This is a genomic window from Niveispirillum sp. BGYR6 (assembly GCF_027568365.1).
Taxonomy (GTDB): Bacteria; Pseudomonadota; Alphaproteobacteria; order Azospirillales; family Azospirillaceae; genus Niveispirillum.
The window spans coordinates 1-115,343 of the sequence record NZ_JANLNL010000012.1; the positions used below are offsets into that span (position 1 = coordinate 1).

Consider the following 115,343-nt stretch of genomic DNA (forward strand, 5'->3'; position numbering starts at 1 on the left):
TCGCGCAATCTGCCGCCTCATCCGCGCCGCCATCCTCATCGGCCCGCCAGAAACGCCAATCGCCGCCTGAAATCACCAAAAACAAAACCCCGCCGAATTTCGACGGGGTTTGTCAGCAGTCTGAGGCGCCGGGGTTTGCCCCCGGCGCCTTTTTTTCAGTCCGGCCCGGCACCAGCCTGATCAGTTGCGGCAGCGGCAGCGCCGGCGTCGCCCTTGCCACCGCGCCCCGCCGCCGGTGCCCGCACGCGCAAATGTTCCTCATCCACCACGATTTCCGCCAGGGCCGGCACCCATTTGCGCAGATTATCCTTGGCGGTGGCGGCGGGCGGCAGGGTCATGCCCAGTTCTTCGGCGCGCTTGGCCCATTCCATCCGCTTGCCCAGTTCCGCCCCTTCCAGGAAGCGCAGGGCGGCATCGACGCGGGCGGCGAACAGCCCCTCCTCCTTCTCAGCGGCGCGTTCGCCCCGGCGCTGCGCCTTGGGCTTGGCGATTTCGCGCACGGCCTGTTCGGCCGCCTGCTTGCTTTTGCGCTGGATGCGGAAAACACAGCCCACCACGCGGCCACCACCCCGCCCGCCCCCCTGGCGGATTTCATGCAAGGTCGCCTCAAAATCACCCAACCGGGCAATTTCCGCCAAGGCGGGGTCCAGCGCATATTTGCGCAGATCCTTCCAATCCTTCAGCTTGTCGACACAGCCCAGGATGGCCCGCAACTCCTCCACCTTGGTTTGCCAATAGGGTTCGGCGGCGTTGCGGTCGGCGTAACGCTTCAGCACCTCATACAGGGTCAGCGCATATTTGCTCTCAAACTCATAGATGATGCGCAGCGACAGATAGGAATAAAGCGCCGGTTCCTTCAGCCGCTCCGACACCCAGGAATGGAACGTATAGGTCAATACCCCGCCTTCAATCCGGCACGGCCCCAGCAGCTGGGCGCTTTCCCAGCCCGCCGTGCCGTCAGAGCGCAGATAGTTGAACTGGCACAACACCTTTTGCAGGGTTTCAATGCTGGCCTTCAGGCGGGTATTGTTCACATCCGCCGTACCGTCCCGCACCTCTGCGGCGAAACGGCGGATGGAGGCAAGCTCAATCGCGTGGCTTTCCACCGTGCCCAAGCTCTCATAGGCATGGGCCAGCAGATGGTTGAACAGCCGCCGATCCGCCAGGGTCAGATCGGCGTCAGCCTTGATCTCCACCGCACCCGTGGCTTTCACCAGGGTGAGCGGGGTCTTGCGGGCCGTGGCGGCACTGGTGGGGAGCTTCGGGGCCATGGCCGGATTGTAAGTCGGAGCCGGGGGGCAGGCAACTCCGAATGAAAGGGGCCTATCCTGGCGAAAACTCCCGTTCGGGTCTGGCGAAACCTCCCCTTCACCCCTGGCAAAAACTCCCGAATGGGCTGGCGAAACCTCCGGGATAGGGGGTGTAAGGGGTTGGAATGATTGGGCGATTCCGGCCCTAGGAATCTTAGTAGGAATCAAAGGAACTTCAGGAAAGGCTGGAATTTCAATGAGTTCGGAGATTTTGCCAGGGGCTGGCGTGGGGATCTTCGGTGAAAAAGGGGAGGTGCATTCGGAGATTTTGCCAGGATTTCGCCCCCGATCCGCGTAATGACGCGGCCAAACGGGCGCACGACGGCCCCCGTTGGCCACGAATCGGAGCAAAGAGGCCAGCCGCCATTCGGAGATTTTGCCAGGGTTTGCCGGGGATATGGCGACTCCGGCCTTTTGCGCTGTCGATGGATTATCCATTTTCCTGATCCTGCCCCCTGCCCTTTCGGAGTTTTGGCCAGCCCGGCCTGAAGCGCTTGATTTACAAGGCTTTCAGCGGCCCCGATTCGGAGTTGCAGACAGGGGGGCCAAAACGGTCGGAGTTTTTGCCAGGGGTGAGGTTTCGGAGTTTTCGCCAGGGTTCGCCCGATCCTGCGCAACACTACGCAACAGGAATTTTGTGGATGTTGCGTTGGGGGATGGGATGGAAAACATGTTGGCTCTCCGTATTTGGGGAAATAAATCCTATTACAGAGCATAGGGGACAGGCAAGGGGGGAGTTCGCCATTGCGGGGGAGCAAGGTTGCATGTGTCTGGCGGGGGGATGGCTATCTTGGTTAGTATGACTCCACCCGCCTACAAGCAAAACAGGCCCGCCCCGGACGATGCGTAACCACGATAATGATATGGAAGAGGTTCTCCGCCGCATTCGGGCGGAGGCGCAGGCGCAGACCGGGGCGCTGGACCTGGGCGGGTTGCGCCTTGAGGGGCTGCCGGATGAGCTTTTTAAGCTGACCTGGCTGCGGGAATTGTGGATGGGGAGGAGACTGGGATTTAAGCATTTGGGTCCGTATTTGAGAATCAAGAATGATGCTGTCAAGCTTGCGCGACTGGGACAGTTGCGCACTTTAGCGGTGCTACGGAGTGATCTGACGGATTTCGATTTCCTTAAGAATATGACCCAACTGCAACATCTCGATTGCGGCGGCACGCAAGTGAATGATCTGACAGGACTTTCAGTTCTCACTCAACTGCAAACTTTCAAATGCAGTGACACAGCAGTGATCGATCTTGTAGCTTTGTCTGGCCTCGCCCAACTGCAACACCTTGATTGCAACAGCACAAAGGTAGGTGATCTCACGGCTTTATCTGGCCTCACCCAGCTGCAACACCTTGATTGCAGCAGCACGAAGGTAGGTGATCTCACGGCTTTATCTGGCCTCACCCAGCTGCAACATCTTGATTGCAGCAGCACGAAGGTAGGTGATCTCACGGCTTTATCTGGCCTCACCCAGCTGCAACATCTTGATTGCTGGGGCATAGGAGTGAGTGATCTCACGGCTTTATCTGGCCTCACTCAACTGCAACATCTTGATTGCAGCAACACGGAGGTGAGTGATCTCACGGCTTTATCTGGCCTCACTCAACTGCAACATCTTGATTGCAGCAACACGGAGGTGAGTGATCTCACGGCTTTGTCTGGCCTCGCTCAACTGCAACATCTTGATTGCAGCAGTACGGGGGTGAGTGATCTCACGGCTTTGTCTGGCCTCGCCCAACTGCAACATCTTGATTGCAGCAGTACGGGGGTGAGTGATCTCACGGCTTTGTCTGGCCTCGCCCAACTGCAACATCTTGATTGCAGCAGCACGGAGGTGAGTGATCTAAAAGCGCTGTCCAGCCTCGCTCAACTGCAATTTCTCATTTGTAGCGGCACGAGTGTGAGTGATCTCACGGCTTTGTCCGCCCTTGCCCAACTGCAATATCTTGATTGCGGCAGCACGGGGGTGGGTGATCTCAGAGCTTTGTCTGGCCTCATCCAACTGCAAACCCTTGATTGCAGTGACACGGGTGTCCGTGATTTGAGTGTGCTGTCCGGTCTCATCCATTTACAAAAGCTTGATTCTAGCTCTTGTCCATTAGCGGATTTTCCAGCATCACTTCTGGAATTACCTGACTTGTATGAACTGGTTCTAGCCGATGTAACCATCCCCGGCATTCCGGTTAGCGGTGTGCTTGTCCCCGATGTGATGGGCAACTATTTGCCCCGCCTGCGTGCCCACTTTGCCGATCTGGCGGCGGGGGCGGTACAGGACAGCCGGGTGAAGCTGTTGATTTTGGGCAATGGCGGGGCCGGGAAGACGCAGATTGCCGGGTCGCTCTGCCGGGCGGATTTCATCTTGAATCCCGCATGGGATTCCACCCATGGCATTCAGGTGGAGATGGCCGATCTGCCGGACGGGCTGAAACTGTCTGTCTGGGATTTTGGCGGGCAGGATATTTACCATGGGGCCCACGCGCTGTTTTTGAACAGCCCCTCCCTGATGCTGCTGGTCTGGGCCGCCGATACGGAGGCGCGCAGCGGTGTGCGGGAGGGGGCGGAATGGTTCCGGGATTATCCCCTGCCCTATTGGGTGGCGCTGGCGCGGCAACAGGGCCATGCGGCCAGCGCGATCACGCTGGTGCAGAATAAATGCGACCAGCCGGCGGCGGAGGTGCGGCCCTTCCCCGTGCCGGCGACGGCGCTGGCGGATTTGGCCTTTCCGGCGGCCAGCCTGCATATCAGTGTGCTGAAGCGCCGGGGGCTGGCGGGGCTGCGGGAAAGGCTGGGGGAGGCGGCGCAGTGGCTGCGCGACCCGGCGCGGATGGGGGTACCGCTGATCGGGGCCGGGCGGGACCGGTTGCGCCAGCGGCTGGAGGGGATGCAGGCGGAGAATAAGCAAGTGGCGGCGGAACAGCGGCGGCACCTGCTCTCCATGGCGGAATTTCACGATCTTTGTGCGCAGGCCGGGGGGATTTCTGCGCCTGAGCATGTGTTGACCTGGCTGGATGCCGAGGGGGTGGTGTTGTACCGGCGCGGCCTGTTTAACAATCAGGTGGTGTTGGACCAGGGCGGGGCGCTGGAGGCGATTTACGCGATTTTTGACCGGGACAGCCAGGCGCTGACGGCGATCCGCCGGCAGGATGGGCGGTTTGACCGGGATTTGCTGGGCCGGCTGGTCTGGCAGGGCTTTGGTGAGGGCGAACAGGAACTGTTCCTCAGCATGATGCAATCCTGCGGGATTTGTTTCGTTCACCGGCGGTGGGAAGCGGCGGGGGAACGGTATGAGGAATTTATCGCGCCGGACCTGTTGCCGGACAGGAACGCCATGGCAGCGCGGTTGGAGGCGCATTGGGATGGGGAGGCGGCGACGGCGGAATGGCGGATGGATTATCCGCTGCTGCATGGCGGGTTGATCCGCACCATCCTGTGCGTGATCGGGGAAGTGGCCGGGCCGGATGCGGTTTATTGGCAGGGCGGGGTTTGTGGGTATGACATGAACTATAAAAGCCGGTTCTGGATTGAACAGGTGATCCCAGCCGGGGGCTGGGCCGGCCATATCCACCTGCGCACCCAGCGCGGCGATGCGGAGGGGCTGCTGGCCCGGCTGGGGGAGTTGGTGGAAGAGGCGCAGGCCAAGGTGGGCCTGCGCGGGGACGCCGGGCCAAGTGTGCCCCGGTAGAAAGAGGGGACGCGGATGGGCGAGGTGGCATTGCAGCCGGGGCCGGAGCCGGCGACGGGGGAGACATGGTATGTCTCCTACGCCTGGGCGGATGAGGACACACCAGAGCGGGAACAGGATGTGGACCGGCTGTGCAAGGCGGCAAAGGCGCAGGGGCGGACGATTCTGCGGGACAAGAATGTGCTGCGGCCAGGGGATAGTATTTCCGATTTTATGCGCCGGCTGGGTAAGGGCGACCGGGTATTTGTGATGCTGAGTGACAAATACCTGAAATCGCCCAATTGTATGTTTGAACTTTTCATGCTTTGGCAGAATTGCCAACGCGATGGTGATTTTAATGACCGGGTGGAATTGTGGGTATTAAACGGGTTTAAGATTGGGCAGGTGGAAGATTGGATGGACCGTGCCGAATATTGGCTGGAACGTGTCGAGAAGCTGAATGCCCGCGTGCAAAACCGTAGCGCGACCGTTCTGGGGGAGGCTGGACAGCGGCAATTAATGCTGATGGAGCAGTTTTCCCGGCATGTTGTAGATATCCTGGCTCTTTTTGCGGACCGTGTTCGCGAAACCACCTGGGATGAATGGCTGAAGCACGTGCTTCAGCCATAAGAATTTAGTCCTTCAGGGTGTCAGCCGGGGCCTGTGCCGGGGGATTACTCCCCCAGCACCGCGTTCAGATGGTCGCGCAGTTCGCGCAGGCGGGCGCGTTGGGGCTCTGACAGGGCGGCGCGCACGGGGGCGACGGGCGGCAGGGCCAGGCTGGTGCGGGTCAATGCCCGCAGATAGTCGCGCGCTTGATCCAGTTGCTCCGGGGGGGCTGGCGATTTCTCCGAATTGGCTTTGGCGGGGCGCGCGGCGCGCAAGGCCTTCTCCCCTGCCCCGCTGATCGCCTGTTGATACAGGGTGCGCTGGCGCGTGGGGTCTTCCTCCCGCGCGATTTGCAGCAACAGCGTGCGCGGGAGCCCCCTGCCCTGCTTCTCCATCGCATTCAGCAGGTCGGCGGGCAGGGAGAGGATGCGCAGGGTTTCATTCACCCGCACGCGGCTGCGGCCCAGAATATCGGCTACTTGGCTTTGGCTGTAATCATGCGCTTGCATCAGCGCCTGGATGGCGCGCGCCTCTTCCAGCGCGGTCAGGTCGACGCGCTGGATGTTTTCGATCAGGGCGATTTCCGCCGGGTCGCCATCCACCACCAGGGCGCGGATACGGTCGCGCCCGGCCAGCCGGCTGGCGCGCCAGCGGCGCTCACCGGCGACCAGTTCGTAATGGCCATCCTCCTCCCCTTCCCTTTTGCGCACCAGGATGGGCTGAAGCACGCCGCGCGCCGCGATGGAGGAGGCGAGCGCCTGCAGCTCCCCTTCATCGAAATGGCGGCGCGGCTGGTCGGGGCGGGGATGCACCCGGTCCAGATCAACCTCAAACATCTGGCGAAAATCGGCGCTGCGCTGGAAATGCGCGCTGGCGCCCTGGGGGGCGGCGCTGGTGCCGGTGGAAACCTTCACCGCCTGGGACAGCGGGCTTTTCGGGTTGGCCTTAAGCTTCATGGGAAATCTCCTCCGCCAAACGCAGATATCCAATCACGACCGGGTTATCCTTGGGCAGCGCCCGCACGGCGATGACGCCGTTATAAACGGCCTGATCCATCGCCGTGGTTTTGCGGATCGGTTCGAACACGCGCACGCTGTCGGCATAGGTGGCCAGCAATTGCTGCAGCGTGGCCTGTTGCACCGACGTATTCGCCTCAAACCGGTTGGGCAGGATGCCCAGCACATTCAGTTCCGGGTTTTCATAAATGCGGATCTGTTCGATGGTGCGCAGCAGCAGCGGCACGCCCGGCACATCCAGCGGGGCCGGCACCACCGGGATCAGGATATCCGTGGCGGCGACCAGGGCATTGCGGGTCAACACGCCCAGATGCGGCGGCGTGTCGATGATGATCTCATCATAATCCTGTCTGACGTCAGACAGGGCCCGGGCCAGACGTTTTTCTGGGCCGGGTTTGGAGAGGACGGAGACCTCGAACTCGGCCAGCGTGATGTCGGTGGGGGCGACATCAATGCCGTTCACGCTGACAATGATCTCCCGCAGGCTCTTCTTTTCATCCAGCACGGCACCCAGCACATTGCCATTGGCCATGCAGCTTTCCAGATCCACCCCGGCGGCCAGCGTGACGGAGGCCTGGGGATCGGCATCGACCAGCAGCACCCGCTTGCCCATCATGGCGAAGGCATGGGCGAGGTTGAGGGCCGTGGAGCTTTTCGTCTGGCCGCCCTTCTGGTTGGCGGTGGCGATGATGCGGGCGCGGGTGCGCGTGCCCCGGCGCATGAAATCAGCCACCGGGTCGGGCACCGGTTCCTTGGCATTCTCCCAGCGGCTGACCTTGGCCTTGTCATAGGCGCGGTCCAGCTTCGCATTCAGCATTTCGGCAAAGCCTTCCTGCGACAGGCCACGCTTGCGCCGATAGGCCTTGAGCAATTCGCCGTCCATGTGGGTGTTCCCCCTGAAATTCGCTGGATTAGGGGTGACGCAAGGGCAGGGGGCTTGTCAATGGGAAAGACGGTTAAGTTGATGGTTTTTCGTCAACATCGGAAAGGCGTTCCCCTGTCTGACGTCAGACAGGCAGCAAAAAGGGCGCCAGACAGGGGCGCCCTAGGGGGGAGGGAAAAAGAGGAAGGGGAGGGGGATCAATCGCTGCGCGCGGTCATGGAGAAGGGGGCGGCACCGGGGCCCGTACCCCATTCCTTGTTGGGCTGCGGCCCCATGTCAAAATGCAGGGTGCCGCCCTGCATCAATTCCTCATGCGTCAGCCAGGTGCGGTTCAGCGGCTGGCCGTTCAGGCGGGCCGACTGGATATAGACATTGGCCGGGCTGTTGGCAGGTGCCTCCACCCGCAGCTTTTTGCCCGTGGGCAGGGTGATTTCCGCCAGCCGGAACAAGGGGGAGCCGATGACATATTGGCCGCTGCCGGGTGTGACGGGATAGAAGCCCAGGGCGCTGAAGACATACCAAGCCGAAGTCTGGCCATTATCCTCATCCCCCGCATAGCCATCCGGGCTGTTGAGGTAGAGCCGGCGCATGACATCGCGCAGAAGGGCCTGCGCCTTCCAGGGTTGGCCGGCGTAATTATAGAGATAGATCATGTGCTGGATCGGCTGGTTGCCATGGGCATAGTTGCCCATGTTGACGATCTGCATCTCCCGAATCTCATGGATGGTGAAGCCATAATAGCTGTCATCAAAAATCGGCGGCGTGTCGAACACGCTGTCCAGCTTGGCGGTGAAGGCCGCGTCACCGCCCATCAGGTTGATCAGCCCCTGGATATCGTGGAAGACCGACCAGCTATAATGCATGGCATTGCCTTCGGTGAAGGCGTCGCCCCATTTCAGCGGGTTGAAGGGGGCCTGGAACTGGCCATCCTTGTTGCGGCCGCGCATCCAGCCAGTTTGCTTATCGAACAGCTTGCGGTAATTGCCGGCGCGTTCATAGAACAGCTTGGCATCCTGTTTCTTGCCGAGCGCTTCGGCCAGCCGGGCCAGATTGAAATCGGCAAAGGCATATTCCAGGGTGCGGGCGGCATTTTCCTTGATGCCGACATCATAGGGCACATAGCCGAGGCGGTTATAATAATCCACCCCTTCGCGGCCCACCGAACTGATCACCTTGCCATCGTCGGAGAGCGGGCGGCCCCGGTCGGTGGTGGCGTTCTTCTTCATCGCCTCATAGAGTTTTTCAATGTCATAGCCGCGGATGCCTTTCAGCCAGGCATCGGCGATGATGATGGCGGAGTTGGAGCCGATCATCACATCCCGGTGGCCGGGGCTGGCCCATTCCGGCAGCCAGCCGGATTCCTGATAGGTGTTCACCAGCCCTTCCATGATCTGGCCATCCAGATCGGGTCGCAGCAGGGTGAAGAGCGGGAAGACGGCGCGGAACGTGTCCCAGAAACCATTATCGGTGAACATCCGCCCCGGCCGCACCTGGCCATTATAGGGGCTGTAATGCTGGATGTTGCCCTTGGCATCGGCCTCATGAAAGGCGCGGGGGAAAAGCTGGGTGCGGTAGAGTGCCGAATAGAAGGTGCGCACAGCATCCTGATCGGGGTCTTCAATGCGGATGCGGCCCAGCTCCTGGTTCCAGGCGGTGGCGGCCTGTTGCTTGGTGGCGTCAAAATCCTGGGTGCCGATTTCGCGCCGCAGGTTCAGTTCCGCCTGTTCGACGCTGATGAAGGAGGAGGCGACGCGCACCTGCACCTGTTCGCCGCGCTTGGTCTTGAAGCCGATGATGGCACCGACATGGTCGCCCTTGGCTTCCCGGCTGCCGGGCAGGGGTTTCCAGCCATCGCCCCAGCTTTGCACAAGCTCAAAATCATGGTCGAATTCGGCCACGAAATAATTATGGAAGTTGGCCGGCACACCGCCATGATTGTTGCGGGCATAGCCGATAATGCGCCGCTGTTCCGGCAGGATTTTCACCATCGATCCGCCATTGAAGGCATCCAGCAGGATATAGCTGTGATCATTCTCCGGGAAGGTGAAGCGGAAATGGGCGGCCCGCTCGGTCGGCGCGATTTCCACGGTCACATCATGGTCGGCCAGATAAGCACTGTAATAATAGGGGCGCGCCACCTCCGCCTTATGGCTGAACCAGGAGGCGCGGGCCTCCTCCTCAATCTTCAGGGTGCCGGTGACGGCCATCAGGGAGAAGGCACCATAATCATTCAGCCAGGGGCTGGGCTGGTGCGTCTGTTTAAAGCCACGCAGCTTGGTATCATCATACCGATAGGCCCAGCCATCGCCCATCTTGTTGGTCATCGGCGTCCAGAAATTCATCGCCCAGGGCAGGGCGATGGCCGGATAGGTGTTGCCGTTGGACAGTTCAAAATTGCTGTCGGTGCCGATCAGCGGGTTGGCCAGGTCGGCGGGGGCTTGCGCATGGGCGGGAAAGAAGGCAGCGCTCGCCAACAACATGGCCGCCAGCAGGGCAGGGGCCAAACGGCGACGTTTGATCGGATGCTGACGCAATTCTCATCTCCCATGGGTAAAAGGCGCAGGCCCATTATTGTGCGTATCCGCCAATGTAATGGATTACATTGGCGGATACCATGGCGAAAATTTTTCGCCCGATGGCAAAGGGGGGGGGCAAGAGCGATAGCGGAGCGCCTGAATGAAGAGTTCACCGCGGCCGTCTGCTCTGACGTGGAATGAGGCCTGACCTTCATCAGCGTTATTGTACATCATCCAGTGAATTGCCTAAATGGAAACTCTTGGCCTTTCTGGCTTGCGTAACATGATCATTTTCCAAGCCTTTCCTAAAGGCGAACTCGTGAAGAGTTGCCTGATTTTTTGCTTGCATATTGGATAATGCTATCGGTGGATTTTCACACGAAATTTACTTGCTTATTAAATATAAGAAAATTACAAAAATCGCGGTATTTTCACTCATAGCGGAAGAACATGGACACCTACACAACGGCAGAGACGCGGGTAAACAGCCACACTCCTGGGCATTAGCAGGGCCCTTCTGTTGCGGTTCTGGCGGATGGTGGCCATGTCGTTGTGTGGCAGTCGCAGGGCCAGAGTGACAGCAGCGTCGCCTGGAGAGCTTATGGTCAGCGCTACGACGCGTCTGGTCGGGCGATTGGTGGTGAGTTTCCGGTTACGGCGCGGAGCACTCTCGGATATCAGACGGAGCTCTCGGTCGGTGCCCTGTCGGATGGCGGCTTTGTTGTGGCGTGGCAGGACGGCGCACTTGAGGGTTCTGGCAACAAGACGGGGATAGCGTTTCAGCGCTATGACGCCAAGGGTGTGGCGGTTGGTGGCCCTACCGTGGCGAACACCTATCTGGAGGGTGATCAATATTATCCGTCAGTGACGGGCCTGAGCAATGGCGGCTTTGTGATTGCCTTTGCGGATGTGACCCTGGGTGAAGTGTCGGCACGTCTTTATGGCGCCAATGGCCAGCCGATTGGCAATCAGGTTCTGTGGGTCAATAGCAACACGACGGGGACGCAGACGCTGCCGGTTGTGTCGGCCTTGCCGGGTGGCGGCTATGTGATTGTCTGGCAGGGTGTTGACAGCAGCAGTGAAGGGATTTCGGCGCGGATATATAAGGCGGATGGCAAGCCGCTGACGGGTGAATTCCAGGTCAATGCGACATTGACAGGGGGGCAGTATCGGCCGGCGGTGACGACGCTGTCGGATGGCAGCTTTGTTGTGGGCTGGATGGGTGCCGACAGCAACGATCTGGGGATTGTAACGCGTCGTTTCAGCGCCACGGGCGTGGCGCTGGGGAACGAGATGGTGGTGAACAGCTACCAGACGGGTCGTCAGTCGGATGTGACGCTGTCGGCGCTGACGGATGGCGGCTACATGGTTGGCTGGACCTCCTATGGCCAGGATGGCGATGTGGAGGGTGTCTATGGCCAGCGTTTCACGGCCTATGACACGAAACTGGATGCGGAATTCCGGGTGAATGGCTCGGTGGCGCTGGCGCAGTCGCGGGCTGTTGTGGCGGGGCGTCCGGATGGCGGCTATGTGATCGCCTGGGACAGCGATGGCAGCGATGGTTCCGGGCTGGGGGTTTATCAACGTATCTGGAGCACGCCGCCGGCCGGTCAGTTCGTCACGCCGGAGGTGCGGGCGAACAGCTATACGAATTCCCATCAGCAGAGCCCATCGGTGACGGTGCTGGCCGATGGCGGGCATGTGATTGTCTGGCAGTCTTATGCCCAGACTGGCGGAAATGTCTGGAAGATTTTTGGCCAGCGCTATGATGCGGCCGGTGTGGCCGTGGGGGGTGAGTTCCAGGTCAATGCGTCGACCACCAATACCGGTCATCAGAACGAGGCGTCGGTGGCGGCCCTGGCCAATGGCGGCTTTGTGGTGGCCTGGCACGATAATGGTGGGGACACGGATGGCTATGGCGTGGTTTTCCAGCGCTATGATGCCAATGGGGTGAAGGTTGGTGGCCCGGCGACAGTCAATACAGCTGTGACGGGGACACAGGCGAACCCGTCCGTGGCGGGATTGAGCAATGGCGGCTTTGTCATTGTGTTTGAGGATCAGTATAGCGGGGAGATCTCGGCCCGGCTTTACGGGGCGGACGGGGTGGCGATTGGCAACCAGTTTGGCTGGGTGAACAATATCACGGCCAACACGCAATCCGCGCCCTCGGTTGCTGCCCTGCCGGGTGGCGGCTTTGTCGTTACCTGGTTGAGTGATGGTATCGGCATTGCGGCGCGCATTTTCAAGGCGGATGGTAAAGCCCTGGCGAATGAGTTCCAAGTGAATGCCACGGCGGGCGGTCCGGGGCAGCCTGTGGTGACGACATTGGCGGATGGCAGCTTTGTTGTGGCCTGGCGGGGGACCGACAGTAACAGCAGTGGCATTGTCACACGGCATTTCAGCACCACGGGCGTGGCGCTTGGCGGTGATGTGGCGGTCAACACCTATCAGACGGGCGCCCAGTCCCTGCCGACGATCACGGCGCTGGCGGATGGCGGCTATATTGTCAGCTGGACATCTGCCGGCCAGGATGGCAGCGGCGATGGTGTCTATGCCCAGCGTTTTTCGGCGACCGATATCAAAGTAGGCGGTGAGTTCCGCGTCACGGAGACCACCGCCCAGGGCCAGACCCGCGCCAGCATCGCCGGCCGCGCCGATGGCGGCTTTGTCGTCGCCTGGGACAGCGATGGCCAGGATGGCTCAAACCTTGGCGTGTATAGCCGGATTTATACCACCGACAGCAAAGTCCCCGGTGCGGGCAATCCCGTCGCCGGGACGGAAGGCAATGATGTGCTGACAGCCCTTTATGGGCCGGCCAGCATCAACGGCTATGGCGGGAATGACAGCATCACCGGTACGCCCCTTGCCGATACGCTGATCGGCGGGGCCGGCAATGATACGCTGGACGGACTGGGGGGGATCGACAGCCTGATCGGCGGCACCGGCAATGACGTATTCCGCGTTGATGTGCTGGGCGATGTTGTGGTTGAGGCCGCCGGCGAGGGCACAGACCGGATTGAGACGGCGCTGACCACCTATAGTCTGGCCACCATTGCCAATGTGGAAAATCTCACCTTTACTGGTACCGGCAATTTCACCGGCAACGGCAATGCGCTGGCCAACAGCATAACCGGTGGCGCCGGGAATGACACGCTAGATGGCGGTACCGGGGTGGATACCCTGGTGGGCGGTGCCGGCAATGACCTGTACAAGGTCGATCATGCCGGCGACGTTGTGGTGGAAGCGGCGGGTGCCGGCCTGGACACCGTGGAAGCGACGGTCAGCGGCGTGACGCTGGCGGCCAATGTGGAAAACCTGATCTTTACCGGCAGCGGCAATTTTGCCGGCACAGGCAATGGTTCCGACAACAGCATCACCGGTGGTGCTGGCAATGATACGCTCTCCGGCGGTGGCGGGAACGATACCCTGGTTGGCGGTACCGGTGTCGATAGCCTGATCGGTGGTACCGGCAATGACCTGTACCGGGTGGACAATGCCGGCGATGTGATTGTTGAGGCAGCGGGCGAAGGCACGGATACGGTGGAGGCGACCGCCACCATGGTGACGCTCTCCGCCAATGTGGAGAACCTGATCTTTACCGGCAGCGGCAATTTTACCGGTGCGGGCAATGCTTCCGACAACAGCATCACCGGCGGTGCCGGCAATGATACGCTCTCCGGCGGTGGTGGGAACGACACCCTGATCGGTGGTGCCGGTGCGGATAGCCTGATCGGCGGTACCGGCAATGACCTGTACCGGGTGGACAATGCCGGTGACGTGATTGTGGAGGCAGCGGGTGAGGGTACGGATCAGGTTGAGACAAACCTGTCCAGCCTGACCCTTGCCGCTAATGTGGAGAATCTGCGCTTTACCGGCACCGGTGCCTTCACAGGTATGGGCAATGCGGCGGATAACAGCATTGTTGGTGGGGCGGGCGATGACACCCTGTCCGGTGGTGATGCGGGCGCCGATACATTGGTGGGCGGTGCCGGCAACGATACTTATATTGTTGATCATGCCGGTGTGACCCTGGTGGAGCAGGTCAATGCCGGGCGGGATGGGGTGCAGACCAGCCTGTCGGCCTTTACCCTGGCCGCCAATCTGGAGAACTTGACCTATGGCGGCAGCAGCGATTTCGCCGGCACGGGGAATGAGCTGGCCAACAGCATTGCCGGCGGTGCCGGCAATGATACGCTGATCGGGGGTGATGGCGACGATACGCTGGATGGCGGCAGCGGGGTTGACCAGCTTTCTGGCGGGGCGGGTGCTGACTGGGTGGATTATCGCGCGTCCGGCGACGGGGTGACGGTTGATCTTGCCACCGGCACTGCCAGCGGCGGGGATGCACAGGGCGACAGCCTGTCCAGTATCGAAAATATTTACGGCTCCCTGGGTTTCGACCTGCTGCGCGGCGATGATGGTGCCAACCAGCTGGTGGGTGAGGATGGTGACGACACGCTGCAGGGCGGGGGCGGCAACGATACGCTCAGCGGCGGTGAGGGCGATGATGTCGCCCTCTTCCGCGGTAATCTGGCGGATTATGTGATTGAGGCGGTGAACGCCACCACGGTCCGGGTCCGGCATATTTCCCCCACTGGCAGCATCAATGACGGCACTGATCTGCTGACCGGGGTGGAGACCCTGCGTTTCAATGATCAGGATGTGGAGCTGAGCGGGGTCAATCTGGTGCCGCTGGCCAAGGCCGATACGTTCCTCAGCATTGAGGGGCAGCCGGTAACCATCCTGCCGGCCAAACTGCTGGCCAACGATCTTGACCTGAATGGCGATAGCCTCTCCGTCACAGGGGTTTCCGATCCGGTCAATGGCACGGTGGAGATTGATGAACAGGGCCAGATCATTTTCACCCCCGCCACGGGCGTGACGGCGGCTGGTTCCTTCACCTATGTGATCAGCGATGGGCGCGGCGGCACGGCATCGGCCACGGTGACCGTGACACGGGCACCGGTTGATGCGGCCCTGACCCCGGTTGACGCGGATGCCAATCCCGACCGCGTGATGGAGGGGGAGGCGTCCGGCGTGGCTGTCGGCGTGACGGCCCGCAGCACCGCGCCCAATGGCCAGCCGGTTGCCTATTCGCTGTTGAACAATCCCGATGATCTGTTTGTCATTGATACTGTTACCGGCGTCATCACGACGGCGGTGGGTGCCACTTTCGATGCGGCGGGGACGACGGATTATACGCTGACGGTGGTGGCCCAGGACAGCACCGGCCATATCGGCCTGCAGGACTTTACCGTCACCGTGATGAATACGCCGCCGGAAACACCGGAGGATATCGATAAAGCGGCCAATGTCGCCTCCGACCTCTGGCAGAACGGCACCAGGGTGGGCATCACGGTCGCCAGCAGCGATATCAGTGGCGGGGACGTCACCTATGCGCTGACCGATGATGCCGGCGGCCGGTTCCAGATCGACGCGCAAACGGGGGTGGTAACCATCAAGGATGCCTCCCTGCTGGATCCGTCGCGGGCCACGCCCTACACGATCAAGGCCGTTGCCAATGACGGTCTGGATAATGGCGCCGAGCAGAGCTTCAACATCGCCGTTTCGCACCTGGCACCGCCCCCGGCATCCGGCCAGACGGCTAATCTGGGCGCAGGCGCGGTGGTGCAGGTCAACAGCCACACGGCGAATGACCAGATGCGGCCGGTGGTGACCACCCTGGCCAATGGGGGCCATGTCATCATCTGGCAATCCGCCAAACAGGATATTTCCGGTTCCTCGGTGCGGATGCAGTTTTTTGATGCCGCCGGGAATGCGGTCGGTGGGGAAACGGCCATACCGGGTGTGGCCGGTGCGGCCCCGTCGACAGTGGCGCTGTCCGATGGTGGTTTTGCTGTCTTCTGGCAGCAGGCCGGCATCAAGGGGCAGCGCTATGATGCCGATGGTCATGCGGTGGGGAACAGCTTCACTGTCGCTTCTTCACCAACGACCGGCTCGCCCGTTGCCACATTGCTGGCTGATGGCTCGCTGGCGGTGGCATGGACAGGCCGGGCGAAGTACAGCCCAAGCCCGAGTGACATCCTGGTTCGCCGTATCAGTGTGGATGGAGAACCGCTGGGGCCGACGGTATTTGCCGGCCGTCCCTATAAGGGCATACCGGATAGCTACAGTCAGCCGGCAATTGAGGCGACTGCGGATGGCGGGTTCGTTCTCAGCTGGAGCGAAGGATGGTATAATTCCAATATCGGCGAAAATATCCGGGCGCAGCGGTTCAATAGTGATGGGCTTATGGTCGGACCCGGTCTTGCTGTTCCCAGTATTACTAAACACACGCAGAGTAACTCCTCCATCTTGGGGCTGGATGATGGCTCCTTCATTGTTGTCTGGTCTGGCTGGGGAAGTTCTGGCCGGGAGGGTGACATTTTCATGCAGCGCTATGCGGCCAATGGCAGCCGCATCGGCGGTGAAACGCTCGTGAACAGCTTCACCATCGGCGGTCAGTCGGACCCCGATATTGTGCAACTGGCCGATGGGACCTTTGTCATTGCCTGGTCGTCCTATACCATCCCTGGTGCCGGCAACGGCATCTCCGCACGACGTTTCACCAAGGATGGTGAGCGCATCGGTGGTGAGTTTGACATCACCACCAGCGGCATGGGGCAAACGCGGGATGTGGAGCTGGCCGCGCGCAGCGACGGCGGTTTTGTGGCGACCTGGAGCGGTACCAAGATTGATGGCAGCGGCTATGCCGTGATGAGCCGTGTGTTCCAGGCCAACAGCACGCCGCCGGTCATCCATGCGACCACGGATGTGGTTGCCGTCGGTGGCTCCCTTTCCGCCGCCGCCCTGCTGCGGCAGGGGCATATCCAGGGGGATGCCTTTGCCGGTGGCAACCTGCAGGTTCTGAAGACCTACCAGTTCATTGATACCAGCGCCGATCCGACCAGCGGCCATTTTGTCCTGAACGGGGTGGCGCAGGCAGCTGGTCAGGTGATCCAGGTTTCAGCAACGGATCTGGCCAAGCTGCGCTTTGTCGGCGGTTCTGGGGCGGCCCTGGACAGCATCCAGGTCCGTGCGTCCGACGGGCTGGTATGGAGTGACTGGCAGACTTCCACCGTTTCCACCTTGGCGCCATCTTCCGTGTTGGTGACCAATGGGGTGGAAACCTTGGTCAATAACGTCTCGACCCAACGGCAGTTCCTGCCCAAGGTGACGACGTTGGCCGATGGTGGTCATGTCATCATCTTCCAGAGCATGTTGGAGAATGGAAACGGGAGCAGCGTTTTTGGCCAACGCTATGACGCGTCGGGCAATAAGACGGGTGATCAGTTCCTGGTACCGATGCGCCATTTCGCATCTGAGGGACAGCCATCGGTGACCACTTTGGCTGATGGCGGCTTTGTTGTCCTATGGCAGGGCGAAGGCCTGAATGGTCAGCGCTATGATTCTCGTGGCGTTAAGGTTGGGGAGCAATTCGCGATCACCAGCGTGTCCGTCTCGGGTACGCCGCAAGCGGCCCTGCTGAACGACGACAGCTTGGTCGTAACGTATTTTGGCCCGGTGGGGGCGACAACGCACGGGCTCTATCTTCAGCGGATATCGGCCGAAGGGAACCGGATTGATGCAAGGCAGTTGGCATCAGCGCCCAAGGGGAATGTGGGGGGCGCCCTTACATATTCTGATATTATCAGCCTGCCAAATGGTGGCTATGTCGTCACCTGGACCGATAACACCTATCAAACGGTAAATGGCAGCGACGTGTTCGGCCGTGTTTATGACGCCCATGGCAACAGCGTCACCGGTGCGTTCCGGGTCAACACCTACCAGGTCAGTACACAGGAAAGATCAGTCCTGGCTCGCCAAGGGGATACTGGCTTTGTGGTTGCCTGGGCGGGCGTCCATCCCGGCGCTAACCATGATATCTACATCCAGCGCTTTGACCTTGCTGGCGGCAAGATCGGGGGGGAGATACGGGTCAACACCACGACTGCTCAAGTCCAGACCGTGCCCAAGATCATTGAGCTGGTTGGTGGTGATCTTCTGGTGGCCTGGCACTCCTATTTCCAGGATGGCAGCCTCGCCGGCATCTATGCCCAGCGTCTGACCGCCTCTGGTGAGAAGATTGGCAATGAGTTCCGGCTCAACACCATCACTCTCAACGATCAGCAGGACGTACAGCTTGTTGCCCGCGCCGATGGTGGTTTTGTTGCTGTCTGGGCGTCAGGCTATAAGAACGACTATGATATTTACACCACGGTCTATGGTTCGCCGGAGAGCCTGCCCAACGGCTATGTGCATCTTTTCGGCACCAGCGGAAATGACACGCTGACGGGAACGGATTACCGGGACCGGATTTGGGGTGAAGCTGGCAATGACAGCCTGTCCGGTGGCAAGGCCGAGGATATGCTGGAAGGCGGGGCCGGCAATGATACGCTGGATGGCGGCAGCGGGGCCGACATCCTGATCGGTGGCCAGGGAGACGATGTCTATATCGTCGATGACAGCGGCGATGTGATCACCGAGAATGCCAATGAGGGCGTGGACACGGTGCGCACCAGTCTGTCCAGCTACAGCCTGCCGGCCAATGTCGAAAATCTGGCCTTCATCGGCAGCGGCAATTTCACCGGCACCGGCAATGCGGCCGACAATTCCATCACCGGTGGTGCCGGGGATGATACGCTGATCGGGCTGGCCGGCAATGATACGCTGGATGGCGGCGCCGGGAACGACCAGATGGAGGGGGGCAGCGGCAACGATGTCTATATCGTTGACGCTGCCGGCGACATCGTGGTGGAGGCGGCCAACGGCGGCACGGATGAGGTGCGGACAGCCCTGTCCGCCTATACCCTGCCGGCGGAGGTTGAACGCCTGACCTATACCGGCACTGGTGCCTTTGCCGGCACCGGCAATGCCCAGGCCAACAGCATCACCGGCGGCGCCGGCAATGATACGCTGGACGGCGCCGGGGGTGCTGACACGCTGGTCGGCGGGGACGGGAACGACACCTATCTCGTCGCCGACAGTCTGGCCGTCATCACCGAAACCGCGACGGGCGGCACGGATACGGTGCAGTCCCGCGCCCATGCCTATAGCCTGTCGGCCAATGTGGAAAATCTGGTCTTTGTCGGGACCGGGGATTTCGCCGGCACCGGTAACGCCCTGGCCAACAGCATTAGCGGGGGTGCGGGCAACGATACGCTGAATGGCGGGGCTGGGGCGGATACGCTGGTGGGGGGCGCGGGCGATGACACCTATGTCATTGACAGCACCCAGGATGTGATCAGCGAAGCGGCGGGCGAGGGCAGCGATACGGTGCGTACCAGCCTGTCTGCTTATACGCTGACGGCGAATGTGGAGAACCTCACCTATATTGGTGGCGGAAACTTCGCCGGTACCGGCAACAGCGCCAATAATGTTATCACCGGCGGGGCCGGGGCCGACACCTTGACCGGTGGTGCCGGCAGCGACACCCTGGTCGGCGGCCAGGGCAATGATCTCTACCTTGTCACCGACGCCGATGACCAGATCGTTGAACTGGCCGGGCAGGGCACGGACACGGTACAAACCGCGCTGAATGCCTATACCCTGGCCAATGAGGTGGAAAATCTGCTGTTCACCGGCAGCGGTGCTTTTGCCGGCACCGGCAATGCCAGCGCCAACAGCATCACCGGTGCCGCCGGGGCTGATACGTTGGCCGGTGGGGCTGGCATTGACACCCTGGTGGGTGGCACCGGCGACGACACCTATATCGTGGAACAGACGGGCGATGTGGTGGTTGAAGCCGCCTCGGCCGGTGTGGACGTCGTGCAGTCGCTGGCCAATGCCTATACGCTGTCCGCCAATGTGGAGAACCTCGCCTTCATCGGCAGCGGTGCCTTTGCCGGTACCGGCAATGCCAGCGCCAACAGCATCAGCGGCGGGGCAGGGAACGATACGCTGGATGGTGGTGCCGGGGCCGATACGCTGGAAGGCGGCCTTGGCGACGATACCTATATTGTCGACAATCTCGGCGATCAGCTGGTCGAAAATGCCGGTGGCGGGGTGGATACGGTCCGCACCACGCTGACCAGCTATAGCCTGGGGGTCGGGCTGGAGAACCTGACCTATATTGGCGGCGGCAACTTCACCGGTGTCGGCAATGATGCCGACAATCTGATCACCGGTGCGGCTGGTGCCGATACGCTGACCGGCGGCGCCGGCAGCGATACGCTGACCGGTGGGGCAGGGAACGACCTCTATCGCATTGATGATGCCGGTGATCAGATCATCGAAGCGGCCGGCCAGGGCACGGACCGGGTGGAAACCGCCCTGTCCGCCCTGACCCTGGCTGCCAATGTGGAGAACCTGACCTATACCGACAGCGGCAATTTCGCTGGCACCGGCAATAATCTGGCGAACAGCATTACCGGCGGGGCTGGGGCCGATACGCTGGATGGTGCGGCTGGCGCGGATACGCTGGTCGGCGGCCTGGGCAACGACACCTATCTGGTGGATGATGCCGGTGATCAGGTGGTGGAAGCCGCCGATGCCGGGACGGACAATGTTGTTGCCAGTGCCGCCGCCTACACCCTGGGTGCCAATCTGGAGAACCTCTCCTATAGCGGCACTGGTGCCTTTGCCGGTACCGGCAACAGTCTGGCCAACAGCATTACCGGCGGGGCCGGCAATGACACGCTGAACGGGGCGGCCGGGGCGGACACGCTGGTCGGTGGCGTGGGTGACGATACCTATATCGTCGGCGATGCCGACGATCTGGTGACGGAACAGGCCGGTGAAGGCACTGATGAGGTGCGGACCACGCTGACCAGCCTGACCTTGATGGCCAATGTGGAAAATCTGACCTTCATTGGCACGGGTGCCTTTACCGGCACCGGCAATGATCTGGCCAACAGCATCAGTGGTGGGGCCGGCAATGACACGCTGACCGGTGGCGCCGGTGCCGATACGCTGGTCGGTGGCGCCGGGGACGACAGCTATATCGTGGAACAGACCGCTGACTTGGTGGTGGAGCAGGCTGGCGGCGGCAATGACCATGTCCAGTCGCTGGCCAATGCCTACACCCTGTCGGCAGAGGTGGAACGGCTGAGCTTTATCGGCACGGGCGATTTTGCCGGTACCGGTAATGATCTGGCCAACAGCATCAGTGGTGGGGTCGGCAACGACACGCTGGATGGCGGGGCCGGGGCTGATACGCTGGAAGGCGGGGCCGGCAACGATACCTATATCGTTGATGATGCCGGTGATCAGATCAGCGACAGCGCAGGCGTTGATACGGTGCGCACCAGCCTGTCGGCCTATACGCTGGCGGCGGGGCTGGAAAACCTTGTCTTTACCGGGACCGGTAACTTCACCGGGACCGGCAATGACGTGGCCAACAGCATCAGCGGCGGTGCCGGAAACGACACGCTGGATGGTGCAGCCGGGGCCGATACCCTGGCCGGTGGGGCCGGCAACGATGTCTATATCGTTGATGATGCTGGTGATCAGATCATCGAAGCGGCTGGCCAAGGCACGGACCGGGTGGAAACCACCCTGTCCGCCCTGACCCTGGCCACCAATGTGGAGAACCTGACCTATACCGGCAGCGGCAATTTCACCGGCATCGGCAATAGCGGGAATAACAGTCTGGTCGGCGGTGTCGGTAACGACACGCTGGATGGTCAGTCCGGCAACGATACGCTGGATGGCGGCAGCGGTGCCGACAGCATGGTGGGCGGCCAGGGCAATGACATTTTCATCGTCGATGATGTCGGCGATGTGGTGGTGGAAGCGGCAGGCCAGGGCACAGACACGGTGCGCACCAACCTTGCCGCCTATACGCTGGCCGCCAATGTGGAAAATCTTGTCTTCACCGGCTCCGGTGGCTTTGCCGGTACCGGCAATAATCTGGCCAACAGCATCACCGGTGGCACCGGCGATGACACGCTGGAAGGGTTGGATGGTAACGACACGCTGGTTGGCGGCAATGGCAATGACAGCCTGAGCGGCGGGGCCGGCAATGACAGCCTGAATGGCGGTGCCGGGGCCGACACGCTGGTGGGTGGCGCTGGCAACGACATATTCCTGGTCGATAATGTCGGTGATCAGGTGGTGGAAGCCGCCGATGAAGGGGCGGATCTGGTCCAGTCCTCCATCACCTATGTGCTGGGTGCCAACCTGGAGAACCTGACCCTGACCGGCAGTGCCGCCATCAATGGTACCGGCAATGATGCCGATAACCAGATTACCGGCAATGGTGCCGCCAATCTGCTGGTCGGCGGGGCCGGCAATGACAGTCTGAATGGCGGTGGCGGGGCCGATACGCTGGAAGGTGGTGTGGGGGATGATCTCTATACTGTCGACAATATCGGCGATGTCGTCACTGAAGCCGCAGGGGAAGGGACCGATACGGTTCAGGCCTCCGTCAGCTACAGCCTGTCGGCGGAGGTGGAGAATCTGACGCTGACAGGTAGCGGTGCCATCAATGGTACCGGCAATGTGCTGGCCAATATCCTGACCGGCAATAGCGGTGCCAACCGCCTGGACGGTGGCATCGGGGCTGATACGCTGATCGGCGGGGCGGGCGATGACACCTATATCGTCGATGACCTGGGCGATGTGGTGACGGAAGCCGCCAGCCAAGGTACGGACAAGGTGGAAACCAGCCTGTCCAGCTATGTGCTGGGCACCAATCTGGAGAATCTGGCCTATACCGGCAGCGGTGATTTTACCGGTACCGGCAACACCGCCGCCAACAGCATCGCCGGCGGCGCTGGCAATGATACGCTGGATGGCGGCCTTGGTGCAGACACCCTAGCCGGCGGTGGCGGCGATGATCTCTACCTTGTCGACAATGCCGGTGACGTGGTGGTGGAGGCCAGCGGCGCGGGTATGGACACCGTTCGTACCGGCCTGTCCAGCCTGACCCTGGCCGCCAATGTGGAGAACCTGACCTATACCGGCAGCGGCAATTTCGCTGGCACGGGTAACGCGGCGGCCAACGTGCTGACCGGTGGGGCCGGTAACGACACGCTGAATGGCGGTGCCGGGGCCGACACGCTGGAAGGTGGCGCTGGCGATGATACCTATGTCATTGACAATGTTGATGACCAGATCATCGGGGCGGGTGGCATTGATACCGTTCAAACCACACTTTCCAGCCTGACCCTCTCAACCGTGCTGGAGAACCTGACCTATGCCGGCAGCGGCAATTTCGCCGGTACGGGTAACGCGTTGGCCAACATGCTGACCGGCGGTGCCGGTAATGACATGCTGGATGGTGGTGTTGGTGCCGATACGCTGGTCGGCGGGGCGGGTGATGACACCTATATCGTTGACGATCTGGGCGATGTGGTGACGGAAGCCGCCGGGCAGGGTGTGGACAAGGTGGAAACCAGCTTGTCCAGCCTGACCCTTGCCGCCGAAGTGGAGAACCTGACCTATACCGGCAGCGGGAATTTCGCCGGTACGGGTAACGCGGCGGCCAATGCGCTGACCGGCGGTGCCGGTAACGACACGCTGAATGGCGGTGTTGGTGCCGATACGCTGGTCGGCGGGGCGGGTGATGACACCTATATCGTTGACGATCTGGGCGATGTGGTGACGGAAGCCGCCGGGCAGGGTGTGGACAAGGTGGAAACCAGCCTTTCCAGCCTCACCCTTGCCGCCGAAGTGGAGAACCTGACCTACACCGGCAGCGGCAATTTCGCCGGTACGGGCAACGCGCTGGCCAATGCGCTGACCGGCGGTGCCGGTAACGACACGCTGGATGGCGGTGTTGGTGCCGATACGCTGGTCGGTGGGGTGGGGGATGACACCTATATCGTCGACGATCTGGGCGATGTGGTGACGGAAGCGGCCGGTCAGGGTGTGGACAAAGTGGAAACCAACCTGTCCAGCCTGACCCTGGCAGCGGAGGTAGAGAACCTGACCTATACCGGCAGCGGCAATTTCGCCGGCACGGGCAACGCGTTGGCCAACCTGCTGACCGGCGGTGCCGGTAACGACACGCTGGATGGTGGCGTCGGTGCCGATACGCTGGTCGGCGGCGCGGGTGATGACACCTACATCGTCGACGATCTGGGCGATGTGGTGACGGAAGCGGCCGGTCAGGGGGTGGACAAGGTGGAAACCAACCTGTCCAGCCTGACCCTGGCCGCTGAAGTGGAGAACCTGACCTATACCGGCAGCGGGAATTTCGCCGGTACGGCCAACGCGTTGGCCAATGCGCTGACCGGCGGTGCCGGTAACGACACGCTGGATGGCGGTGTTGGTGCCGATACGCTGGTCGGCGGGGCGGGTGATGATACCTATATCGTCGACGATCTGGGCGATGTGGTGACGGAAGCCGCCGGGCAGGGTGTGGACAAGGTGGAAACCAGCCTGTCCAGCCTGACCCTTGCCGCCGAAGTGGAGAACCTGACCTATACCGGCAGCGGGAATTTCGCCGGTGCGGGCAACGCGTTGGCCAATGCGCTGACCGGCGGTGCCGGTAACGACACGCTGGATGGCGGTGTTGGTGCCGATACGCTGGTCGGTGGGGTGGGGGATGACACCTATATCGTTGACGATGTGGGCGATGTGGTGACGGAAGCCGCCGGGCAGGGTGTGGACAAGGTGGAAACCAACCTGTCCAGCCTCACCCTTGCCGCCGAAGTGGAGAACCTGACCTATACCGGCAGCGGGAATTTCGCCGGTACGGGCAACGCGTTGGCCAACGTGCTGACCGGCGGTGCCGGTAACGACACGCTGGATGGCGGTGTTGGTGCCGATACGCTGGTCGGTGGGGCGGGGGCCGATCGGTTTGTTGTTGATGACGGTGATACGGTCAGTGACTTCGCAGCTGTCCAGGGTGATGTGCTGGATCTGTCAGGAGTGGATGCTGACAGCAGTGCTGTGGGACATCAGAGCTTTATCTGGATCGACACAGGCGCTTTCAGCAATGTCGCGGGTCAGCTGTGCTGGCAGTCTGATGCGACAGCGTTGAAGCTGCTGGCTGATCGGGATGGCGATGGCGTTGCTGATCTGGAGATCACGCTTGCCAATATCACCACGATCACCAATGCAGACCTGATCATGTAGTGACAGTGCCAGGGCCTCTTGTTCGTCGATCAAGAGGCCCTGGCTACCCTGGGATGCCGAGGGGCGGCACAGTTCAGGTGGGCTTTTACCCTCACCCCAGATCATCCACCATGCCCAGCAGGCTCAGGCTGCTTTCGGCGATCATGCCGATGGGTGTCGCGGTGAAGGCCAGCCGTCCCTCTGCCCGGCCGGCATACTGGTAATGGCTGATCAGGGCCAGCGGGTTATAGCCGAAAACATCCAGCAGATCGGGGTTCAGGGCGGCGTAAGCGTCCACACTGAACCCGGTCGCCTGCCGGCCCTCCGCCCTTCCGTAATTGGCATAATGGCTGACCAGGGCGGCATGGTTCAGGCCGAAGGCGTTGAACAGGTCCGGGTTCAAGGCCGCATAGGCTTCGGCATCAAAGCCCAGAGCCAGGCGGCCTTCCGCCTGTCCGGAGGTGGTGTAATGGCGGATCAGCGCGGTCTTATCCAGGCCGAAGACCTTGAAAAGGTCCGGGTTCAGCGCCGCATAGGCTTCGGCATCAAAGCCAAAGGTCGCCCGCTGTTCCGCCCGGCCAAAGCGTTGGTAATGATTGCTGAGCGCGGATTCATTGAAACCGAAATTGTTGAGCAGATCCGGGTTCAGGGCGGCATAGGCATCCAGGTCAAAGCCATTGGCCGCCCGGCCCTCCGCGCGGCCATATTTTACGTAATGCTTGATGGTGGAAACGGCATCATCACCAAAAACCGCAACCAGATCAGGGTTTTGGCTGCGGTACGCCGCCAGGGAGAAGGCGGGCTCGCTGCTGTCATCATCCACAATGATGCCGGTGGCGATCAGGCTGCTGGTGCCGCCGGCCAACTGGGCACCCTTGATGTCACTGATCAGCAGCTGCACTGTCTCGTTGTTTTCCAGCGTGCGGTCACCCAGGACATCCAGCGCCACGGCGGCGGTTTTTGCACCCGCCGCAATGGTCACCGTCTGTTCCAGCGCCGTATAGTCGCGCCCCGCTGTGGCGGTGCCGCCACTGCTGCGCACGGTGAAACTGACCGCCGTGGCCGCCGGGCCAGACAGGGTGAAGGTGAAGATCAGCTTGCTGATACCGCCATTATCCAGTTCCAGCACCGGGCGGGTGCTGGCTGTCAGGGTTTGATCCACCAGGGTGGGGGCGGCAATGGTGCGGTCGTTGAATTTTAGCCACTCAATGCCAGTGAGCGTATCCGTCTCCCCACTGATGCTGCTGACGCGGATTTCCGTGCCTTCAGTGGCGATGCGGTAACTCGTATAATTGCCACTGAAAATGGCTCTATCTGTACCGTCTCCGCCAATAAGCGTGTCGTTGCCTGAACCACCATTAAGGGTATCGTTGCCACTACCCCCTATAATTGAATCCTGACCATCATCACCATATAAAGTATCGTCTTGATCGCTCCCGTCAAGGGTATCATTTCCACTGCCACCATACATATAATCATCACCGACGCCACCATTCAAATAATCGTTTCCGTCAGCGCCATTTATAAAGTCAGGGCCACTCAGGCCATAAATCTGGTCATCATCGGAACTGCCCGATATTCCGTCTGGTTCGTCACTTCCATATTTCACCATTGAAAAAATGGTTCTTTGATCGTTATTTTTTCTATCAAAAACATATGGTATCGGATTTTCCAGCTGTGCTGTTTGTTCTGCTGACGATCCAGTTCCGCCCTGGAATGAGGATAGTAGAATATCAAACAAATTGCCGCCTGCAATGTTCATCATTTTTCTCCATTTTTCTGGAAGCACTAGTTATGCCAATCTGCGATGATTTCGACTCATCTCATCTTGGTGGGACGGCGATGGCCACCGCGTGGCTCGTAACACATGAAGCCAAGCCAACGGAGTTGGCGCCGGCGCTTGCGGATTTTGTTCAGAAATTATCGGTTCTGATCAAGGCAACTGGGTACTAGGTGGACGGGGATTCGAATCCCTTAACATCGCCGAGTTTGGCTTGACCTTGATCACCCCAGATCATCCACCATGCCCAGCAGGCTCAGGCTGCTTTCGGCGATCATGCCGATGGGTGTCGCGGTGAAGGCCAGCCGTCCCTCTGCCCGGCCGGCATATTGGTAATGGCTGATCAGGGCCAGTGGGTTATAGCCGAAAACATCCAGCAGATCGGGGTTCAGGGCGGCGTAAGCGTCCACACTGAACCCCGTCGCCTGCCGGCCCTCCGCCCTTCCGTAATTGGCATAATGGCTGACCAGGGCGGCATGGTTCAGGCCGAAGGCGTTGAACAGGTCCGGGTTCAAGGCCGCATAGGCTTCGGCATCAAAGCCCAGAGCCAGGCGGCCTTCCGCCTGTCCGGAGGTGGTGTAATGGCGGATCAGCGCGGTCTTATCCAGGCCGAAGACCTTGAAAAGGTCCGGGTTCAGCGCCGCATAGGCTTCGGCATCAAAGCCAAAGGTCGCCCGCTGTTCCGCCCGGCCAAAGCGTTGGTAATGATTGCTGAGCGCGGATTCATTGAAACCGAAATTGTTGAGCAGATCCGGGTTCAGGGCGGCATAGGCATCCAGGTCAAAGCCATTGGCCGCCCGGCCCTCCGCGCGGCCATATTTTACGTAATGCTTGATGGTGGAAACGGCATCATCACCAAAAACCGCAACCAGATCAGGGTTTTGGCTGCGGTACGCCGCCAGGGAGAAGGCGGGCTCGCTGCTGTCATCATCCTGAATGATGCCGGTGGCGATCAGGCTGCTGGTGCCGCCGGCCAACTGGGCACCCTTGATGTCACTGATCAGCAGCTGGACTGTCTCGTTGTTTTCCAGCGTGCGGTCACCCAGGACATCCAGCGTCACGGCGGCGGTTTTTGCACCCGCCGCAATGGTCACCGTCTGTTCCAGCGCCGTATAGTCGCGCCCCGCTGTGGCGGTGCCGCCACTGCTGCGCACGGTGAAACTGACCGCCGTGGCCGCCGGGCCAGACAGGGTGAAGGTGAAAACCAGCTTGCTGATACCGCCATTATCCAGTTCCAGCACCGGGCGGGCGCTGGCTGTCAGGGTCGGGTCAACAGTTTTGGGAGCATCAATTGTACGATCAGCAAATTTAAGCCGTTCGATCCCGATCAATGTATTGACTTCACCATTCGGGAAGGTAATGCGAACTTCTGTGCCTTCGGTGGCAATGCTGTAGCGGGCATAATTTTCGGATAAAACGGCCGTATCCGTTCCAGCACCCCCAATCAGTGTGTCGTTACCAGATGATCCACCATCCAAAGTATCATTGCCATCTCCACCATCCAGATAATCATTACCGTTACCACCATTCAGGGAATCATCTCCCGTGCCGCCGGAAAGGCTGTCAGTTCCGGCACCCCCTTGAAGGGTGTCATTGCCGGTGCCACCCACCAACGTATTCTTGCCATAGGCAGACGACGATACGTAATCATCACCGGTGCCACCATCCAGATAAATATTTTCACCGGAGCCGTAGAGTGTATCCTGACCATCACCGCCTAATAAACTAGCCACATTTTCCAGCGTACTGATGCCACCGCCCTGAAGCGTATCATTCCCAGCCCCGCCACTCAGTGTGTTGGCACCTGAGCCATCAGAATACAGATAATCATCACCAACGCCACCATCAAGATAATTTCTTCCTTCAGAATCCCTTAGGCTGTCATTGCCTTCACCGCCCTCAAGCTGATCATCGCCCGCTTCCCCATTCAAGGTGTCATTTGCAAGGCCCCCCACCAGTGTGTCATTGCCGCCACCTCCCTTTAGCTCGTCATTTCCGTCGCCCCCATCAAGGCTGTCAGCCCCGTTGCCAGCCAGAAGAGTGTCATTGCCGCCAGCGCCGATCAGGGTCGTTTTGCCGGAATAATCAATTGTCGACAGATAGTCATTTTTGGCGCCCCCATCCAAATAATCGTTGCCCCCATCGCCATAGAGCCAATCCTGACCATCGCCGCCAAATAGGCTGTCATTTCCTGAGTTGCCATAGATCGTGTCATTGCCTGGGCCACCATCAAGTCGATCATCACCGGCATCGCCGAACAGGGAATCATCTCCCAGTTCGCCTATCAATGTGTCGTCTCCGGCCCCACCGTTTATCGTATCATTCCCATCCCCACCATTCAGGCTTTCATTGCTGGTACCGCCATCAAGTCTATCGTCACCAGGGGAGCCAGCTGCCAACAGCCTGTTGTTATTGGCATAGTCAACGAGATCATGAACCATGTCGCTGTCGGTTAAGATCGTTACTTTCAGCATTGTTCTCTCCGCCGTTTCCGCTTTGCTGCTTGGTTCAATCCATCGTGGGCATTCAAGGTGCTCGTTATCCGTTGGGTGAGGCAGCGAAGCGTGTGATAGGGTGCTTCTGAATTGGGGCAGAACACCTTATGGATTGGCGTCTTAACCTTCCCCAACGGACAGGATCATTTTAAATCCTGGCGATGAAGTCTCGCTTCCCCCGTTTGGGTGAATGCTGGCGGCAGAAAGATGACGCCTTGTCATCATTGCGGCAGGAATTTAAAATCGTAAGAGAATGATCCCGGCTAGCAGGGAACGACATGCGGCTTGATCTGGACGGCATTTATGCCGCGATAGAGGATGACGGCGCATTTGATGGGCTGGCAGGTCAGGTTGCTGCCGCCTGCGGTACCCGTTCAGCCCTCGTTGTCAGTCTCACGAAGGAGGGGATGCCGGCGTTCGTACAAACGAACTACTGGGATCAAAATTTCATGAAGGATTACCAACAGTACTTCATGAATAGTGATCCTTGGACGGGATTGGGGGTTAAGCTTGGCCGTTTCGGTCGCGCTGCTGCGCTGGATACTATAATCATACCCGAGCAGTTCCGACGGACACCGCTCTATAATGATCTGATCCGGATGCATGGCGATGATACGGCCCGATGCCTTGGCGTGATGCCGGTCCTCGGTCGGGAGGGCTTGATTGTCGCGGTTCATCGCGCGGCCGGGGATACGGCTTTCACTGCTCCAGAAGAACAGAGGCTTGATGAGGTTTATGGCCATATTCACCGTGTTGTTTTACTTAGAAAAAGCTTGGCCTCGGTACAGAATAAAGCCATGCGTCTTCAAGACATGGTTGATAGCAGCAATGATGCAATCGTGCGCATTGACCGCAATCTGCGTGTGGTTGCGATATCCGCGGCAGCCGAACGTCTGCTTCAGGCGCGCGATGGCCTGATGCTGCGGGAGCAGCGCCTTGTGCCACCAGTTGGCATAAGGGCGGAGCTTCTCGCAGCCGTAACTGCCATTATTGATCGGACGGGCCTGACGCGCACCGCTCTGTTTTGCCCACGGCCATCAGGTTGTCGCTCCTACAGACTGGTGTTAATGCCGGCAGGGTTTGAGGGTTCATCCGGCGTGTTATTGCGAATTGATGACCCGGATCACGCACCGCCACCAGGCTGGCAACACATGGTGCAAAATGCCTATCGTCTTTCCGGGATGGAGGCAGATCTAGCTGAACGCCTCTATGTCGGGTTTACTCTTGACGAGATTGCAGCGCAACGTGGTGTGTCAAAAGAAACAGTCCGCACACAGCTAAAATCGTTGCTCCATAAAGCGGATGTAAATAGGCAGAGTTCGCTCATTAAACTGCTGGCTAAATTTTAATATTTTTTGCTTTTTGGCATATATATCCACTTAATTTATGCGTGAAGTTTATTGAATTGAGGGTGGTTTTTTCTGTTTGGTTAATTTAATGGCCAGGGACCCCATATGTAGGGCTCCGATATGCTGCACGGACGGTGGGGCGGCAGCCTCTGCCGTACCCAGTTGCGACGAGTGGAACGCATCGCAACTGGATAGTCTGCCTGGGTTTGTAGGCGCCTGCGCCGTCTGTGTCAGGTGATCACCCCATGTCGTCCACCATGCCCAGCAGGCTCAGGCTGCTTTCGGCGATCATGCCGCTGATGGGTGTCGCGGTGAAGGCCAGCCGTCCCTCTGCCCGGCCGGCATATTGGTAATGGCTGATCAGGGCCAGCGGGTTATAGCCGAAAACATCCAGCAGATCGGGGTTCAGGGCGGCGTAAGCGTCCACACTGAACCCGGTCGCCTGCCGGCCCTCCGCCCTTCCGTAATTGGCATAATGGCTGGCCAGGGCGGCATGGTTCAGGCCGAAGGCGTTGAACAGGTCCGGGTTCAAGGCGGCATAGGCTTCGGCATCAAAGCCCAGAGCCAGGCGGCCTTCCGCCTGTCCGGAGGTGGTGTAATGGCGGATCAGCGCGGTCTTATCCAGGCCGAAGACCTTGAAAAGGTCCGGGTTCAGCGCCGCATAGGCTTCGGCATCAAAGCCAAAGGTCGCCCGCTGTTCCGCCCGGCCAAAGCGTTGGTAATGATTGCTGAGCGCGGATTCATTGAAACCGAAATTGTTGAGCAGATCCGGGTTCAGGGCGGCATAGGCATCCAGGTCAAAGCCATTGGCCGCCCGGCCCTCCGCGCGGCCATATTTTACGTAATGCTTGATGGTGGAAACGGCATCATCACCAAAAACCGCAACCAGATCAGGGTTTTGGCTGCGGTACGCCTCCAGAGAGAAGGCGGGGTTTGTTGTATCATCATCCTGAATGATGCCGGTGACGATCAGGCTGCTGGCGCCGCCGGCCAACTGGGCGCCCTTGATGTCACTGATCAGCAGCTGGACGGTTTCATTGCCTTCCATGAAGCGATCATTCTGAACCTCCACGGTCACCATGGCGACCTTGGCACCCGCTTCGATGGTGACCAGCTGATTGGATATCGTGTAACCCCGGCCACCAACATTATCGAAATATTTCTTGTAATCGATTCCGTCGGTGGCCGTTCCGCCATTGATCCGAATGCTGAAACTGACCGCCGTGCTGGCGGCCTCTGACAAGGTGATTGTATAAATCAGTTTTGCTATCTTTGCTGCCGCCCCTTCCACCGCCGGTTGGGCGGCAACCGTCAACGTTGGATAAACCGGGGCCGGGGCAGCGACGGTGCGATCATCGAATTTCAGCCATTCGATACCGGTCAGTCTGTCCACTTCCCCTTTACTGTTGGTGACACGAACCTCCTCCCCCTGCAAAGCGATGGCGTAGCTGGCATAGGTGCCGGCGAAAATGGCCGTATCGGTCCCGGCACCGCCCACCAGCGTGTCATTGCCGGCCCCGCCAGTCAGGCTGTTATCGGCCAGATTGCCGGTCAACAGGTCATTGCTATTGCCACCAATGGCATTTTCAATGACGGTGCCATAACCGATGAAGAACTGACCTTCGGTCAGGAACAGATCGTTCTTCGCCCCGAACCAACCCCAGCCGCCATCACGCAGATCAATGGTTACCGCCTGGGCGGAACCGCTGGCCGACACCGTGTCATTGCCGCCGCCATCCCAGATGTAATCGCCCTTCTTCGTCGGCGAAAGTATATAGGTATCGGCGCCGTTGCGGATATCCTTGTTGGGGCCGTAGATGTACTGGATGGCGGCGATGTCATAGACGCCGAGGCCCGTATTGGAATAGCCATAATAGGACATCTGCGTGTTGCTGTCATTGTCCTCTTGTATGGGTAGAAATGGCGGCTCCGATCCAGCGGTGCCATAATTCCCGGGGTGTTTGAATCCAAGTACGTGGCCAATTTCGTGGATGTGGGTACTCAGGCTCACGCCGCTGGAATGCATCCAGATTTCACCTTTTGCCAGCCCCAGCGTACCATACCCCCCAACATCCAATTCTGCGGCAGCAAACACGATATCTGCTTTCGCGTCCGCTTCGGTGAAGCGGACATTGGCAACCTCTCCCCATTTGGCAAATGCCTGTCTGGCGAGCGATTTTTCTGATTCGTTGAAAATGCGTGGATTTTTTCCATTATAAAATATCGTGACGGATAAATCTGTTCTCCATCCAAATGTAACAATAGCCTTATCCGTATTATCTCTTGTTGAATGCGATTTGTTTGCAACCAAAGATTGGATGAAGTATGGAGAAGGTGTCCCTTCCTCAATATATATTACTCTTTCAATTCCTGCATCGGGAACGTAACCCCGCACCGAAACAATGGCGGTATCGTTAGTGCCGCTGGTATCTGAGATTAAATCCCGTATATCATCAATATAGTAGGTATCATCACCGTCACCCCCGTAGAGGGTGTCAATCCCGCTCCCACCCGTCAAGGTGTCATTACCCCCGTCAGCAAAGATAAAATCGTTACCCTCTCCCCCATCCAGCATATCGGCGTCATTGGCGCCATAAAGCGAGTCGTTACCGCCCCCGCCCACCAATGTCGACCTCCCGCCGGTTGTGGAGTTGTAATAATCGCCTAAAATATAGTCATCACCGCTACCACCATTCAAATAATCATTCCCGCCACTGCCATAAATGCTGTCATTTCCTCCGCCGCCATACAGGCTGTCATTCCCGCCACTGCCATAAATACTGTCATTTCCTTCGCCGCCATACAGACTGTCATTGCCGCCGCCCCCGGTCAGGAAGTCATTACCGGCATCGCCTTCAAGAAGATCATCGCCTGTCCCCCCGTTGAGATCATCATTTCCCAGGCCGCCGATCAAGGTGTCGGATCCGTCGTAGCCATTGGCGACATCGCTGCCATCGCTGCCGATCAAAATATCTGTACCGCCGCCCCCAGTCAGGGTGTCATTACCAGTGCCACCGATTAATGTCGAATTGCCAAAGTAACCAGTTATGCTGATATAATCATCGTCGGCTCCACCATCCAGAAGATCGTCTCCATCACCGCCGTAAAGCATATCTTTTCCAATACCGCCCTTTAAAATATCGTTGCCCCCGTAAGAATAGAGAAAATCGTTCCCTTCTCCCCCATCCAGTATATCGGCGTCATTGGCGCCATAGAGCGTGTCATTACCATGTCCCCCAACCAATGTCAGCTTCCCGGCGCGCGTGGAACTGTAGTAGTCGCCTAGAATATAATCATCTCCACTCCCACCATCCAAGTAATCGACTCCACCAGCTCCGTAAAGACTGTCATTCCCCTCACCCCCATACAGGTTGTCATTCCCTCCGCCCCCGGTTAGGGTGTCATTCCCGGCGCCACCGTCTAGAAGATTGTTGCCTGTCCCCCCGTTGAGATCATCATTTCCCAGGCCGCCGATGAGGGTGTCGGATCCGTCGTAGCCACCGGCTGCATCGTCGCCATCGCCACCGATCAAAATATCCGCACCGCCGCCGCCGACCAGCGTGTCATTCCCTGTATCGCCGATTAATGTTGTATTGCCAAAATAGCCGTTGGTGCTGAGATAATCATCATCGGCGCCGCCATCCAACAGATCTTCACCATCACCGCCGTAAAGCGTGTCTTTTCCATTTCCGCCTTTCAAAGTGTCGTTGCCGGCCGAATAGCCGTAGAACACATCGTTCCCATCACCACCATCCAGGCTGTCATTGCCGATACCACCGTTCAGCGTGTCATTCCCTGAATTGCCGATCAGCGTGTCGTTTCCCGCGTAACCTGTCAGCATATCCGCGTCCGGGCCGCCGATCAGCCGGTCATCGCCGGCACCGCCCGTTAGGGTTTCCGGGGCGGCGGCGATAATATCACTGGTATTTTCACCGGGGTTTTCCGCCAAAATGGCGCGTGGTGTTGGCTTTGGCTCGGCCACGACAAGCAGCTGTGCATTGCCTTCTGCAGCCTCAGTCCCCGTTGAACGCGTAGTGCGCAGGAAAGGCAATAGGAACATTGCTTGCCTGTTGCCGCACGCCATACACATCGTCTTCCTCCAGCCTGCCGAGAGTATTCTTATCGGTAACCACGGCTTAAAATCACCACTGGCTGAAGCATAAGAGACAATTATTACACGCAAAAGGAATGGGGCGCGTGCCTATCCTTCAGGATAGGTTTCCCTACTTATTCCCTGCCCCGGTGACCGTCAGGGGCTCCGGATCTCCATCGCTGGAAGCCTGTATTACAGTGCCAGTTCCGTATCTTCCTGTGCCAGCCGCACCAGATCCACCATGGCGGCGCGGGCGGCCACCGGGTCGCTGTTGCCGATGGCTTCATAGAGCACGCGGTGATCGGCCACCGGGTCGCGCGGCAATTTACGCTTGCGCTGTTTGAAAATGGTGGTCCAGCTGACGGCGGCGGAGATGGTGCTGGACAGGGTCATCAGCGGTGCGTTGCGGGAGGCTTCCAGGATGGCGTGATGGAACAGCTGGTCCGCCTCCCGCCCGGCTTCCGTGGCCAGCCCGTGGCGGGCCATTTCTTCCAGTGCGTGGCCCATGCGGGCCAGATCGGCGCCGCTGCGGCGTACAGCCGCCAGCTCGGCGGCCGAGGGTTCGATGATCATGCGCAGTTCGAACAGGTCGCGGATGAATTCCACACTCGGCTCCCCTTCGAACATCCAGGCCAGCACATCGGGGTCCAGCAGGTTCCAGCGTTCCTTTTCCGTTACCCGCGTGCCGGTGCGCGGCCGGCTTTCCACCAGCCCCTTGGCGGACAGGATGCGCACCGCCTCCCGATAGGCGGTGCGGGAGACGTCCAGCTGTTCGGAAAACTCAATCTCCCCCGGCAGCGTGTCGCCCGGCTTGTAAATGCCGGTGACAATATCCACGCCCAGATCATGGGCGATGGAACCATGGATCCGCTTCATGGATGTGGTATTCAAGCCGGTGGTCCGGGGACCGGTCTGTTCCTTGCGCTGACGCATCTTTACCCTGCGGGTTTTCCTTGGCCCGGCAAAGGTGCCGGGCTGGCCATTATAGCCCGGTTTTCCAGCTTTTGGGATAGTCATCCTCAGCCTAGTCGGCAAAATTGCACGATTTGTCAGAGAAATAGGCGGGCTGGGCTTGCCCCCGGCGGGGGCGGAAATGGCTGGCTCTGTCTGTCATCGACAGGCCAGCCCCGTGTCCGCTGCACCCCGCTGGTATAAATAATCATACTTTTGCCGGCGGTGCCGGGGAGCGTCAGATCCGGCCCTGTTTCAACATCGTCACTGCATTATCGCAGGCCCGCGCCGTCAGCGCCATATAGGTCAGGGACGGGTTCTGACAGGCGGATGAGGCCATGGCCGCCCCATCGGTGACGAACACATTGGGCACATCATGCAGCTGGTTCCAGCGGTTGGTGACCGATATGCGTGGGTCATGGCCCATCATGGCCCCGCCCATTTCATGGATGGCGCTGCCGCCGATACCCGGCTGGTTCAAGGATAAGATCACCTTGCCGCCGGCGGCGGTCAGCATGGCGCTGGCCTCCTTGCTGGCATCGGTCAGGGCCTTGCGCTCATTCTCCCCATGGGTGAAGTCGATCTGCAGCAGCGGGGCGCCGAATTGATCGACCTTCACCGGGTCCAGGCGCAGACGGTTGCTTTCGCGCGGCAGGCTTTCGGCGAAGCTGACCAGCACCATGCGCCAGGGGCCGACATGGCGCAGATTATTTTTGAAGGCTTCGCCGATGCCGGCCTCGCGCTTGCCGCGCGTCCAGGTGCTGCGCAGCGCCCCGCCCTGGAAACTGTAACCGCGCACGAAATCTGTTTCCGGCTGGTCGGCCAGATTGCGGAAGCGCGGGATGATCACACCCGTCGGCCGGTTGCCATAGCTGGTGCGGTCCTGGAACGTATCAAACAGGGCGATGGCGCCCACCGTGCTGGCATGGTCCATGATGTGGGTGCCCAGCCGGCCGCTGCTGTTGCCCAGCCCGTTGGGAAACGCGTCGGAGCGGGAGCGCAGCAGCACATGGTTGGTGTTGAAGGCACCGGCATTCATGAAAATGATGCGGGCGGTATAGCGGCGGCGTTCACCGGTTTTCACATTCAACACCGACACGCCGCGCGCCCGCTTGGCCTTGGCGTCGTAATCCACCGTCTCCACCACCGTATCGGTGATCAGGGTCAGGTTCCCGGTGGCCTGAGCGGCGGGCAGGGTGGAGCTTTGCGTGCTGAAATAGGCGCCATAGGAACAGCCGCGCGGGCAGAGCATCCGGTTCTGGCAAACGCCGCGCCCTTCCTTTTCCTGGGTCAGGTTGGCGGTGCGGCCAATGGTCAGCCGCCGGTCGGGCCATTGCGCCTCAATCACCCCTTTGGCGTGCTTTTCCAGCACATTCAAGGCCATGGGCGGCTGATAAATGCCATCGGGCAGGGAGGACAGACCCTCATTCTGCCCTGAGACGCCGATGAATTTTTCCACATGATCGTACCAGGGCTTCAGGTCGGCATAGCGGATGGGCCAGTCCACCCCATGGCCATCCTTCTTGTTCGCCCCGAAATCATGGTCACTCATCCGATAGGATTGGCGGCCCCAGGTCAGCGACCGGCCGCCCAACTGATAGCTGCGCCACCAGTTGAACTGGGTGCCATCCGCCACGCTATAGGGGTTTTCACGGTCATTGACGAAATGGTTCTGGGTATATTCGGTGAAATGCCGGTTTTTGGATTGAACCGCGAAGTCCTTTTCAAAAAGCTGCGGATCGCCTTCACCGCGGAAGGGCATTTCCCACGGCGCCTTCATTTCGGTGACGTAATCCGTGCCATGTTCGATATGGCGACCGCGTTCGACCATCAGAACCTTCAGGCCCTTTTCGGTCAGTTCCTTTGCCGCCCAGCCGCCGGTGATGCCGGAGCCGACGACGATCGCGTCGAAATCTGTATTCATCCGAAATCCACCGCTGTCCAATCGTTCGACCAAGCCCGATCATTCGGGCCGACGGGTATATCCGGGTCGAAACGGCCCGGTACCAGCTCAAAGAACAGTTCCTGGCTGCCCCCGATTTCCGAGGTGTAATAGCCGGTGACGATCAGGCCCTTCCACGTGCGCCAGGGTGACTTCTCTCCCCCCTTGGCATAGGCGGCCGCATCCAGATCGCTCAGCGCCTTGGTCTGGGCCGTCGGTTTGGCGGCCAGGAAATTGCCGCCGGCCTTCAGGTCCAGCTCAAACCCCAGCCAGTCCAGCCAGCCGGCCCCGGCGGGGGCGGCACCGCCGCTGAACTGGTCGGCCGGGGGCGGGCGGCCGGTGCGGGCCAGCCCATGCTGCAGCGCCAGGGCGATGAAATCCGGCACCCCGGCCTTCACCGCCCCCGGCGTGGCCGTGTCGGGAATGGTCAGGTCACAGACCCGTTCCAGCAATTGCCGCATCCGGGCGGGCAGGGGGGGCGGCGCGCCGCCGGCCTGGGCCAATTGCGCCCAGACCTGGGCCGGTGTCAGCGCCGCCCCAGCCAACGCCAGACCGGCGCGCAGCAGATGGCGGCGACTGGTGCCGGGCGGGTGAGCGAGGGTTGGCATCGGCTGCATCCTTATCATCCTTCAGGGTCAGAACAGGCCCAGCTTGCCGCCGCCGGCGACAAAATCACGATAAGCATCCCGGCGGGCCGGTTCCAGCGGGTCAACTGGACCCGGCTGATCGCCCAGGGCCATGATCTTGCCGCTGGACAGCCGGGGCCAGAGCGGGGCGGGGGAGCCTTTGCCGTTTGGGTCACCATCGCGCACGAAATTCACCCAATAGCCCATCATGCTGGCGGCAATCGCGCGGTCGGCTTCTGGCATGGGACGGCCAGACTTATCCAGGGTGCCGAACATATAGGGCAGTTCGGCGCTGTGGAAGCTGCCGAACCGTTCGGCCGGGGTGCCCGGCTGGGCGTGGCGGAACAGATAGGCATAAACGGGCGCGGCACCTGCCGGCCGGGCCTCTGCCCAGGCCAGCATGGCAGCGGTTGCCTGTTCGCGCAGCAGACGCTGTGCCGCCGCTGGGGCCGCCGCGTCGGACGCGGCGGTGTAGAAGGGGCGGAAACGGTCGGCCTTGTCGCCAAAGCGGCGGGTCAGCAGTTCCCCCAATTGTGCCACGCTGGTCAGGGACCAGTCGGGCCCGGTGCTGCTTTCATCGGCGGTCAGGCCGGTCAATACCGGTATATCCGACCGCTGCTTTGCCGGGTCTGGCAGAATGGCAGGTTCCGTGATCGGGAAGAAGCGCAGGCCCGGCGGCCCCAGCGTCGGCGCCTTGGCGGCCTTGCTGACCGCCTCAGCCGGCAAAGCGCGCAGGGCGTTAATGTCGGTCACGCCGGTAGCCGCCAGCAGCTTTTCACCCATGGTTTCGGCCGCCGTGCGGGGCAGCGTGGGAATCCCCATGCCGGAACCGCTCTGCGCGATGGCCTGCCCGAACAGGCCGGCGGCCGCAGGGGAAGCCAGCAACGCATGGACAGAGGCCGCCCCCGCCGACTGGCCGGCCACGGTCACCCGCGTCGGATCGCCGCCGAAGCGGGCGATATTCTCCTTCACCCAGCGCAGGGCGGCGATCTGGTCCATCAGCCCGTAATTGCCCGATGAACCGGCTTCCCGCGTCAGGGCGGGATGGGCCAGGAAACCGAAGACGCCCAATCGGTAATTCAGGGAAACCACGATGATGCCCTGCCGCGCCAGGGCCGTGCCTTCATAGAGCGGCACGGAACCGGCACCGCCGACAAAGGCCCCGCCATGAATCCAGACCATGACGGGCAATTTGCCGGAAGCCGTTGCCTCCCCCGCCGGCCGCCAAAGATTGACGGTCAGGCAATCTTCGCTGGTTGGGTTGGTGGAGAAATATTCCGCCGTCCAGGGGGAGCCGCCGGGCGGGCTGTGCGGCGGCTCCTGCAGGCAATCCGGCCCGAATGCCGTGGCATCGCGCACCGATGTCCAGGCCGGGGCCGGCTGCGGTGCGCGCCAGCGGTTGGCCCCGCCCGTGTCCGCCGCATAGGGGATGCCCAGAAAAGCATCCACGCCATCGGCGGATTTACCGGCCACCGGGCCGGCGCTGGTAGTCACCTGCGGTGCCGCCGCCTGTACGGCTGCCCCAGCCGCCAGCAGCGACAGCAGGCAGGCAGCGCTGGTCAAACAGCGCAAATATCGGCGCATCCCGGCCTCCCCTGTTCTGAAATCCGGTCCTTGATGAGTGCCGGCAGCCCGCCAATGGCCGCCGGCCGTCACAAAGTCTGCTTATCAGAAGCGGTAAGTGCCCTGGATACCGAAGGTGCGCGGCGGGGCATAGATGGTGTTATAGATCAGCGAACCACCGGCGGCGTTGAAGTTGGCAAAGGCCAACGGCTGCTTGTCTTCAAGGTTGCGCACATAGGCCTGGATGGAATAGTCGCCCTCCGCTGAATTATATTCCAGCGACAGATCGGTCATGATGAAACCCTTCTGCCGCATCCCGGCCCAATTCACCACCGACAGGTAATGGGTCGATTTGTAACGGCTAAAGGCACCGGCCACGATATTGGCGCCATTGCCAATTTCGAACGTGTGGCTGTAACCGGCTGAGAGCGTCCATTTCGGGGCCTGCGGCGGGCGGTTGCCGGCCAGGTTGAAGGGCTGGATGCCGGGTGTTACCGGGTCGCTGTCATTGATGGCATTGCCATTGACGCCCATCAGCGATGAGGCGAAATCCTGCACCTTGGCGTCCAGATAATTGATGGTGAAGGACAGCTCATCCACCGGGCTCAACAACAGGCGGGTGTCGGTTTCAATACCCCAGACGCGGGATTTACCGGCATTCAGGGTGCGTGCGCCGACATTATTATCGACGAACACCTGGATCTGCTGATCCTTGTAATCATAATAGAAGGCTGACGCGTTGAACTGCACGCGACCGTTATTGAAACGGTTCTTGGTGCCGATTTCATAGGCGGTCAGCTTTTCCGGATCATAGGAGCCGACACTGTCAAACCCGCCGCTCTTATAGCCGGTGCTGGCCTTGGCGTAGACCAAGCTGTCACGCGCCGGCTTCCAGTCGATACCGATATTGCCGGTGACCTGATCGGAGGAGGAGCGCGGCTTCAGGATGCTGGCGCCGGGGGAGCCAAAGGCCGGCGGCGTCGGACCTTCGCCACGGCCGAAGCGCGGACCGTAATTATAGAAGGTGCCGCTCTTGGCATCATCCGTATAGCGCAGGCCGCCGGTCACCGTCAGTTCCGGCCCCATCAGCGGCACGGTCACCTGACCAAAGGCGGCCTTGGAGGTGGAGAGCACGTCCGGGCGGTAGAAATAATTCAGATAGGCCTTGGGCAGTTCCAGATAAAGCCCGCGCGACAGATCCACCTTTTCCCGGAAATAGAAGCCGCCCAGCTGATAGAACAGCCCGCTGTCCAGCGTCTTGGACAGGCGGATTTCATGGCTCTGCGTCTCAGAATTCAGCTTGTTGTTGCGATAGGTGAAGGTGGCCGGCAGATAGCCGTTCAAGGGCAGCACGCTGTCCGTCTTATTGTCGCGGTAGCCACCCAGATAGGCCAGGGTGCCCAGATCGAAATCAACCTCGATCCGGCCGCGCAGGGCGAACTGCTCGCTGTTGAAATTACCCAGATCGCCCAGCGGGAAACTGTGCGTATTGATACCGCTGAAGGTCAGCTTGGACGGGATGCCGTTATTTTCCAGCGTGGGCGTGGAGGGGATGGCATCCACAATGCCCGCCGCATAGGCTGGGTTGGTCAGCACGCCATTCTGGGCGACCAGGACGCCATACTGCGACGGCGGCAACTGGTCAACATTGACATATTCACCCGCGATATAGGTGCGGATATTCTCCGTCGGTTCCCAAGCCAGCGACAGGCGGGCGGCATCGACATTCTGATCCTCGCCGCGGCCGACGGCACCATGCTTGCGATAGCCATCATGGGAGGTGTGCATCCCTGCCAGACGCACGGCCACCGTGTCGCCCAGCGGTACATTGACCGCACCCTCGGCCTTTTTGGCGTCGAAATTGCCATAGCCCAGGGTGGCGAAGCCGGTGGTCTTGCCCAACACCGGCTTGGCGGCGATGATGTTGATGGCGCCGGCGGTGGCGTTGCGGCCATAAAGCGTGCCCTGCGGGCCGCGCAGCACCTCGATCCGTTCCAGATCGAAGAAGCTGGCATTCAAGGCCACCGGGCGGTTGATATACTCGCCATCGATACCGATGGTCAGGGCCGGGTCGGATGCCTCCGACACGTCCTGGCTGGAAACGCCGCGCACGCTGATCTTGGTGAAGATCGTGTCGTTGGTGACATTCAGGTCGGGTGCCAGCCGGGTCAGCCCGTTCACATCGGTCACGCCGGATTTCAGCAGATCGTCAGCGCTGAAGGCGCGCAGGGCAATAGGCGTATCCTGCAGGTTGGTGGCGCGCTTGGTCGCGGTCACCACAATTTCTTCCAGCGCAAAATCGCTGTCAGCCGCCTGGGCAGCGGTCGCAAAAAGGGCGGCCGCTCCTGCGGCCAGCAGGAGCTTGGAACGGGTACGCATCGATGTCCTCCCTTGAGAGCCCGATTGGTCAGGGCCTGGGCTCTTTTTCTAAAACTAGAACCCTAATTCTGAAAACATTTAACCCCCGGATGGTTCGGGCGTCAAGCCGTTCCGTGACGCATGGAAATGCAATGGTAATAGGTGTTGGCCCACACGGCCCTACGGATTAGAATGATGTCAATAGAATCAGGGTTTTAATTTTTTAAGGGCGTGAAAGTGTCGAGCATGGATGAGGCGCCGGAGAGCGAGCCGTTGTTGAACCCCACCGGGCGGGAGCCCAAACAGGGGCGCAGCCGGGCGTCTTTTGAGCGGATGTTGGCCGCCGCCACCGATCTGTTGATGGAACGCGGCAATGATGATTTCGCCCTGACCGACGTGGCGAAGCGGGGAAAAGTCTCCATCGGATCGATCTATTGCCGATTCGACAGCAAGGATGATCTGATCCAGGTGGTGCAGCACCGCTTTATCGACCGGATGATCATTGAACAGTCGGAAATGGTGGCGCGGATGACGGCGAAGGCCGGCGACCTGGACAGCCTGGTCCGCGCCTTTGTGGAGGAGCTGGCGGAGTTCCTGAAGCGCAATGCCCCGGTGATGCGGCCGATGATGCAGCGCGCTGCCAGCGACCCGGTGGTCAGCGCGCTGGGGCAACGCGGCTATCAGGATCTGGCTGACAAGGTGCAGACGGCCCTGCTGGCCCGGCGGGAGGAGATTGGCCATAATCTGCCCGAACTGGCCATCGATACCATCCTGCGCGTCGCCTATTCCACCTTCGCCCGCCATCTGGGATTCGGCATGACCGGCGGCAATTATAACAAGGCCGACTGGAAGAACCTGAAGACGGAGGTGGGGGTGATGTGTTCCACCTATCTGCGCAACGCCCATCGATGAGACGTTGACGGCGCGCCTTTCCGTTTATAAATAGAATTATTATTCTTATTCGGTCGATGCGCGACCGAATCCCCAAACGGAAAGGTCTGCCGCCATGGCATCCGGTGCTGCCCCCGCCAGCGGGCGGGCCGCCAGCTTGCACGCCATCGACCATGCCGCCGCCATGACGCCGCAACGGCGCAAACAGGCGCTGGTGGTGGTTGCCGGCGCCTTCATGATGGATCTGATTGACCTCACCATCGTCAATGTCGCCTTGCCTTCCATCCAGCGCGATCTGGGGGCCGATACGGCGGCGATGCAATGGATGGTGGCGGGCTATGCCGTGGCCTTTGCCGTGCTGCTGATCACCGGTGGCCGGCTGGGGGATACCAAGGGCTATCGCCGGCTGTTCATGCTGGGCATGGCGGGCTTCACCGCCACCTCGCTGCTCTGCGGGGCGGCGGTCAGTGCGGAAATGCTGGTGCTGGCGCGGCTGGCCCAGGGGGCGACGGCGGCGTTGATGCTGCCGCAGGTCATGTCACTGATCCAGGTGATGTATCCGCCCGCCGAACGGATCGGTGCGCTGGCCGTATTCGGCGTGCTGGGCGGCATTGCCGCTGTGCTGGGGCCGGTAATCGGCGGCATCCTGATTGAGGCCAACCTGTTCGGCCTGGGCTGGCGGCCGATTTTCCTGATCAACGGGCCGTTGGGTCTGGTGGGGCTGATTGCCGCCTGGCGCCTGCTGCCGCCGGGCCGGTCGGCCCATGGCGGGGCGGTCGATCTGGTGGGCACCGGCCTGATTGCCGCTACCCTGCTGGCCCTGCTGCTGCCGCTGTTGCAGGGGCGGGAGGCGGGCTGGCCGCTCTGGTGTCTGGCGCTGCTGGCGGCCTCGCCGCTGCTGGCCTGGGCCTTCATCGCCCATATCCGCCGACAGGCCCCGCATGGGAAGGCGCTGGTGGACCCGGTTTTGTTCGCCAATCGCGGTTTCAGCGTGGGCCTGTCCCTGTCGCTTTGCTTTCAGGCGACGACGGCGGGGCTGCTGTTCATCCTGACACTGACCTTGCAATATGGCTTGGGCTGCACGCCGTTGGAAACGGCCCTGGTCCATATTCCCTATGCGTTGGGGGCGTCGGTGGCCATCGGCTTTGTGGCAAGGCGGGCGCTGCCGCGCATCGGGTTGCGGCTGATCCTGATCGGTGTGGTGCTGATGCTGGCCGGGCTGGCCGCCTTGGCTGCGCTGGTGGCAGGCGGGGGTGGGCTGGTGCCGCTGGGGGCGGCCTTGCTGCTGACCGGGACCGGCATGGGCATGGTGGGCGGGCCGCTGGGGCCGGTCACCCTGTCGGATGTCGATGTCGCCCATGCCGGTTCGGCGTCTGGCAGCATGAAGGCGGTGCAGCAGCTGGGTGCTGCCAGCGGTGCGGCGCTGATCGGCGGCGTGTTCTTCATCCTGGCTGGCGATCTGGCGAATGGTGCCGCGCGCTCGGCCTTTCTGCTGACCGTGCCGCTGCTGGCGGGGCTGCTGTTGATGGTGGCGTTCCTGGTGACGCGCCTGCCGCGCGATCTGCGGATTTTCAAGAAGCAACAAGGATAAGGGAGGACAGTATGAGCGACCCTATTCTGCGCCTGGGCATGATTGGCGGCGGGCCGGGCAGTTTCATCGGGCCCGTCCACCGCATGGCGGCGGAACTGGATGGCCGTATCCGGCTGGTGGCGGGGGCCTTCAGCAGCGATGCTGAACGGTCGCGCCAAGCCGGGGCCGGCTATGGCATCGACCCTGCCCGGGCCTATCCCAGCCATCAGGCGATGATCGCGGCGGAAAGCCAGCGGGCGGATGGGATTGATCTGGTGGCCATCGTCACCCCCAACCATCTGCATGTGCCGGCCAGCCGGGACGCCCTGCGCGCCGGCCTGCATGTGATGTGCGACAAGCCGGCCGCCCTGTCGCTGGCGGAAATGCAGGGGCTGGCCGGGGTGGTGGCCGATGCGAAGGGGCTTTATGCGCTGACCCACACCTATACCGGCTATCCGCTGGTGCGCGAGGCGCGCGCCCTGGTGGCCGCCGGACGCTTGGGCCGGTTGCGCAAGGTGGTGGTGGAATATAGCCAGGGCTGGCTGTCCACCGCGCTGGAGGAAACGGGCAGCAAACAGGCCGGCTGGCGCACTGATCCAGCCCTTTCCGGGGCCGGCGGTTGCATCGGTGATATCGGCGTTCATGCCTTCAATCTGGCCGAATATGTTGCCGGGGCCCCGGTGCGGGAACTCTGTGCCGATCTCTCCATCATGGTGCCGGGGCGGCGGCTGGATGATGATTGCAACATCCTGCTGCGTTTTGATGATGGCACGGCACAGGGCGTGCCCGGCGTGCTGCACGCCTCCCAGATTGCCGCGGGTGACCGCAACGGCTTGCGCCTGCGGGTGTTCGGCACAGAGGCCGGGCTGGACTGGTCCCAGGAGGTGCCCAACACGCTGACCATCCATGGGCTGGATGGCCGGACGGAGGTGCTGCATACCGGTGCCGGCAATCTGGGCCCGGCGGCGCGTGCCGCCACCCGCCTGCCCACCGGCCACCCGGAGGGCTATATCGAGGCTTTCGCCAATCTCTACCGCGATTTCGCCGCTGCCATCCGGGCAGGGGCGATGCCGGCCGATGGCAGCCTGCCAGGGGTTGAGGCGGGCCTGCGTGGCATGGCGTTTATTGAAACCGCCGTGGCCAACAGCCAGGCGCGGGCGGGGTGGAGCCGGCTGGTGGTGTAGGGGGGAGGAAGGCGTGTCGCTGCCGACGGCGTTGATTATCCTCACTATTCCCGCATCCTCCCACCGTCACCCCGGCCTACGCCGGGGTGACGGTGGGAGAGACGCCAAACACGTGGCCCCTTCTCTCCCCCACGCAATGCACGAAATTTATACGTCAAAACACAAAACCACCCGGAGGAACACCCATGCGCACCATCAAAGGCCCCGGCATCTTCCTGGCGCAGTTTGCCGGCGATGCCGCCCCCTTCAACAGCCTGGAAGCCATTGCCGATTGGGCGGCCGGTCTGGGTTACAAGGGCGTGCAGATCCCCAGCTGGGATGCCCGCCTGTTCAACCTGCGGCTGGCCGCTGAAAGTCGCGACTATGCCCAGCAGATACAGGGGATGCTGGCCGCCAAGGGGTTGGCGGTGACGGAGCTTTCCACCCATCTGCAGGGCCAGCTGGTGGCCGTTCACCCGGCCTATGATCCGCTGTTTGACGGGTTTGCCGACCCTTCGGTGCGCGGCAACCCGGCCGCCCGCCAGCAATGGGCGGTGGAACAGCTGCATCTGGCGGCCCGCGCCAGCGCCAATCTGGGGCTGACGGCCCATGCCAGCTTCTCCGGCGCTTTGGCCTGGCCCTATATCTATCCCTGGCCGCAGCGCCCCGCCGGGCTGGTGGAGGAGGCGTTTGCCGAGCTGGCCCGGCGCTGGCGCCCGATTCTGGAGGCGTTTGAGGAGGCCGGTGTCGATCTCTGTTTCGAACTGCATCCAGGCGAAGACCTGCATGATGGTGCCAGTTTCGAACGGTTCCTGGAGGCGGTGGGTGGCCATGCCCGCGCCAATATCCTGTTCGATCCCAGCCATTTTGTGTTGCAGCAACTGGATTATCTGGCCTTCATCGACCGCTATCATGACCGTATCCGCGCCTTCCATGTGAAGGATGCGGAATTCCGGCCCGATGGCCGGTCGGGTGTCTATGGCGGCTATCAGGGCTGGGTGGACCGGCCGGGCCGCTTCCGTTCGCTGGGCGACGGGCAGGTCGATTTCAAGGCGATCTTCGCCAAGCTGGCGCAGTATGATTATCCCGGCTGGGCCGTGCTGGAATGGGAATGCGCCCTGAAGCACCCCGAAGATGGCGCGCGGGAAGGGGCCCCCTTCATCCGCGACCATATCATCCGCGTCACCGACCGCGCCTTCGACGATTTCGCCGATGCCGGCGTGGATGCGGGGCTGAACCGGCGGCTGTTGGGGATTTAAGGGGGATACAGCTGATCCTTGGGCTACATGGCCAAGGGTCAGCCGTTTGTACAACACCATATGGGCGTGACCAACGATTGTCAGGTCGGTGAGAGTTCGTCCAAGAATTTTCAATTATTTGTCAATATCTTAACCGTCATTCCCGCGAAGGCGGGAATCCAAAATCCGCGCTGTTGTATGGATTCCCGCCTTCGCGGGAATGACGGTAGAGAAAGGGCAAGGCTTCGAAAGGCGGGATAACTTTCCAGATAGACACTGAGTGTCCGCCTAAGAATTTTTTCTTTTTATCAATATTTTACTGATTTACACCGTCACCCCGGCGAAGGCCGGGGTCCAGGTTCGTAGAGCAAAGCGCCCTTTGAGTCTGGACCCCGGCCTTCGCCGGGGTGACGGTGAAATTGAAATCAAAGAAAACTTTCCAGACAGACACTGAGAGATAAGCGATCATCAGGTCATGCGGGCGGATGTTCGGCACGCTTGCGGGCAATGAAGGTCTCAATATCGAAGCCGTCAGCGGTGCCGCTTGCTTCACCGGCCACCAGGGCGGCCCGCAACAGCTCCAGCTTGGTTTCCTCTTCCTCAAGCCGGCGCAGACCGGCGCGAACAACGTCGCTGGCATTGCTGTAACGCCCGCTGGCGACCTGCTTTTCAATGAAGCTGCTGAAATGCTCACCCAGAATGAATGATGTATTCCTGCCCATGGCCCAGCCTTCAGTCTGAATTTATACCATATTATGGTATAAATTCAGACTGTGCAAGGTGAGCGCCAGCACATGGCCCCCTTTGCCCTCAGCCCACCGACAGGGTTACCGGCAGGTCAGCACTGTTCCAGCCCAGCAGCACCTGATGGGGGCCGGGGGCGCGTTGCCAGCGGCCAGCCTGTTCATCCCAATGCTGGAAGGCGCGGGGGGGCAGGGTGAAGCGGGCCTGCTGTTCCGCCCCGGCCGCGATGGCCAGTGCTGCAAAGCCCCGCAGGTGGCGGATGCCATCCGGCCCGGCCACATAAAGCTGCGGCACCGCCTTGCCGGCGCGGTCGGACAGGTTGCGCAGCGTCACCGTCACGTCCGCCCCGCCGTCGGCGGTTGGCGTCAGGCGCGCATCGGACAGGGCGAACCGGGCATAGCCGAAACCGGCGCCGAACGGGTAAAGCGGGGTGCTGCCCGCTGCTTGCATCCCCTTGTACCCGATCAGGTGGCCTTCAAGGTAAGGCAGATCGCCCTTCGCATCCGGCGTCAGGCCGAAGGCGGGGTAATCCGCGTCCTTGGCGGCGATGCTGACCGGCAGGCGCCCGCCCGGTTCGCGGTCGCCGGCCAGCACCTGGGCCAGGGCGGGGCCGTACTGTTCACCGGGGAACCAGGTGATCAGCAGGCCGCGCACCTGATCGTGCCAGGAAATATCAAAGGCATGGGCGACATTGCAGATGGCCACCAGATTGGCATTCACATGCCGCACCCGGCGCAGCAACTCCAACTGCGCATCGGGCAGGCGGGTGCCCGCGCGGTCCTTGCTTTCCACCCCGGAATCCGCCGTTTCGCCCAGCATCAGCAGCACCAGATCAGCCTGGGCCGCCAGGGCAACCGCGCGGTCCAGCATGTCCGCCGGGCGGTCGGGACCGCGCATCCCGTACCACAGACCCTGGGCGCGGGCGGGCGTATAGGCCAGTTCAAAACAGAGCAGCACCGGGCGGCCCGCCTGCATTTCCACCAGCACGCTCTCGCTGTCGCCGCCCTTCAGAATGCCCATCAGGTCGGACGGGGAAACCGGCCCGCCGCCCTGGAAGACCGGCTTGCCATCGACATACAGCGTGACGGCCCCCGTGCCACCGATATGCACGCGGTGCGGCCCGTCGCGTTCCGGGGTGAACCAGCCGGTGGCGCGGATGCGGCCCGCCTGTTTCAGCGCATCGGTGCCCGGCAGGCCGACAAACCAAGTCAGCGAATTGGTGTCGCGGGTTTCGGCGTGAAGCGGCTCGCTCTCCCCCTCATGCCCGGCCAGCCATTCCACCGTCAGGCCGCGCGTCGCCCCGTCGCCCAGATCGCGGGCGGGGCGGGCGGACAGCGGCGGCAGGCGGTATTCCGGCTCCACGCCTTGTTCATAGCCCACCTCGAACCGGTCGCCGAACTGGTCGCGGATGGCCTGCAGCGGGTTGATGAAATCCGGGCGCACGGCGATCTTGGCGAAGGTGCCGCCTTGCAGGCAGGGGGCGGTGGCATTGGGGCCGATCACGGCGATGCGCCGGGCGCGGGTTGGCTGCAGCGGCAGGATATCCTGGCTGTTCTTCAACAGCACAAAGCCGGCGGCGGCTGCCTCCGCCAATGTCGCATCCACATCAAGCGGGGCGGGCTGGCGCGGCAGCGCATCGATGCGGGCCACGGCCTTGGCCACGCGGCCCGCCGCATCTTCCAGCCGGCTGGCCGGCACCTCGCCGGCTTCCACGGCGGCGGCGAATTTCTTCCCCAGCACCCGGTCCGGCCCCGGCATGTCCAGGTCCAGCCCGGCCTGGGCCGAACGCAGGGTGTTATGCGCGCCGAACCAGTCCGACACGATGAAGCCGGGGAAGGCCCAATCGCCCTTGACGATGCCGGTCAGCAGCCCCTGATGTTCAACGCAATAATCCCCGTTCAGCCGGTTATAGGCGGCCAGGATGCCGACGCAGCCGGCCGCGGCGGCCATTTCAAATGGCAGCAGATAGGTTTCCCGCAGGGCACGATCACTGGCCACGGCATTCATGCTGTCGCGGGCGGTTTCGCTGTCATTGCAGACCAGATGCTTGGCGACGGAGCCGACACCCTGGCCCTGCAGCCCGGTGATCCAGGCCGCCCCCAGCGTGCCGGCCAGGAACGGGTCTTCGCCATACAGCTCAAAACCCCGGCCACAGAGCGGGCTGCGCTGCAGGTTCAGGTTGGGGGCCAGCACGGCATCCACGCCCAGGCGCCGCGCCTCCATCCCCACAATGGCCCCCACCCGCTGCACCAGGGCCGGGTCGAAACTGGCCCCCAATGCCGTGCCGCAGGGGGTGAGCACCGCCACATCCCGTTCATCCACCCGGCCAGAGGCAATGCCCATCGGCCCATCGGCCATCTGAATGGACCGGACGCCCGGCAGTTCCGCCGTGGACCACATATCGCGGCCAGAGGTCAGGGCTGCCTGTTGGGAAAGCGTGGGGGACATGGGGTTAACTCCCTGGGGGGTGGTTTTTGGTTGGGTTTGGAGGGGTTTACGAGGGGCGGCGTGATCCGGTTTGTTCCGCCATCACCGCCCCATCCACCGTCACCCCGGCGTAGGCCGGGGTCCAGGGGCCACAGGCGCTTCGCTCTACGAAACTGGACCCCGGCCTACGCCGGGGTGACGGTGGAAGAAGGGCACTACGGTACAGATGAACACGCTGGTGGGGCCAGGCCTCCCTCACCGCGCCAGCCGCATCACCTGCTCGGCCTGCGCCTTGACCTGGGCGGCAATGTCGGCATCGGCCAGCCGTCCTTCCGCGTCAAACGGCTTCTGCGCCACGGTATTGACGGCGATGCCCAGCGGGGTGGGCCAGCCGCGCATGGCGTGGACGATGCCGCGCAGGGCGGACAGCGTCACGCCGCCGGCCTGCCAGCCCGCCGCCGTCACCACCAGCCCCACCGCGCGCCCATCGAAATAGACGCGGGTGTCGCTGCGCAGATCTTCCAGCAGGTCGATGGCGTTCTTCACCAGCCCCGACACCCCGCCATGATAGCCGGGGGAGCCGATGACCAGCCCGTCCGCCGCCCGTACAGCCTCCACAAACTCCCGCTGCTCGGGCGTGCGCTCAGGGTTTTCCGGGGCGAAGTGCGGCAGGGCGGCAAGGGCCGCCCCACCGAACAGCCGGGTTTCCGCCCCCAGCTCGGCGGTGGCGGCCAGAACGGCCGCCACCATGCGTTCACCCGACGAACCCGGCCGGGTGGTGCCACCGAACCCGACGATCAGCGGCCGGCTCATGCTGCTTTGCCCTTGAAGGCGGGGATGACATGGCGGGACAGCAGGTCCAGCGTCTGGTTGGCATAGGCCTTGCGCTTGGCCGTCAGCGGGCCGGTCAGCATCCCGCACAGCACATTGCCGATGCCCAGTTCGGCATAGGGCTTCAGATGCTCGATCACGGTTTCCGGGCTGCCATACAGGCACCAGGTGCCGATCCAGTCCTCGGTCAGGGCGTTGGGCGTGTGGTCGGTCTTCTTGTTGGCGGCCGCTTCCTCTGCCTTGGCATTGAAGGCGGTTTCGCGGTCAACGGCGGCCTGATAATCGGTCAGGATATCTTCCAGTTCCGCGCGCGCCTGCGCATCGGTCTCGGCAATATGCACGCACTGATAAGTGTGGGTGGTCCAGGACAGCGCGTCGGCCACACGTTCGGCCGAATGGCCGGCGGCCAGCAGCAGGTCGCGGTAAATATTGAAGAATTTCTGCACATGCTTGAACGGCTCCGTCCCGCCGATCTGCGGCGGGGTGAAGGCCGGGATGAAGGCGGGCCAGCCGAATTCCGCCGCGCGCCGGGCGCTGCTTTCCTTCATCGCCACCGGCATCAGCCGCGCATGGCCGGGTGTATAGGCGACGGGCGCAATGCGCTGCAGCACTTCACCCCGGTAATGGCCATTATCGAAACGGATGGCAGGGTCTTCCGGCTTCTTGGCCCAAAGTTGTTCGGCAATGGCCAGATTCTCTTCAGCCAGACGGGAGGCTTCCTTATAACTGACGCCGAAGCCGATCATTTCCTCCGGCGTGGTGCCGCTGCCCACGCCGACCAGCAGGCGACCTTCGGTCAGCTGGTCCAGGATATTGATGCGTTCGACAAAGCGCACCGGATGGTGCAGCGGCACCGTGGTGACGGAAATGCCGAAATGCATCCGCTTCACCCGCGCCGCCAGATAGGCGGCGAACATCATCGGGTCAGAGGCAATGGGCATATAGCCGGTGAAATGATGGTCCGGCAGGAACACCGCGTCCAGACCGGCGGCTTCTGCCCGATCGACATGCTCGATCAGGTCCAGCAGCAGACCACGGTCCTGGTCTTCGCCCATGGTGCGGGAGTTCAGAAAGGTTGAAAAACGCATGGGGTTCCTCCTTGTTCACAGCCACGGTCCTGGCGCATCGCACCCCTGGTGCGTGGCCGGCCATGGCTTTGGAATTAGAATTGCTATTCTGAATAGCTAACGGAGCGAACCGCCGGGTGTCAACCGAAAGCAGCGGTGAGTGATCCGATTTTTCACCAAGCAATTTCTGGGCTTGATAGTGCGTTTACCGCATTGACAAAACCCGCCCGGCCCCTTCATCATAATTAGAATAATAATTCTTATATGGCGCTTCCAAGCGCTGAAACGGGAGTAACGTTCGATGGTGGATCAGGCCGTGGCGCCGCCGATTGCAGGCGGCGCGCGAAGGGCTGGGCTCGCCCAGGGCATCATCCTGGTGATCAGCGGTTTCCTGCCGATTCTGGCAATTGTCTCGCTGACGCCGGCGGTGCCGACAATCCTGGACCATTTCCGTGATGTCGCCAATGCCTCTTTGCTGGTGCCGGTTCTTGTCTCCGCCCCCGGTCTGGCCATTGCCATCCTGGCGCCCTTTGCCGGGATGCTGGTGGACCGGTTCGGCCGGCGGCCGCTGCTGGTCTGGGCGACTTTCTTCTATGGTCTCGCCGGGTCGCTGCCTTATTTCCTGGACAGTCTGAATGCGGTGATCGCGTCCCGCCTGCTGCTGGGGGTGACGGAGGCGGCGATCCTGACCATCATCAATACGCTGATCGCCGATTATTATGATGCGGCGGGTCGGCGTAAGCTGTTGATGGCGCAGGGGCTGGCCGGGCCGGCCATGGCGTCGGGCGTCATCGCGGCGTCGGGCATGTTGACGGCGGTCAGCTGGAATGGCGTGTTCCTGATTTATCTGATCGCCCTGCCGATCTTCGTCGGCACGCATTTCATGATTTTTGAGCCGGGCAAGACGAAACAGGGTGCCCCCGTGGCCCCGCAGGCCGATCACGGCCCCACCCCGCCCTTTCCCACCCGCGCGGTGGCGCTTTATGGTGCTGTCACCCTGTTTGCCTCCACGCTCTATTACGTGTTCATCATCCAGGGCGGGCTGGCCTTCCGCGAAATCGGGGTGAATGACCCCAAGCAGGTCGGATCGCTGATCGCACTGGCCAGCCTGGGCGTGCCGGTGGGCGCGCTGATCTTCGGCTGGATCGGCAAGAAGGCCACCGCCCTGCAGATCTTCTGCTTCTTCGCCTTCCTGGGCGTCGGGCTGGCCGGGATCGGGTTGGCGACGGAATATAAATCCATGATGGCGCTGCTGGTGATCCAGCAGATGGGGGCGGGCATGACCATCCCGATCCTGATCGCCTGGGCCCAGAGCAAACTGCCCTTTGCCCATCGCGGGCGCGGCATGGGCATCTGGGCGTCGTGCTTCTTCCTGGGCCAGTTCACCAGCCCGTTCTTTGTCGCCGGTGCCAAGTCGGCCACGGGCGGCACCGTGCAGGCGGCCTTCCTGACCATGGGCATCGCCGCCCTGGTTGCCGCTGCTGTGGCGCTGGTGGCCCTGGTGAAGGCCAAGCCGGACACGGGGGTGAGGTACTGAGGGGGGCTGATTGCAGCGATTTTCCGCACCACCGCCGCTCTCTTCACCGTCACCCCGGCCACAGCATGGGTGACGGTTTAGTTTAGGGACCAAGTAAAACGCCCCCATTCCCTTTCAGCGCTTCGGCGCCAGGTCCGCCGGTGCGGGCCGCCGATGGCCATCCTGCATGGCCGCCGGTCCGATTGCTGCAACCGGGAGAACCGTGATGCATCTCGCCGCCTGTATTGAATGGCTGTTCGCCGCCGAGAACCCCAATTTCACCGACCGTATCCGTGCCGCCAAGGCAGCGGGGCTGACGGCGGTGGAATTCCATCTCTGGCGTGACAAGCCGCTGGCCGATATCCGCCGCACCCTGGATGAAACCGGGGTGCAACTGGCCAGTTTCGTGGTGGAGCCCCGCCGCTCCCTGGTCGACCCGGCCCAGCATGATGAATTCCTGGCCGCCGTGCGCGACAGTCTGGTCGCCGCCAAACAGGCCGGATCGCCGGCCCTGGTGGTGGCGTCCGGCTTTACGCGGCCCGATGTGTCGCGCCAGGAACAGCATGATTGCGCCGTCGGCATTCTGCGTCAGGCCGCCACACTGGCGGAGGAGGCCGGCATCATTCTGCTGCTGGAACCGCTGAATGACCGGGTGGAACATCCCGGCATGTATCTGGTCAGCACCGTGGAAGGGCTGGACATGGTGGAGGCAGTGAACAGCCCCAACCTGCGCCTGCTCTATGACATGTACCATTCCACGGTGATGGGCGAAGACCCGGCCCAGGTGTTGGCCGGCCGCTTCCATCTGGTGGGGCATGTGCAGGTGGCCGATGTGCCGGGCCGCAACCAGCCGGGCAGCGGCACCATCGACTGGGCGCGCTATATCGGGCTGCTGCGCGATCTGGGCTATGACGGCGCCATCGGCCTGGAATATAAGCCCACCGGCCCGACGCTGGAGACATTGGCGACGACGCGCACGGCGTTGGGGGTTTAGTCCACGCCCGCGTGGATGCGGGGTGTAACCTCACCGTTAGCACCCTTCCTGCCTTCCCCGCGGAAGCGGGGATCCAGGGGCCAAGAGCACCAACCGTCATTCTTGCGGCCCCTGGACCCCCGCTTTCGCGGGGGAGGCACCATTGTGCAACAGGATGGCTCAGCACCCCCACTATCCCCCCATACCCGCTCTGAATCCCGTCCCCCCACGACCGGAGCCGCCTTCCATGACCCACCCTGCCCAAACGGGCGGCCCCAGTGCCGCGCCGCTGCCGCTGCGTGCCAAGCTCAGCTATGGTGCCGGTGATTTTGCCTTTGGCCTGTCCTGGAACATGGTCGGGGCCTTTTTGCTGTATTTTTATACTGATGTCGCCATGCTGCCAGTGGGCATTGTCGGCACCTTGTTCCTGCTGTCGCGCCTGCTGGATGCCGGGTTTGACCCGGTGGTCGGCATTCTGGTGGACCGCACCCGGTCCCGCTGGGGCCGGGCGCGGCCCTGGTTCCTGTTCGGCGCGCTGCCCTTCGGCCTGCTGGTCGTCGCCACCTTCTGGATGCCGCCGCTGGGGGCGTCGGGCAAGCTGGTCTGGGCCTGTGTCAGCTTCGTATTGCTGGGGCTGCTGTTTTCGGTGGTGAATATCCCCTACAGCGCCCTGATGCCGATGATGACGGCGCGGCGGGATGAACGGGTGCAGCTGGGCAGTCTGCGATCCGCCGGCACCGCCCTCTCCGTCATCGCCGCCACGGCGGCCACTATGCCGCTGGTCGGCTGGCTGGGCGGGGACGATCAGGCAAAGGGTTTCCTGCTGGTGGCCATCCTGGCGGCTGTGATCTCCGTCGCCCTGATCTGGAACCTGTTCGCCCAGTGCCGGGAACAGATTCACGAGGAAACCAGCGGCACCGGCGGGGAGCGCACCACGCTGGGGGCTGTGGCCAATATGCTGCGCAACCGCGCCTGGCTGGTGGTGTTCCTGTTCACCACGCTGAATTTCATCCGCTTCGGCGCGGTGCTGTCGGTCACCGCCTATTTCGCCATCAATGTGCTGAAACAGCCCTGGATGATCTCCATCCTGCTGCCGGCCATTTCCGGCACGCTGCTGCTGGGCGCCGTCATCGCACCGCCCTATCTGAAGCGGTTGGGGATGCGTAATGGCAACCGGCTGGCCCTGGCGGCTGCCCTGCTGCTCTATGCGCTGCTGCCGCTGGTAGAAGCGCAGCCGGCCCTGTTTCTGACGGTCTATATTCTGGCCTCCATCCTGATTTCCGTCACCATGACGGCGATTTTCGCCATGGCGGCGGAGGTGGTGGATCATCACGAAGCGCAATTCGGCGTGCGCCATGAAGGGCTGCTCTCCGCCGGTATCAGCCTGGCAACCAAGATCGGCATGGCCATTGGCGGGGCGGTGGTCGCCTATGGGCTGGCATGGGCCGGCTATGACGCGGCGGCTGTCAGCGATGGGGCACGGCAGATGGTGCATTGGCTCTACTACGCCCCGGCCCTGCTGGTGTTGCTGGCGCAGATCATCTGCATCGGCTTCTATCCCGGCAGCCCGGTGCGGCGGGAAGGGTGATCTCGCCGCTGAGTATAACGGATCGGTGATATTTCCCGCCTCAGATCGCTCATATAACCGATCCGTTATAAATGTCGGTGCCGCTTGTCCATATCACCGATCCGTTATAGGCTGGTGGCACCTTCCCCACCCGTGAGCCTGGTGTCATGGCCGTTCCCCTGCACAGCCTGGATGATCTGCGCACCCTGGTGCGGGCCGCGCGACAGCGGCTTGGGCTGACGCAGGCGCAGGCGGCGGGGCTGATCGGCCATACGCAGAAATGGCTGTCGGATTTCGAAACCGGCAAGAATGATCCGCCCACCAGCATGAGCCTGAAATTGCTGGTGCTGCTGGGCATTCCGCTGATCGCCGGCAGCGACGGGCCGGATATGGCCGCACCGGCCAGCCGCACCGATGAGCGCGAAATCGATCTGGATGAGGGGCTGTGAGATGGTGGCCTCCGTCCGCCTGCACGGCTTGCCGGTCGGGGAATTGCGCGCCAGTGCCAGCGGGGCGCTGTCCTTCACCTATCTGCCCGCCTTTGTGGCGGCGGTGAAGGCGGGCCGGTTGCCGCTGCACGGGCTGTCCGCCCGGCTGCCGGTGGCCGATGCGCCCTATGGGGAGGATCGGGCCGGCCCCTATTTCGATGGGCTGTTGCCCGACAATGCCAATATCCGCAGCACCCTGGCCCGCTATTTCCAATTGGATGCCAGCGATGATTACCGGCTGCTGCTGGCGCTTGGCCGGGAATGCCCCGGTGCCGTCGCCATTGTGGAACCGGATGCGCCCATCGTGCCGGAAGATGATATCGCCCCGGATTATGATCTGCTGGATGCGGCGCGGCTGGCCCGGCATATCGCCGACCTGCCGCGCCGGCCCCTGTTCGTGGATGCCGATGGGGAATTGCGCCTGTCGTTGCCGGGCGTGCATCATAAAACCGCCCTGTTGCTGGTGGGGGACCAGCTGGCCCTGCCGCGGGGCAACACGCCGACATCGCACATCCTGAAGGTGGATATTGACGGGCTGCCGGATTCCGTGCGCGTGGAACATTTCTGCCTGCGCGCGGCGGCCTCTGTGGGGCTGGATGTGCCGCGTTCCAGCATCCGCCGGGCGGAAGATCGCACCTATATGCTGATCGCCCGCTATGACCGGGTGCTGGTGGAAAGCGATGGCCGCCGCCATCTGCGCCGGCTGCATCAGGAGGATTTCTGTCAGGCGCTGGGGCGTTATCCGCGCGAAAAATATGAAAAGGATGGTGGGCCGGGCTGGCCTGACTGTTTTGCCCTGATGCGGCTGACCGCTGACCCGGTGGCGGCAGTGCAGGAACTGATGGGCCGCGCCATCTTCCAGTTCCTGATCGGCAATCCTGACGCCCATGCCAAGAATTACGCCCTGGTCTATCGCGGCAGCCGCATGGTGTTGAGCAAGCTCTATGATGTGAATAATGCGGCCGCTTTCCGCAGTCATTACAAGGAACAGCGCCCGCGTCTGGCCATGTTCATCGGCGGTGAGCGTGACCCCGCCCTGCTGACCGGCGCGCATTGGGACGCCTTTGCCGCCGCGGTGGGGCTGCGGCGGGAACTGGTGCGCGACCGGCTGCGCGCCATGGCCACCGCCCTGCCCGAACAGGTCAGGCTTTTGCGGGAAGGAATGCGGGGCAGTTTGGCCGACACCCCCCTGCTGGATCAGGTGGTGGCGGATGTGCGCGACCGCTGTGGGCGGGTGGCGGCATGGGGTTAGGGTGGTTTAAACCCCTTCCTGACCCGTCACCCGCCAGACCTCGCCGCTATCCAGCTTTTTGACGTAATCAACCGTGCTGCCGTTCCAGTGATAGGCGAAATGGGCACCCTGGACCGGCACGGGGATCACATCCGGCCAGAAAACCGCGATGCACTGGCCGCCCGGATACCGCACGCTGGGCCAGGTGATGCCGTTGGACCCGGCGGCCCGGCGGTCGGCACCAAACGCCTGTGACGGGCCGTAATCGCTGGGGTGCAGCAGATCGGCGCGGCCCGTCACATCATCCAGATCGGTATCCACCGCGCCGATCAGTTCGCGGAACTGCGCGGTCCAGCCGGGTGGCTCCGCCGTGGCCCGCATGAACCGGGCATGGTGGTGGATGGTCTCCGCAATCGCCACCTCTGTCCGGTCGCCGGCATAGTAAAGGCCGAAGCTGCCATCGGAAAAGCGGCCCGGTCGCAGCGTGGAGCAATGGACAAAGGGGGCCATGACCCAGCTTGCCCCAGGGCCGGCAACCCGCCGGGCCGGCGGCACCTTCGACAGGTCGCCAATGCTGTCACGAAGGCGGGGGTTGAACTTCGCTTCCGCCGAGGCCAGCGCTTCCCAGTCCGCCGGGTCGGCAATATCTTCAAACAGGTCGATGGGCGGGTGGATGGAGCGGATGATACGCACCGTCCTGGCCCAGGTGACGCGCCGGACCGGCACTGTCACCAGCCGCCCCTTTCCGCATCCAGATAGGCGCGCAGGTCGATCAGGTCGGTGATCTCCCCGCGCAGCATGATGTCAAGCGCGCGCTGGCCGGCAAAGGCGGCGTTCGGCTTGCGCACCCAGGCATAGGCGCGCGCCGGTTCGGTAAACAGATAGCGCAGGGCCTTGTGAATCCCCATTAAGATCGCCATCCGGGCCCGCAAATCGCGGTCGATGCGGCCAATATCGCCATCTTTCCAGCGCGCCCAGGTCCGCGGTGCCATACCGCCCAGCAGGGTTCTGGCCTCCGCATCGCTCAATTCCCAGGCCCGGAACAGATTGACCGTCGTACGCGCCAATGCTGCCGCCTCTTCATCCGTGATCAGGGGCTGGCCGGGGCTGGCTGCGATGGATTGGACCTCTGCGAACTGCATCGCCTGTCTCCTTTGGCATAAGAGTACCAACTCTCTGCCAAATGGCAAGGCCCGGCGACCGACCATAAAAAAGGGCATGGCAGCCTGTGCCGCCATGCCCAAAGTGCCAACTGATCGGGGAAGGATGATCAGGCGGCAATCTCCAGCACCTTGGTGTCGCGCGTGGTCGGCACAAAGGGCAGGTAGGAGACGCGGATACGTTCGGCCAGCTGAAGCTTGTGCTTACCGGGCGGCAGGCCACCGGCCCGCAGCACGGTGATCAGGGCCTTTTCGCCGAAATTCCAGCGGTCGGTATATTCGGTTTCCATCTCGTCCAGCGTCCAGGTCCGGCCGCGCACGCTGAACCGGACCTGGTCACGCGGCACGGCTTCCCCGTCGATGGTGACGGCGATGTCTTCCACCATCGACAGGCCGATGCCGCGGTAATAGGGCAGGCGGGCCTGGAAGGCGAAACCGATGGTGTCGCCACCCTCCGTCACGTTACCGAAGCCGTCTTCACAGATCATATATTTGTCGAACATGGGTGCGGCTCCTCAGGCGGCGGCGGTGGCGGTTTCGCCGATCAGCTTCTTGAACATTTCCTGCTGGCGGCGCACCTGTTCGATGCTGTCCACCGGGAAGGCATCCTGAATCCAGCGATTGCCTTCATATTCAGAGCAGATATAGCCCTTGTAGCCGCCCTTCTTCAGCACCCGGATGATCTCATCATAGGGGATGGAGGGTTCAACCAGATCCTCTGTCATCTCATAGAATTTGGCATGGATGTTCCAGATGCGGTCCATATGGTCCAGCATCCGCTTGGGCTCAAAAGCTGCATTGTGGCGCAGCGTGATGGCCATGCCGATGGCCGGGCCGACGCCGCCCATCTTCTCCACCTCCAGGATCACATATTCGCTGAGCGTGCGATCCTCATAGGCCTTGCAGATATAATCGGCGATGTGCGGCGGCACGCCGTCGCGGATGAATTTCGCCTTCCAGACGGGCGGGAACTTGAACAGGAACATGCCCATATCGGGCAGGAAGCCCAGATATTTCGACCCGGATTTCTCAAACGCCTCGGCATGGCGGATGATCCAGGGATGGTCGAAATGCAGGGGCGCGTGCACCTCGATCAGGATGCGGACATTCTTGCTTTCCGCATAATCGGCGCAGGCAACCAGCACATCGGGATCAATCGACACCAGCGCGCGGGTATAGGGGCAGCCCAGCCGGGCGGCATGGTCAATATCGACCTTGCAGCTGGCCACCTGTTCATCGAACGGCATCGGCCGGTCTTTGTACTTCTTATAGTCCAGCATGAAATCATGGCACACGGGCGTGGTGCCGTATTTGGCCATCAGCGCGTGCCAATTGTCATAGACAGATTGGTCCAGCGGGTTGGGATAGTGGGGGAAGGTCTGCTCTGAAATCAGCTCTATCCCCTTGGCCCCCATCTCGGCGGAGACCTTGATCAGGTCTTCCAGCGACTTGGTGCCAAGGAAATATTCCTCCTGGTAGCTGTAGAGGCTTACACCCCTTTTGATTTCATAATTTGACATGGAACTATCCTGCTTCTTGGGCTCAAACGACGGCCCCGCCGGGAGCCGGTGGATAGCGGCGGTCTCAGGCGCATTGCCCGATGGGTGAGCGGCCACCGGCCCCGGCGGCGCTGATGCCGCACCCGGGGCCGTTCTGGCCGTTAAATCATAATTGGAATTATCATTCTTTTATGGGACAATCAATCGGCAGCAGAAGTTTTTTTCTGGGCATCACGGGGAGGGGAGGGCCGTACCGCCGATGCATCGGCGGGGCCGATAGGAGGCATCGGCATTGCCGGCTTAAACCCGGCTGCCGGCGGGGCCTATACCAACAGTAACCGCCTGAAGGCGGGATCAACCCATAATGATACGGAAACGCAATCATGAAGCTGGCAAGTCTTGATCTGGGCGGGCGGGATGGCCGGTTGGCGCTGGTATCGCGCGACCTGTCGCGCGCCGTGCTGGCCGAGGGCATCGCCGATACGCTGCAACAGGCGCTCGACCAATGGGCCGATGCCGCCCCGCGGCTGGCCTCCCTGTCGGATGCGCTGAATGCCGGCACGGCCGCCGGCAGCTTCCCCTTCGATCCGGCCCAGGCGCTGGCCCCGCTGCCGCGTGCCTGGCAATGGCTGGATGGCTCGGCCTTCCATGCGCATGGGGAGCTGATGGCCAAGGTGTTCAACATCACCAACCCGCAGCCGCATGACAAGCCATTGATGTATCAGGGCATGTCGCACCAGTTCATCGCGCCGACCGCGCCGGTGACGCTGCCCAGCGAGGCGGATGGCATTGATTTCGAGGGTGAATATGCCGTCGTCACCGATGATGTGCCGATGGGCACCGATGCGGCCACGGCGCGCGGGCTGATCCGGCTGGTGCTGCTGGTCAATGACTGGTCGCTGCGCACCCTGGCCCGGCCGGAAATGCTGACCGGTTTCGGCTGGGTCCAGGCCAAGCCCGCCTGTTCCGCCGCCCCCATCGCCGTCACCCCGGATGAGCTGGGGGAGGCCTGGAAGGATGGGCGCGTGCATCTGAACCTGCTGGTGGATTGGAACGGCCAGCGCTTCGGGGCCGCCAATGGCGGGGCCATGGGCTTCTGCTTTGGCGAACTGATTGCGCACGCCGCCCGCACCCGCAGCCTGTGCGCCGGCACCATTGTCGGTTCCGGCACTGTCTCGAACGAGAATTACCGCGAGGTCGGCTCCAGCTGCATTGCCGAGCGGCGGGGCATTGAAATTGTTGATGAAGGGGCCGCCCGTACCGGCTTTATCCGCTTCGGCGACCGGGTGCGGATGGAGGTGAAGGCGGCCGATGGCACCAGCCTGTTCGGCGCCATCGACCAGCCGGTGGTGCAAGGGTAAAGGGAGGTGATGCATCGGCGAAACCGATCCCTTGTATCCGTACAAACGGTTTTGGTGATTGGTTCGCCGGGCTTATGGTTGGTGCCATGGGGTTCCGTCGCGGGGTACCCCGACAAACCACCCCCACAATAATGACCCGCCGCCATCGGCGGGCAGCAGACGGGCAGCCCGTTCCGCCCCCTTAAGGAAACGGCCTGTTCCGGGAGGAAAATAGCTGTGGCTTTGATCCGCAATGCGCTTGTTATCGGCGGCGGTATCGCCGGCATGTCGGCCACCCTGGTGCTGTCGCGCCTGGGTATCGCTGTGGATGTGATCGATCGCGATCCGGCCTGGCGCGTCTATGGTGCCGGTATTTCCATCACCGGCCCCTCCATGCGCGTTTTCCAACAGCTGGGTATTCTGGAGGATTTCCGCCGCGTCGGCTATTGTGCCAGCAGCGTAAGATTGTTTACCCCGACAGGCCACCCGATCGGGGAGGTGACAAGCCCGCCGGTGGCCCCCGGCCTGCCGGCGGATGGTGGTATCATGCGCCCGGTGCTGCATGAAATTCTGGCCAGCCGCACCCGCACCGCCGCCGCCAATGTGCGGCTGGGCGTGATGGTGGATGCCATCAAGCAGGATGCCGAAGGGGTGGATGTCAGTTTCAGCGATGGCAGCCAGGGCCGCTATGATCTGTTGATCGGCGCTGATGGCATCTATTCCCGCACCCGTGGGCTGCTGTTCCCCGATGCGCCCAAGCCGCGCTTCACCGGCCAGGCCTGCTGGCGCGTCACCACCGCCCGGCCTGACAATGTGACGGGCGTGGAAATGTATCTGGGCGCGCCGATCAAGGCGGGGGTCAACCCCTGCTCGCCCGACCAGATGTATCTGTTCGCGCTGGAAACCATCGCCCCCAACACGCGCCATGACGAAGCCGACCTGCCCGGTCTGCTGCGCCAGCGGCTGGCCGGTTTTGCCGGTGCCATCGGCTATGTCCGCGATGCCATCACCGACCAGTCGGTGGTGAATTTCCGCCCGCTGGAAGCGCTGCTGCTGCCCGGCCCCTGGCACACGGGCCGCGCCATCCTTATCGGCGATGCCGCCCACGCCACCACCCCGCATCTGGCCAGCGGGGCCGGCATGGCGATGGAAGATGCCGTGGTGCTGGGCGATGAGCTGGCCAAGAATGACAGCCTGGGCGCTGCCTTCGCTGGCTTCATGGCCCGCCGTGCCGACCGTGCCGCCCTGGTGGTGAATAATTCCATCCGCCTGGGTGAGATCGAGCAGAGCGGGGTTCACAGCGATGAACATCCCCGCCTGATGAACAGCACCATGGCCGCTTTGGCCCAACCTCTCTGAACCAGAATTTACCGGGAGAAGCCCCCATGACCCGCGTCACCGATATCCGCTATGTCGGCTATGCCGTTTCCGATCTGGAGGCCGAGCGCGCCTTTTACCGCGACAAGTGGGGCCTGCGCGAAGTGGCCGAGAAGGACGGCATGGTCTATTTTGCCACCGAGGGCCACCCGGAGCTGTATGTCGTGCGGCTGCGCCCGGCCGATGTCACCCGCATCGATGTGATCGCGCTGGCCGCGGATACGAATGCTGATGTGGATGCGCTGCATGAAAAGGTGGCCGCCGCCGGTTGCCGCATCATCTTCACCCCGCGTGCCCTGACCTCCTTCGGCGGCGGCTATGGCTTCCGCTTCTTCAGCAAGGATGGGATGAGCTTCGAGATCTCCGCCGGGGTGGAGCGCGGGGCCTTCCGTGCCGTCGCGGGCAAGGAAGCGCTGCCGGAAAAGATCAGCCACATCGTCCTGCATTCCCCCGATCACAAGGGGTTGGTGGAGTTCTTCGTCACTGTGCTGGGCTTCCGCGTCTCGGACTGGCTGGGCGATTTCATGTGCTTCCTGCGCTGCAATGAATGGCACCATCGCATCGCCATTCTGCCCGGCCCGCCCTGCCTGAACCATGTCGCCTATGACATGGCCGACATGGATGCGATGATGCGCGGCGTCGGCAAGCTGAAGCGCAAAGAGGTTGACCTGCGCTGGGGCCCTGGCCGCCACACCGCCGGCAACAACACCTTCAGCTATTTCACCACGCCGGCCGGTTTCGCGGTGGAATATACCGCCGAGCTGGAACGGGTGGATGAGGGAACCTGGGTTGCCACCGTGCATGTGCCCAGCCCGGATGTGATGGACCAGTGGGGGGCCGGCAGCGGCGGCCCGCAGACCATGCCGCACCCGGCCCCGGATGCCGGCCTGTTCCAGGCGGTGGAGGTCTGATCATGGCGTTGTTCCAATATTTCCCCAACAATTACATCTGGAATCTCTCGGTCAATATCGCCCTGGAAAGCGGTGCGCGGATCGGCGAGATCGAGGATATGTGCCGCCCGCTGCTGGACGCGGCAGCCCGCGGGGAAGATGCCGGCACCGGTGCCTTCCTGACCCAATGGGTAGCCATGGCCGACAAGCTGGTGGGGCTGGCCGAAGAAGATGAGGCGCGGGGCCGCGCCTTTTCCGCCGGGGCCAAATTGCAGCGCGCCTCGCTCTATTACATCACGGCGGAGCGGATGCAGGGCCATGGCCATCCGGGCCGGGGGGAGACCTTCACCAAGGGTCAGAACGCCTTCCGCAAGGGCACAGCGCTGGCGCGGGAGAACTGCACGCGGGTGGAAATCCCCTTTGGTGACAGCTTCATCCCGGCCTTGTTCACCAAGGCAGAAGGGGTGGATGGCCCGGCCCCCTGCGTGCTGTATGTCAATGGCCTGGACAGCTGCAAGGAGCTGCTGTTCTGGTCCTGGCTGCCGCACGCGCTGGCCAAGCGCGGCATTTCCACGCTCTGTATCGACCAGCCGGGCACGGGTGAGGCGCTGCGCGCCAACAACCTGTATGCCACGCATGAAACCGAACGCTGGGCCACGCCCGTGTTCGATTATCTGGCCGCCCGGCCCGATGTGATGCCTGACAAGATCGGCATGGTCGGCATTTCGCTGGGTGGCTATTTCACCCCGCGCGCCGTGGCGTTTGAACCGCGCTTTGCTTCTGGTGCTGTCTGGGGTGCCAACCATGATTGGCGCGAAGTGCAGCAGAAGCGCCTGAAGCGGGAAGGCGAAAACCCGGTGCCGCATTACTGGGGCCATGTGCGCTGGGTGTTTGGTGCCCAGGATATGGATGATTTCTTCGCCAAGGCCGAAGGGATGCATCTGAATGGCGTGCTGGACCGGATCAAGGTGCCGTTCCTGGTGACGCACGGTTCCAAGGACCGGCAGATTTCCGTCGATTACGCCCACCAGACCTATGACCAGCTGGTGAACTCCCCCCGGCGCGAGTTGAAAATCTTCACCGAGCGTGAAGGCGGGGTGGAGCATGTCGGGGCGGATAACATGTCGTTCGGGCGTGATTACATCGCCGACTGGTTCGCCGACACGTTGGGGGGGCGGTTGGGGTAAGGGGGGTATACCTCACCGCAACTCGCCCCTCCCGTCATCCCGGCGAAAGCCGGGACCCAGGGGCAACAGGAAACCTGTCGACGCTGCATCAATCAACGCAACTGAGTGGTTGGGCGCGTGGCCCCTGGGTCCCGGCTTTCGCCGGGATGACGGGGTAGGAAGAGAAAAAATGAATGGGAATAGGGGTCACACCGCAAACCTGGCCATGGAAACCCCCATGCCCAGCCTGACCATCCTCCCCGAAATCGGCCCGCCGCAAACCCTGCCGCTTCCCCCCGGCCAGAATCTGCTTCAAGCCATCACCCCCGCCGGTCGTGATACAATCACCGCCCTGTGCGGGGGTGGTTGTATTTGTGGTACCTGCCGGGTGCGGGTGGTGGATGGCGATCCTGGCCCGATGGGGGAGCGGGAGGCGCAGTTGCGGCGCCAGCTTGCCATCACCGATCCCGCCATCCGGCTGGCCTGCCAGACCCACCCGCCAGGCCCGCTGTCTGTCGCCATCATCAAACCAAGGTGAAACCCGTGCCCCGTATCATCGATCTTTCCGTGCATCTGGAAAATGACGTGCCGGCGGACCCGCCTTTCATGCGTCCCAAGATCCGCTATGCCAGCCATGCCGAAGGGGCGGCGGAATATTGCCAGATGTTCCCCGGCCTGACGGTCGACCAGCTGCCCGATGGCGAAGGCCCGGCGGCGGAATGGGTGGAGCTGACCACCCATAACGGCACCCATATGGATGCGCCCTGGCATTACCATTCCACGATGGATGGCGGCAAACGTGCCATCACCATCGATGAGGTGCCGCTGGACTGGTGTTTCCGCCCCGGCGTGAAACTGGATTTCCGCCATCTGCCCGACGGCCATGTCGTCACGGCGGCAGAGGTGGAGGCCGAGCTGGCCCGCATCGGCCATGTGCTGCAGCCGCTGGATATCGTGCTGGTGAACACGGCGGCCGGTGCCGCCTATGGCCAGCCGAATTTCCTGGCCAAGGGTTGCGGCATGGGGCGGGAGGCGACGCTGTATCTGGTGGAACGCGGCGTGCGCGTCACCGGCATTGACGGCTGGAGCTGGGATGCACCCTTCCCCTTCACCGCCGCCAAGTTCAAGGAAACCGGCGACGCCTCGCTGATCTGGGAGGGCCATTATGTCGGCAAGGATGTCGGCTATTGCCACATGGAAAAGCTCTCCAACCTGGAAAGCCTGCCGCCGCACGGCTTCACCGTCGCCTGCTTCCCGGTGAAGGTACGGGCGGCCAGCGCTGGCTGGACCCGCGCTGTCGCCATCATGCCGGATTGAACAATGCACGTGGCTTCCGCCCTTGTGCACGGAACACAAGGGCGGAATTCACCATGGCTGTATCAGTAGACTTTATAAAGCTCGGTAGCGGAAATCGCTGAACGTAGCCGTACCCGACCCCGCCACATAGAGGGCAGGGCGCAAGCTGGCGAGATCGCCGATGGTGTTGGCGTGATAGCCAGAAGCCTCTGCCCGAACACCATGCCGGGTCCAGTCGGTTCCGTTCAGGCTGTAATAATAGGTGATGATGTGGCGATCATTGCTGATCCGCAGATGGATGCGCTTTGTCGGCGGCGCAGGTTCACGCCAGTGGCTTACCTTGCCGCCATTAAAAGTTTTCATCCGCTCCCCATTGACCCCCACGCCCAGGAACAGGCGGTCATTGAAGAAGAGCAGAAGCCCGGCCTCCGCATCGCCTTGCAATGCCAGGGTGACGGAAATCTCATAGGCATGATCCCCGACCATCTGGGTCAAAGGGGAGCAATCATGCGGGCCGGTGCCTTTACCCCGCAAAACCAGACCATCCTTTGACAGGCTGGCCCGCTCAATCTCGTTCGGGCCACCGGCATAGAAACTCCACCGCGAGCCGAATGAAGCCTGGGAGAAATTATCGGAGCGGGCAACGCCATGCGGCGCAGAAGGCAGGTTGACCGGCTTGCGCAGCGGCTGGGCAAGATCGCCGCCCGTTGCCTTGAACCAGCCATCCGATGTCCATTCGATGGGCTCCAACAAGGTCTGCCGCCCCAGGGTGCGATAGCCATTTTCATAGCCGTGATAGACCATGAACCATTGCTCCCCCGGCCCGCAGACCAGGGTGGCATGGCCGCGCGACAGCCAGCGTTCATCGGGATCGGTCGTTCGGACAATCGGGTTGTGGGGGCAGTTCTCCCACGGGCCATGCACCGAACGGGACCGCGCGGCAATTACCATATGCCCCGTTGGCGGCCCGGCTGTGCCGCCAACCGCACTGATCAGATAGAACCAGTCGCCGCGCCGCAGCAGCTTTGGCCCTTCCAGCGCATAGGCTTCGGTAATCCAGTCATCGGGATAATGCCAGCCATCATAGACTTTCTCCACCGGCCCGACGGTGGACAGCCCATCCTCAGACAGGCGCACCCGTTTGATACCCGACAGGAAAAGGTAGCGGTTGCCATCCTCCCCGACCAGATGGCCGGGATCGATCATACCGCGCAGCCCCAGATCAATGGGCGCGCTCCACGGCCCTGTAATGCTGGGGGCGTGCATGACATAGATACACATCGGTGCCGGCAGAGTGGTTGCCCATGGCACCTTCAGGAAGGGAATATAGATGTAGTAGCGGTCCTTATGCTTGACCAGATCGACGGCGAAGACCATTCCCGGCGGCTTTTCCAATGCCGTGCAGATCGGGGTCCAGTTCACCAGATCGCGGGAATGCCAGATCAGCAGGCCGGGTGACGCCTCGAACGACGAATGCGTCATATAGTAATCATCCCCATCCTTCAGGATGCTGGGATCGGGATGATCGCCGGCCAGGATCGGGTTCAGAAAGGTACCGTCACCAAGATCGGCCTTGCGCTGTCCCTCAATGCCCTGCGCCCAGCCTGTGGCTTGCCCCTTTCCCTCTGGGGCTGCTGCGCTGGCGGACAACAGGCCCAGGGCGGAAGCAGGTACGGCGGCTGAACCCGCCAGGGCCATACGGAACAGGTCACGACGCGTATTCATGTTTCCCTCCCATTACTATAATTAGAATTTAATTCTGAAATTAGGCTGCTTTTTGCGGCTGGTCAAGCTGCGGGATGTTCAAGGGATTGTGGCCGTCAGGCCGGATTGCGGGGAAGGTTCCTGCCCCCCATCACCCCACGGCCGCCCTGATCAGCCCCGCCACGTCGCCATCGTCGCGGAACCCCGCTGCACGGGCGGCGGTAGCGATCAATGGCGGTTGGCGGGCGAATTTGGCCTCCACCGCCGGGTCGGGGGCATAGGTCACATCAAACGGGCCAAACCGGTCGGTCAGGGCTGCCACCAGTTCGCCCAAGGTCAGGCGCAGCACCGGCGGCAGCCAGACACGGCCCTGGCCGGGCAGGGAGGCGGCGTGCAGCAGGGCCTCCACGGCCGCCGAAACCGACATCCACCAGCACACGCCCTGTTCGGAGACCGGTAAGCACACCGGGCGATGGTCCCGTGCCGCCCACATCACCTCGCTCATGAAGGCGGAGATCAGGCCCGATGGGGCAGGGGGGCGGGCGACGATGCCGGGCAGGCGCAGACTGCTGCCATCAATGTAACCGCGCCGGCTGTAATCCGTCACCAGCAACTCGCCGACCAGCTTCTGCATCCCATAGGACAGGCCGGGCCGGGCGGGCGTGGCATCATCCACCTGATCGGGCAGCGGGTCGCCATAGACGGCCACTGAGCTGGCAAAGACCAGCCGGGCCGGGCTTTGCTGCCGGCGCAGCGCATCCAGCAGCCCCAGCGTGCCGCCCAGATTGGCCGCCATGCCCAGATCGAAATCCCGCTCTGCCAGCCCGCCCGGCACGGAGGCCAGATGGAAAACCAGATCGGCCGGCTGGTTCAGCGCATCGGCCCAGATGCCGGCATCGGCAATGTCACTGGCCAGGGCGGTCACCCGCGGATCGTCGGGCCGGGTGCTGAATTGCCGGTCAACCAGGGTCAGGCTGGTGAAAGCAGGCCCCGCCCCCGCCAGCAGACGGCGGACAAGGGCCGCACCGACGAAACCGCCGGCGCCGGTAACAAGGATATGCATGGCGTTTCCCCTTATTTTTTCAATTGCCGTCGGTGATCAGTGTGCCGCCATCCACGACGATATTTTGCCCGGTGATGAAGCCGCCGGCCGCACTGGCCAGCATCACCGCCACCCCGGCCACCTCTGCCACCTCACCCGGCCGACGCAGGGGCGTCATCGCCATGCGCCGTTCCATGAAGGCCGGGTTGGCCAGCAGATCCCGCGACAGGTCGGTGCGGATGAAACCGGGGGAGATGGCGTTGACCCGGATATTCGCCGGCCCCCATTCCACCGCCAGATTGCGGGCCAATTGTGCATTCGCCGCCTTGGACAGGGCATAGAGCCCCAAGGCCTTGTTGCCGCGCAGCCCGGCGATGGAGGACATGATGATCACGCTGCCACCGCCCGCCGCCGCCATGCCGGGCAGAACCATGCCGGTCAGCCACAGCACGCTTTGCAGATTAACGGTCATGGTCGCCTGCCAATCGGCCTCGCTGGCGCTGGCGATGGGGCCGGCATGGGGGGCTATACCGGCATTGCAGACCAGGATATCCAGCGGCCCCGCCGCCGTCACCGGTGCCACCATGGCCGACAGGGCGGTTTGATCACTGACATCGCACGCGGCGGCGTGAGCGTTCAGCCCCTGCGCCCGCAACCCCTCTGCAGCATCGGCGCAGCCGGCCGCATCCTCGCTGCTGATCCAGACCTCTGCCCCCTGGCAGGCCAGCGCCGTGGCGATCCCCAGGCCCAGCCCGCGCTGCCCGCCCGTGACAAGGGCGCGCCGACCCGACAGGTCGAACAGGCGGCCATAGTGGGTCGCGTCCATGGCTATTCCTTTGCCGGGAAATCGATGTGGTCACGATAGGGTCTCGACCTGCATCACCAAAATCGTATTTACTGAGACGACCTATCGCCACAGCCGATAGGACAGGGAGGAAATAAGATGCGGTTCCAGAAACTGGACCTGAATTTGCTGGTGGTGCTGGATGTGCTGCTGGAAGAACGCAGCGTCTCACGCGCGGCCAACCGGCTGAACCTCAGCCAATCGGCCGTCTCGGGCAATCTGGCCCGGCTGCGCGAATTTTTTGATGATGATCTGCTGGCCCAGATCGGGCGCAGCATGGTGCCCACGCCGCTGGCCGAAAGCATGGCCGAGCCGGTGCGCGACATTCTGATGCAAATTCAATCCACCATCGAAACCAAGCCCAGCTTCGATCCCGCCAGCGCCACCCGCTCCATCCGGCTGCACGCGTCCGATTATGTGACAGAGGTGCTGTTGGCCCGCGCCATCGCCAAGGCGCGGGCGCTGGCCCCGGGCATCCGGGTGGAAATTGATTTCATGGATGATATGGTGCTGGACCGGCTGGGGCGCGGGCAGGTGGATTTCCTGCTGACACCGGATAACTTCACCCATCCCGACCACCCGAAGGAGAAGCTGTTCACCGACGAACATGTCGTCGTCGTCTGGGAAGGCAACCGGCAGGTGGGCGACGCGATCAGCTTTGATCAATATATGGCGATGGACCATGTGCAGGTGCGGTTCGGCATGAAACGCTCCCCCTCCTTCGACCAATGGTTCATGGAACGCTTCGGCTATGCCCGCAAGGCGGCCGTCTTCGTGCCTGATTTCACCACCGTGCCGGCCATGCTGGTGGAGACCGACCTGCTGGCCACCATGCACGCCAGGCTGGCAAAACAATATGTGCAGCGCCTGCCGCTGCGCATATTGCCGCTGCCCATCGAGTTTCCCGTCTTGACGGAGATGATCCAGTGGCACCGACATTTCCAGCGCGATCCGGCCCTGCTCTGGTTCCGCCAGCTGCTGCGCGAATGCATGGCGGAACAGGATTTATGATATTTGGCGCATAAAATGAGTTTATGTGTTGATTCCGATATTGACGGTTTATCGGAGGGGGCAACCAGTCCCAACTATCGGTCCGACCGATAGATCGGATCAGCAAATACGATTACGCCGATGATACGGCGGCTGATATGGTTTTCCCTGCAAATGACCAGACTGGCCAACAAAGGCTGGCGGCGGGGAGGATGACCGGTATGAACCCGGAAGCACGGGCGGCCTTTGGGCCGCTAATGGATAATCCATGACCAGGGCCTGCATGGCGGGTTTATTCCCTGCCTGTCGGCACCGGCCATGATTGCCCGCTGATCCCCCACCGGCTGCAACGAAAACAATCCGGCATCACGTCCGGAAACAGCCCCGCTTGTGCAATGGCGGGGCGGCCCCAGGAGGAGACCAAAGATGCGCGCCTATAAAGCCCTGTTGCTTTCAACCGCCCTGCTGGCCGGCCCCATGCCGGCAGCCCTGGCCCAGGATGCCGGCGGGCCGGGGTTGGATGAGATTGTCGTCACCGCGCAGCGCCGGACGGAGAACCTGCAGAAGGTGGCCATCGCCGTCACGGCCATTTCCACCGACGATCTGGTCAATGCTGGCGTCACCGACACGATCGGGCTGACCAAGATGGTGCCGGCCCTGGTGGTGCAGCCGGGCGGCGGTTCCAATAACGGCTTTTATCTGCGCGGGGTGGGTACGCTGGGGCCGAACTCCTTCTCTGAAAATGCCATCGCCTTCAATTATGGCGGCGTCTATATCGGCCGCCCCACTGCCCCCGTCGGTGCGCTGTTCGATCTGGCGCGGGTGGAGGTGCTGAAGGGGCCGCAGGGCACGCTTTATGGCCGCAACGCCACCGGCGGCGCCATCAATGTGCTGCCCAACCGCCCCGACCTGTCACGCACCAGCGGCGAGGTGGGGGCGGAGATCGGCAATTACAATCTGCGCAAGGGCAGTGCCGTCCTCAATGCACCGATTTCCGAAACGCTGGCCCTGCGCATTGCCGGACAGGCTTTGGACCGCGATGGCTATCTCTCCGACGGTTATGATGATGAGAAGGGGGAGGCGGCCCGCGCCTCCCTGCTGTGGGAACCGAATGACCGGCTGAGCCTGCTGGTGATGGGCGATTACTTCCACCAGGGTGGCAAGGGGGTTGGCGGCGTGCTGGTGCCCGGCAGCCTGACCCCCACCGCCCCGGCCGTATCGGACCGGATCGGCGGGTCGGAAGCGGCCAGCATCGCTGAATTGCGGCTGCGTTTCCCCGGCCTGATCAATAGCGGCCTGGTGGTGCCGCCACAGAAGGACGGTTTCAACGACAATACCTTCTGGGGCGTCTCGGCCACGCTGGATTACAGTTTTGATGCCGGCACCCTGACCGTGCTGCCAGCCTATCGTGACAGCCGGCCGGATTTCCGCTTCTACAGCGTCGGCTTCCAGGGCGATATGCAGGAGACCTCCAAGCAAAGCTCTCTGGAAGTGCGGTTTGCCTCCGCCGAAGACAGCGCGTTTCGTTATGTGGTGGGTGGCTTCCTGTTCCATGATAAGGTGGATGCGCTGAACAGCTTCTTCCAGGGCGGGCTGTCCACCACCACCTTCATGCCCCACCAGAAAACCACCAGCAAGGCCGTGTTCGGCCAGGGTACCTATGATGTGGCGCCGGATTTCCGGCTGGTGGCCGGCATCCGTTATACCCATGAAAACAAGGAACAGACGACACCGCTGCGCCAGAGCAGCATTTCCAACCCCAACCCGCCCTTCCTGACGGCGACGGGGGACGAGAATTTTGAAAGCGTCACCTGGAAGGGCGGGATCGAGTTTGATGCCGGGCCGCAATCGCTGCTCTATGCCAATGTCGCCACCGGCTTCAAGGCGGGCGGCTTCTATCCCGCCGTCGGCAAGAACAGTTTTGAGCCGGAGAAGCTGACGGCCTATACGCTGGGTTCCAAGAACCGTTTCCTGGATAACCGGCTGCAGCTGAATGCCGAAGCCTTCTGGTGGGATTATCAGGATCAGCAGATCGGCTATATCGGCCCGGTGGAAGTGCGGCCCGGTGTCTATGGCCAGGCCTCGGTGACCGCCAATGTCGGCCAGGCCCGCATGTATGGGCTGGATCTGGAAGCGCAGTACCGGCTGACCCGCGATGACGAGATCGGCATCAACCTGCAATATATGGACAGCAAATATAAGAGCTTCGTCTATACCGCCATTTCCGCCAATGGCGCGCCGCTGCCCAGCGGCTGCGCGGTGACGCCCAATACCTCCCTGCCGGTGGCGGCCCCGGCCCGGCTGTTTACCGTGGATTGTTCCGGCCAGCCGGCGGTGAATGCGCCGAAATGGTCGCTCAACCTGTCCTATGAGCATACATTCACCCTGCCGGGGGATTATGCCCTGATGGCCGGCGCGCGCAGCCGCATTGAAAGCGGCCGGTTCCTGTCCATCGATTACCGGCCGGAACAGCATCAGGGCGGCTATATGACCTCCGATATCTGGCTGACGCTGGAAGCGCCGGAGAACAGCTGGTCGCTGACCGCCTTCGTCAATAATCTGGAGGACAAGGACATCTATTCCACCTCCGTCACCCGGCCGATCCTGAACGTTGTCTATAACGGCCTGCGCCCGCCCCGCACCTATGGCCTGCGCGGCAGCGTGCGGTTCTAAGGGGGGCTGCGTACATTCCTGATCACAGCGGTTCCCAACGACTTTACCGACGATAAGCGCTTTCCCCACCGTCACCCCGGCCTGCGCCGGGGTGACGGGTAAGAAATAGCCCTCATCGCACGCATCCCACCCCCCCAAAGGACACCCCCCATGCAATCCGCCCTATCCCGTCCGCCGGGGATTGCCACCGGCATTGCCCTGCTGTTGCCCTGCACCTCGGCGGTGATGGGGATTTTGCTGCTGGTGCCGGTGGCACCGCAGATGATGGCCGCCTTTGCCCATGTACCGGGGGTGGAATTTCTGGTGCCGGTGCTGTTGACCCTGCCGGGTCTCTGCATCGCCCTGTTCTCCCCCGTGGCCGGCATGTTGGCCGACCGGTTCGGGCGCAAGCGGCTGCTGATCATCGCCATGCTGCTGTATGGGCTGGCGGGGATGGGGCCGATGCTGCTGACGGATATCGGCCCCATCCTGGCCAGCCGCGTGGCGGTGGGATTGTGCGAGGCGGTGATCATGACGCTGTCCACCACCCTGATCGGTGACCTTTACAGCGGCAAGGCCCGGGAACGCTGGCTGTCCTCCCAGACGGCGGTGGCCTCGGTCTCGGCCTTGCTGTTCCTGGCGCTTGGCGGTCTGCTGGGGCGCCAGGGCTGGCAGGCGCCGTTCCTGGTCTATGGGCTGGCCTGGCCGATGGCCCTGGGGGTGCTGCTGCTGGTGCGTGAACCGGCGGGGCAGGGGGGGCATGTCGCGCGCATCCGGATGCTGGACTGGTCCGGCCTGCCGGGGCGGCATATGGCCCTGTCCTGCGGCACCACGGTGCTGGCGGCCATTCTGTTCTATACGATCCAGGTGAATATCAGCACGGTGCTGCCCGCCCATGGCGTCACCGATCCCGGCCAGATCGGCCTGTTCTCCGCACTGGCCAGCATCGGCGTCCCGCTGGGTACGCTGGTTTTCTGGCGGCTGGCGCGGCTGGATGTGCGGCTGCTGCTGGCCGGGGAGTTCAGCCTGATCGCCGCCGCCTTCATTGCCATGGGGCTGGCGGGCAATGCCGGGCTGTTCATCGGTTTTGCCTTTGTCGGCCAACTGGCGGCCGGCATGTTGCTGCCCACCCTGCTGACCTGGGCCCTGTCCGTGCTGAACTTCACGGTGCGCGGGCGCGGTACCGGCCTGTGGCAATCCAGCTTCTCCATCGGGCAGTTCCTGTCCGCCCTGGTGGTGCCGGCCCTGACGCTAGCCACCGGATCGGTGGCGGCAGCGCTGCCGGTGATCGGCCTGGGCGCCCTGCTGGTGGCTGCCGTCAACCTTTTCCTGCTGTTGCAAAACCGGAGCGTTTCCGCATCATGACCCAGCCTTTCCGCCGCATCGTCACCGCCCATGATGATCAGGGCCTGTCGGTGATCCGTAGCGTTGATACGCTGACTCCCAGCCTGATCGACAGCGGCGATGCCGCCTTTCAACTGGTCTGGGCCACGCCCACAGTCCCTGCCGATCTGAATGCCGGGACCGACGGCATGGTGCCGGCCGGTAAGACACTGTATGGCGGATCGGTGATCCGCATTGTGGACATGCTGCCGGGCAAGGCATCGCCGCTGCACCGCTCCTACTCCATTGATTACGGTATCGTCCTGTCCGGTCAGCTGGAACTGGAGCTGGATGATGGTTCCGTCACCGCGCTGCAGGCCGGTGACATTGTGGTGCAGCGCGCCACCAACCATCTCTGGCGCAACCCGTCCCCCGATCAGGTCTGCCGCATCGCCTTCATCCTGATCGAGGCGCTGCCGGTGATGGCCGGGGGCAAGGTGTTGCCGGAGGTCCATCCGTAAACACCACATTTCGGCGGCGGGGAGTACTGGCCCGGTATTACCGTGCCAGTATCCGTGCGGCGGCCTTGGTTGTTTCCACGGCATGGCCCACCTTGCCGATGGAACCGTTGATCGCGCCCAGATTCTGGGTCACGGTTTCCACGGCGGCGGCGGTTGTCTGCATACTGGCGGACATGTCACGGGTAACAGCACTCTGTTCTTCCACGGCGGCGGCGGTGGTCGAGACATATTCGCGCACATTGGCCACCGCATCGCGGATCTGCTGAAGCGCGCCAACCATATCGGCGGAAAGCGCCTGGATGCCACCGATTTCCTGGGTGATTTTCTGGGTGGCGCCGGCCGACTGGTTAGCCAGATTCTTCACCTCCGTCGCCACCACCGCAAAGCCGCGCCCGGCCTCCCCGGCGCGCGCCGCCTCGATCGTGGCGTTCAGGGCCAGCAGGTTGATTTGGCCGGCGATGGTGCGGATGGTATCAACCACCCCTTCCATGGCTTGGGCCACGGTGTCCAGCCGCTGCGCCGCCTCACCAGCCTGGTTGGTCAACAGCACCGCATTATCGGTGGCGCTGCGGGACTGCACCATGGAATGGGAGATTTCATTGATGGAGGCGGCCAGCTCCTCTGTGCTGGAGGCCATCATCTGCACCGCCGCGGAGGTCTGGTTGGCGGCCGATGCCGCGCAGGCAGCCTCGCCGGTGGAAAGACCGACGGCTTTGTCGATCTCCGCGAAATTGCGGTCGATCAGTTGTTTCAGATTGGCCAGCATGTCGATCTGGGCGGTGATGTCGGTGGCATATTTCACCACCTTCATCGGCTTGCCATCCGGGTCCAGGATCGGGTTATAGGAGGCTTCGATCCAGATGATCTTGCCGCCCTTGCCGATGCGCTTGAACTGCCGTGCCTGGAACTGACCGGCGCGCAGCGCATGCCAGAAGGCCCGGTAATCGGGGCTGTTCTTCTCCGCCGCTTCCACGAACATGCTGTGATGGCGGCCCTTGATCTCCTCCAGCCGATAACCGACGGCGTTGAGGAAATTGTCATTGGCCCACAGGATGTTGCCGTCCAGGTCGAATTCGATGACGGCGTTGGATTTGCGGATGGCGGCCAGCTGGCCGGCGGCTTCCGCCTGTTCCATCACCTTACTGGTCACATTAATGGCATATTTCACCACCTTGGTGACCCGCCCGTTTCCATCCAGCACTGGGTTGTAGGAAGCCTCAATCCAGACGACCTTACCGCCTTTGCCGATGCGCTTGAAGGTGCGGACCTGGAATTCACCGCGGTTCAGCGCCCGCCAGAAATTCGTATAATCGGCACTGTTCTTTTCAGCCGGATCGACGAACAGGCTGTGATGCTGCCCCCGTATTTCCGTCAGCGTATAGCCCATTACATCCAGAAAATTCTGGTTGGCGTCGAGGATGGTGCCATCCGTATTGAAGGAAATCATCGCCTGGGAGCGGTTCAGCGCGGCGATGATTTGCGCTGTGGCATCTTGTTGCTTCAGCAGATTGAACACCATTTGACTGACCCCTCCATACATAAGAATGTTCTTTCGGGGTCGTTTGTCCCCGTGTTGCCTGTTTCAGAGGCTAGGGGAAAGGGCGTTGCCAGAACAGGGGGAAGCCTATAGCCCTCAGCATAGTTTTTGACGTCTGAGGGATTGACTTCCGTTAATTGTGATCTAGGCAAACGGTTAACTGATATTTACGAACTCTTCTCCAGCGGCGGCACTGGCGGTGTTTCACTTTGTAATAGTGATGGACGGGGTTCCCGCTCCCGGCATAATCCGGAAAATCGGCGAGAGGATTTGGCATAAATTGGTATTGTTATTTTACGGTAAGAACCTGCGCCATTTCCGCCATTTTTATTCCAGATGGCTTTTGGGTGGGGTGATCGCTTCATTATTTTGTTGAAATCGTGAGATTATTTGATTTTTTTAATGAAAATATACCAATAAATGCGCGTGATGCGTTATCAGGTGGGGTAACAAAAATTCTTCATAAATTTATCTTATATATTTATTCTAAATTTCGCGACTGTATTTCTTGATATTTCAAGAGATGTGCAATTTTTTCATAAAACTATATATGTATGCATGTTTAATGTGCATATTTTGCGTAATTTTATTTATGTATTAAAAGATGATGCTTTGTATTTGTGCATTTTGGTGTCGATGGCCTTCATCCGTCCGAAATTTATCCGGGGCCTTGATTTAATTAATTTGAATTAAAAATTCGGCGTCTTGAAATGTCTTATAGTGGACTTGACGAACCATACCAATTGCTGACATGAAGGAATGGACGACGAGAAACGAAAACAAGCCGCCAGCCGTCGAACATCACCTCAGCATCATACTTAACAGGCAGGGGTTACGGGATGAGCAACTCAGTTCGTGGGAATGTCGCGGCGCTTCGCCGCAAGAAAATGTCCTTGCTGTGCGGCACCTGCATCGGCCTGCTGGCCCTTGCCGCCCCGGCATTGGCGCAATCCTCTTCCGCTGAAAGCACGGAGACGCTTGACGAGGTCGTGGTAACCGGTTTCCGTGGTTCGATCTATGCGGCCATGGAGTCCAAGCGCCTGGACTCCCGCGTTACCGACGGTATCTCGGCGGAAGATCTGGGCAAGTTCCCCAGCGAGAATATCACGGAAGCGATCCAGCGCATTTCCGGCGTGCAGATGTCCAATGTCAATGGGCGCGGGGCGACGATCAGCATTCGTGGTCTGGGTCCGCAATATGCGTTGACCACCATCAATGGCCAGGTCTTCAAGAGTGCCGATTTCACCGATGGCTTCCGTTACGATATTATTCAGACCGAGCTGGCCAGCTCCATCCAGGTCATCAAATCGCCGACGGCGGACATGGATGCCGGCGGCCTGTCCGGCACGGTGAATATCGACACCACCAAGCCGCTGGATTACAAGGCACCGGAATTCGTCACCTCCGTCAAAGGCCAGAATTCAGAGTTCGCCGGCGGCAAGATCACGCCGAAGGTTGGTGTCAGCTATGTCGATCAGCTGCTGAACGATACGCTCGGCGTTTACCTGAATGTCGGCTATCAGAAGCTGGACGACCGCGCCGATTATTTCTGGATGGATCGCTGGACCACCCAATCCATCGGTGGATCGACCGTGACGGTGCCGCGCCGCCCGCGTTATCGCCGTATCGACCGCGAAACGGAACGCAAGCAGGCCAGCGGCGGGCTGCAATGGCGCCCCACCGATTCTATTGAGATTAATGCCTCGGCGATTTTCGCGCGCGACAATACGGATTACGACGTCAACCAGCAGGTCTTCCTGTTCAACACCGCGCGCCTGAAGGTCAACAAGGTGACCAATGGTACGGCGGTCAACACCACCGCGACCAACTTCACGATGGAAAATAACCGTCAGGAGGAAGAGCGCAATCTGACCAGCCAGGGCTATACCCTGTCGGGCACATGGACCGGTGATGATGGCTGGGTCGCCAAGACGGCGGTGAACTATACCCAGGGCAAGGCCTATCTGCGTGAAGCGGCGGCCATTCTGGGCATCAATATCCCCAGTGCCACCATCGATATTGCCGATCCGGATGCCATTGGCTACACGGTCAGCACCGATCTGGCCAATGCCGGGCTGTATGCCCCCAACCTGCTGAACCGCAACGAATATCCCAATGGCGCCACCCGCCGGATGAAGTCCAGCGAACTGTCTGAACAGGTCGATCTGTCCAAGGAAGTAGCGTTCGGCCCGATCAGCAAGCTGAGCGTTGGTGCCAAGAACCGGCACGAAAGTTTCGACCGCTATATCACGCGTCATGACATGATCGCGCTGTCCAACGCCCCGGCGCCCGGCAGCAGCATTTTCCCATCCATGCCGAGCAATTACTATTCGGTCGGCGATTTCCTGGATGGACGCTTTGACATCCCGCATGGCTGGGTCGGCCCCAACCCGTCCGCCTATGACAAGGCGCTGGCGGCGGCTGGCATCGTGGTTCCGGAAATCTTCGCCCCGGAATCCAGCTATAAGGTGGACCGCTATATGCCGTCCGCCTATGCGATGGCCAGCATCGACACCATGCTGGCCGACATGAAGGTGACGGGTAATCTTGGCCTGCGCTATGAATATACCCGCCAGAAGGTGAAGGGTAACGTCACCGGCCCGCGGACCGATGGCTATAGCGAGGTGCAGCAGGATATTGGCGACTATACCCAGTCGCAGCATTACGATAACTGGCTGCCCAGCTTCAACCTGTCCGTCGAGCCGGTGGATAAGCTGATGGTCCGGTTTGCCGCCGCCAATGTGCTGGTCCGCCCAATCCTGGATTCCAACAGCTCCCTGGCCCAGACCACCTCGCGCACCACCAATTCCCAGAACACCAAGACCGACATTGTGACGGTCAATCTGGGTCAGGCCGGCCTGAAGCCGCTGACCGCCAACCAGATTGATCTGGGGGTGGAGTGGTATTACAGCCGCACCGGTGCCTTCTCCATCAACGGCTTCCAGAAATGGATCAAGAACGGCACCTATTCGGCGCTGGTCTGCCCGGGTTCATTTGCCGGCACGCCGCTGACCAACAATGGCAATGACTGCGTGGATGCCGCCGGCAATATCTATGACATCACCCAGACGCTGAACGACCCCTCCACCATCAAGCTGAAGGGCTTTGAGGTGAGCTGGAACCAGTCGTTCGACGATTACCTGCCGGTGGATGGCTTTGGCATCATCGGTAACTTCACCAAGGTCTATCCGCAGAAGGTGAAGATTGGTACCGGCTATACCGTCCGTAACCTGTCCAAGACCTCCTGGAACGTCACGCCCTATTGGGAAAATGACAGTTTCAGCGTGCGCGTGGCCATCAACCACCGCAGCGGCTATGACCAGAACAGCGCCGACAGCTTCTTCGCCCGCGAAGGCCATACGGTGAAGGCCCGCACCCAGGTGGATCTCAGCGCCGGCTATACGTTCGATGAACATCTCAGCTTCAGCGTGGGTGTCATCAATCTGAACGAAAGCAGCGAAGAGGCCTATTACAACGATCCTTCCGTCTGGCAGGAAAGCAGCTTCTATGGCCGCAGCTTCTATGCGGCGGCGACCTGGAAGATGTAATCGCCATTGGCAGCATCCCGGTGTGCCTTGCCCATTGGGATGCTGCCAGCTTTTGATTGCCGCAAGCGCTGCGACATCCGCGCTTGCGGGGTCAGCACTTCAACGGATGGATGACAGACATTGGCGATTTCAGCATTGGCCAGCCTTTCCACCCGCTCATTCTGCCTGATGTCGGCCGCGCTCTGGCTGATCACCAGCGGCGGTCTGCCGGCACCGGTGGCCGCGAAACCGACGCAGAAAACCGCCATGCCGGCCGAAGCAACAGCAGAGGCGCAGGCCGTGCTGGGGCGGTTGGGTGTCGATACAAGCCTGATCAACCTGTCCTTGAAGAAGCAGGACAAGCCCTATTACCGGGTGCGGACCGATAAGGGGCATCTCTCGGTGGAAGGGGATTCCGCCGTGGCGCTGGTGCATGGGGCTGTCCGCTATCTGGGTCGCCAGGGGGCGCTGGCGGTCAGCTGGGAAGGCAACCGTCGCCAAACGGTGGCCTTCGCGCCCGGCTATGACAGCGGGGACGTCACATCCCCCTTCGGCCTGCGCACCTATCTCAACCCCTGCACCTTTGGTTACACCAGCGTCTGGTGGGATTGGGCCCGCTGGGAGCAGGAAATTGACTGGATGGCCGCCCATGGCATTGATACGCCGCTGGCCATGGAGGGGCAGGAATATGTCTGGCGCGCCCTGTGGCGGGAAGAGGGGTTGAGCGACGCGGCGATTGCCGATGGCTTCTCCGCCGCCCCCTTCCTGCCCTGGCAGCGCATGGGCAATATCGCCGGATATCGCGCGCCTTTGTCCACCGGCTGGATCGACAAGAAGCACACCCTGCAAAAGCGCATCCTGGAACGGATGCGTGGCCTGGGCATGAAGCCGATCCTGCCGGCCTTTGCCGGCTATGTGCCCAAGGCCTTTGCCGAGCGCCATCCGGAGGCCCGCATCTATCAGATGCGGGAATGGGAAGGTTTCCCCGGCACCTATTGGCTGGACCCGTCCGACCCGCTATTCGCCCGCATCGCCAAGCGCTTCATCGCGCTTTACAATGAAACCTATGGGCCGGGGCAATATTACCTGCTGGATGCCTTCAACGAGATGGTGCCCCCCATCGCGGAGGATGGCAGCGACGCCCGCCAGGCCACCTATGGCGATTCCACCGCCAACACCGCCGCTGCCCGCGCCGCCGCCCTGCCGGCGGAGGTGCGCAGCGCCCGGCTGGCCGCCTATGGCGAGCGGCTTTACCAGTCGGTGACGGAGGCGGCCCCCGGTGCCACCTGGGTGATGCAGGGCTGGCTGTTCGGGGCCGACAAGCATTTCTGGACGCCCGACGCCATCGCCGCCTTCCTGTCCAAGGTGCCGGATGAACGGATGCTGATCCTGGATATCGGCAATGACCGTTATCCCGGCATCTGGCAATCCAGCAACGCCTTTGACGGCAAGCACTGGATCTATGGCTATGTCCATAATTATGGCGGCAGCAACCCGGTCTATGGCGACCTGTCCTTCTACCGCACCGATATGGAAGCGGTGCTGCGCCATCCGGGGCGCGGGTCGCTGGCCGGCTTTGGCATGTTCCCGGAAGGGCTGCATAATAACGGCATCGTCTATGATTACGCCTATGATCTGGCCTGGGGGGAGTTGGCGGGCCAAACGGGGGCGCCGCCGGTGGAAAGCTGGCTGTCCGACCGGTTGCGCGCCCGCTATGGCACAGTGACGCCGGCCTTGCTGGATGGCTGGAACAAGGTGATTGCCGGGGCCTTCAGCACGCGCTACTGGACGCCGCGCTGGTGGGAAAAGCGCGCCGGGGCCTATCTGTTCTTCAAACGGCCGACCCTGGCCGGCTCGGATTATCCCGCCCCGCCGGGTGATGCTGCCCAATTGCGCGCCGGGATCGAGGCGCTGCTGGCCCAGGCGTCCGGGCTGGGGGCAGAGCCGCTTTACCTCTATGACCTGATCGATCTGACCGGCCATTATGCCAGCCTGAAGCTGGACGAGGCGTTGAAGCAGGCCATCGCCGCCTATAAGGCCGGCGATCTGGCGGCCGGTGATCGCGCTGCCGCACGGGTGGAGGCGCTGGCCCGCCAGATTGACAGCCTGCTGGGCAACCAGCAGGAAACACTGGGAAGCTGGATCGAAGACGCCCGCGCCTATGGCGACACGCCGGCGGAGAAGCAGCATTTTGCCCAGGATGCCAAGGCCATTGTCACCCTGTGGGGCGGCACGGGGAACCTGTCGGATTATGCCTCGCGCGCCTGGCAGGGGCTTTATGCCGGCTATTACCTGCCGCGCTGGCAGCGCTTCCTGAACGCCGCCCGACAGGCGGCCGTGGCCGGCAAGCCGCTGGATGAAGCGGCGGTGAAGGCCGATATCAAGGCCTGGGAGCAAGGCTGGCTCAGCGATGGGAACCTGTGGCCGCGTCAGCGGCCGGCATCGCCCCTGGCCGCCCTGCGCACGCTGCTGGCAGAGGTGGACCGGCCATGAGCGTGATCAGCACAGCCGCGCCCAAGCGCTTCATCGCGCTCGATGTGTTTCGCGGCGCCACCATCTTTTTGATGATCCTGGTCAATACGGCCGGGGCCGGGGCCCCGCCCTTTGCACAATTGGTCCATGCGAAATGGATCGGTTTCACCCTGGCCGATCTGGTTTTCCCCACCTTCCTGTTCGCCATGGGCAACGCGATGAGTTTCGCGTTGCGCAAGCCGCTGCCGACCGGCCCTTATGTAAAGGGCCTGTGCCGGCGGGCGGCCATCATCTTCCTGCTGGGCTTCCTGATGTACTGGTTCCCCTTTGTGGCGCGCGGGGAAACGGGATGGGCCTTCCTGCCCTTTGATCACACGCGGATACCGGGGGTGCTGCAGCGGCTGGCGCTTTGCTATCTGCTGGCCGGATTGCTGGTGCGCTGGCTGGGCGTGCGGCAGATCGTGCTGGCCTGTATCGTGCTGCTGCTGGGCTATTGGGGGATTCTGCTGGCCTTCAGCGAACCGGGGTTGGCCTATGATAAATATGCCAATATCGGCACCAAGATTGATCTTTGGCTGATTGGCCCGGCGCATCTTTACAAGAAGGATAATGGCTTCGATCCGGAAGGGCTGCTGGGCACCCTGCCGGCGACGGTGAATGTGCTGGCCGGCTATCTGGCCGGTGTGGCCATCCTGCGCGGCGCATCGCTGGCCCGCACGGTCCGGCTGATGGCGGTGGCCGGGGTGGGGCTGGTGCTGGCCGGGCTGGCCTGGGCACCCTGGTTCCCGATTGCCAAGAAGCTGTGGACCGGCTCCTTCGTTCTGCTGACGACGGGGCTGGACCTTATCCTGCTGGCGGGGCTGATCGCCCTGGTGGAACTGGCGGGCCGACAGCGCGGCACGTCCTTTTTCACCATCCTGGGGCGTAACCCGCTGGCGATATACCTGTTCTCCGAACTGTTCGTGATTGTGCTGGAGATGGTGCGCATCGGCCCGCAGGGCGGTGTCTATCACTGGATCGGCGTCACGCTGTTCCAGCCCCTGGCGCCGGGGCCGGTCGGATCGCTGCTCTGCGCCTTTGCCTATACGATGGTCTGCTGGGCGGTGGCCTGGGCAATGGATCGCAAGGGATTGATCCTGAAAGCCTGAGCGAATCCCGTGTTGAATGCCAGCGGCATGACCGCCCCCGCCGGTGCCCGTTGGGGCACTTGCGGGGGCTTCGACTTATACCAATCTCCCTTGATCGTGACCGATCCAGGGAGATTTTGCGTTCCCTCAGGCGCCGGGCGGGCGCATCCGCGCCCTTGGCTTACGCGCCACGAGGTGCTGAGCCGGCAGTCGCCGGCCTCCAATCCGCCGAAAGGTCAATCTTTCGGCGGATTGGTATTATGCCAGCAGTTCAAACATGCCAGTCACCCCTTCCGCCTGGGCGGAGGGGGCGATCCAGAGCGTGAACAGGCCCGGTTCCACCGTCGGCTTGTTCTCCACCCCATAGAAAAGCAGGTCACGGCGGCTGAGGGTGAAGCTCACCACCCGGCTTTCGCCCGCTGCCAGTGGCAGCTTGGTGAAGGCCTTCAATTCCCGCACCGGCCGGGTGATGCTGGCTGTCTGGTCGCGGATGTAAAGCTGGGCCACCTCCTCCGCGGCGCGCCGGCCCCGGTTGGTGATGGTGGCGCTGATGGTCAGCGTGCCATCCCAGGCCAGCGTGGTGGGCAGTTTCAGGTCGCTGTAATGGATATCGCCATAGGTCAGACCATGGCCGAACGGGTACAGCGCCGCGTTGGGCGCTTCCCGGTACCTGGCCTTATATTCCGTCGGCTTGCCCGCCAGCACCGGGCGGCCCGTGTTCTTATGGGCATAGAAATAAGGCTGCTGCCCGGTTTCATAGGGAAAGGAACAGGGCAGCCGGCCGGAGGGGCCATGGTCGCCGAACAGGATATCGGCCATGGCGTGCCCGGCCTCTGAGCCTAAGAACCAGGTCACCAGAATGGCTTTGGCATCACGCACCGCCCCTTGCAGGGCCAGCGCCCGGCCATTGGTCAGCAGGACCACCATGGGTTTGCCGCTGGTGGCCAGCGCCTCGGCCAGTTCCTGCTGGGCGGTGGGCAGACCGATATCCGTGCGGCTCTGCGCCTCGCCGGACATGCGCTCATTCTCGCCCACGCACAGCACCACGATATCGGCGGCCCCGGCGGCGGCCATTGCCGCCTCAATCCCACCCGGCAGGGGGGCATTGACGCCGCATCCATCGGTGAAGCTGACCGTCGCATCCGGCCCCAGTGCCGCGCGCACGCCGGTGGGCAGGTCCACCGCCTGGGCATTGTCGCCATAGATCACCCAGGGCCCATTCAGGCTGCGTTCCTGGCGCAGGAAGGGGCCGATGAAGGCGATCTTGCGCCCCTGCTTGGGCAGGGGCAGCAGGTTGTCCTCATTCTTCAGCAGCACGATGGATTTGCGCCCCGCCTCCCGCGCCAGGGCCAGATGGGCGGGCAGGCGGGTGCGGGCCTTTTCCCGCTTGGCATTGATGCGGCGGAACGGATCATCGAACAGGCCCAGCATGGCCTTGACCGCCAGCACCCGGCGCACTGACCGGTCAACCACCGCTTCCGGTACCAGCCCGTCACGCACCAGCCCCGGCAGGTGGCGGGCATAGAGGTCGCTCTGCATACTCATGTCGACGCCGGCCAGGATGGCGAGACGGGCGGCATCCCGCCCATCCCTGGCATAGCCATGGGCGATCATCTCTTCATCGCCGGTATAGTCGGAAACGATGATGCCCTGGAATTTCCATTCATCGCGCAGCAGATCGGTCATCAGCCATTTATTGCCATGCGCGGGAATGCCGTTGATTTCATTGAAAGCGGCCATGCCCGACAGGGCCCCGGCATCAAACCCGGCCTGATAGGGGGGCAGATAGACTTCCCGCAGGGTGCGTTCGGACATATCCACCGTATTATAATCCAGCCCGCCCATGGCAGCACCATAGGCGGCGACATGCTTGATGCAGGCCATCATTGCATCATCGGCCCGCAGGTCACCGCCCTGGAACCCCTTCACGCGCGCCGCGGCGAACAGGCAGCCCAGCAGCACATCCTCCCCGGCCCCTTCCATGGTGCGGCCCCAGCGCTGGTCGCGGGCAATATCCACCATGGGGGCGAAGGTCCAGTCGATGCCGGCGGCGGCGGCCTCAATCGCCGCTACCCGCGCGGTACGCTCCGCCAGCGATGGTTCAAAGCTGGCCGCCTCCCCCACACCGACGGGGAAGATGGTGCGGTGGCCATGGATGATGTCGGCGGCGAAGATCAGCGGGATCTTCATCCGTGATTTCTGCATCACCGCCCGCTGCATCCGTTCGGCCATCACGGCGCCATTGCCGTTGAACACGCCGGTCAGGCGGCCGGCCACGGCGGCTTCCACCTGCTGGTCGAAATTCCCGCTATTGCCGCTGGGCGGATTGATGGCGGTGGCGACACCGCCACTCCAGGCCGCGGCCATCAGCTGCAACTGCCCGGCCTTTTCCTCCACATTCATCCGGCTGATTAATGCGTCGATGAAGGCTGGCACCGGGCCGGCTTCCGCCGCCTGTGCCAGGGGCCGGGCCGGGCTGGCCATCCAGGCCGCCGCGACACCCGCCCCCATCATCACTGCCCGCCGGGATATTTTCTTGTCACCCATCGTTGCCTCTCGTGTGACCCGTCCCGTGCAAATTCACGAATTGGGGTCAAAAATGGGGTTGACTGCATCATGTAACCGGTTGCATAGACGATTTCACAGTATCAGCGCAATAGAAGTTCGTGGCACGGACCGGTTTCTTCGGTCATAAAGGGTCTCTGGCCGGACATCATTACGGGGAATTGACGTGGGCAACGGGAAGCCGCCGCATAATGCGACGATCAGGGATGTGGCTCGTCTGGCCGGTGTTTCGGTTGCCACCGTGTCGCGCGCGATCAATGGCCATCCCAGTGTCAGCCCGGATACGCGCGACCGCATCAATCGGGTGGCGGAAAGCCTGAACTATACCCCCCATGCGGGCGCGCGCAGCCTGTCCATCGCCAAGACCCAGGCCATCGGCGTGGTCCTGCCGGACCTGTTCGGGGAATTCTTCTCTGAACTGGTGCGCGGGCTGGACCGGCGGGCGGGGGAATTGGGCTATCACCTGATGCTGTCCAGCCTGCACGCCGATCTGGCGCGGGTGACGCGGGCAGTTTCCACCATGCGCGGGCGGGTGGATGGGGTGATCATCATGGCCCCGCAATTGCCAGTAAAGACCCTGGCTGCGACCTTGCCGGCGGGGATGCCGACCCTGCTGCTGAACAGCGAGCGCAACCGCACCCACCCGGTGATCAGCTTTGACAATCAGTCCGGGGCCGTGGCGGTGACCCGGCATCTGATCGGGCTGGGGCGGCGCCATATCGTGCATATTGCCGGCCCCGCCGGCAATCTGGATGCGCGGGAACGCGCGGCCGGATATCGCCGGGCCATGGCGGAATTTGCCCCCGATGCCCCGGTAACGGTGGTGGAAGGCCGCTTCGATGATTTATCCGGGGCGGCGGCGCTGCGCGACCTGCTGGCGGCCGGCACCCAGGTGGATGCTGTCTTTGCCGCCAATGACATGATGGCCATCGGCGCCCTGACCTGGGCGCGCCAGAACGGCCTTTCCGTGCCGGGGCAGATTGCCGTGGCCGGCTTCGATGATATTCCGCTGGCCCATTATCTGGGCCTGACAACCATGCGTGTGCATGTCGCTGAGTTGGGGGGCCGTGCTGTCACCCGGCTGGCGGCGATGATTGATGGCGATGATGCCGGCAAGAAGCTGGAGATCATTACGCCCGACCTTGTGATCAGGGAGTCCACCCGACAATGATCCACCGCCGTACCCTGCTGGGGGCAGCGCCGTTCCTGGCCGGGGCGGCGCTGCTGCCCGGCTGGGCGGTTCGCGCCGCCCAGCCCCTTGTCTCACTGCCGACCTTCTTCGACGATCTGGGCTGCCGCACCTTCAATTTCTTCTGGGAAAGGGCCAATGCGGGCAATGGGCTGGTGCCTGACCGCTGGCCAACCCCGTCTTTTTGCAGCATCGCCGCGGTTGGCTTTGCGCTCACCGCCTATGGCATTGGCGTGGCGCGCGGTTATGTCAGCCGGGCTGACGCGGCCTCCCGCACCCTGACCACGCTGCGTTTCTTTGACCAGCTACCGCAGGGGCCGGCGGCCACGGGCGTGGCCGGGCATAAGGGCTTTTTCTATCATTTCCTGGATATGCAGACGGGCCTGCGTTACGGCCAGTGCGAGCTGTCCAGTGTCGATACCGCCCTGCTGCATCTGGGCATGTTGTTTTCCGCGGGTTTCTTTGATGGGAGCGATCCGGCAGAGCAGGAAATCCGCCGGCTGGCGCTGGATCTGGTGGACCGGGCGGAATGGCCCTGGTTCCAGAACCAGGCCGGCGACATCTCCATGGGCTGGGGGCCGGAGAAAGGCTTCATCGACCATTACTGGACCGGTTACAATGAAGGCATGATGGTGCTGCTGCTGGCGCTGGGGTCTGGCCGGCATCCGGTGGCCGACGGGGCGTGGGACAACTGGACCCGCACCTATGCACGGTCGTGGCGGGGGCAGGGGATGGGGCGGCATCTGGCCTTCGCCCCCCTGTTCGGCCACCAATACAGCCATATGTGGGTGGATTTCCGGGGCATCCGCGATGCGGTGATGCGCGAGGCTGGTTTCGATTATTTCCAGAACAGCCGCCGCGCCGCCTATGCTGCACGGGCCTATTGCATGGCAAATCCGGGCGGCTGGCGCGGCTATGCTGCGGATATCTGGGGGCTGACCGCCTGCGACGGGCCGGGCCATGCGCAATTCAGCGTCGATGGCAGGGAACGGCGTTTCCACGGCTATTCGGCGCGCGGGCCGCTGGACCAACCGGACGGGCTGGATGATGGCACCTTGTCCCCCACGGCAGCACTTGGCTGCCTGCCCTTCGCCCCGGAAATCGTGGTGCCGGCGGCACTGGCCATGAAGGAACGCTATGGCGACCGGCTTTATGGCCAATATGGTTTCCTGGACAGTTTCAACCCCAGCTTCATCGGGCCGGCCGCGCAGTCGGATAAGGGGCAGGTGGACCCGGTAACGGGCTGGGTGGCGACGGATTACATCGCCATCGATCAGGGCCCCATTCTGGGCATGATGGCCAATTATCAGGATGGGCTGATCTGGCGGGTGATGCGGGGGGCGGCCACGCTGCGGCGTGGCCTGCGGCGCGCCGGTTTCACCGGGGGCTGGCTGCCATCCGGTCCGGGCTGATCGGCAACATTTCAGCAAATCGCGGTTAACGGATCAGAAAAGGTGCTTGACGGCACCAAATCAGCCGCTACTAATCCATGGAACCGTTTACATCGCCGCACATTCTTCAATCCATGGCGGCTAAGCAAAAATGAAACCGGTTACATGGTTTCAAATTCGGGGAAGAGAACGCAGATGCCCAGGTCATTCTCCTATCGGTCAGCCGCCCGTCTGGGCGTATCCCTGTTTGCCGTGGCCATCGCTGTCGGCATGGTTCCCCTGGCCAGCGGCCAGACGGCCTCCACCGTGCGTGGCCATGTGGATGGCGGCGCACCGGGGGCGGTGGTGACGGCCACCAACCTTTCCACCGGCCAGAAACAGACCGGCAAGCTGGATGAGAAGGGTGATTACGTGCTGGTGGGGCTGCGTCCCGGCAGCTACCGGATTGAAGCGGCCGGCAATGTGGCCGACGCTGCCGTGCCGGTGGGCCAGACGGTGATCGTCGATCTGGCCCCCGCCGCCCCGACGCTGGACGAAATTGTGGTGACCAGCGCCAGGCTGACGGAACCGCGCTCGGCCATCGTCAGCACCAATGTGACGCCAGCCCAGATTGAATCACTGCCGCAGAATGACCGCAACTTCCTGAATTTTGCGGCCCTGGCGCCGGGTGTTTCGGTTTCGCCCTCGGCTGGCAACCGCTCCATCCAGGCGGGCGGCGTCAGCGCGGATAATATCAACGTCTTCATCGATGGTACCAGTTACAAGAATCAGGTGGGCCATGGCGGGGTTGCCGGGCAGAGCTTTTCCCAGGGCAACCCGTTTCCGCAGCTGGCCATCCAGGAATTCCGCGTCGATACGCAGAATTTCAAGGCGGAATATGAACAGGCCGGTTCGGCCATCATCTCCGCCGTCACCAAGACGGGCGGCACGGCGTTTCACGGCACCGGCTTTGTGCAATATCAGCCCAAGGCCTTTATCGGCCGCCCCTATTTCGACCGGCCGGGTAAGGCCAATAATCCCGATGGCACGCGGGAGAAGCCGGATTACAAGCGCACCCAATATGGCGCCGATCTGGGCGGCCCGATCATTGCCGAAAAGCTGCATTTCTACGTGGCCTATGAAGGCACGACACAGACCAACCCTTCCACCGGCGTGCAGCTGCTGACCCCGTCGGGCGGGGGCACGCCCGCCTATCAGGCGCTGGCAACGCGGGAGAACGGCAGTTTCCCGGCCGATTTCAAACAGGATCTGCTGTTCGGCAAGCTGACCTTCTTTGTCAGCGAGGCCGATACGGTGGATGCCAGCTATTTCCTGCGCAAGGAAGACGATCTGGCCGATTTCGGCAATCAGGCCGCCCGTTCCCACGGGCGGTTGAAGCAGAACGACATCAAGAACTATCAGCTTGAATGGAAGCATGATGGCGACGGCTTCCTGAATGAAGCGCAGATCGCCTATCAGACGGTGACGACCGGCACGCCGCGCAACAGCGACGGCCCGGAAACCATTCTGACCGACGGGCGCAACGGCCGCGAAGTGGCGCAGCTGGGCGGGCATTTCTTCACCCAGGAGAGCGCCCAGAAACTGCTGACCTTCAAAAACGCCACCACCTGGACCGGTGACGCGCACACGGTGAAAGTGGGCGGCAAGCTGACCCTGGCCAAGTTCAGCCGGCTGGAGGATTTTTACAGCAACGGCACCTATATTTACGATGCCAACACCTATACCGGTACTGCCGCCGACATTCCCTATGCGGCGCAGATCGCCATCCGGCCGGTGGAAAAGGCCCGGGCCAACAATACCCAGATCGGCCTGTTCATCCAGGATGATTGGGAAATCACCGATAGGCTGACGGCCAATCTGGGCCTGCGCTGGGATTATGAATCCAACCAGGGCAACAATAAATTCGTGACGCCGGCCAATGTTGTCACCGCCCTGCGCAATTACCAGGGCTGGAAGGCGGCCGGCATCAATCCGGATGATTATATTTCCACCGGCAAGAACCGCGATGCCTATCTGGGGGCCTTCCAGCCGCGTCTGGGCCTGTCCTATGATCTGGAAGGGGACCGCAAGACGGTGCTGTTTGCCGGGGCCGGTCGTTATTATGACCGCAACCTGTTCCTGACCTCCCAGATTGAGACCATTTCCACCCTCTATCGCACCGATCAGCGGATTGAATTCGGGGGCGGCACGGCCTGCGCGCCGGCCTATCAGGCCGGGTTGAAGGATCCCAGCAATTTGCGGCAAGCCCTCAGCGGCTGTATCAAGGGCGGGTCGGTCTGGCTGCTGCCCAATGATATCAAGCTGCCTTATTCGGACCAGCTTGATATCGGCGTGCGTCAGCAGTTTGGTGAAATCCAGACTTCACTGACCTTCGCCTATGTCATTTCAAAAAACATCTTCCAGTATGTGCGCGGCAACCGGATGCCGGATGGCAGCTTCAGCCCCGCCGGTGATCTCTGGATCATTGATAATTTCCCCGCCGCCGGCCAGTTGCCCGGCTTCAATGGCAAGCTGAATATCGGCGCCAGTGAAGGGGAGGCGCGCTATGCCGCCATCTATCTGACGGCGCAAAAACCCTACACGGATGAATCCGGCTGGGGCTTCACCACCAGCCTGACCCTGCAGCGCCCGCGCACCAATGTGGGAACGGAGCTGGGGGCCGATGAGTTCTTCGAAGGCCCGCGCCAGAACCAGTTCGGCTGGCATTATGTGCAGGGCGTGGATAAATATCGCTTCGTGGGCACCGGTATTGTGGCCGGCCCCTGGGGGACCAAACTGTCCAGCACGCTGACCCTGGCATCCGGGCCGGCCTTCGGCAATGTCATTTCCGGCCTGCCCAACACACCGCCCAATGCCTGCTGTTTTGCCAATCTGGGGGGCGTGTTCTATCCCAAGACGACCTTCGGCTATAAGAACCTGGACCTGCGCCTTTCCAAGGATATCGAGACCTTCTCCGGCCATCTGCTGACGCTGGATTTCCAGGTTTATAACGCGTTCGACTGGGTGAACCGCAGCTACTCCGCCTGGACAGCGGGGGCCGGTGCCAACCCGACCTTCAAGGAAAATGGCACAGTGGGCAATGCCCGCACCTTCCAGGTGGGGGCCCGCTACAAGTTCTGATGTCTTTGTCGCCCCCCCTTCCGTCGGGCGACCGGGGGCAGGGGGTGGCGGCCATCGGGCATTGTGCCCGGCCGGCAAAGGGGCCATCCGTTTCGGCGCGACGGATGAGAAAGACCGGCGGGACGCTATGACGGCCTTCTGAACGGCGGCGCTGTGCACATCCCCACGTCTGTGGGTGGGAGTCGAGACGCTGCGGCTCTACCCTGGAGCCCAGTGGGGGCCATCCCCACGTTTGTGGGGGAGCCTCGCCGCGCGAATTTCCTGGGTAATCTCCCCCAGGTCCATCCCCACGTCTGTGGGGGAGCCAGGCTGGGGTGGGACGCGCCGAAAGCTGGCCTGGGTCCATCCCCACGTCTGTGGGGGAGCCCAGGGCGGCCGCCGCTGGCCAGCGGGTCACCAGGGTCCATCCCCACGTCTGTGGGGGAGCCTTGGACGGGTGGGCCAATATCTGGACGTGTACGGGTCCATCCCCACGTCTGTGGGGGAGCCGGCGGCACAGGTGGCCGAACGGTCCCCCGCCTGGGTCCATCCCCACGTCTGTGGGGGAGCCCCATACCGCCCCCATATCTCCGCGCGGCAGCGGGGTCCATCCCCACGTCTGTGGGGGAGCCCGTTGATGCCGCGCGCGGTGGCAGCCTGCAAAAGGTCCATCCCCACGTCTGTGGGGGAGCCTGGACATCGACCTTGCGGGAATAGGGCTGGTGGGGTCCATCCCCACGTCTGTGGGGGAGCCCAATATGGGCGGCGGCGGAAATCGTCAGCCGCAGGTCCATCCCCACGTCTGTGGGGGAGCCGAAATCGCCGTTCGGCAGCAGGCTGCGCAGATGGGTCCATCCCCACGTCTGTGGGGGAGCCGCCTATGACCGGCAGGTGGACAGCGCCAATAAGGGTCCATCCCCACGTCTGTGGGGGAGCCTCGGCCCCAAAAATCAAAATCGCGCGCATGAGGGGTCCATCCCCACGTCTGTGGGGGAGCCCAGCAGGGCCAGGGTGCGCTGATCCGCCGTCAAGGTCCATCCCCACGTCTGTGGGGGAGCCGTTTGGGTGATGGCAGCCTGGGCGCCGCTGGCAGGTCCATCCCCACGTCTGTGGGGGAGCCCCATGCGGGCCTTTGCCTTCGTCGCGTCTCCAAGGTCCATCCCCACGTCTGTGGGGGAGCCACTGCGGACCCCCCAGCGCCACGGCGCGGGGGGGGGCCATCCCCACGTCTGTGGGGGAGCCTTTCGCGGCGGACGCATTGACACCACGGGATGAGGTCCATCCCCACGTCTGTGGGGGAGCCCGCATTCGGTGAGATGATCAAGCAGATGATGAAGGTCCATCCCCACGTCTGTGGGGGAGCCCCTGTCCATGTCCGGGATCGGGGTGGGCAGCCAGGTCCATCCCCACGTCTGTGGGGGAGCCACGCCGCCATGATGGCGGCAACATGCGCATCCGGGTCCATCCCCACGTCTGTGGGGGAGCCGCGGATACGCCAGCGCGCCGTCTCCGTCAGATTGGTCCATCCCCACGTCTGTGGGGGAGCCGGGGGCGGGACGGTGCTGCGGTGACGGCAAATGGGTCCATCCCCACGTCTGTGGGGGAGCCGGTGCTGGGGCAAATCCCAGGCGCTGGACCAAGGGTCCATCCCCACGTCTGTGGGGGAGCCGGTGGACAAGGATCGCCCGTTCTTCGTCACCAGGGTCCATCCCCACGTCTGTGGGGGAGCCATTGTCCGATCCGGTGACAATGGTGACCGTCCGGGTCCATCCCCACGTCTGTGGGGGAGCCGGATTTTGGCATATTCCCCGGCCAGCCGCTGCGGGTCCATCCCCACGTCTGTGGGGGAGCCGCACGCAATCGGGCGCTGGTGCGCGCGGCGAAGGGTCCATCCCCACGTCTGTGGGGGAGCCCAAGGCAAGGTGCTGGCCGATCTGGCGGTCCGGGGTCCATCCCCACGTCTGTGGGGGAGCCGGATTTTGGCATATTCCCCGGCCAGCCGCTGCGGGTCCATCCCCACGTCTGTGGGGGAGCCTCTAGGCTTGATATACCTGAAATTATTCACTTGTCCAAGATTTTCGTCCAGAATATTATCTCAACATATCCCCTATTGCGAGAGGGAAATCATGCTGAAAGGGCGGTTGGGGCTGGAGACGGCGCGGGTGCCCCATGCTGACCGCCATGGCTTGATCTGGCTTTCGCGTGGGGGCCTTACCGTGGAAAATGGCTGTCTGCGCTTTGCGGCGGCCGGGGGGCCGGATATGCCGGCCGGGCTTTATGACATTCCCTTTCAGGGCATCAGCCTGATCCTGCTGGGGCCGGGCAGCACGGTCAGCCATGATGTGCTGCGCCTGATGGCGCGCCATGGCACCGGGCTGGCCGCTGTGGGGGATGATGGGGTGCGGGCCTATACCGCGCCGCCCATGGGGGCCGATGACAGCCAGATTGCCCGGCGGCAGGCCCGTGTCTGGGCCGATGCGGAGGGGGCGCGGCTTTCCATTGCCCGCCGGCTTTATGCCTGGCGCCTGGGGGAGGTGCTGCCGCACCAGGATATCACCGTGCTGCGCGGGATAGAGGGGGCCAGGATGAAGGAAACCTATCGGCTGCTGGCCAAACGATACGGTATCCAATGGGATGGCAGGCGCTATGACCGGGCCAACCCCAATGCCGCCGATGCCGCCAATCAGGCCATCAACCATGCCGCCACGGCGGTGGAGGCGGCCGCCGCCATTGCCGTGGCGGCAACTGCTGCCGTGCCGCAACTGGGCTTCATCCATGAGGATTCGGCCAACGCCTTCACCCTGGACATTGCCGACCTGTACCGGGACCAGATGACCCTGCCCATCGCCTTTCAGGCGGTTAAGGCGGCGGAAAAGGATGCGACCGTGCCGCTGGAACGGCAGGTGCGCCGCATCGCCGGGCGGGCCTTTCGCGATCAGGGGCTGATCCCCGGCATGATCGACCGCATCAAAACCCTGTTTGATGCCGCCTGACGGGCAGAAAGGCCGCCACACCCATGCCCATGACCCTGCTGGTGACACGCGATGTGCCGGACCGGTTCCGGGGCTTCCTGGCCTCGGTGATGCTGGAACTGGCTCCTGGCCTGTATGTGTCCCCGGCGCTGACCGCCGGGGTGCGCGGCCGCATCTGGCGGGTGATGGCGGAATGGCATGGGGAGTTGGGGGAGGGCAGCATCGTGCTGGTCTGGCAGGATCGCAGCGCCCCCGGCGGGCTGGGGATGGAGTTTCTGGGCACGCCGGCGCGTGAACTGGTGGATTATGATGGGCTGTATCTGGCCCGGCTGCGGGCGGGGGCCGCCCCGGATGCGGTTGCAGGGGCGCCAGCGATGGCGGGGCATTGATTGATGGACGGCGGCTTCTCCCCCTCCGCCCCCTTGGCTTATGTGCCCGCCGCCCTGGCGCTGGCCAAGGCGGATTTGGCGGGCGACAAGGGGCCGCTGGCCCTGACCCTGGCCGACCATTGCGCCGATGTGGCCGCCAGTTTCCGCGCCCTGCTGCGGCTGGCCGGCGTGCGGGGGCGGCTGGCGCGGCTGGCTGGGCGGGATGATCTGACCGACCAGGAATGCGACCGGCTGTCGGTTCTGGCCGCCCTGCATGATGCCGGCAAGGTGACGGTGCGGTTCCAGCGCCGCATCCGGGGCGACAAGGCGGCCGGGGGTGGGCATATCGGCCCGCTCTGGTCGATGCTGAACATGAAGCGCACGCAGGATGCCGTCCGGAAGGAACGCAAACGCCTTGTGCTGCACGCGCTCTACCTTGACGCGCTGGAAGGCTGGTTTCAGCCCGACCCGGACAGTTACAACGAACATCCGCCCACCATGGTGCTGAGCGCCATTCTGGCCCACCATGGCGCGCTGACGGAACCGGCGGAGCCGGCGGAACAGGATTGGGGGACGACGGGCGGCTATGACCCGCTGACAGCATTGGCCGACCTGTCGGCACGGGTGCGCCGCTGGTTCCCGCTGGCCTTTGCCGATGATGCGGGGGCGGCGCTGACCATCACCGCCCGCTTCACCTATGCGCTGGCGGGGTTGATGGTGTGGGCGGACTGGCTGGGGTCCGACACGGCCGCTTTCCCCCTGATGGGGCCGGCGGCGCTGGCGGGCTGGGACGAAGACCGGTTTGGCTGGTCCACGGGGCAGGCGGTGGAAATGCTGCGCGCCCGGCATCTGGATGCCAGCCTGCGCCAAAAGGGGGCCGCCGCCCTGCCCTGGGGCTTTGCCGGCCTGTTCCCGGATGCGGCGGCCCAATCCTGGCAGCCCCGCCCGTTGCAGCAAGCCATGCTGGCGCTGGACGTGGCGGGCCTGCGCCCCGGTGCCACCCTGGTGGCGGAGGCGGAAACCGGCAGCGGCAAGACAGAGGCCGCCATTGCCCTGTTCCTGGCCCTGCTGCGGGCGGGCAAGGTCGATGGGATGTATTTCGCCCTGCCCACCCGCGCCTCTGCCGTGCAGATCCATGCCCGCATCCGGGATGCGCTGCAGGCCGCCCTGGGGGAACAGATCGCCCCGCCGGTGGGGCTGGCCGTGCCGGGCTATCTGCGGGTGGATGGCGATGATGGGGTGCGCCTGCCCGGCCACCGCATCGCCTGGCCGGATGGCGATACGGGCCGGCTGGATGACCGGCGCTGGGCAGCGGCGCACAGCAGCCGCTATCTGGCCGGGCCGGTGATGGTGGGCACCATTGATCAGTTGCTGCTGGGCGGGTTGCAGGTGCGCCATGCCCCGCTGCGGTCGGCAGCCATGCTGCGGCAATTGCTGGTCATTGATGAGGTTCATGCCAGCGACCCCTATATGGGGGCGCTGCTGGCCCATATACTGGATCAGCACCGCGCCGCCGGGGGCTTCACCCTGCTGATGTCCGCCACGCTGGGGGCGGTGGCGCGGGCGAGCCTGACCAAGACCAAACGGCCCGATCTGGCGGCGGCCTGTGAGGTGCCCTATCCCTGCCTGCTGGGGGCGGCGGGTCTGGTGCCCCTGGCGCGGGATGAGACCCTGCCAGCGCGGGAGGTCAGCCTGGAACGGCATGACCCGGCGGCGCTGGAAGCTCTGGTACGCCGGGCCATCAGCGCCGCAGAGGCCGGGGCGCATGTGCTGATCCTGCGCAACACAGTGCGTGATGCGGTGGCAACCCAGCTGCTGCTGGAAAGCCTGTGCCCGAACCGGGATTGGCTGTTCCAGGTGGAAGGCCGCCCGGCCCCGCACCATGCCCGCTTCGCGGCAGAGGACAGGCAGCGGCTGGATGAGGCGCTGCAAAAAGCGTTCGGGGGCGTGCGCAGTGCCCAAGGCTGTATCGCCGTCACCACCCAGACGGCCGAGCAGAGCCTGGATATTGATGCCGATCTGTTGATCACCGACCTGTGCCCGGCGGACGTGCTGTTGCAGCGGCTGGGCCGGCTGCACCGGCACCGCTGGCGCAACAATCGGCCCGAGGGTTTTACCCACCCGCGCGCGCTGATCCTGTCGCCGGGCGCTGCCGCCCTGGCCGACGGGATACAGCGCGATGGCAAGCCCAAACGCGGGGCCGGCAGCGGGGTGGGCACGGTTTATCGCAACCTGCTGGCCCTGGCCGCCACGGCAGAGGCGCTGGCGGAACATCCGGTCTGGCAGATACCGACGATGAACCGCGTACTGGTGGAAAACATCACCCATCCCGACGCCCTTCTGGCCCTGGCCCGGCGGCTGGATGGCGGGACAGCGGGCCTGTGGAGCCAGCATTACAACCATATCTGGGGAAAAAGTGCCGCCGAGCAGCAGCTTGCCGATCAGGTGAGGCTGAATTGGCAGGAATGGGATGCCGCCAAACTAGAGCAAGAGGGCGAGGCCGCCACAGAGGTGACAACCCGGCTGGGCGACCGCGACCGGCGGGTGGAGCTGGAATCCGGGACGGTCGGTGCCTTCGGCCACCCCATCACCGCCCTGACCATCCAAGCCCACCTGCTGCGCGGCGTGCCGATGGAGGCGGTGCCGGTGGTGGCGGCGATGGCGGAGGGGGTGAAGGTGCGGGTCGGCGAGGTTGCGTTACTTTATGATCGCCAGGGGCTAAGACGCACCCAGGAATGACTGTAACCGTTAAGATTTTATATTGGACATTAAATAATCTTTATGGAGTATATCCATAACGTGTATGGTTTTTGGATTTCTGCATGAAAAACCTTATACATGATGCCTACTTGCCCGTAAAAGTAGGAGATGAATACACTGATATCACCATTCCAGACCTGCTGGCCCTGTTGGTGGTCGATCAGGTGGAGGGGTTTGATGGGTTGCTGGCGCATCAGCGTCAGCCCTGGTTCCTCTTTCTGGTGCAACTGGCGGCGCTGGCCCTGGCGGCGGATGAACAGGCCGACATCCCTGCCGATAGTGATGCTGATGAATGGCGCCGCCTGCTGCTGGCCCTGACGCCGGGAGCGGAGGAAACGGCCTGGTCACTGTACGTGGCCGACCATCGGCAGCCGGCCTTGCTGCAACCGCCCGTCCTAGACGCAGCGGCCTGGGCGCGGATGCAGCCGCTGGGGGCCACGCCGGATGCCATCGACGTGCTGATCACCGCCAAGAATCATGATGTGAAACAGGCCCGCATCGGGACGGCGCAGCCGCATCACTGGCTCTATGCCCTGGTCAGCCTGCAGACCAGCCAGGGCTTTCTGGGTCGAGGCAATTTCGGCATTGCCCGGATGAATGGCGGTTTCGGCAGCCGGCCTTTGGTGGAACTGGTGCCGTCCATGCGCTGGGGCGCGCGGTTCCGGCGCGGGGTGGCGGTGGCGCTGCGGCAACGCCGCCTGCTGCTGGCCCGGAATGCGGATGATTACGCCGTTGGGCCAGAGGCCCACCGCCTGCTCTGGCTGCTGCCCTGGGATGGGGATGAGGGTCTGCCGGTGCCATCCCTGGACCCGTGCTTTATCGAGGTCTGCCGCCGCGTGCGCCTGTGCGCTGATGGTGCTGGTACCTTGTCTGCCTTGGGGCGGCCCAGTGAAGGCACCCGCGTGGAGGCCAAGGAGCGTAAGGGGCTGGTGGGTGACCCCTGGATTCCGGTGAACCGCGGCACCGGCGGGGCCTATACCGTCTCCGGTGAGGGCTTCCGCTATGACCGGGTGGCCGACCTGCTGTTCGACAAGGCCAAGTTTGACCTGCCGCCGTCGCTGACCCCTTTCCGGGATGACCCGCCGGACATGCTGGTGCATCTGTCGGCCCTGGTGCGCGGTCAGGGCAAGACGGAAGGGCTGCATGACCGGGTTCTGCCGGTGAATCCGCGCATCATGCAGCGCATCGCCCGTGAGGATGAGCGCGAGAAGGCGCATGAGCTGGCCAAGCGCATGGTGGATGAGGCCAAGATCAGCATCAAGGCGGTGAAAAACGGCCTGCTCTGTCTGGTGCAGGGCGCGCCGGAGAAGATCGATTTTGAGGACAGGAGCGCCCAGGCCACCCTGGTGGCCCTGGACGGAGAGATCGACGGGATTTTCTTCACCCATCTCTGGCAGATATTGGGGGCGGAAACGGACGAGGCGCGCCTTGCCGCCGATACCGCTTGGCGCCAACGCCTGCATGATCTCTCGGCAACGGCGTTCCAGCGCGGTTGCCGCCGCCTGCCGGTGCCGTCTGCCCGGCGGGAACGCTCCCTGGTGCTGGCCCAGGCACTTTACCGTAGCAGCATGAACAAGAACCTGCCCTTGCCGGCGCGTGCAACGCCGGAGACGGAGGAAGCGGCATGAGTATGGCCGAAACGGAGACCAAACCCGCGCGCACCATCGGGCAGATTGTGGGCGCGCTGGCCGGGAAAATGACCAAGGACAGGCAGGGCACCGGCGGCATGGCGCAGTTGCGCCGCATGGACCCGCTGGGAATACCGCCGCCGATCTTCTGGAAATTGCTGACGGATGAATTCGGGGCGGAACCGCTGCCGAACAATCAAGAGACAGCTTGGGCTATCATCATCCAGTCTATGGCCATGATGGCACCCGATGGCCACCGCCCGAAAGTGCCACCCGGTCGGGTGCTGGCCGACGAAGGCTATCCCGAAGGCCGCTTCATCCGCCTGTTGCGGGCGGAAGGGGAGGGGTTGGCGACGGAAATCCGCACCCTGGCCCGCTGGTCCGCATCCAAGGCGCTGGCCTTTGACTGGGCCGATCTGGCTGCCCTGGTCCTGGCGCGGGCCAGCCGTAACCCCGATTGGGCAGAGGCCCAGGCGATCCGTTTGGCCCGCCCCTATTTCCTGGCCGCCGGCAAGAAGCCCGGCGCCGATACCCCTGTTGCCAGTGGAGAAGAAGCATGACGCTTCCCCGTTTCCTGCAAATCCACACCCTGACCCCCTATGCCGCCGCCTTGTTGAACCGGGATGATGTGGGCCGGGCCAAGCGCCTGCCCTTTGGCGGGGTCAACCGCACCCGCGTTTCCTCGCAATGCCTGAAGCGCCATTGGCGCACGGCGGTGGGGGACTGGTCCTTGGAAGGGCTGGGTGCCCCCATGTCCGTCCGTTCCCGCCAGACCTTTGTGCAGCAGGTGGCGCAGCCCCTGCGGGAGGAAGGCTTTGCCGAAGAGGCCATCCTGGCGGTGGTGGAGGCGTTCCAGGCCGTGCTGCTGGGCGAAAGCGCCAAGGCCAAGGCGGAAAAGGCCAAGGGCAAGGACAAGGATGCCGAGGCCGAGCGCGACCTGCTGGCCGATCTGAAAACCGGTCAGGTGCTGGTGCTGGGCCGGCCGGAGGTCGAGTTCATCCTTTCCCAGGCGCGCAACCTGCTGACGGCCGCCACGACCGCCAAGGAGGCGCGCAAGGCGGTGGAGGCCCTGTTCAAGGACAAGGAAACGCTGGCCAACCTGAAGGCGCTGCGGCTGGCGGCCGGGCTGGATGCCGCCCTGTTCGGGCGCATGGTGACGTCGGACATTCTGGCGCGCGGCGATGCTGCCGTGCATGTTGCCCACAGCTTCACCGTGCATGGGGAGGAGAGCGAGCCGGAATTCTTCACAGCCGTTGATGATCTGGAAAAGGCGGCGGGGGAACTGGGCAGCGGCATGATGGGCGACAGCGAACTGACCAGCGGTCTGTTCTATGGCTATGTCGTCGTTGATCTGCCGCTGCTGGTCTCCAACCTGGAAGGCTGTGCCGTTGCCGATTGGGAAAAGGCCGACCGTACGCTGGCAACCGGCGTGGTGGAACGGTTGATCCGGCTGATCGCGTCCGTCTCCCCCGGTGCCAAGCTGGGGTCGACGGCGCCTTATGCCTATGCCCATACGGTGCTGGTGGAGCTGGGCGACCGGCAGCCGCGCACGCTGGCCAATGCCTTCCTGAAGCCGGTGCGGGTGGCTGCCGGGGATGATCTGGCGGCCAGGGCCAATGAACAATTGGCCGGATACCTCAACCGGTTTGATGGCATGTATGGGCCGGGCGAACAGCGGCTGATTGCCAGCCTGGATGATGTGCCGGGCCTGCCGGCCACGCATCTGACCGGGCTGGCCGACCTGACCGGGCAGGTGCTGGCAGCCCTGGGGGGCAAGCCGTCATGATCGATATCCTGGTCATGCACCTGCAGGCGCCGATGATGTCCTTCGGTGCCCCGGTGATTGATGAGATCGGGCCGACGGAACGGTTTCCCGGCCTGTCGGCGCTGACCGGCCTGCTGGGCAATGCGCTGGGCCTGTCGCATGGCGATGCGGTTGCCCTGGACCGGTTGCAGGCGCGGCTGCGCCCGCTCTGCATGGAAATCCCGGCGGATGGCGAAACGCTGACCGATTACCAGACGGTGGATCTGGGGCAAGTCTTCATGAACGGCACCGGCTGGACCACGCGGGGCCGACGGGAGGATAAGGGCAGCGGGGCCGCCACGCGCGGCACCCATATCCGCCTGCGCGATTATCGCGTGGAAACGGCGGTGCTGGTGCTGCTGCACCTGACCCCGGCTGATGAGGCACCGACGGTGCGCGACCTGCTGGCCGCCTTGCGCCAGCCGGCCCGGCCCCTGTTCATCGGGCGCAAGCATTGCTTGCCGGCGGGCTTTATCGGGGTAGAGGTGACGGCGGCACCCGACCTGTTCCAGGCGGCGCAAGCCCTGCTGGCGGCTGGCCTGCCCGCCCAGCCGCACCAGGAAGCGCCCCCCGCACCGGTGGCCCGTGCCTGGGCCGAATGGCCGGCGGATGAGGCGGGGGGCGCGGTTTTCCAGCGGGAGGAGGCGCGATTGGTGGACCGGCGGGACTGGCGCAACCAGATCCATGGCGGCGAGCGGCTGGTCTGTCGCGGTTCCATCGGCGCGCAGGGGGCAGCATGACGGGGCAGCCCCTTTATATGCTGCAACTGCCGCTGGATGGGCGGCGGGTGGCGGCCTTTGCCCTGGCCCATGGGCTGGGGGATGATATTGCCGACGGCGATGGCGGCTATGTCGCCCATGCCCTGCTGGCGGCCCTGTTCGGCCCGCAGGCGCCCAAGCCCTTCGTGCTGCAGCCCCGGCCGCATCAGCCGGGGGCGGTGGACCTGCTGGCCTATAGCACCGTTCCGCTGGCCAGCTTGCAGGCAGCGGCGGCCCTGACCGCCCAACCGCTGGCCCATGCGGCGGTGGACTGGGCGGGGGCAGCTGAAAAGACCATGCCGGCCAGCCTGCCGGAAGGGCTGGTGCTGGGCTTTCAGGTCCGCGTCTGCCCGACGGTGCGTCTGGCACGCGGCGCGCGGGAGAAAGACCCCGGTGCGGAACTGGATGCCTTCCTGGCAGCCCTGGACCAATGGACGACCAAGGGCAGCGTGCCCGCTGAGGAACCGGAGCGGGACAGGGTCTATCAGCACTGGCTGACCAGCCGCCTGACCGGGGCGGAACTGCTGGACCTGCGGCTGGAGGGGCTGCGCCATGTCAGCCTGTCCCGCCGCGCTGCCGCGCCGGCGGGGGGCAGCCGCCCCTTGAAGCGCTTCAGCAAGCCTGATGCACTCTATGTGGGACGGCTGCGGGTAACCGATGGCGGTCTGCTGCTGAACAATCTGGCCCATGGCATCGGGCGGCACCGCGCCTTTGGCTTCGGCATGTTGCTGTTGCGCCCGGGCATGTAGGGAGATTGGCATCATACCCACCCGCCTAAAGCTAAACCTTTAGGTGGGTGGGTATTATAGTTTGGCGTATTTGTCCTCAAAACGAACGATGTCATCCTCCCCCAGATAGCTTCCTGACCGGACCTCGATCAGATGCAACGGAATGCGGCCCGGATTGCCCAGCCGGTGCTTTTCACCGATGGGGATGTAGACCGACTGGTTTTCATGCACCAACCGCACATTCTCCCCGGATTGCACTTCAGCGGTTCCCTGCACCACCACCCAGTGTTCCGCGCTGTGATTATGGCGCTGAAGAGAGAGCTGCTCGCCCGGCTGGATCACGACGCGCTTGACCAGATAACGCTCCCCGGCGTCAATATTGCGCCGATACCCCCAGGGCTGGTGAACCGTGGTATGGATGTCACATTCCGGGCGCTTGTGCTTTTTCAGCTGCTCCACGATGGCCTTGATATCCTGCGCCCGCTCCCGGTGGATAACCAGCACCGCATCGTCTGACGCAACAACCACAATATCGTTCAGTCCGGCGACGGCGATCAGCCTTTCATCAGTGCGCACGTAGCTGTTACTGCAATCGTGCAGCAGCACATCGCCGATGGTCACATTGCCATTGGCATCCTTTGCGCCGATTTCCCACAGTGCGGACCAGGCACCAACATCATTCCATCCCATATCCACGGGCACCACCACAGCGCGGGCGGTTTTTTCCATCACGGCGTAATCAATGGAATTGGAAGGGGAGGCGGCGAAGGCGTCCCGCGCCACGCGGCAAAAGGTCAGATCGTTTGTCGCACTGGCCAAGGCCGCACGGCACGCCGTAACGATGCCGGGTGCGGCCTTTTCCAGTTCCGCCAGATAAGCAGAGGCCGCAAACAGGAAAATGCCGCTGTTCCAAAGATAATTTCCGTCGGCCAGATAGGTTGCGGCCGTCTGGGCGTCCGGCTTTTCCACAAAGCGGTCGACATGATAGATTTCAACATCTTCCTGCTGCCGCCCGCCCGTGCGGATATAGCCATAGCCCGTTTCCGGGTGACTGGGCCGAATGCCGAATGTCACCAATGCACCATCACGGGCCGCCAGCAGCGCTGAACCCACTGCCCGCTGGAAAGCAGCGCAATCTGTCACCACATGGTCAGACGGCATTACCAGCAACAGCGGGTCGCCTCCCCCTTCCATTGCTTTCAGCGCAGCCAGGCAGACAGCCGGCGCCGTGTTGCGGGCAACTGGTTCCAGCATGATGGCCGAGGCGGTCACCCCGATGCTGCGGAGCTGTTCGGCCAGAATGAAGCGGTGTTCCTCGTTGCAGATCATCAGCGGCGCGCTGAATTGTGGCCCCTGTACACGCAGCACCGTCTCCTGGATCATCGTCCGCTCGCCTGCCAATGGCAAAAATTGCTTGGGATGCAGGGAACGGGAAGCCGGCCATAGGCGTGTCCCGGAGCCGCCGGATAGAATGACGGGAGTTACCGCTGCCGCTGTCATAAAAATTTCTCCAATGGCGACGTACCAAGTCTGCGGTGCTGGTTCTGAAGGGCGGATGCAGATTGAACTACATAGGATTGCGCTGCCTTTTATCTGGTTATCGGGGCCGCCTCCAGCTTTTCAGCGCCAACTCTTGATGTTGCGGGCGCAATGCACCGGAAAAGCGATTGGTTTCCGTAGGCAACGGGCCCCTGTGCCCTATCCCTGACCGGGCGAGAGAGGGGTGATTGATCACATCCCTTGCCACGCAAAGGCCAATGCCATTGCGCTGCCCTGTGCGCTGCGTCATTGTGAACGAAGGCAGATACAGACATTGACTGGGCACCAACCCTGCTTTTCCGTTTCGATTCGGTGGTTTGACAGATGGTGGATACGCGCCAGGACGGCGACAGCCTGATCCTGACCATACCGGCGGGCGGCATTGATCCCGCCCAACTGGCCGCTCCGCCGCAGACCCTGCCGGCGGGCGGCATTTCCACTTTGCGGGTGGAAGCGCCGGCGGGTTGGAAATGGGGCACGGTGGATGCCGCCTTCCTGGCCGGCTTGCTGCGCCGCCTGCGCGGGGAGGGGGCGGATGCCCCCGATGTGCGGGTGGAAGGTGTGCCGCGCGATCTGGCCAAGCTGCTGGATCTGGCCCGCAGCGCCCCCACCCCGGTGGAGGAAAAGCCGCGCCCCGGCCTGCGCAAGCGGCTGGGAAAATCCGCCCTGGCCCAGTGGGACGAATCCAAGGCCATGATGGCCCTGATCGGGGAGGTGGTGTGGCGTCTGCCGCGCCTCTTCACCGGCCGCGCCATGGTGCGCCGGAATGAGGTGCTGGACGTCATCGCCGAATCCAGCACCTACGCGCTGATCATCGTTGCCATCGTCAATCTGCTGATGGGCGCCATCCTGGCCTTTGTCGGGGCCGTGCAGTTGAAGGCGTTTGGTGCCGGGCTCTATGTCGCCGATCTGGTGGGCATTGCCTCTGTGCGCGAACTGGCCCCGGTGATGACGGCCATTGTGCTGGCTGGGCGCACCGGGGCCAGCTTCGCCGCCCGCATCGCCACCATGCAGGGCAATGAAGAGATCGACGCGCTGACCACCCTGGGCGTGCCGCCGGAGGAATTTCTGGTGCTGCCGCGCGTTGTGGCCTTATCGCTGCTGATGCCGCTGCTTTATGTCTATGCCTGTGCGCTGTCGCTGATCGGCGGGCTGGTGGTGGCCATCTCCATGCTGGATATCACGGCCACCGCCTATATGGTGGAAACCCAGGCGGCGATCAAAAGTGCCAATTTCTACATTGGCGGGCTGAAATCCCTGGTCTTCGGTGCCATGGTGGCGCTGATCGGTTGTCGCTGCGGGTTGCGGGCCGGGCGTTCGGCCGCCGATGTCGGCCAGGCCACCACCTCGGCGGTGGTGAATGCCATTGTCGCCATCATCGCCGTGGATGCGCTGTTCGCCATCTGCGCCAATGCGCTGGGGATCTAAGGCCATGGCGAGCCAGCCCCGCATCCGCATCGACAATGCCAATATCGGCTATCGCGGCCGCGCCGTTCAGACCGGCATTTCCGCCGATATCGCACCGGGGGAGATTTTTGCCATTGTCGGCGACAGCGGCTCCGGCAAAAGTACCTTGCTGAAAACCATGGTCGGGCTGCTGCCCATCCTGAGCGGGAATATCCAGTTCGATGGCAAGCCGCTGGACATGTCGGATGCCGGCCGGCCGCCGCCGTTTGGCATCCTGTTCCAGGGGGGTGCGCTGTGGAGTTCCATGACATTGCTGGAAAATGTCATGATGCCGATGGAAATGCATGGCCATGCCGATCCCGCCACGCGGGAGGCCTTGGCCCGGTTCAAGCTGGCGCTGGTCGGCCTGCCGGGGCATGAGGAACGCTATCCCGCCGATCTGTCCGGCGGGATGCGCAAGCGGGCAGCATTGGCCCGTGCCCTGGCGCTGGACCCGTCGGTGCTGTTCCTGGATGAACCGTCCGCCGGGCTGGACCCTTTATCATCGCGCCGGCTGGATCAGTTGATCCTGTCTTTGCGTGATGGTCTGGGCATCACCGTGGTGATTGTCACGCATGAACTGGAAAGCCTGTACAGCATCGCCGACCGGATGCTGTTCCTGGATGGGGAACTGCATCACCCCACGGCCCTGGGCGCGCCAGCCGACCTTGTGCATTCATCCGACAATGCCAAGGTCCGCGAGTTTCTTACCCGCAAGGGAATAGGTAGTTCTACATCGGAGGCCACGCCTTGAAACGCCCCAGCTCCACCGCCATCGGCGCCTTCGTGCTGGGTGCCCTGGCGCTTGTCGCCACCGCCATCCTGTTCTTCGGCGGCTCTGCCCTCTGGTCCAAGAAACTGGAGGCGGTCAGCTTTTTCGACAGTTCCGTCGCCGGGCTGCAGATCGGTGCCCCCGTCACCTTCCGGGGTGTGCGGGTGGGCTCGGTCAACAGCATGGGGGTGCATGTCAACCCGCAGACTTACAGCTTCATCATCCGGGTCGGCATGGAAATTCAGCCCGATACGGTGGCCACCTTCGGTTCCCATCTGAAAGAGCAGGATGACGAGCTGATCGACACGCTGCTGAAACGCGGCATGACCGCCAAGCTGGTGATGCAGAGCTTTGTCACCGGGCAGTTGGCGGTGGAGCTGGATTTCCGCGATGGCGGCCGGCGCATTGATGTGGAGAATAAGGGCCATCTGCCGGAAATCCCCACCGTGCCCACCGACCTGCAGGCCATCACGGAACAGCTGCAGAATGTGAAGCTGGATAAGACAGTGGAATCCCTGCAAAAGGCGCTGGATGCCCTGACCGGCCTGCTGGAAACGCCGGAGCTGCGTCAGACCGTCACCGAACTGCCGGGCCTGGTGGTGCAGTTGCGCACCACGCTGGCGACGGTGGAAACAGAGGTGGGGGCCATGTCCGGTACCGCCCAGATCGGCATCAAGCAGACGGTGGGGGAGTTGAACCAGACCCTGGTTTCCCTGCGCAGCCTGTCCGCCACCCTGGATAAGGAGGTGGCCAGCACGGCCGCCGCCGCCCGGACCACCATGGGCAAGGCCGACAGCGCCCTGGATGGCGCCAGTGCCGCCCTGGACCCGCAGGGCCGCACCATGGTGCAGATGCAGCGCGCCGTAGATGATCTGGCCGCCACGGCGGCCCGCCTGCGCAACCTTTCCGAACGGGTTGACCGTGACCCCAGCGTGCTGATCAAGGGACGATGATGATGAAGCAGCTTTTCCTTCCCGTTCTGCTGGCTGGTTTGCTGCTGGGGGGCTGCGCCTCTGAACCGCCGCGTCTGGTGGTGTTGCCGGCGGCACCCGCCGCATCACCCGTGGCGGCCCAGCCGGCCCGGCTGCTGCTGCGCCCGCTGCGCGTGCCGGGATATCTGGATAATCTGCCGGTGGTGACCCAGGTGCAGGGCGGCCGCGTCACCCAGGCGGCCCAGGTGGAATGGGCCGAACGGTTGAGCGACGGGGCCGCCCGCGTGCTCTCCGGGGCGTTGGCCAGCCGGCTGGGGCCCGGCAATCTGTTGATCGAGGGGGATGGCCGCATCCCCGATGCCGATCTGTCGATCGACCTGACGGCGCTTGACCCGCAGGCCGATGGTACCCTGCGCCTGGCCGCCCGCTGGACCCTGGTGGGCACGCGCGGGGAACGCCCGGTGCGGGCCGGGCAGGAGGATTTCAGCGTGCCGCTGGCCGGAGCCGACCCGGCGGATATCGCCGCTTCCATCACCACCGCTCTGGCCCGGCTGGCCGACAGGCTGGCAGCGGAGGCTGGAGCGTGGCCCCCGTAAGGGGCCGGCGGCGACCGGGGTCCAGAATCACGGGCGCGCGGCGTCAGCCAAGGCGGCGGAGTCTCGACCCGTATCATCGGTTGTCATATCCGGAGACAATAATTCACCACGGCAATGGCTCCCATGCAGTCGGGAGACCTGCTGTTGGTGGATACCACAGCCTCAGCGATCCGGAATGGACGGGCCAGCCATTTCTGGCGCCATCCAGATGAAGTTATCGTGGGTGGCCCCTGATGCGTCGATGTTGAAGCCCAGCCGGCGATAGAGCGCAGCGGCCCGGTCATTTCCCCGCTGGACCTGGAGCGACAGGGGCTTGCCCGCCGCCCGCGCCCGATCCTGCAATGCCAGCAGGAGGCGGGTTCCAATCCCCTGACCCTGGGCTGCCGGCAGCAGCGCGATATCGATCAGGTGAACCGTGTCCCCTGTCGGATCAACGGTCAGCCGGCCGGCCGGGGCACGCTGCTGTTCCAGAACCAGAAACCACGCGGAGGGATGGCGACGGGTATAATCCAGATGCTGCGCTTCGAACTGGCTGCGACAGAAATCACGCTTCATCGCCTCCGGCCAGTTCAGGCCATCCAGCTCCCGCTCGCGGCCCAGCCGGTACAGATGACGCAGAAAAGGCAGATCCGCCGACCGTGCTGGCCGCAGATGCACCCCCGGCACGGTCAGGGCAGCCCCGGAAGGCTGCCCTTTGGGAAAATTCAGCATGACCGGCACGGTGTCTTCACGATTGCTGGGTCACGCCGCTGGCGTCTAAGTCGGGATATTCCCCATCCCAGGCGATGCAGGCATAGAGCGCCAGAAAGGGCTGCCTGTTCTCATGGGGTGATGGCGCCTGACCAAACGCTTCCGTCAGAGCCGCAGGCCCCAGATAGGCATTCGCTGGTGGTGGTGCCGCCCAGAATTGCGGGGGAGAGATGTTGGCCAACATGCAATCCGTCACGGCCGTGCCCGTCGTCGACGCCCCCAGAACGAAGGACATGGTGTGATTATGGGTCGGTACCATACTGTTGTTGATGAGCACGGTATCCGTTCCATGCGTGGCCCCCAGGGTCCAATTGGTTTGGGCCCCAACCGATTGCCCGACACCAACAGGCACCAGCCCCTGCAGGTTCGGCACACCGAAGGTGTTTCTGGCGTCACCGCCATAATTACTGCCGATCAGGGAATAAAGCGCCTGATATTCGGCAATTTTATAAATGCTGCCGTTGCACGGCAACCAACCATAGGGCGCCCAACTCCAGGGAAAGAAACTGATTTGTCCAATGAAAGGCGTGCTCATGATGTCCTCTCCTGCTCAGCTTCTTTGCGGGTAAACATCGCCGACAGCGCAGATGATATAGCGCAGGCCCAATCCCGCCATCAGGTTTGGATGAGGCATATTACCCCCCGTCGGCTCGATGGTGGTTTGAGAAAACTGCTGGATTTTGGGGGCTGGATCGGTCGGAACCGGTGAAATATACCGCTTGTAGGTGTCGCTGCTATCGCTGCCATAATAGAGGCCACCGGGAGTTTTTGATGTATTGGGCTGGGTGGTGGCCTGAAATGCATGTGTGTGCGCGGGTATCTGCGCCTGCGTCAACACCACCTGTTCTGAACCGCCTTTTTGCCCCATGGTGCGCAGGGTCAATCCGGGACCCGCACCCTGGCCGACCAGGACGCGCCCCCTCAGGTCGGGCAAACCGAAGGTGGTAACGCCATCCCCGCCATAGGATGTCGAAAGCAGAGAGAAGAGCATGCCATATTGACCGATTTTCACCAGGCTGCCGTCACAGATCAACCATCCTCTGGGGGGTTGGGTCTTGATAAAGGGGACGAGGCGAATTTCCCCTATAAAAGCGTCTGACATAGTGGTTGCTCCTTCTATCTCATCGGCTCAAGGCCGCGCCGGGAACACGCCGGTAAGCGCAATGATGGCGTTTGCCACCTGAAAGGGTTGCATATTAGAGTGGGCGCCGCTGCCGCCTGTTTGGGAAATGGTTTGGTCAGCCATTTTCACCAACTGACTGGCGGTACCGGAGGGGCCGTACATAGTGGTGGCGACGGATGTAGAACTGTTCGGCCCCGTCTGAGCAGGGATGTTGCTGGCAGCTGGCGCCGTTCCCACAGCGTTGCTGACACCGACAAAATGCGTGTGGGATGGCATGTTTCCAACGGCCAGGGTCACAGATTCGGCGCCGCCAGACTGACCGACCCGGTAGGAAATGCCGGACACTGGCGATTGGCCAGCCCCCATCACCACGCGGCCCCGTAGGTCAGGCAGATTGAACTTATCCACCCTATTGCCACCATAAGTGAAGCCGATCAACGCAAAGAGCGCTTGATTCTGGTGGGTGGACAATGTCGCTCCGTCACACAGCGCATAGCCCTGAGGGGCGAAACCGAATGCCCCGAACATGATCTGCCCGACATAGGGTTCTGACATGGGATCCTCTCGACTTTGGTTCCATCAGGGATGAAGGCGCGCGCCACTATCGGTCAGGCAGAAATGAGCCGCCCGACGGGCCGGCAGTATCGACGACGAGGAGGGGATTCTTTGCAGAGACGCCGCCTCAGATCGTCAATTTTTCAGTGTATTTCGGTGGCTTGGCGATAGGCTTGTAATGTGCGGATTGCCATTCAGGAAAAAAGGAAATTTTAGACCGGCTGTAATGCCGAACAAACGCAACTCACCTTAGTCGAACACAGCATGGTAGATAATGCCGTCGGCGTCTGCGCCGACAGCGGTGATGAAAATCATCTGCGGCTCAAACCCGGTCGTCGCCATTCTGTACATTCCCTGCGGGAGAATAACCTTCAGCGCAGAGCGAAATACAAGGGTGAATGGGTTCTCTCTTAAATGAACATTACGTTTCAGAGTTTTTTTCGCCACCTGGATCAAATCCATCTCAACATCAATATCGGCATGATGGGCTGTAAATGTACTGTTAACAAAGGGTGCAAAATATGTGTACTCTACCCTTTGCATCCTCCCCTCCACCGATAATTGATCGGTGGTCAGGCTACTACTGCCTTATATTATGAATCAATATTTTTTATGTTTTTTCCAGATGGAAATGCGTGCATCTTCTAATATTCATGCACCAACAATCTTTACACCAAGCGTCACAGAACATGACCATTGGGCGGCAGCAACGGCGAACCCGCGCACCCATATGCGCGCAAGCCAGGCTGCCAGGGGCAGAGCTGGCAATTGAGGGAGCAGGCCAGTACCGAGAATCATGCCCCCCGGCTGCTCCCCCGGCTCATCCCCCATCCGTGCGCAGCCGATAGCCAACACCCGGTTCAGTGACGATCAGCACCGGTTCGGCCGGGTTTTCCTCCAGCTTGTGGCGCAGCTGGCCGATATAGACGCGCAGATAGGCCGTATCCTCCACATGCGCCGGGCCCCAGACCTCGCGCAGGATCTGCCGGTGGGTCAGCACATGGTCGGCCTGCCGTGCCAGGACGAACAGCAGATCCTGTTCCCGGCGCGACAGGCGCAGTTCGGCCCCGTCGCGGGTGACGATGCGGCGGTCAGGATCGATGCTGACGGGGCCGGCCTGAATGATGCTGCTGGTTGCCGCCAGGGGCGCGCGGCGCAGGGCGACGCGGACGCGGGCCATCAGCTCGGCAATGCCAAAGGGCTTGGCAACATAATCCTCCGCCCCCCGGTCCAGGGCTTCCACCTTGTCGGCCTCCCCGGCGCGGACAGAGAGGATCAGGATCGGCACCGGGCTGATTTCCCGGATGGCGCTGACCACGTCCTGCCCATCCATATCGGGCAGGCCCAGATCCAGGATCACCAGATCGGGCGGGTCCGCCCGCACCAGGGCCAGGGCTTCGGCCCCGTTCTCCGCCTCCGCCACCTGATGGCCGTTGGCGCCCAGGCTGATACGCAGAAAGCGCCGGATCGGCGCTTCATCATCGACGACAAGAATACGGCTCATCCGGCATCACTCCGTTTCCGGGGCGGCCGCGGGCGGCCCCTCCGGGATCGGCAGCCGTACCACCAGCGAGGCGCCAACGCCATGGATACCGGACATCACGCCGATAGTGCCGCCATGCGCCTCCACCAGCCCCTTGGCGATGGCCAGGCCCAGGCCCGTCCCGGCCGTCTGTTTGTCGCCCTGCTGCACGCGATAGAACATGTCGAACACCCGTTCCTGGTCCGCCGGCGGGATGCCCGGCCCCTGGTCGCAGATTTCCGCTGTCACCTGCGCCCCCTGGCGCCGGGCCCAAACGGTGATGGCGGTGCCGGCGGGGCTGTATTTGGCGGCATTGTCCAGCAGGTTGAAGAACACCTGCTCCATCAGCACCGGGTCAAGCTGCAGCAGCGGCAGGCCGGGGGCAAGGTCCACCTTGACCTTGTGTCCCTTCAGCAGCGGCCGGGCCCGGGCCAGGGCGCGGCCGATAATATCGGCCAGATCGACCCAGTCGGTCTTGGGTTTCAGCCCGCCGCTGCCCAGCCTGGTCATATCCAGCAGGTTTTGCACGAAGCGGTTCAGCCGCTCGGCCTCCTCCTGGATGGTCTGGGTCAGTTCCAGCCGTGCCGACCGGTCCAAGGCCTCTTCATAGGTGATCAGGCTGGTGGCCGCGCCCAGGATGGACACCAGCGGCGTGCGCAGATCATGGGAGAGGGAGGAGAGCAGGGCGGCGCGCAACTGCTCCTTCTCCTGCGCCACCTGTGCCGCCTCGATATCCTGCACAAGCTGGGTGCGCTCCAGCGCCAGGGCGGCCTGATCGCTCAGCGTGTCCAGCAGCCGTTCCTGTTCGGTGGACAGATAGCCGTCGGCCCCGTCCATCTGCACCCCCATCACCCCCACCGTGCCCCGCTGGGTGCGCAGCGGCAGGAACAGCCAGTCGGCCGCCGGCAGGGTCTGCGATCCGCGCCCGGCCCGCTGGCCATTGCCCCAGGCCCACAGCGCGGCGGCGGCGGCCCGCTGGTCCAGCGTGTCTTCCGGCGGATATCCCGCGCGGATCGACAGGTCGCCGCCATCCGGCAGCAGGATCAGCACCTTGGCCTTCAAGGTGGCGGCAACATGGTGCACCACGGCCCATAACACATCATCCTCGCTGGCCGCGGACGAGACCTTGCGGGAGAAATCATAGAGATTGGCGGTGCGGCGCTGGCTGGTGCGGGTCACCTCGATCTGGCGGCGCAGCCGGGACGCAAGCTGACCGGTGAAGATGGCGGCAACCAGAAAAAAGCCGATGGTCAGCAGATCGTCGGAATCACTGACCGAGAATGTATAGCGCGGCTCGGTGAACAGGTAATTGAAGGCAAAGAAGGCGACCAGTGCGGTGATGACCGAGGGGACCAGCCCGAAGCGGGTGGCGATCAGCAGCACGGCCAGCAGATAGACCAGGCTGACATTGCCCACCGGCAAGACCGTATAGACCCCCCATGAAATCAGGCTGGCCACCCCCACCGCCAGAGCGGACCAGGCATAGGCTTTCCAGCCGGTCCAGAGCGGGGCGGCCGGCGGGCGCTGGGGTTGGCCGCTGGCGCGCGCCTCCTCCTCCACCCCGCCGACCAGCAGGATGTCATGGTCGGACGCCCGCTTCAGCATGTCGCCCGTCAGGGAACGGCCAAACAGCCGGCGGGTACGGCGGGTGCGGCCCAGCACGATCTGACTGACATTGTTGGCCCGCGCCCAGCCCAGCAGCTCACCGGTAATGTCATCACCGGTCAGTGCCGCAATCTCCCCGCCCAATTGCTGGGTCAGCCGGAACGCCTGGGTGACATGGGCCTTGTCGGCATCGGACAGGTTGGCGTGACGATGGGTTTCGACATGGGCCACCGTCCAGGGCATCTGCCGGCGTTCGGCCATGCGTTTGGCCGCCCGCACCAGCCGCAGGGCCAGCGGGGCGGCGGGAATAGCCACCAGGATACGGTCACGCGTCGGCCAGGGCCCGGCAATGCCATGGCTGCGCATGTAAGACAGCATCTGGGCATCCACCCGTTCCGCCGCCTGGCGCAGGGCCATTTCCCGCAGGGCCGTCAGATTGCCGATGGAGAAGAATTTCTCCGCCGCCCGCTGCGCCTGGGCCGGCACATAGACCTTGCCCTCGGCCAGCCGCTGGCGCAGTTCCGGCGGCGGCAGATCGACCATTTCGATCTCGTCCGCCGCGCGCAGCACGCTGTCCGGCAAGGTCTCCCGTACCTTGATGCCGGCGATGCGTTCAACAATATCGTTCAGGCTTTCCAGATGCTGGACATTCAGGGTCGACCAGACATCGATGCCAGCCCCCAGCAGCTCCTCCACATCCTGCCAGCGGCGCAGATGCCGGCTGCCGGGAATGTTGGTGTGGGCCAGCTCATCCACCAGCACCAGCTTCGGCCGGCGGATCAGGATGGCATCCAGATCCATCTCCTGAAAGGCCCGGCCGCGATAATCCAGCCGCGCCCGTGGCAGCACCTCCAGCCCGGCCACCAGCCTTTCCGTTTCGGCCCTTCCATGGGTCTCGACAATGCCGATTACCAC

Annotated in this window: 75 protein-coding genes and 1 CRISPR repeat array (1 of these 76 running past the window's edge); of the genes, 42 read left to right on the plus strand and 33 right to left on the minus strand. The window is 62.6% G+C overall.

Annotated features, from left to right (window positions below):
* Positions 1-155: 155 nt before the first annotated feature.
* A complete protein-coding gene (locus tag PCJ49_RS20520; RefSeq protein ID WP_269912577.1) occupies positions 156-1,271 on the minus strand; it encodes a replication initiation protein in 1,116 nt (371 codons plus the stop codon).
* Between the two features lie 2,174 nt (positions 1,272-3,445).
* Here PCJ49_RS20520 and PCJ49_RS20525 point away from each other — a divergent pair.
* Together PCJ49_RS20525 and PCJ49_RS20530 are read left to right on the plus strand one after the other, a co-directional pair.
* Positions 3,446-4,990, plus strand: a complete 1,545-nt coding sequence (locus PCJ49_RS20525) for a COR domain-containing protein (RefSeq protein ID WP_269912578.1) — start codon at positions 3,446-3,448, stop codon at positions 4,988-4,990.
* Positions 4,991-5,005: 15 nt separating this feature from the next.
* On the plus strand, positions 5,006-5,599 hold the full coding sequence (locus tag PCJ49_RS20530; RefSeq protein WP_269912579.1) for a toll/interleukin-1 receptor domain-containing protein: 594 nt from the start codon (positions 5,006-5,008) through the stop codon (positions 5,597-5,599).
* A 44-nt stretch (positions 5,600-5,643) separates the two neighbouring features.
* Here PCJ49_RS20530 and PCJ49_RS20535 read toward each other — a convergent pair whose 3' ends face one another.
* The 3 genes from PCJ49_RS20535 to PCJ49_RS20545 form a co-directional block, all read right to left on the minus strand.
* Positions 5,644-6,534: a ParB/RepB/Spo0J family partition protein gene (locus PCJ49_RS20535; protein WP_269912580.1), complete on the minus strand. Its 891-nt coding sequence runs from the start codon at positions 6,532-6,534 to the stop codon at positions 5,644-5,646.
* Complete coding sequence (locus tag PCJ49_RS20540) at positions 6,524-7,477, minus strand: AAA family ATPase (RefSeq protein ID WP_269912581.1); 954 nt, start codon at positions 7,475-7,477, stop codon at positions 6,524-6,526. The genes PCJ49_RS20535 and PCJ49_RS20540 overlap by 11 nt, the downstream gene beginning before the upstream one ends.
* Before the next feature lie 197 nt (positions 7,478-7,674).
* Positions 7,675-10,011, minus strand: coding sequence for a GH92 family glycosyl hydrolase (locus PCJ49_RS20545; RefSeq protein WP_269912582.1), 2,337 nt, complete (start codon positions 10,009-10,011; stop codon positions 7,675-7,677).
* A gap of 534 nt (positions 10,012-10,545) precedes the next feature.
* On the opposite strand from PCJ49_RS20545, the gene PCJ49_RS20550 reads away from it, so the two are divergent.
* On the plus strand, positions 10,546-25,017 hold the full coding sequence (locus tag PCJ49_RS20550) for a cadherin-like domain-containing protein (RefSeq protein ID WP_269912583.1): 14,472 nt from the start codon (positions 10,546-10,548) through the stop codon (positions 25,015-25,017).
* Between the two features lie 91 nt (positions 25,018-25,108).
* Here the strand turns inward: PCJ49_RS20550 and PCJ49_RS20555 are convergent, their stop codons facing one another.
* Positions 25,109-26,608 (minus strand): Calx-beta domain-containing protein, encoded by a 1,500-nt coding sequence (locus tag PCJ49_RS20555; RefSeq protein ID WP_269912584.1) that lies wholly within the window; start codon positions 26,606-26,608, stop codon positions 25,109-25,111.
* Between PCJ49_RS20555 and PCJ49_RS20560 the strand changes: the two genes are divergently transcribed.
* Positions 26,608-26,949 carry a hypothetical protein gene (locus tag PCJ49_RS20560; protein ID WP_269912585.1) on the plus strand — a complete coding sequence of 114 codons (342 nt, stop codon included), beginning with the start codon at positions 26,608-26,610 and terminating at the stop codon, positions 26,947-26,949. The genes PCJ49_RS20555 and PCJ49_RS20560 overlap by 1 nt on opposite strands.
* A gap of 51 nt (positions 26,950-27,000) precedes the next feature.
* Here the strand turns inward: PCJ49_RS20560 and PCJ49_RS20565 are convergent, their stop codons facing one another.
* Positions 27,001-29,250: a Calx-beta domain-containing protein gene (locus tag PCJ49_RS20565; RefSeq protein ID WP_269912586.1), complete on the minus strand. Its 2,250-nt coding sequence runs from the start codon at positions 29,248-29,250 to the stop codon at positions 27,001-27,003.
* Between the two features lie 299 nt (positions 29,251-29,549).
* Here PCJ49_RS20565 and PCJ49_RS20570 point away from each other — a divergent pair, with 299 nt between their 5' ends.
* Positions 29,550-30,620, plus strand: coding sequence for a PAS domain-containing protein (locus PCJ49_RS20570; protein ID WP_269912587.1), 1,071 nt, complete (start codon positions 29,550-29,552; stop codon positions 30,618-30,620).
* A 238-nt stretch (positions 30,621-30,858) separates the two neighbouring features.
* On the opposite strand, the gene PCJ49_RS20575 is transcribed toward PCJ49_RS20570, so the two are convergent.
* The 6 genes from PCJ49_RS20575 to PCJ49_RS20600 form a co-directional block, all read right to left on the minus strand.
* Positions 30,859-34,704, minus strand: coding sequence for a M10 family metallopeptidase C-terminal domain-containing protein (locus tag PCJ49_RS20575; RefSeq protein WP_269912588.1), 3,846 nt, complete (start codon positions 34,702-34,704; stop codon positions 30,859-30,861).
* Positions 34,705-34,905: 201 nt separating this feature from the next.
* A complete protein-coding gene (locus PCJ49_RS20580) occupies positions 34,906-35,589 on the minus strand; it encodes a FadR/GntR family transcriptional regulator (protein ID WP_269912589.1) in 684 nt (227 codons plus the stop codon).
* A gap of 313 nt (positions 35,590-35,902) precedes the next feature.
* Positions 35,903-37,588, minus strand: a complete 1,686-nt coding sequence (locus tag PCJ49_RS20585) for a GMC family oxidoreductase (protein WP_269912590.1) — start codon at positions 37,586-37,588, stop codon at positions 35,903-35,905.
* Positions 37,585-38,214 (minus strand): gluconate 2-dehydrogenase subunit 3 family protein, encoded by a 630-nt coding sequence (locus tag PCJ49_RS20590; protein WP_269912591.1) that lies wholly within the window; start codon positions 38,212-38,214, stop codon positions 37,585-37,587. The genes PCJ49_RS20585 and PCJ49_RS20590 overlap by 4 nt, the downstream gene beginning before the upstream one ends.
* Positions 38,215-38,241: 27 nt before the next feature.
* A complete protein-coding gene (locus PCJ49_RS20595; protein WP_269912592.1) occupies positions 38,242-39,816 on the minus strand; it encodes a carboxylesterase family protein in 1,575 nt (524 codons plus the stop codon).
* Between the two features lie 84 nt (positions 39,817-39,900).
* The gene (locus PCJ49_RS20600; protein WP_269912593.1) at positions 39,901-42,174 is read right to left on the minus strand and encodes a TonB-dependent receptor; all 2,274 of its coding nucleotides are present in this window, start codon (positions 42,172-42,174) and stop codon (positions 39,901-39,903) included.
* Between the two features lie 225 nt (positions 42,175-42,399).
* Between PCJ49_RS20600 and PCJ49_RS20605 the strand changes: the two genes are divergently transcribed.
* From PCJ49_RS20605 to PCJ49_RS20620, 4 genes are all read left to right on the plus strand, one after another.
* The gene (locus PCJ49_RS20605; protein ID WP_269912711.1) at positions 42,400-43,065 is read left to right on the plus strand and encodes a TetR/AcrR family transcriptional regulator; all 666 of its coding nucleotides are present in this window, start codon (positions 42,400-42,402) and stop codon (positions 43,063-43,065) included.
* A gap of 94 nt (positions 43,066-43,159) precedes the next feature.
* Entirely contained in the window at positions 43,160-44,635 is a 1,476-nt protein-coding gene (locus PCJ49_RS20610) for an MFS transporter (protein ID WP_269912594.1), read from the plus strand.
* 11 nt (positions 44,636-44,646) lie between these two features.
* Positions 44,647-45,798, plus strand: a complete 1,152-nt coding sequence (locus PCJ49_RS20615; RefSeq protein ID WP_269912595.1) for a Gfo/Idh/MocA family oxidoreductase — start codon at positions 44,647-44,649, stop codon at positions 45,796-45,798.
* A gap of 185 nt (positions 45,799-45,983) precedes the next feature.
* Positions 45,984-47,036, plus strand: a complete 1,053-nt coding sequence (locus PCJ49_RS20620; RefSeq protein ID WP_269912596.1) for a sugar phosphate isomerase/epimerase — start codon at positions 45,984-45,986, stop codon at positions 47,034-47,036.
* A 452-nt stretch (positions 47,037-47,488) separates the two neighbouring features.
* Here PCJ49_RS20620 and PCJ49_RS20625 read toward each other — a convergent pair whose 3' ends face one another.
* The 4 genes from PCJ49_RS20625 to PCJ49_RS20640 form a co-directional block, all read right to left on the minus strand.
* Positions 47,489-47,737 carry a type II toxin-antitoxin system ParD family antitoxin gene (locus PCJ49_RS20625; protein WP_269912597.1) on the minus strand — a complete coding sequence of 83 codons (249 nt, stop codon included), beginning with the start codon at positions 47,735-47,737 and terminating at the stop codon, positions 47,489-47,491.
* A gap of 88 nt (positions 47,738-47,825) precedes the next feature.
* Positions 47,826-50,207, minus strand: a complete 2,382-nt coding sequence (locus PCJ49_RS20630; protein ID WP_269912598.1) for a glycoside hydrolase family 3 C-terminal domain-containing protein — start codon at positions 50,205-50,207, stop codon at positions 47,826-47,828.
* Positions 50,208-50,441: 234 nt separating this feature from the next.
* Positions 50,442-50,999 carry an NAD(P)H-dependent oxidoreductase gene (locus PCJ49_RS20635; protein ID WP_269912599.1) on the minus strand — a complete coding sequence of 186 codons (558 nt, stop codon included), beginning with the start codon at positions 50,997-50,999 and terminating at the stop codon, positions 50,442-50,444.
* A complete protein-coding gene (locus PCJ49_RS20640) occupies positions 50,996-52,105 on the minus strand; it encodes an LLM class flavin-dependent oxidoreductase (protein ID WP_269912600.1) in 1,110 nt (369 codons plus the stop codon). The genes PCJ49_RS20635 and PCJ49_RS20640 overlap by 4 nt, the downstream gene beginning before the upstream one ends.
* 280 nt (positions 52,106-52,385) lie before the next feature.
* Here PCJ49_RS20640 and PCJ49_RS20645 point away from each other — a divergent pair, with 280 nt between their 5' ends.
* The 5 genes from PCJ49_RS20645 (at position 52,386) to PCJ49_RS20665 (ending at position 57,880) form a co-directional block, all read left to right on the plus strand.
* Entirely contained in the window at positions 52,386-53,621 is a 1,236-nt protein-coding gene (locus PCJ49_RS20645; protein ID WP_269912601.1) for an MFS transporter, read from the plus strand.
* A gap of 205 nt (positions 53,622-53,826) precedes the next feature.
* A complete protein-coding gene (locus PCJ49_RS20650) occupies positions 53,827-54,594 on the plus strand; it encodes a TIM barrel protein (RefSeq protein ID WP_269912602.1) in 768 nt (255 codons plus the stop codon).
* 226 nt (positions 54,595-54,820) lie between these two features.
* Positions 54,821-56,161, plus strand: coding sequence for a glycoside-pentoside-hexuronide (GPH):cation symporter (locus tag PCJ49_RS20655; protein ID WP_269912603.1), 1,341 nt, complete (start codon positions 54,821-54,823; stop codon positions 56,159-56,161).
* 146 nt (positions 56,162-56,307) lie between these two features.
* Complete coding sequence (locus PCJ49_RS20660) at positions 56,308-56,589, plus strand: helix-turn-helix transcriptional regulator (protein ID WP_269912604.1); 282 nt, start codon at positions 56,308-56,310, stop codon at positions 56,587-56,589.
* A gap of 1 nt (position 56,590) precedes the next feature.
* The gene (locus tag PCJ49_RS20665) at positions 56,591-57,880 is read left to right on the plus strand and encodes a type II toxin-antitoxin system HipA family toxin (RefSeq protein ID WP_269912605.1); all 1,290 of its coding nucleotides are present in this window, start codon (positions 56,591-56,593) and stop codon (positions 57,878-57,880) included.
* A 6-nt stretch (positions 57,881-57,886) separates the two neighbouring features.
* Here PCJ49_RS20665 and PCJ49_RS20670 read toward each other — a convergent pair whose 3' ends face one another.
* From PCJ49_RS20670 to PCJ49_RS20685, 4 genes are all read right to left on the minus strand, one after another.
* Positions 57,887-58,591: an RES family NAD+ phosphorylase gene (locus tag PCJ49_RS20670; RefSeq protein WP_269912606.1), complete on the minus strand. Its 705-nt coding sequence runs from the start codon at positions 58,589-58,591 to the stop codon at positions 57,887-57,889.
* A complete protein-coding gene (locus tag PCJ49_RS20675) occupies positions 58,588-59,001 on the minus strand; it encodes an MbcA/ParS/Xre antitoxin family protein (RefSeq protein WP_269912607.1) in 414 nt (137 codons plus the stop codon). The genes PCJ49_RS20670 and PCJ49_RS20675 overlap by 4 nt, the downstream gene beginning before the upstream one ends.
* 128 nt (positions 59,002-59,129) lie before the next feature.
* The gene (locus tag PCJ49_RS20680) at positions 59,130-59,522 is read right to left on the minus strand and encodes a DUF6379 domain-containing protein (protein ID WP_269912608.1); all 393 of its coding nucleotides are present in this window, start codon (positions 59,520-59,522) and stop codon (positions 59,130-59,132) included.
* A 12-nt stretch (positions 59,523-59,534) separates the two neighbouring features.
* A complete protein-coding gene (locus PCJ49_RS20685; protein ID WP_269912609.1) occupies positions 59,535-60,539 on the minus strand; it encodes a TIM barrel protein in 1,005 nt (334 codons plus the stop codon).
* Between the two features lie 362 nt (positions 60,540-60,901).
* Here PCJ49_RS20685 and PCJ49_RS20690 point away from each other — a divergent pair, with 362 nt between their 5' ends.
* The 6 genes from PCJ49_RS20690 (at position 60,902) to PCJ49_RS20715 (ending at position 66,608) form a co-directional block, all read left to right on the plus strand.
* Entirely contained in the window at positions 60,902-61,879 is a 978-nt protein-coding gene (locus PCJ49_RS20690) for a fumarylacetoacetate hydrolase family protein (protein ID WP_269912610.1), read from the plus strand.
* A gap of 216 nt (positions 61,880-62,095) precedes the next feature.
* Positions 62,096-63,217: an FAD-dependent oxidoreductase gene (locus PCJ49_RS20695; protein WP_269912611.1), complete on the plus strand. Its 1,122-nt coding sequence runs from the start codon at positions 62,096-62,098 to the stop codon at positions 63,215-63,217.
* 26 nt (positions 63,218-63,243) lie between these two features.
* Positions 63,244-64,146 carry a VOC family protein gene (locus tag PCJ49_RS20700; RefSeq protein WP_269912612.1) on the plus strand — a complete coding sequence of 301 codons (903 nt, stop codon included), beginning with the start codon at positions 63,244-63,246 and terminating at the stop codon, positions 64,144-64,146.
* 2 nt (positions 64,147-64,148) lie between these two features.
* Positions 64,149-65,312, plus strand: coding sequence for a prolyl oligopeptidase family serine peptidase (locus PCJ49_RS20705; protein ID WP_089288430.1), 1,164 nt, complete (start codon positions 64,149-64,151; stop codon positions 65,310-65,312).
* 217 nt (positions 65,313-65,529) lie between these two features.
* Complete coding sequence (locus PCJ49_RS20710; RefSeq protein WP_269912613.1) at positions 65,530-65,829, plus strand: 2Fe-2S iron-sulfur cluster-binding protein; 300 nt, start codon at positions 65,530-65,532, stop codon at positions 65,827-65,829.
* Positions 65,830-65,834: 5 nt separating this feature from the next.
* Entirely contained in the window at positions 65,835-66,608 is a 774-nt protein-coding gene (locus PCJ49_RS20715) for a cyclase family protein (protein ID WP_200819921.1), read from the plus strand.
* Between the two features lie 72 nt (positions 66,609-66,680).
* Here the strand turns inward: PCJ49_RS20715 and PCJ49_RS20720 are convergent, their stop codons facing one another.
* The 3 genes from PCJ49_RS20720 to PCJ49_RS20730 all read right to left on the minus strand — a co-directional run bounded on the left by PCJ49_RS20720 (position 66,681) and on the right by PCJ49_RS20730 (position 70,159).
* Positions 66,681-68,312 carry a family 43 glycosylhydrolase gene (locus PCJ49_RS20720; RefSeq protein ID WP_269912614.1) on the minus strand — a complete coding sequence of 544 codons (1,632 nt, stop codon included), beginning with the start codon at positions 68,310-68,312 and terminating at the stop codon, positions 66,681-66,683.
* 130 nt (positions 68,313-68,442) lie between these two features.
* Positions 68,443-69,354 (minus strand): NAD-dependent epimerase/dehydratase family protein, encoded by a 912-nt coding sequence (locus tag PCJ49_RS20725; protein ID WP_269912615.1) that lies wholly within the window; start codon positions 69,352-69,354, stop codon positions 68,443-68,445.
* 19 nt (positions 69,355-69,373) lie between these two features.
* Positions 69,374-70,159, minus strand: coding sequence for an SDR family NAD(P)-dependent oxidoreductase (locus tag PCJ49_RS20730; protein WP_269912616.1), 786 nt, complete (start codon positions 70,157-70,159; stop codon positions 69,374-69,376).
* 117 nt (positions 70,160-70,276) lie between these two features.
* Here PCJ49_RS20730 and PCJ49_RS20735 point away from each other — a divergent pair, with 117 nt between their 5' ends.
* The 4 genes from PCJ49_RS20735 to PCJ49_RS20750 all read left to right on the plus strand — a co-directional run bounded on the left by PCJ49_RS20735 (position 70,277) and on the right by PCJ49_RS20750 (position 75,663).
* Positions 70,277-71,188, plus strand: a complete 912-nt coding sequence (locus PCJ49_RS20735; RefSeq protein WP_269912617.1) for a LysR family transcriptional regulator — start codon at positions 70,277-70,279, stop codon at positions 71,186-71,188.
* 405 nt (positions 71,189-71,593) lie between these two features.
* Positions 71,594-73,840, plus strand: a complete 2,247-nt coding sequence (locus tag PCJ49_RS20740; RefSeq protein ID WP_269912618.1) for a TonB-dependent receptor — start codon at positions 71,594-71,596, stop codon at positions 73,838-73,840.
* 150 nt (positions 73,841-73,990) lie between these two features.
* Positions 73,991-75,184 carry an MFS transporter gene (locus PCJ49_RS20745; protein ID WP_269912619.1) on the plus strand — a complete coding sequence of 398 codons (1,194 nt, stop codon included), beginning with the start codon at positions 73,991-73,993 and terminating at the stop codon, positions 75,182-75,184.
* Positions 75,181-75,663 carry a cupin domain-containing protein gene (locus PCJ49_RS20750; protein ID WP_269912620.1) on the plus strand — a complete coding sequence of 161 codons (483 nt, stop codon included), beginning with the start codon at positions 75,181-75,183 and terminating at the stop codon, positions 75,661-75,663. The genes PCJ49_RS20745 and PCJ49_RS20750 overlap by 4 nt, the downstream gene beginning before the upstream one ends.
* 37 nt (positions 75,664-75,700) lie before the next feature.
* Here PCJ49_RS20750 and PCJ49_RS20755 read toward each other — a convergent pair whose 3' ends face one another.
* Positions 75,701-77,182, minus strand: a complete 1,482-nt coding sequence (locus tag PCJ49_RS20755) for a PAS domain-containing methyl-accepting chemotaxis protein (RefSeq protein ID WP_269912621.1) — start codon at positions 77,180-77,182, stop codon at positions 75,701-75,703.
* Between the two features lie 857 nt (positions 77,183-78,039).
* Between PCJ49_RS20755 and PCJ49_RS20760 the strand changes: the two genes are divergently transcribed.
* The 3 genes from PCJ49_RS20760 (at position 78,040) to PCJ49_RS20770 (ending at position 84,347) form a co-directional block, all read left to right on the plus strand.
* Entirely contained in the window at positions 78,040-80,748 is a 2,709-nt protein-coding gene (locus PCJ49_RS20760) for a TonB-dependent receptor (RefSeq protein WP_269912622.1), read from the plus strand.
* A 120-nt stretch (positions 80,749-80,868) separates the two neighbouring features.
* Positions 80,869-83,220, plus strand: coding sequence for an alpha-N-acetylglucosaminidase (locus PCJ49_RS20765; protein ID WP_269912623.1), 2,352 nt, complete (start codon positions 80,869-80,871; stop codon positions 83,218-83,220).
* A complete protein-coding gene (locus PCJ49_RS20770; RefSeq protein WP_269912624.1) occupies positions 83,217-84,347 on the plus strand; it encodes a heparan-alpha-glucosaminide N-acetyltransferase domain-containing protein in 1,131 nt (376 codons plus the stop codon). Before PCJ49_RS20765 ends, PCJ49_RS20770 begins: the two co-directional genes overlap by 4 nt.
* 237 nt (positions 84,348-84,584) lie before the next feature.
* Here PCJ49_RS20770 and PCJ49_RS20775 read toward each other — a convergent pair whose 3' ends face one another.
* Positions 84,585-86,873, minus strand: a complete 2,289-nt coding sequence (locus PCJ49_RS20775; protein ID WP_269912625.1) for a glycoside hydrolase family 3 N-terminal domain-containing protein — start codon at positions 86,871-86,873, stop codon at positions 84,585-84,587.
* Between the two features lie 184 nt (positions 86,874-87,057).
* On the opposite strand from PCJ49_RS20775, the gene PCJ49_RS20780 reads away from it, so the two are divergent.
* The 11 genes from PCJ49_RS20780 to PCJ49_RS20830 all read left to right on the plus strand — a co-directional run bounded on the left by PCJ49_RS20780 (position 87,058) and on the right by PCJ49_RS20830 (position 103,609).
* A complete protein-coding gene (locus PCJ49_RS20780) occupies positions 87,058-88,062 on the plus strand; it encodes a LacI family DNA-binding transcriptional regulator (protein ID WP_269912626.1) in 1,005 nt (334 codons plus the stop codon).
* Positions 88,059-89,492 (plus strand): glucoamylase family protein, encoded by a 1,434-nt coding sequence (locus tag PCJ49_RS20785; RefSeq protein ID WP_269912627.1) that lies wholly within the window; start codon positions 88,059-88,061, stop codon positions 89,490-89,492. Before PCJ49_RS20780 ends, PCJ49_RS20785 begins: the two co-directional genes overlap by 4 nt.
* A 174-nt stretch (positions 89,493-89,666) precedes the next feature.
* Complete coding sequence (locus PCJ49_RS20790; protein ID WP_269912628.1) at positions 89,667-92,591, plus strand: TonB-dependent receptor; 2,925 nt, start codon at positions 89,667-89,669, stop codon at positions 92,589-92,591.
* Positions 92,592-92,745: 154 nt separating this feature from the next.
* A CRISPR array of direct repeats spans positions 92,746-94,605; the repeat unit is 28 nt; unit sequence GGTCCATCCCCACGTCTGTGGGGGAGCC.
* Positions 94,606-94,696: 91 nt separating this feature from the next.
* Positions 94,697-95,563, plus strand: a complete 867-nt coding sequence (gene cas1e / locus PCJ49_RS20795; protein ID WP_269912629.1) for a type I-E CRISPR-associated endonuclease Cas1e — start codon at positions 94,697-94,699, stop codon at positions 95,561-95,563.
* Positions 95,564-95,586: 23 nt separating this feature from the next.
* Complete coding sequence (gene cas2e / locus PCJ49_RS20800; RefSeq protein ID WP_269912630.1) at positions 95,587-95,931, plus strand: type I-E CRISPR-associated endoribonuclease Cas2e; 345 nt, start codon at positions 95,587-95,589, stop codon at positions 95,929-95,931.
* A 3-nt stretch (positions 95,932-95,934) separates the two neighbouring features.
* On the plus strand, positions 95,935-98,649 hold the full coding sequence (cas3, locus tag PCJ49_RS20805) for a CRISPR-associated helicase Cas3' (RefSeq protein WP_269912631.1): 2,715 nt from the start codon (positions 95,935-95,937) through the stop codon (positions 98,647-98,649).
* An 83-nt stretch (positions 98,650-98,732) separates the two neighbouring features.
* Positions 98,733-100,298, plus strand: a complete 1,566-nt coding sequence (locus PCJ49_RS20810; RefSeq protein ID WP_269912632.1) for a CRISPR-associated protein Cse1 — start codon at positions 98,733-98,735, stop codon at positions 100,296-100,298.
* Complete coding sequence (gene casB / locus PCJ49_RS20815; RefSeq protein ID WP_269912633.1) at positions 100,295-100,858, plus strand: type I-E CRISPR-associated protein Cse2/CasB; 564 nt, start codon at positions 100,295-100,297, stop codon at positions 100,856-100,858. The genes PCJ49_RS20810 and casB overlap by 4 nt, the downstream gene beginning before the upstream one ends.
* Positions 100,855-102,084, plus strand: coding sequence for a type I-E CRISPR-associated protein Cas7/Cse4/CasC (cas7e, locus tag PCJ49_RS20820; protein WP_269912634.1), 1,230 nt, complete (start codon positions 100,855-100,857; stop codon positions 102,082-102,084). The genes casB and cas7e overlap by 4 nt, the downstream gene beginning before the upstream one ends.
* Positions 102,081-102,842: a type I-E CRISPR-associated protein Cas5/CasD gene (gene cas5e, locus PCJ49_RS20825; RefSeq protein ID WP_269912635.1), complete on the plus strand. Its 762-nt coding sequence runs from the start codon at positions 102,081-102,083 to the stop codon at positions 102,840-102,842. Before cas7e ends, cas5e begins: the two co-directional genes overlap by 4 nt.
* Positions 102,839-103,609 (plus strand): type I-E CRISPR-associated protein Cas6/Cse3/CasE, encoded by a 771-nt coding sequence (locus tag PCJ49_RS20830; RefSeq protein WP_269912636.1) that lies wholly within the window; start codon positions 102,839-102,841, stop codon positions 103,607-103,609. Before cas5e ends, PCJ49_RS20830 begins: the two co-directional genes overlap by 4 nt.
* A gap of 54 nt (positions 103,610-103,663) precedes the next feature.
* On the opposite strand, the gene PCJ49_RS20835 is transcribed toward PCJ49_RS20830, so the two are convergent.
* Positions 103,664-105,088, minus strand: coding sequence for a mannose-1-phosphate guanylyltransferase/mannose-6-phosphate isomerase (locus PCJ49_RS20835; RefSeq protein WP_269912637.1), 1,425 nt, complete (start codon positions 105,086-105,088; stop codon positions 103,664-103,666).
* Between the two features lie 363 nt (positions 105,089-105,451).
* On the opposite strand from PCJ49_RS20835, the gene PCJ49_RS20840 reads away from it, so the two are divergent.
* The 4 genes from PCJ49_RS20840 to PCJ49_RS20855 are packed head-to-tail and all read left to right on the plus strand — an operon-like array spanning position 105,452 to position 108,873.
* Positions 105,452-106,555: an ABC transporter permease gene (locus PCJ49_RS20840; RefSeq protein ID WP_269912638.1), complete on the plus strand. Its 1,104-nt coding sequence runs from the start codon at positions 105,452-105,454 to the stop codon at positions 106,553-106,555.
* A gap of 4 nt (positions 106,556-106,559) precedes the next feature.
* Positions 106,560-107,327, plus strand: a complete 768-nt coding sequence (locus tag PCJ49_RS20845; RefSeq protein ID WP_269912639.1) for an ATP-binding cassette domain-containing protein — start codon at positions 106,560-106,562, stop codon at positions 107,325-107,327.
* A complete protein-coding gene (locus tag PCJ49_RS20850; RefSeq protein ID WP_269912640.1) occupies positions 107,324-108,298 on the plus strand; it encodes an MlaD family protein in 975 nt (324 codons plus the stop codon). The genes PCJ49_RS20845 and PCJ49_RS20850 overlap by 4 nt, the downstream gene beginning before the upstream one ends.
* Positions 108,298-108,873 (plus strand): PqiC family protein, encoded by a 576-nt coding sequence (locus PCJ49_RS20855; protein WP_269912641.1) that lies wholly within the window; start codon positions 108,298-108,300, stop codon positions 108,871-108,873. Before PCJ49_RS20850 ends, PCJ49_RS20855 begins: the two co-directional genes overlap by 1 nt.
* Before the next feature lie 162 nt (positions 108,874-109,035).
* Here PCJ49_RS20855 and PCJ49_RS20860 read toward each other — a convergent pair whose 3' ends face one another.
* The 7 genes from PCJ49_RS20860 to PCJ49_RS20890 form a co-directional block, all read right to left on the minus strand.
* On the minus strand, positions 109,036-109,584 hold the full coding sequence (locus PCJ49_RS20860) for a GNAT family N-acetyltransferase (RefSeq protein ID WP_269912642.1): 549 nt from the start codon (positions 109,582-109,584) through the stop codon (positions 109,036-109,038).
* Positions 109,585-109,600: 16 nt separating this feature from the next.
* Entirely contained in the window at positions 109,601-110,158 is a 558-nt protein-coding gene (locus PCJ49_RS20865) for a tail fiber protein (protein ID WP_269912643.1), read from the minus strand.
* 15 nt (positions 110,159-110,173) lie between these two features.
* The gene (locus PCJ49_RS20870) at positions 110,174-110,725 is read right to left on the minus strand and encodes a tail fiber protein (RefSeq protein ID WP_269912644.1); all 552 of its coding nucleotides are present in this window, start codon (positions 110,723-110,725) and stop codon (positions 110,174-110,176) included.
* A gap of 27 nt (positions 110,726-110,752) precedes the next feature.
* Positions 110,753-111,301 (minus strand): tail fiber protein, encoded by a 549-nt coding sequence (locus PCJ49_RS20875; protein ID WP_269912645.1) that lies wholly within the window; start codon positions 111,299-111,301, stop codon positions 110,753-110,755.
* Between the two features lie 249 nt (positions 111,302-111,550).
* Entirely contained in the window at positions 111,551-111,763 is a 213-nt protein-coding gene (locus PCJ49_RS20880; RefSeq protein WP_269912646.1) for a hypothetical protein, read from the minus strand.
* A 358-nt stretch (positions 111,764-112,121) separates the two neighbouring features.
* Complete coding sequence (locus tag PCJ49_RS20885) at positions 112,122-112,805, minus strand: response regulator transcription factor (protein ID WP_269912647.1); 684 nt, start codon at positions 112,803-112,805, stop codon at positions 112,122-112,124.
* Positions 112,806-112,811: 6 nt separating this feature from the next.
* Positions 112,812-115,343, minus strand: partial view of a sensor histidine kinase KdpD gene (locus tag PCJ49_RS20890; RefSeq protein WP_347710442.1) — the 3' portion only. It continues 171 nt past the right edge of the window; 2,532 of the gene's 2,703 nt are visible here — the last part of the coding sequence; its start codon lies off the right edge, out of view; the stop codon is at positions 112,812-112,814.

What these genes read in the sequence shown, in the direction of transcription:
- PCJ49_RS20520 (WP_269912577.1), bottom strand. Translation starts at nt 1,271, where the DNA reads ATGGCCCCGAAGCTCCCCACCAGTGCCGCCACGGCCCGCAAGACCCCG.
- PCJ49_RS20530 (WP_269912579.1), top strand. Translation starts at nt 5,006, where the DNA reads ATGGGCGAGGTGGCATTGCAGCCGGGGCCGGAGCCGGCGACGGGGGAG.
- PCJ49_RS20535 (WP_269912580.1), bottom strand. Translation starts at nt 6,534, where the DNA reads ATGAAGCTTAAGGCCAACCCGAAAAGCCCGCTGTCCCAGGCGGTGAAG.
- PCJ49_RS20540 (WP_269912581.1), bottom strand. Translation starts at nt 7,477, where the DNA reads ATGGACGGCGAATTGCTCAAGGCCTATCGGCGCAAGCGTGGCCTGTCG.
- PCJ49_RS20555 (WP_269912584.1), bottom strand. Translation starts at nt 26,608, where the DNA reads ATGGTGAAATATGGAAGTGACGAACCAGACGGAATATCGGGCAGTTCC.
- PCJ49_RS20565 (WP_269912586.1), bottom strand. Translation starts at nt 29,250, where the DNA reads ATGCTGAAAGTAACGATCTTAACCGACAGCGACATGGTTCATGATCTC.
- PCJ49_RS20570 (WP_269912587.1), top strand. Translation starts at nt 29,550, where the DNA reads ATGCGGCTTGATCTGGACGGCATTTATGCCGCGATAGAGGATGACGGC.
- PCJ49_RS20575 (WP_269912588.1), bottom strand. Translation starts at nt 34,704, where the DNA reads ATGGCGTGCGGCAACAGGCAAGCAATGTTCCTATTGCCTTTCCTGCGC.
- PCJ49_RS20580 (WP_269912589.1), bottom strand. Translation starts at nt 35,589, where the DNA reads ATGAAGCGGATCCATGGTTCCATCGCCCATGATCTGGGCGTGGATATT.
- PCJ49_RS20585 (WP_269912590.1), bottom strand. Translation starts at nt 37,588, where the DNA reads ATGAATACAGATTTCGACGCGATCGTCGTCGGCTCCGGCATCACCGGC.
- PCJ49_RS20590 (WP_269912591.1), bottom strand. Translation starts at nt 38,214, where the DNA reads ATGCCAACCCTCGCTCACCCGCCCGGCACCAGTCGCCGCCATCTGCTG.
- PCJ49_RS20595 (WP_269912592.1), bottom strand. Translation starts at nt 39,816, where the DNA reads ATGCGCCGATATTTGCGCTGTTTGACCAGCGCTGCCTGCCTGCTGTCG.
- PCJ49_RS20600 (WP_269912593.1), bottom strand. Translation starts at nt 42,174, where the DNA reads ATGCGTACCCGTTCCAAGCTCCTGCTGGCCGCAGGAGCGGCCGCCCTT.
- PCJ49_RS20605 (WP_269912711.1), top strand. Translation starts at nt 42,400, where the DNA reads ATGGATGAGGCGCCGGAGAGCGAGCCGTTGTTGAACCCCACCGGGCGG.
- PCJ49_RS20610 (WP_269912594.1), top strand. Translation starts at nt 43,160, where the DNA reads ATGGCATCCGGTGCTGCCCCCGCCAGCGGGCGGGCCGCCAGCTTGCAC.
- PCJ49_RS20615 (WP_269912595.1), top strand. Translation starts at nt 44,647, where the DNA reads ATGAGCGACCCTATTCTGCGCCTGGGCATGATTGGCGGCGGGCCGGGC.
- PCJ49_RS20620 (WP_269912596.1), top strand. Translation starts at nt 45,984, where the DNA reads ATGCGCACCATCAAAGGCCCCGGCATCTTCCTGGCGCAGTTTGCCGGC.
- PCJ49_RS20625 (WP_269912597.1), bottom strand. Translation starts at nt 47,737, where the DNA reads ATGGGCAGGAATACATCATTCATTCTGGGTGAGCATTTCAGCAGCTTC.
- PCJ49_RS20630 (WP_269912598.1), bottom strand. Translation starts at nt 50,207, where the DNA reads ATGTCCCCCACGCTTTCCCAACAGGCAGCCCTGACCTCTGGCCGCGAT.
- PCJ49_RS20635 (WP_269912599.1), bottom strand. Translation starts at nt 50,999, where the DNA reads ATGAGCCGGCCGCTGATCGTCGGGTTCGGTGGCACCACCCGGCCGGGT.
- PCJ49_RS20640 (WP_269912600.1), bottom strand. Translation starts at nt 52,105, where the DNA reads ATGCGTTTTTCAACCTTTCTGAACTCCCGCACCATGGGCGAAGACCAG.
- PCJ49_RS20645 (WP_269912601.1), top strand. Translation starts at nt 52,386, where the DNA reads ATGGTGGATCAGGCCGTGGCGCCGCCGATTGCAGGCGGCGCGCGAAGG.
- PCJ49_RS20650 (WP_269912602.1), top strand. Translation starts at nt 53,827, where the DNA reads ATGCATCTCGCCGCCTGTATTGAATGGCTGTTCGCCGCCGAGAACCCC.
- PCJ49_RS20655 (WP_269912603.1), top strand. Translation starts at nt 54,821, where the DNA reads ATGACCCACCCTGCCCAAACGGGCGGCCCCAGTGCCGCGCCGCTGCCG.
- PCJ49_RS20660 (WP_269912604.1), top strand. Translation starts at nt 56,308, where the DNA reads ATGGCCGTTCCCCTGCACAGCCTGGATGATCTGCGCACCCTGGTGCGG.
- PCJ49_RS20665 (WP_269912605.1), top strand. Translation starts at nt 56,591, where the DNA reads ATGGTGGCCTCCGTCCGCCTGCACGGCTTGCCGGTCGGGGAATTGCGC.
- PCJ49_RS20675 (WP_269912607.1), bottom strand. Translation starts at nt 59,001, where the DNA reads ATGCAGTTCGCAGAGGTCCAATCCATCGCAGCCAGCCCCGGCCAGCCC.
- PCJ49_RS20680 (WP_269912608.1), bottom strand. Translation starts at nt 59,522, where the DNA reads ATGTTCGACAAATATATGATCTGTGAAGACGGCTTCGGTAACGTGACG.
- PCJ49_RS20685 (WP_269912609.1), bottom strand. Translation starts at nt 60,539, where the DNA reads ATGTCAAATTATGAAATCAAAAGGGGTGTAAGCCTCTACAGCTACCAG.
- PCJ49_RS20690 (WP_269912610.1), top strand. Translation starts at nt 60,902, where the DNA reads ATGAAGCTGGCAAGTCTTGATCTGGGCGGGCGGGATGGCCGGTTGGCG.
- PCJ49_RS20700 (WP_269912612.1), top strand. Translation starts at nt 63,244, where the DNA reads ATGACCCGCGTCACCGATATCCGCTATGTCGGCTATGCCGTTTCCGAT.
- PCJ49_RS20705 (WP_089288430.1), top strand. Translation starts at nt 64,149, where the DNA reads ATGGCGTTGTTCCAATATTTCCCCAACAATTACATCTGGAATCTCTCG.
- PCJ49_RS20710 (WP_269912613.1), top strand. Translation starts at nt 65,530, where the DNA reads ATGCCCAGCCTGACCATCCTCCCCGAAATCGGCCCGCCGCAAACCCTG.
- PCJ49_RS20720 (WP_269912614.1), bottom strand. Translation starts at nt 68,312, where the DNA reads ATGAATACGCGTCGTGACCTGTTCCGTATGGCCCTGGCGGGTTCAGCC.
- PCJ49_RS20725 (WP_269912615.1), bottom strand. Translation starts at nt 69,354, where the DNA reads ATGCATATCCTTGTTACCGGCGCCGGCGGTTTCGTCGGTGCGGCCCTT.
- PCJ49_RS20730 (WP_269912616.1), bottom strand. Translation starts at nt 70,159, where the DNA reads ATGGACGCGACCCACTATGGCCGCCTGTTCGACCTGTCGGGTCGGCGC.
- PCJ49_RS20735 (WP_269912617.1), top strand. Translation starts at nt 70,277, where the DNA reads ATGCGGTTCCAGAAACTGGACCTGAATTTGCTGGTGGTGCTGGATGTG.
- PCJ49_RS20740 (WP_269912618.1), top strand. Translation starts at nt 71,594, where the DNA reads ATGCGCGCCTATAAAGCCCTGTTGCTTTCAACCGCCCTGCTGGCCGGC.
- PCJ49_RS20745 (WP_269912619.1), top strand. Translation starts at nt 73,991, where the DNA reads ATGCAATCCGCCCTATCCCGTCCGCCGGGGATTGCCACCGGCATTGCC.
- PCJ49_RS20750 (WP_269912620.1), top strand. Translation starts at nt 75,181, where the DNA reads ATGACCCAGCCTTTCCGCCGCATCGTCACCGCCCATGATGATCAGGGC.
- PCJ49_RS20755 (WP_269912621.1), bottom strand. Translation starts at nt 77,182, where the DNA reads ATGGTGTTCAATCTGCTGAAGCAACAAGATGCCACAGCGCAAATCATC.
- PCJ49_RS20760 (WP_269912622.1), top strand. Translation starts at nt 78,040, where the DNA reads ATGAGCAACTCAGTTCGTGGGAATGTCGCGGCGCTTCGCCGCAAGAAA.
- PCJ49_RS20770 (WP_269912624.1), top strand. Translation starts at nt 83,217, where the DNA reads ATGAGCGTGATCAGCACAGCCGCGCCCAAGCGCTTCATCGCGCTCGAT.
- PCJ49_RS20775 (WP_269912625.1), bottom strand. Translation starts at nt 86,873, where the DNA reads ATGGGTGACAAGAAAATATCCCGGCGGGCAGTGATGATGGGGGCGGGT.
- PCJ49_RS20785 (WP_269912627.1), top strand. Translation starts at nt 88,059, where the DNA reads ATGATCCACCGCCGTACCCTGCTGGGGGCAGCGCCGTTCCTGGCCGGG.
- PCJ49_RS20790 (WP_269912628.1), top strand. Translation starts at nt 89,667, where the DNA reads ATGCCCAGGTCATTCTCCTATCGGTCAGCCGCCCGTCTGGGCGTATCC.
- cas1e (WP_269912629.1), top strand. Translation starts at nt 94,697, where the DNA reads ATGCTGAAAGGGCGGTTGGGGCTGGAGACGGCGCGGGTGCCCCATGCT.
- cas2e (WP_269912630.1), top strand. Translation starts at nt 95,587, where the DNA reads ATGCCCATGACCCTGCTGGTGACACGCGATGTGCCGGACCGGTTCCGG.
- cas3 (WP_269912631.1), top strand. Translation starts at nt 95,935, where the DNA reads ATGGACGGCGGCTTCTCCCCCTCCGCCCCCTTGGCTTATGTGCCCGCC.
- PCJ49_RS20810 (WP_269912632.1), top strand. Translation starts at nt 98,733, where the DNA reads ATGAAAAACCTTATACATGATGCCTACTTGCCCGTAAAAGTAGGAGAT.
- casB (WP_269912633.1), top strand. Translation starts at nt 100,295, where the DNA reads ATGAGTATGGCCGAAACGGAGACCAAACCCGCGCGCACCATCGGGCAG.
- cas7e (WP_269912634.1), top strand. Translation starts at nt 100,855, where the DNA reads ATGACGCTTCCCCGTTTCCTGCAAATCCACACCCTGACCCCCTATGCC.
- cas5e (WP_269912635.1), top strand. Translation starts at nt 102,081, where the DNA reads ATGATCGATATCCTGGTCATGCACCTGCAGGCGCCGATGATGTCCTTC.
- PCJ49_RS20830 (WP_269912636.1), top strand. Translation starts at nt 102,839, where the DNA reads ATGACGGGGCAGCCCCTTTATATGCTGCAACTGCCGCTGGATGGGCGG.
- PCJ49_RS20835 (WP_269912637.1), bottom strand. Translation starts at nt 105,088, where the DNA reads ATGACAGCGGCAGCGGTAACTCCCGTCATTCTATCCGGCGGCTCCGGG.
- PCJ49_RS20840 (WP_269912638.1), top strand. Translation starts at nt 105,452, where the DNA reads ATGGTGGATACGCGCCAGGACGGCGACAGCCTGATCCTGACCATACCG.
- PCJ49_RS20845 (WP_269912639.1), top strand. Translation starts at nt 106,560, where the DNA reads ATGGCGAGCCAGCCCCGCATCCGCATCGACAATGCCAATATCGGCTAT.
- PCJ49_RS20855 (WP_269912641.1), top strand. Translation starts at nt 108,298, where the DNA reads ATGATGAAGCAGCTTTTCCTTCCCGTTCTGCTGGCTGGTTTGCTGCTG.
- PCJ49_RS20860 (WP_269912642.1), bottom strand. Translation starts at nt 109,584, where the DNA reads ATGCTGAATTTTCCCAAAGGGCAGCCTTCCGGGGCTGCCCTGACCGTG.
- PCJ49_RS20865 (WP_269912643.1), bottom strand. Translation starts at nt 110,158, where the DNA reads ATGAGCACGCCTTTCATTGGACAAATCAGTTTCTTTCCCTGGAGTTGG.
- PCJ49_RS20870 (WP_269912644.1), bottom strand. Translation starts at nt 110,725, where the DNA reads ATGTCAGACGCTTTTATAGGGGAAATTCGCCTCGTCCCCTTTATCAAG.
- PCJ49_RS20875 (WP_269912645.1), bottom strand. Translation starts at nt 111,301, where the DNA reads ATGTCAGAACCCTATGTCGGGCAGATCATGTTCGGGGCATTCGGTTTC.
- PCJ49_RS20880 (WP_269912646.1), bottom strand. Translation starts at nt 111,763, where the DNA reads ATGGATTTGATCCAGGTGGCGAAAAAAACTCTGAAACGTAATGTTCAT.
- PCJ49_RS20885 (WP_269912647.1), bottom strand. Translation starts at nt 112,805, where the DNA reads ATGAGCCGTATTCTTGTCGTCGATGATGAAGCGCCGATCCGGCGCTTT.